We start from the raw sequence: 115,343 nt of genomic DNA on the forward strand, positions 1-115,343 counted from the left end.
CTTGTGATTTGGAACTAAATCCTAATATTTGGTTTAGAATAGAAATCAAATGTACTTAAAATGATTTAAAAAGAAAAATTCCAAATCCCAACAGAAAGTTGAAATTTGGAATTTTAAGATTTGATTATTTTTTAGGAATTATTTTCCTTTGTTTACTTCACTAATGTATTTTTCCAGAGCCATTGTCATAGAAGGAGTTTCAGGAGTTGGGGCAAGAATATCTATTCTTAAACCATAATCTAAAGCTTCTTTTTGAGTTGTGCTTCCGAAAACAGCAATTCTGGTATCATTTTGTTTAAAATCCGGGAAGTTTTTAAACAATGATTTTATTCCTGTTGGACTGAAAAAAGCTAAAACATCATAATAAACATCTGCTAAGTCGGATAAATCACTCATTACGGTTTTGTAAAATATAGCTTGGGTCCAATCTACTTTTAAATTGTTTAAAGTTACCGGCGCATCGGCATTTAACTGATCAGATGCAGGAAGCAGGAATTTTTCGTCTTTGTATTTTTTGATCAGCGGAGATAAATCAGCAAAATCTTTTGCTCCTACGTAAATTTTACGTTTTCTATACACTACATATTTTTGTAAATAAAAAGCAACAGCTTCAGATTGACAGAAATATTTTAATCCCTCAGGAACTTTGTAGCGCATTTCATCGGCTACTCTAAAAAAATGATCTACAGCATTTCGACTAGTCAAAATAATTGCAGTGTAATGATTAAGATCGATTTTTTGCAATCTGATCTCCTTTGCATTAACTCCCTCCACATGAATAAAAGGTCTGAAATCAATTTTTATTTTGTGTTTTTGTTGGAGCTCAAAGTAAGGGGAGTTTTCCACTTTAGGTTCAGGCTGTGACACCAAAATTGTTTTCACTTTCATATTATAAACATTTACTAAGCGCTCCCTTTAGTGATCCAATAATACAGGAAATAATAGGGCGCTATTTCAAGAGTGCAAAGATATAAAATAAAATAAAATAACTTGCTGATTATTGTATTTTGATAGGTTTTAATTGAAATAAAGTAAGAAAACATACTTATACACACCGAAACCCCTATTATTGCTAGTGGTATACTTTCAGAGATATCATCGCGATAAAATAAAACAGCATTGATAGGAAGGATTAAAAGACCAATATAAGTTCGATAAGTTGCCTTTTGAAGATTAAAAAGATCTACAAATTCATCAATATTGAAACAACTCCCAATAATTTTTTCGATTAAATACTTTGCTAAAATAAAGTATGTCAGAAAAGTAGCGATTTGTATAAAAAGCATCCAATCGGTTTTTTCGATCGGCAAGACAAATTTAAAAGCAGGTGCCCAATCGCTTTTTGAGGTGCTGAAAATATGCATCGCCAGCAAAATGAAAAATGAATACGAAATAATTTGTACAAAAAACAGCGCTATGGTAAAGCTGCTTTTTAAATGAGAAACGTCACGATAAATTTTGACGTATTTGTCAGAAAAGATAAGTTTAGTAAACTCACTAAACCTATTTTCATAAGCTGATTTAGTAATGGCAACAGCAGCAAAAGCCAACACAAATAAGAGTGTTGCCCAATCTTTGTTCTCGATAATTCTGGGATGAAGTTGTTCAATCATAACGATGCAAAATTAGTAATTTTTTGGCTCAATACTTTTATTATAGATTTATTATGAATCAAATGCCATAAAAAGTTTACTTTTGCGGTGAAATTACGCAGAAAAAATGAATGATTGTATTGTCATAATTCCCACTTACAACGAAATTGAAAACATTGAAAGCATAGTACGTGCCGTGCTTTCGCAACATAAACCCTTTCATCTTTTGATTATCGATGATAATTCACCGGATCATACTGCAAATAAGGTTGTTGCGCTTCAGGAAGAATTTCCGGAAAGATTGTTTCTTGAAAAAAGAGCCAAAAAAGCGGGTCTTGGAACAGCTTATGTTCATGGTTTTAAATGGGCTTTGGAACGTCAATATGATTACATTTTTGAAATGGATGCAGATTTTTCACATAACCCGAATGATCTTGAAAAATTGTTTGATGCCTGCCATTTTGGAGGAGCAGATTTAGCTATTGGATCACGTTATGTAACAGGTGTTAATGTGGTAAACTGGCCTTTGAGCAGAGTATTAATGTCTTATTTTGCTTCGGTTTATGTGAAATTTATTACCGGAATGAAAATCCATGATGCCACGGCTGGTTTTGTTTGTTATAAAAGAAAAGTTTTAGAAAAGATTAATATTGACAAAATCAAATTTGTTGGATATGCTTTTCAGATTGAAATGAAGTACAGAACGTATTGTGCTAAATTTGAAATTACCGAAGTTCCTATTATTTTTACTGACAGGACAAAAGGAGTTTCAAAAATGAGCAACGCTATTATCAAAGAAGCTATTTTGGGTGTAATTTCACTTCGATTAAAAAGATTAGTCAATTCATTATAAAAGATAACAATGAATAGAATTTTAATAAAAAATGCTAAGATTGTAAACGAAGGGTCTGTTTTTGAAGGAGATGTCCTGATAGAAAACGAATTCATTGTTGAAGTTGCTGACAGCATCAGTTTGAAAACTTCTGATTGCATAGTAATTGATGCCGAAGGAAATTATTTGATTCCCGGAGCAATTGATGACCAGGTACATTTTAGAGAACCGGGATTAACTCATAAAGGAGATATAGAATCAGAATCAAGAGCTGCTGTAGCCGGAGGAATTACTTCTTTCATCGAGCAGCCCAATACAGTTCCTAATGCCGTTACTCAGGAAATTTTAGAGGATAAGTATCAAATTGCTGCTGCAAAATCATTTGCGAATTACTCATTCATGATGGGAGCAACCAATGATAATTTAGAAGAAGTTTTAAAAACAAACCCTAAAAATGTTGCCGGAATCAAGATCTTTCTGGGTTCTTCAACAGGTAATATGCTGGTGGATAATGAAGCCGTTTTAGAGAAAATATTTTCCAGCACACCAATGCTAATTGCTGTTCATTGTGAAGATGAAACCACAATTCAAAATAATCTTGCAATTTATAAAGAGCAATATGGTGATGATGTTCCGGTCACTGCACATCATTTAATCCGAAGTGCAGAAGCATGTTATATCTCCTCTTCAAAAGCAGTTGCTTTAGCAAAAAAAACCGGAGCACGATTGCATATTTTTCATCTTTCAACTGCGAAAGAAATGGAATTATTTACTAATAAAATTCCATTGCAAGATAAAAAAATTACTGCTGAGGTTTGTGTACATCACCTTTGGTTTACTGATGAAGATTACCAAACAAAAGGAAATTTCATCAAATGGAATCCTGCTGTAAAAACCGCCGAGGATAGAAAAGAACTTTGGAAAGCTCTAAATGACGGTCGTATCGATGTTATTGCAACAGACCATGCCCCGCATACAAAAGAAGAAAAAAGTCAGTCCTATCTAAACGCACCTTCCGGAGGGCCTTTAGTTCAGCATGCTGTTGTTGCTATGTTTGAAGCGCATCATCAGGGAAAAATCAGTGTGGAGAAAATTGTAGAAAAAATGTGCCATAATCCCGCTAAGATTTTTAAAATTGAAAAAAGAGGTTTTATAAAAGAAGGGTATTATGCTGATTTGGTTATTGTAAATCCAAGTTTGCCATGGAGCGTGAAACCTGAGAATATTTTGTATAAATGCGGATGGTCTCCATTTGAAAATTTTACTTTTAAATCAAGAATTACACATACTTTTGTAAATGGTGAAATGGTTTACAATAATTTTAAAGTAAAAGATGTTCGCGCCGGAAAACGATTATTATTTGATAGATAAATTGCAATGAAGAATTTCGTATTTATAATATTGGTTTTGTTTCTTTCTGTAAGTTGTAAAAAAGAGTTGGTTAAAAAACCTGCAAAACTTATTGAGAAAGAGAAAATGATGAATATTATATATGATTTAACTCTTTTGGAAGCAATAAAATACCAACAGCCTTTGTCTTTAGATTCGGTTGAATCAAGTCCTAAAAAATTTATTTTTAAAAAATATAAAGTAGACAGTCTTCAATTTGCTAAAAGCAATATATATTATGCGTCTGATTATGAAGGGTATAAAGAGATGTTTGATCAGATAAACGCCCGTTTGGAAAAAGAGAAAAAGAGTACTGATTTAAAGGTAAAAGCTGAAGAAAAGAAAGCAGCTAAGGCCAATAAAAATAAACCAAAGAAAACTCCTCAGGATTCTGTGAAAAATACAGTAAGAAAAATAAATATCGATTCTATAAAGAGAAGAATGACAAGGCTTAAACAATAAGTTTTATAATTTCGATACCTCTTTTATATAATGATGTACATCTGAAAAAACCGTTCCAAGAGCGGTTTTTATTTTTTCATTAGAATATAAACTTTTTGAATATGACGCTTTTGCAGTTGCTTTTGTAATTCTTCTTTTTTGGAAAAATAAAGTAGAAAATATTTCATCTGCAATCCAGGCAAAATTCAGTAAAAATGGCTTTGCATGAATACCCGGCCTTTTGACTTTTAATACATCGGCAATGGTATTGAGAATATCCCGAAATACAATATTTTCTGCAATTAGCGTAAAACGTTCGTTTTTTATATTGCTTTTCATTAATTCAAATGCAATTTTCACTACATCATTTACTGTAATAAAGCCGGTACTTCCGAGAGTGTAAAATGAAAGCCCGTTGGCTACTTTTTCGTAAAACTCAGCACTTCCCTGCTCGTATGTTTTTGTTTTTGGAATTGGCCCTAAAATTACACCGGGATTAATAATAATTACATCAAGACCTTCCTGAAGCCCTCGCCAGACTTCCATTTCAGCGCCATATTTAGAAATCGCATAATCACTATGAGGTTTCTCCGGATTCCATTCGGTTTCTTCGGTAATAATGGTTTCATGGGCAGCTAAATCTCCCAAAGCGGCTATCGAGCTCACAAAACAGAATTTTTTTAATTGTTTCGCAATAGAAAAATTAACCATGTTGGCTGTTCCTTCGATATTGGTTTTTCGGAGTAAATTTTCATCTTTTGGATCAAGTGAAATAAACGCGGCACAATGATAAATGTATTCAATGCCAATAAAAGCGGTTTCTAATGAAGGAACGTCAAGTATATCAGCTTCAATCCATTCGATTTTCTCGAATAAATTTCCTTTTTTATATAATTCAAAAACTGATTTTGCTTTTTGGATTTTATTTGGATTGCGGTAAATTGCCCGGACATTTTCTCCATTTTCAATTAAATGAAGTAATAAATGCGCGCCAACCAAACCAGTTCCTCCTGTTACTAATACCATTTTGTAAAGATAAGTTTTTGCATGGAAGGTGCAAAGAGGCAGAGGTTCAAAGTTGCAAAGGTTTTTTGATGTAGTGTTTTTTGAATTAAAATTTAAAATTAAAATTGAGATTGACTTTTGGAATTGACATTGGAATTGTTTTTTGTCATTGCCATTGTCATTGTTTATATTTGTACCAAATTATTTAAAAAATGAAGAATCTGGTTGAAGAATTAAAGTGGCGCGGTTTATATCATGACAGTATGCCCGGAACGGAAGAACAATTACTGAAAGAAGTAACAACGGCTTATATTGGTTTTGATCCAACGGCAGATTCACTTCATATTGGAAGCATGGTTCAGATTATTTTATTGGTTCATTTAAAGAATTTTGGTCATCAGCCTATAGCTTTGGTTGGTGGTGCAACAGGAATGATTGGTGATCCATCCGGAAAATCGGACGAAAGAAATTTATTGAACGAAGAAACTTTGGCTAAAAACGTGGCTGGAATCAAAAGCGTTTTGTCCCGCTTTTTAGACTTTAATTCTTCAGACACAAATGCTCCGGTTATGGTCAATAACTATGACTGGATGAAAGAATTCTCTTTTATTGATTTTGCACGTGAAGTTGGAAAACGAATTACGGTAAACTACATGATGGCGAAAGATTCCGTAAAAAAGAGATTGAGCGGGGAAGGGGAAGGAATGTCTTTCACGGAATTTACATATCAATTAATTCAGGGGTACGATTTTTATCATTTATATAAAAACAACAATTGCGTTTTGCAAATGGGAGGTTCTGACCAATGGGGAAATATTACCACAGGAACAGAATTAGTGCGTAGAATGGGAGGCGAGAATGCAAAAGCTTTTGCATTGACCACACCATTAATTACAAAAGCGGACGGATCTAAATTCGGAAAATCCGAAGGTGGAAATGTCTGGCTGGATGCTGATAAAACTTCTGTATATAAATTTTACCAATTTTGGGTAAATGCGACTGATGTTGATGCTGAAAAATATATCAAAATCTTTACTTTCTTGGATAAAGAAACTATTGATACTTTAGTTGAAGAACATAAGACAGCTCCGCATTTGAGAGTGTTGCAGAAGAAATTAGCAGAAGAAATTACCATTTTTGTTCACAGCAAAGAAGAATTGGAAAAAGCAATTCAGGCTTCAAACATTCTATTTGGAAATTCTACTGCAGAAGATTTAAAACAATTGGATGAAGCTACTTTTTTAGAAGTTTTTGACGGAGTTCCGCAAGCTGAAATAACAAAAGCAGATCTTGAAAACGGATTGGATATTATTACTGTTTTAAACGAAAAAACAGGTTTCTTTAAATCAAACGGCGAAGCAAGACGTGCTTTAACAGCAAATTCAATTTCGGCAAACAGAGAAAAAATCAAAGAAGATTTTGTATTGACAGCAAATGATTTAATTAATAATCAATTTGTATTATTACAAAGTGGAAAGAAAAATTATTTTGTGATTAGAGTGGTTTAACTATAAAACCATCAAATTGCATCCACGAATATCAGAATTATCAAAACGTCCCAATACCTCGAAAGAGTTGTTGGGATTTTTTTTGCCTAAATCTTGCGTGGCAATAAATGAGCATGAATTGATATTGGCGAGATCAATAACGTTGATACCGCCGGTTTTTCCGTCTTTCACATATGTGAGAGCATCTTCGGGATCGCGAACTAAAATATGCATCCATGACGGACATTCGAATACGCCTTCGCCTAATGAATATGCCTGTCCTAAAAGTTCCGTCATTCCGTATTCTGAATGAATTGCATTAACACCAAAACCTTTGCAAAGCTGTTCGTGTAGTTCTTCGCGAATCATTTCTTTACGTTTGCCTTTCATTCCGCCCGTTTCCATAATAATGGTATTCTGAAGCTGAAACTGATGCTTTTCAATCAGATCCAGTAAAGCATAAGTAACACCAATTAAAATCACATTCTGACCAGATTCATCTAATACAGTAAGTTTTTTGATTAAGTCATCGTGATTGTGCAAATAAAAGCCGCTTTCAGACTGATTGGATAGTTTTATAAGATCTTCTACCATGTAAATTAACGAAGAGCCTTCGCGCTCGAGATAAGACGGCAAAAGAGCTAAAATAACGTAATCTTCGATATTGCCATAAAATTCTGAGAATCCTTTTCGATAGCTTTCTTCATAAAGCGAAACATCCGTTACTAAATGTTTGCTGGTAATCATTCCTGTAGTTCCGCTGCTGGTAAAAGTTACCTCTGCAGGATTTGTATTTGAAACGACGTTATGGCTTTTGAAAAACTGAATTGGTAAAAAAGGAATTTGCTGTAATGATTTTACCTGCTGCGGATTTACTTTTAAGAAATCACAAAAATCACGATATACTTTATTGTTCTCGTGTTGAAAACGAAACACTTTTAGTGCTGTTTTTTCAAATTGTTTCTGACTCGAAATGGTAAATATATCGTTGGCTGTAATCAAGGCTTTTTTGTGCAAAGGTATAATAATTGGAGAATGTAAAGGCAATAAAAAAGCCCCAAATTATTGGAGCTTTAAGTACTTTTTGTTTACCGGACAATTAATTTTCGAGTTGCCGAATTGTTTTGTTCGCTTATTTTAATGATATAAACTCCGGGAGTTAAATCAGGAATATTTAATTCTTTTGTAGCCAAATGCGTTTGAAGCACTTTTTTTCCTAAAACATCAAAAATAATAATTTCTTTTTCAAAATCATTTTTAGATGAGATGTATACTTTTCCATTTAAGACAGGGTTAGGATATAAGCTTAATCCCTCTATGGTAGTTCCATCTTGAGTTTTTGGCGATATTTTACTGTCTTGTGCTGAGACGCTTACAGTAAAGAAAAAAGCCAGTAAGAAAGTAATATAAAAGTAATTTTTTGCCATCGCCTTATTTTAGATATGTAAATATACAAAAAAAGTTTTCAAAAATTACGCCAAAAAAAAACATCCTAAAATTTTAGGATGTTTTTAACAATAATATTTAAAAGTTGTATTATTTGATTAAACTAACTCCGTCAACAGTTGCCCATGCTCCAGTAGTTAATATAGCTCCTGTAGCTGTAGAACTTTGAACGAAAGTTCCGGTTGGGAAAGCGACAACAATAGCATCAGTAGCGCCAATTGGCAATACATTAGTTGTATTAGTAATTTTTACATTTAAAATTTTTATTTTAGATGTGTTTACCTGATGAGTGTTAGTAGCATCATCCTGAATTCTCACAGCACTACCATAGTAAGTAGTTGCTCCGGTTGTGAAGTTACCGTAACCATCGATAATGATGTTGCTGTATTCTCCGTTTCCTTCTCTTTTGAATTGGAAAGCATCAACTTGGTTATCTCCAACTTCAGGAACATTACCCGCTTCTCTTTTTAAAGTAATGTTAGAAACTTTTGGTCCAAAAGCATTATCATTTGCAGATGCTTCGATTTCCATTCCGTAGTTACCTTTTCCAGTTTGGTAAGCATACCAGTTGGTGTTAACCGTACCTTGCCATCCATCTTGCCAATCGAAAGCATCATCATAGTTTCCGTAAGAAATAGCATTTGTCATACTTACAGTCCCTCCAAAGAATTCGAATCCGTCGTCAGCACCTTTGTAAGAAACTAAGTGATCTAAAGTTGTTCCTGAACCTACTGAGTAAAAAGTAAAACCATTGTTTTCTTTTTGTCCGTCAGCTAATTTCGCTCCGGCATATTCTACTCTTGTATAATTTAATGAACCACCATTGTGAGTTGCATTTGTTCCACCGTAAGTAATGTTGTTACCATCTTCTGATGTAGAAGAAGTTCCACCACCAGCTACTTTTGCAGGAGCATCACCATACATTATGATTCCTCCCCAAGAACCTGGAAGTTTAGATTTTTCTGTAAATACAATTGGTTTGTCAGCTGTACCGTTAGTAATTAATTTAGCTCCGTTTAAAACAACTAATGCGTTGTCTCCAGTAGCTTTATCGATAGTGATTGTAGATCCGGCATCGAAAGTTACTGTTACACCTGAGTTGATTTTTACGATTCCTTTTAAAGTATAGTTTCCGTAAGCAAATGTTTTGTTTGCTGTTATTGGACCTGTGATTTCGCCCGTTACAGGTTGAACAACAGGAGTTGGGTCATCACTAGAGCAAGAGTTTAAAAATAAACTTGTAGCAAGTGCTAAAGCAAAAAATTTAGTTTTCATAGTTATGTGTTGTATTATTCGTTTTATTTTTTGTCAAAATTATAATGTAAATCCTTTCAGTGTGTTATCTCAATATTACATTACAGTTATTAAAAGAAAACTAAAATGTGAAGAGAATGTTAAGTAGATTTAATGTATCAGTAAATAAAAAAAGTCCCAGAATCTCTGGAACTTTTAGTTGTTATTTTTATATAGATATTAGAAAGTGTATCCTATTTTAACAGAGAATCCAACTCCTTTTTTGTAGCTGTTTGCCAACAATGATGATTCTTGAACTTTGTAAGTTCCGTTGTTTCCGAATTCTAATTTTCTTTCTGGGTTTAATAAGTTGTCGGCAGTAAATTTTATATCAAAATGTTCTGAAATCTTACTTCCCCAAACAAAATCTAATTGTTGTACAGGTAATTCATAAGTGTTGTCCTGACCGTTTGTCCCTACTGCATAAATTCTTTTTCCGAATACACCATAAACAAGTGACATTGTATTTGTCCAGTCTTTACCTAATTCAAATTCATATTTTAAATCAGAGTTTACTAACCAGTCAGAAGCACCTTGCAATGATCTTGTTTGGTGCGTTTCGATTGAGTTTTTTACAGTAACAACACCATCCTCATCCTGAGATTCGTAAGTTGGAGCAACATTTACTTTGGTAGACATCAATGAAGCATTTAATCCAAAAGAAAAATGCTCTAAATTTTCGCTGATTCTGTTTAAACCTAAAAGGAATTCAACTTCAGCTCCGTATAAGTTTGCACTATCAGAGTTCAGGAAAGTAGTTACTGTTCCAGATGTTGCATTAGCAATAAAAGTTCTTTCGATAGGATTATCAATATGTTTTCCAAATAAACCAAAAGTCAACATTTCTTTAGAAGTAGGGAATAATTCATATTTCAAATCAACATTATAGTTATCACTATTTTTCAATAATGCATTTCCTTGTGTAGAAGTATTATCTGCATTAATGTATGAGATTGGGAAAGATTCCATTACAACTGGTTTCGTATACGTTTTACTTGCAGCGAAACGAATGTTAGATGTCTCGGTTAAAAGATATTTCACATTCAACGATGGTAAAACATAAAGATTGTTGTATCTCTTTAATTTGAATGGATCATCAAAAGAACCTAAAGTTCTGTAAAATGTTTCTTTGATAGTACTTTCAACTCTAACACCTCCATTTAACTCGAATTTCTCAGCAAATTTCAATAATAAGTTTGCATATCCTGCATTTGCACTTTCGTTAAGTTTTACTTTATAAGTTGTGTTTGAACTTTCGTTAAAAAAAACAGCATTATTGTTAATATCAGTTGTGATTTTAGTATCGATATTGTTTATGTCTGATGATGAAAAAGTACCGCCATTACTTGCAACAAATCGATAAGAAGATTCCATTTTAGAGGCATTTCCGTTATAACCGACTGTCAATTTGTTCTGTTTTGCATCTTTTCCAAATTTCAGGTTGTATTCTAATAATCCAGAAACAAATACGTTTCCATCAACAGTTAAATACTGACGTAAGAAATTGTTACCACCGTAAGAAGTATTGATTTGATTGTCACTTTCCTGAGTTCCTGAGAAGAATTTTCTATCTGGCTGGCCATATTTTGTATTAGCATATGATATACCAGCTTTTAAAGTTTGGTTTTTATCTTCTGTCAAATTATATTCTCCTAATAATTGAGTATTTAAATAATCAGTTTTATCCAATTGATTAGTACGGATGAAGTTATTGTCAACTCCGTTATTACTTAGAACTCCGTATTGATCTAATATAGAGTTTAATGTTGTTTTTAAATACAAAGTGTTAAAAGCCAATTTAAATCTTTGGGTAGTGTAATTTACTCCCACTAAAGCAGATGTACTAGTTTTAAAACGATATTCAGTGTTAACAAAATCATTGTTATATTTATCGCCAAGTGTTTGCAGTGTTCTGCTGACACCTTCTCTAACAGCATAACTATTATCATAATTAAGAGAGAATAAGTATGAAATGTTACGATCGTTACTTAAGTCAAATTTTTCTGCATGAAGAAAATTGATGCTAGAGTTTAATGGACTTTTGCTTTTGTTTACGTTAAAACCTTTATCTCCGCTCAAAGAATTTAATGCCTGATCAGTTGTAAAAGTTGTTCTGCCTGCAGTTGATCCTAAAAAACCTGGTAATTCCCTATCTTTTCCGTTGAATCCAAAAAAGCCTGCAGCAGTATCTGCATCACCTGAAAGTAAGAAATCTTTAAAACTGTTTCCAGTTGTATATCCTGCGCCAAGATTTATTTTTGTAATGTTTTTAGAAACTTTAGAAGTTTGAATATTAAAAGTTCCACCGGCAAAATCTCCATAAATATTTGGGTTAAATGTTTTGTAAACATCAATAACACCAACTATGTTTGTTGGAAACAAATCAAGAGGGACAATTTTTGAGAATGGGCTATTTGATGGAGCAGCAAGATCATTAATCAATAAGTTATTGTAACGATCTTCAAGACCACGAACAAATAAACCTCTTGAGCCTACTTTAGAAATTCCGGTAATTTTTGTCAGACCTTCTTCGACATCGCTAACGCCTTTTCTGGACATTTCCTGTGCTCCGATACTTTGTTTGATTACAACAGCATTTTTTTGGTCTAATAATAATGCAGTTTCTTTTTCTTTGTTAGCAGTCGATTTAACTACTACATCTTTTAAAGTATATCCTCCCGATGAAAGTGACAGGCTTACTGTTGTAGTTTCATTTGCTTTAACGGTTACAGGTTTTTCTACAGACTCATAACCTACGAAGCTAAAAATAATGGTATAATTTCCCGGATTAACATTTAAAGAATATTTCCCGTCAATTTCAGTATTGGTGCTAATATTTGTTCCTTTGATCAGGACATTTGCAAAAGGCAAAGCTTCATTGTTTGTTTCCTTATCGGTTAAAACTCCAGAAATCGTACCTTTGTTTTGTGCAAGTGAAATACCGCAAATAAATAATGTAATAAATAGAAATTTTAAATTGAATTTCATTTCAGTGTTGTGTTTGATTTATTTTTGTGCAAAGAAATAAACACATTGTAAAGTTCATGTTAGCTACTTGTTATGTTTTTGTGTTGTGAAGATTATCAAATTGTTACCAAATTAAATTACCGTTAACACCAATTTTTAACCGTTGTTTTATTGTTATATTTACCATCGCAATTAAATATCATCGAATATATAATAAAGAAAATTTGATGTGAAAATCTCAATTTTTGCTATTTATGAAAAAAACACAAACCAAGATTTTATTAGTCGACGATGAACCGGATATCCTGGAAATTGTAGGCTATAACCTTGCTCAGGAAGGCTACCAGATTGTAACAGCTTCAAATGGAAAAGATGCAATCGCAAAAGCTCAGAAAGAATTACCGGACTTGATTATAATGGATGTCATGATGGCTGAAATGGACGGTATGGAAGCTTGTGAACATATCAGGAAAATTCCGGAATTAAATAATGTTATCATAACATTTTTAACTGCCAGAAGTGAAGATTATTCGCAAGTTGCTGGTTTTGATGCTGGTGCCGATGATTATATTACAAAACCAATAAAACCAAAATTACTTGTCAGTAAAGTAAAGGCTTTGTTAAGAAGGTTAAAAGAACAAGAAGTAGTAAGCGATACACTCAATGTCGGCGGAATCGAAATCAATCGCGAAGAGTATAAAATCATCAAAGATAATATCGAAATTTCGTTGCCAAGAAAAGAATTTGAATTGTTTTATTTACTCGCCTCAAAACCCGGAAAAGTATTTAAAAGAGACGAGATCCTCGATAAAGTCTGGGGAAATGAAGTAGTTGTAGGTGGAAGAACAATTGATGTTCACATTCGAAAATTACGTGAGAAAATTGGTGAAGACCTTTTTAAGACCATAAAAGGTGTTGGTTATAAATTTGAAGTCTAAACATTCAATATAAAAGTGAGCCATATAAGTTCATTTAAATTATAGTATTTGTACTTTTGTTATCGGAGTCAATCTTTCTCAAAGTTTAAAAAATTTGAAAAAGATTGGCTTTTTTAAATGAACTTATATCACTTATGTGGTGAAAAAATAATCCCTTTAATTATTTATTATTTAAAATTTCCATGAAAATCAATTTCAAGAAAACCTACAAATTTGCTATAAAATCTGCGTTGTACATAAGCCTTTTTGCAACAGGATTTGTATTGATATTGATGAATTTGTTTTATAAAAATCAATTAAAATATCAGGTTGGATTTGGAATAATTTTTCTTTTTTCGGTTTATATTTTTTCTTTTTTGGTTCTGCAATATCGTGTCGAACGATTTATTTACAGAAGAGTAAAAAAAATCTATGATGAGGTTTCATTATTAGAATCAACAACGCTTATCAATCAGCCCATAACAACGGATATGGAAACACTTTCACGTGAAGTGAAAAAATTTGCTACAGATAAAAAACTCGAAATCGAAATGCTGGAAATTCGCGAACAATACCGAAGAGAGTTTTTAGGAAATGTTTCGCACGAACTTAAAACACCATTATTTACCGTTCAGGGTTATGTTTCGACTTTACTGGATGGTGCAATGGATGATAAAACAATCCGAAAAAAATATCTGAAACGTGCAGAAAAAGGAGTAGAACGATTGATTTATATCGTCGAGGATCTGGATATGATTACTAAGCTGGAATCAGGAGATTTAGATTTAAATTTTACCGAGTTTAACATTGTCGAATTAATTCAGAATGTTTTTGATTTATTGGAAATGAAGGCTGATAAAAAGAAAATCAAATTGATATTTGAAAGTAAAAATGTACCATCTCTAATGGTAAGAGGGGACCAAGACAGGATACAGCAGGTTTTAGAAAACCTAATTGTAAATTCTATTAAATACGGAAAAGAAAAAGGAACTACAGAGGTTGGTGTTGTTAATTTGACCAAGAGAAAAGTCCTAATCAGGATTAGTGATAATGGCGAAGGAGTAGAAAAACAAAATATTCCAAGACTTTTTGAACGTTTTTACAGAGTTGATAAAAGCGGAACCCGTTCAGAAGGCGGATCAGGTTTAGGATTAGCTATTGTAAAACACATTATCGAAGCACATAAAGAAAAAGTATATGTAGAAAGTGAATTCGGAATAGGTTCTGAATTCTCTTTTACACTCGAAAAAGCACTGAAAATACAAAAACCTGAAGTTAAAAAATTGTAAGCTGATTTGCGTCAAATGCCCTAAAAACAGGACGTTTTAACAATAAATCAACTTTGCGATTTACGCCATAACAATAAATTTTTATTATAGTAACATCTTGTTAATGATTTCTTAACATTGATGATACATCTTTGCATCCTGAAATTAAGGGTGTTAGAAAAAATGATAAAAAGAAAAATAATTGCAGTTTTATTGCTGCTTACCTGTGGTGCAAATGCACAGGAATTGAATAAACAGGATGTAAAAAACGAGGTAATGCGTATTTTAGATTCTATCAATAAAGCAAAACTTCCTGATACTAAATCTGGAGGTGGAGTCGAAGAACATTGGTATGACAGGATTTCATTGAGAGGTTATGCACAAATACGATACAATGGTTTGTTTTCTACAAATGACAAAGTTTCGTGCGATCAATGTGATAAATCCTGGGGAACAACTTCAATCGCTCCGGATGCAAAATCAAATAACGGGCTTTTTATTCGCCGTGCACGTTTAGTGTTTTCAGGTCAGGTTCATCCAAATGTATTTTTCTATTTTCAGCCGGATTTTGCAAGTTCACCAAGTAGCGGAATTCAAAATTTTGTTCAGATTCGTGACTTGTATTTTGATCTTTCATTTGATAAAAAAAGAGAATACCGTCTTCGTGTTGGGCAGAGTAAAATTCCATATGGTTTTGAAAACATGCAGTCGAGCTCACAGCGTCTGACTTTAGACCGTGCCGATGGTATGAACAGTTCAATAGCAAATGAGCGTGATTTAGGGTTGTTTTTTTATTGGGCACCGGCAGAAATCAGAGAACGTTTTGCTATGTTGGTAAAAGACGGTTATAAAGGTTCAGGTGATTTTGGAGTTTTTGCTTTTGGAGTCTACAACGGACAAATAGCAAACAAAATAGACGGAAACAGAGATTTGAATGTAGTGGCAAGGGTTACTTATCCGTTTGTTATTGGAAACCAGATTATCGAACCCGGTATTCAGGCCTACACAGGAAAATGGGCTTTTACCGGAGAAGTTTCTTCGGGAGTTACCGTTAATGATCCGCAATACATAAAGGACCAGAGAATAGGAGCGACCTTTGTTTTGTACCCAAAACCTTTCGGAATCCAAACTGAGTATAACATTGGGACAGGACCCCGTTATAATACAGTAACTAAAAATATTGATGTAACAGATTTGGATGGAGGTTACGTTTTATTGAATTATAAATGGGACATTAAAAAGCAGCATATTTATCCTTTTGCCAAATTTCAATATTATGACGGAGGAAAAAAATATGAAAAAGATGCCAGAAGTTATGTAGTAAGAGATTATCAGCTTGGTGTTGAATGGCAGCCAATAAAAGCATTCGAACTGACAGCCGAATATGTTATTGCTGACAGAACTTTTGAAGACAGCGCACTTCCGGTTAACAGACAACAAGGGAATTTACTACGCTTACAGGCGCAGTTTAATTTCTAATTTTACTTCTCAAAAATAGAAAATAAAGAACTCCAGCTGATATTATTTTCAAATTGAGACAGACCTTTAAACGATTTTACTTTTGAAAGATCTTCAATTGTAAAATCGTTTTGCGTTGCATACGGTACTAAGTTTTCATTCTGAAGCTTTATGGCCAGATACTCCTGCTCATATTGTCCCGGAGTTGGGATAAAAAAAGCTTTTTTTCCAAGTTTTGCCAAATCCATAACCGTTGTATAACCGGATCGGCATAAAACCAACTCACTTTCGTTAAAAGTTTGTTCCAGTTGTTTGGTGTTCATAAAGTTATAATGAGTCACATTTTTGATTTGTTGTTTACTCTGTGTTTTTTCTACAACACCTTTTACAAAAACAACATTACCTGTGTAGCGAACAATTTCCTGTTGCAGTTTTTCTTCTAAAAAAGTACGTTGAGGTTCCGGTCCAGATAAAATAATCATTAAATCGTATTGTTTTGGAGTATCCTTTTTGCGCATTCTGCTCAAAGGCCCAATGTATTTTAGATTTAGTTTGCTGTTTTCCAGATGCCCTAATTCACCTGTTAAATTTGGCGCTTCATTAGTGTCGGGAATCCAGCATTCATTATATTTTTTTATAAAATGCTGATGACATTTACTGGTAAACTTTGTTGTGTTTCCTGTCATCACATTCAATTGATGCGTAATAAATACAGAAGGAATTTTTTTGCTGAAAACGCCTAATCTGTTATCTGAAATAATACCATCAATATCATATTTTTTTATCCAGGAGTTTACTGTTTTTTTCTCATCTAAAATAGCGGTAATCATTTTTGGTAAGTTCTTAATCAGTTTCCATTTGAAGTTTTTACCGTTTTTTGCATACTCAATATGATATGAAGGTAATTCAAGTGTCTGGAGATAAGGAAATTCTTTTTGCAATAATGCCAAAGCAATTCCATCAGACGCAATAATAGGGATGTAATTGTTTTCTTGTAGCGCCTTAATTATAGGAATACATCTTGTTGCGTGACCTAAACCCCAATTTAGCGGAGTTATTAAAATAGTTTTATTGGCAGTAGTGTATTCGATGCTCATATTTGGCGTTTTTCAAACGAAGATAAAGAATTACTCTTTTTTTTGTTATTTCGAAGATATTACTAAATCATTAACTCTGATCATGGAATGTTAATTTTAATGTTAGGCTGAGCGGAGTTGAATCTCTTTTACTTTACTGATCTTCGACTAAGTTTATCCTGAACGAAGCCGAATGGACTCAGGATGACATTGCGGACAACTTTAAAATTTAGATTTCAATAAAAAAGGCTAAATTTCTATTTGAAAATTTAGCCTTTTTAAAAAATATAATGTTTTTTTACTCCTGAATATAAGTTTTGTTTCCGTTTGAATTAATATAGTATTTTCCGCCTCTTGGTCCGGTATACACTTTTTTACCGTTGTATTCCCCGCTAATTTTATCAGCAACTTTTGGTGCTTTCTCGTTCGTTTCTTTTAATTTTTTTACTGCAGTTTTTGATGTAGTTTTACCGTCAGCTTTTACTTTTTGTGCAGTTGTATTTGCTTTTTCTTTGGCCCTGTCCGCTTTTTCTTTAGTTTTTGCTGCCTTTTCTTTAGCTGTTTTTGAGTCAGCAGCTACTTTTTCAGCTTTTTCTTTGGTTCTTTCGGCTTTCTCTTTAGTTTTTTTAGCTGTAGCAGTTGCTTTGTCTGCTTTCTCTTTAGTTTCCGCAGCCTTATCTGCTGTTTTTTTAGCTTCGGCAGCTTTTTCTTTTGCTTCTTTTTTAGCTTTAGCCTTAGCTTCAGTTTTGGCCTTAGTGGTTTTTGTTGCCTCCTGAGCATAAAAATTACCGGACAAAACCAGCATGAAACATAATAACAATAATTTTTTCATAGTTAAAAGGTGTTAAAATTTCAAATTAAAATTAATCAATTTATGATAATATTTCCTGTAAAGTGTTAAAAATAAGCACGAAGCTGAATGTTTCCTGTATGAATAGTATTTCCGGCCTCACTTTTACGCCCCTGATAGTTTAAATTTACATCTAAAAATTGCGTGATATTTTTCTGTAATAATAGTTTCCATACTAAATTTTCTCCGGCCTGAAGGCCTTCCAGCATCTGATATCCCACGGATGAAAATTCATTTCCGATAAATTTATTTTCATAAAAAGAAAACTCTCCGTTTATGGTGATTTTTTTATCTCCCGCATATGAAAAAGAAGTTCCAAGCCTATTTTGAGTTAAGGTTTCAAAATTTCCGATCTGGTTTTCCTTTTTTTGTAATTCATAAAAGAAATCCAAACTGGTATTTTTAGAAAATAAATAACTGATTTTTGGTGCAACTTGATACCCTTTTAATTCATAATTTTTCTCAGTAAAATCTTCCGAAGTCAATGAAGACTCAATCGTTTTGGTAAACAAATTAAACAACCAGCTTTTTTGATATAAATGTGTGTATTGTAATTGATGTGAATTGTTTTTTACCAATTGTGAACCAATGGACAATAAGTTTTTTCCGTTGTTGATAATATATGAATATGTTACTGAATGTTTTTGTTTCCCCCGATTATAGAACAAGCTGTTTCTAAAACTGGAATTTAATCCTAAGATGTTTTCCCCGGAAGAATAAAATGGATTTAATTCGAAATTATCACCATCACTTTTTACTTTTCTATCCAGAATGAGTGATGTCTGGTTATAAAAATAAGAAAATATTTTTCTGAAATCTTTTTCATTCTGCCATTGCAATGGATTAATAATAACCGATTGAGAGAATTTATTTTGATTGGTTTTGATATAAACCTGGTTTGGCAAAAAGACCCGGACAAATTTTGCCTGATCCGGAAAAGGCGCTATTTCAAATTCTTCTATTTCCTGATTACCGTTTCCGTTATAATCATTCCATGCATACACACCCTGTCCTGCAGCAACTTCCACGTAAGTGTATTCTTGTTGTGCAATGGTTCCCGAACTGGTTTCGTAAACGGTTCCGATTTGAATAAACTGATTAAAAAAACGATCATTGTATAAAATTCTCGAATTCAATGAAGGCTCATTTTTTCGATCGGCAGCTGTAAAATCTAAATTCCGATAACTTGCATAAACAGCCAGATCTGTTTTTTTGTTCTGAATTAGTTTCGATTTCAAAAAATAGGTTTGTGAATTGTTTACATGCTGCAATAAACCATTTTGCAAACTGTCATTTTTTCTTCTTAAATAACCCAATTCTACAAAAACTTTAGTACTGTCGCCACGGCCAACAAAAACGCCATATTCTGAAAACCGCTGGCTCAGGGCCGAAAACTGATTGGTAGTTTTGTCTTTTTCCTGATTATCTTCAATTTGAATATTTCCGCCGATCCAGTTTTTTCCAGAATGATATTTGGTTTTAGTAAGGTTTCTGATAAATTTTGAAGTTGAAGTGGTAGCATCGCTATTTAAAAAACTGCCTTGGTTTTCAATAGTCCATTTTTTTAATTTGAAGAGCGCATTGGAAGTATGTCTCGCTCCCGAATAACTTTCAGTAAAATCTAATTTCTCAAACTGATAGGTAAATAAACCAATGTTGGTTGTTTTTTCCTTCGAAAATAAATTAAGATTAAAACCTGTCACCAACAGACTTTGATTGCCCAAAAGTGTTGTGTTTAAATTCCAGTCACGATTAAATTCAATATTATATAAACGTTCAACTGATTTAAAATCATTTTCTACAAATTGATAATTAGCGAAAGCATCCAATGTCCAGTTTTTCGAAAAAAGACGCTTTTTGGAGTTTAATTTCATTGCAATTCCATTATTGTTTCCGTCGTCAATATCCGAAAATAAATTTTGGTCATTATTGCTGATACCAATTTCAAAATCAACTAATGTTTTTTCATCAGGATTGTACTTTCCTAAAAATGTCGCTACCTGAATTTTCATTGGTGCTACTAATTGTACAATAGGTTCATAATTTCCCTGGGGGATTCCATTTACCGGAGAAACATATTCGTAAATACGCTCAACCGAATTAGTGTTCTGTATCACATAGTTTCCGGAATTTGCTCCCACGAGACTAAACTTTACATTGTATAAAACATCCGTTGAGTTGTTTGAATATTCGTAAAATTCAACTGAATTTTCAATTACTTTTTTATACAAAATCTTCGTATCGGCATATGTATCTTCATAAGCAGATGGCGCTGTCATTAAAAAGGTATTGTCTCCTGCCTGACTTAAGATCTGAACCTGTTCTGTTGAAAGATTTTGCTGTAAAGGCTGATTTTTCAAATCATTTTCAGAATACAGATAACCGCCAAAACTCCATTTTTTATTTTCATGCGTAACACCTGCATAGGTAACCAATCGATTGTAATTTCTGTCTGAATATTGGTATTCGATATTAATTCGCATTTCAGACGTAATAGTGAAAAGGGACGTAAAAACAATTTCACCGGCATTATAATCAATTACATAATCATTGTTTTCGCCTCTTTTAAGCAAAACACCATTTACATAAACACGTTCTGATCCGGAAATTACCAAAACATACAACTCGCCATTTTGTCCTTTTAGTTTATAAGGACCCTGATTGCCTTCCTGACCGGTAAAAGTGCTTTTTGCATATTGCCCTTTTGCAAAAGCGACCGATGCAAAAACGTTGGTTTTATTGTCTTCTCCGCCAAAATTAAAACTGGTGGAAAGTCCCTGAACTTTTTTATTGAAACTTAAAAATTGAGTTTTTCTGTTTTCTAAAAACACATCACCCGCACGGATATTCCAGTTATCACTAAATAATTCCATAAAGATATTATCGAACTGATCCAGTTTTTGTGAATAGCCGCCATCCTGTAATGGAATATTGCTGTCCTGAAGTGATGCCCTCAAACTAATTTTATCCGAAATTTTTCCTGTAATCTGAAGGTCCAGATTCGAGTTTAAAACCGTGTTTTGATTATTTCCAACTGTAATGCCTCGTGTGATGCTTCCGGAAGTATTCAGTCCGTCAAATGGAGTTGCTTTTTTAGAATTGTTATTGTCTATTTTGTACAATTTCTCAGAACCGACATCATTGCTTACCACCTGACTCGATTTGTAAAGACTGTATTCTTTGGTTAAAAAATCAGGATACGTTAAATAATTTACGATTAAAGTATCTGAATCTGAAGTAAATTTTTCGTTTAAGAGAAGATTTCCTTTCTGAAAATCAATTTTGTAAAATGCTGAATCAATGGGTTCATTCCTGGAATTTAAAAGCTGGAAAAAACCCGAATTAATACTCACATTTTCCAGACGAATAGTATCGCGGGTGGCAATTATTTTTTTGGTTTTATAAGACGAATCCGTTTCCTGGGCCGATAGTCCGGAATAACAAATAAGCACAAATAAAAACAGTAATTTTTTCAACATAAGGACTTTAAACTCGAAAGATCAAAAGTAATATTTAATATTTGAAATATGCTTCTATAAATTTTTTAGCTATCGCTCTTTTAGGAATGCCGGCAATATTTAATGATTTATTTTTTAATTGTTACGTTTTTGAATATTCTTTTTATTTAAAAAAGAAAAACGTATACTTGTAGTCAATTTAACCATAAGTTAAGGCGGAATATTTTTGATAGTCAATTGAGAATACTGTTGATTAAAGACATAAACCACAATTTTAAATGATTACTAAATGAAGAAAAACTACTTTTTACTTTTTTTATTGCTTCTGGCTTTCTTATCAGGAAAAGCGCAAAACGCCTGGAAGAACGTTCAGATCGGAGGAGGAGGTTTTGTAACTGGAATTATTCCCAGTAAAAATGACGCCAATTTAAAATATGCCAGAACAGATGTTGGCGGTGCTTACAGATGGGATGCTGCTAATAAAAAATGGATCTCTCTGCTGGATTGGCTAAGTACAGATCAGGTGAGTTATTTTGGGGTTGAATCGCTGGCGATAGATCCACAAAATGATAACGTGGTCTATTTATTAGTTGGAACGGATTATTTTAATAGTGGGAAGACTGCTATTTTAAAATCTACTAATAAAGGGAATTCATTTACTGAAATTGAAGTGACTTCGCAATTTAAGGCACACGGTAATGGTATGGGGCGTTCGAATGGTGAACGTTTGGCTGTTGATCCAAATAATTCGAACATTCTTTATTGCGGAACCAGAAGAAATGGTATTTTTCAAAGTATTGATGCCGGTTTGACATGGAGTAAGTTGTCAGGTTTTCCTGTTACAACAACTTCAAATGATAATGGAGTATGTTTTGTTGTTTTGGATCCGGCTTCGGTTTCAGGAGGCAAAACACAGACTATTTATGCTGGGGTTTCACGCGTAGGAGCCTCTAATTTATATAAAAGTGTTGATGGCGGAATTAGCTGGACTGCCGTTTCAGGAGCTACGACATCTTATATGCCGCAGCGTGCTGTTTTAGATTCAAATCGATCTTTGTTGATTACTTATGCTGATTTGGAAGGACCCTGGAACGGAACCCAAGGAAAAATATCAAAATTAAGCAGTACAGGAATTCTTACAGACATTACGCCGGCTGGTATTACAAGGCCGTTTGGCGGTATTGATGTAGATCCGGCAAATCCACAACGATTAATCGCTTCAACGATGAACACATATTGGACACAATATACTACTTCTGGTGGGGCAGGTGTATACGGGGATCGTTTTTTTCTAAGTACAGACGGAGGTGCTAATTGGAGAGATTTAGTTGGCAATTCAGGAATTTCTTTAGAAACTAATGGCTGTACATGGATTTCCGGTCAGTCAATACACTGGGCAGGAGATTTTAAATTTAATCCCGCCAATACATCCCAGGCAAGTATTATTTCAGGAAACGGAATTTTTACTTGTGATGATATTAATGTAGCCAAAACAACCTGGAAATTTGATGCGATCGGTCTTGAAGAAACAGTTCCTTTAGATTTAATAAGTATTCCATCCGGTCCATTAATGAGTGTAATTGGCGACTTTGACGGATTTAAGCATACAGATGTAACTGCTTTTGCTCCGCAACATGCTCCTACTATGGGTACTTCGACTTCTATTTCGTATGCTGCAGGAAACACAAACAAAATTGTGAGGTTAGGTAATTCCATGTATTATTCTGCAAATCAAGGTGCTACATGGACTAAAACTACAGCGGCTTTAAAGGGACAAAAAGGCAGAGCAGCCTTGTCTTATGATGGAAATACCATTTTGCATTGTCCTTCCGGTGCAACAAATATATATCGTTCTGTTAATAACGGAACAACCTGGACAACCTGTAACGGTATAAGTGTTAGTGATGCAATCCCGGTTTCTGATCAGGTAACTAATAATAAGTTTTATGTTTATGATCAACCAACAGGATCGATGATGATTAGTACTGACGGAGGTGTTAATTTTGCTCCTGCAGGTAATGCCGGTTCATGGGGTTCACAATTAATTAGAACTGTTCCCGGAAACGCAGGACACATCTGGATTGCAATGAATGACAGTGGTTTAAAACGCTCAATTGATGGTGGCGCTACTTTTGTTGTTCCTTCAGCAAATGTGACAGCTGCATCAGCTGTAGGTATTGGTAAAGCAGCTCCGGGAAAAACATATCCTTCTATATATATTTGGGGAACAGTAAACGGAGTTACCGGTGTATTTCGTTCTATTGATGAAGGTATTACCTGGCTTCGTGTAAATGATGATGCGTATGAGTTTGGCGGTGCAGAAAACGGTAATTTTGTAATTGGTGATATGAATACTTTTGGAAGGATTTATATGGGTACTGTAGGAAGAGGAATTGTTTACACCGACAGTGATGCAAGTCTTGGGGTTCCTGATAATGAATTTCAGAATGATACTCAAATATTCTCTGTAAAAGCTCGTCCTAATCCGATGAAGGATTATGTGGTATTAGAACTGCCTGATTACACAAACGGAACCTTGGTTAATATTCAGGTTTATGATTTATTAGGCAAATTGATAAAGCAGGATATGTATACGGTTTCAAATAATACTGTGACGTTATTCTCTGATGATTTATCAGGAAATCAAAATGGTGTATTATTGGTAAAAGTAAAAACCAGTAACGGAAAATCAGGTATTGTAAAAATTGTAAAGTAAAAAATCTTTTTAGATTGATTATAAAAACAAAGGTCTCACTTTTTGGTGAGACCTTTTTATTATGCTGAATTTAATAATATAACCTGTCTAAAACTAATTTAGCTCTTTGGTAACAATCTGCATCGTTTCGCGGCTTACTTGTTTTAGTAAAACTGCTTTGTTTTCTTCAACAGTTTGTGCTGCCTGTTCATTAAAATGGCGGATTGTATATAAGGTTACATTTTCGTTATAATCGACTTTGAATTTTTTAGAAAGAATTGCATTCAATTCATTAAAATTTTCAAATTTATCTTCTACACAAACAGAGAAACTAATCGCTGAGTTCTGAATTAGATTTACCTTTAATTTGAATTGGTGAAACAATCCAAAAATTTCGCTGATGTTTTCCTCCATTATAAAGGAGAAATCAATAGAAGAAAGCGAAATTAAAAGCTGGTTTCTTTTTACGATAAAGCAAGGTAAATAAGGTTCTAAATCAACACCTTTAGAAACGCAGGTTCCTTTTAATAATGGGTTGATAAAAGATTTTACGTATAACGGGATTTCTTTTTTCTGTAACGGCTGTAATGTTTTCGGGTGTATAACTGTTGCACCGTAAAAAGCCAATTCAATCGCTTCACGATAGGATATTTGGTTTAGCAGACTTGCATTTTCAAAATAACGCGGATCAGCATTCATAACACCGGGAACGTCTTTCCAGATTGTAACACTTTCTGCATTTAGGCAATAGGCAAAAATTCCGGCAGTATAATCAGAACCTTCACGGCCTAAAGTGGTAGTGAAATTATTTTCGTCAGCACCTAAAAATCCCTGTGTGATATTTAATATTTTGCGTTTTACATTTTTGCTGATGTTTTGTTGGGTAACTTCCCAGTCTACTTCTGCATCTCTGTAATTAGCGTCTGTTTTTATAAAATTGCGAACATCAAGCCATTGGGTCTGAATGCCCATGAAATTCATAAAATGACTTAAGATATTTGTCGAAATTAATTCTCCAAAACTCACAATCTGATCGTAAACAAAATTGTAATTTGGTGATTTATTGTGTGCTAAAAAATATTCTAATTCAGAAAACTGAGCTGCTACGGCTGTAAAAACTTCGTGGTTTTCATCTTCAAATAAATCCAGTAAGATTTGATTGTGATATTTTTTTATTTCTTGTACGGATGAATTAAGCTCTGCCGGTTTATCGAAATAATTTTTGATAACCAGTTCCAGGGCATTTGTAGTTTTTCCCATAGCCGAAACTACTAAAATCACATCTTCATAGCCTACTTTTTGTAAAACGTCATACACGTTTTTAATTCCTTCAGCATCTTTTACCGATGCACCACCAAATTTAAATACTCTCATCTTTAATTTGTATTGTTGAGACGCATTGCTGTGCGTCCCTGTCAGTTTTAAAATTTTAATATTTATGACAGAAGTACACTCCTTATACTTCTCTGTCATATTTTTGTCTGCCTAATTTATTTTTGATACAAATGAATTAATTCCTATTTCATCCATTTGTACTACTCTCCATTCTTTGAGAACTTTTGCGCCTGAGTTCTCATAAAAATTTATGGCAGGAGTATTCCAGTCAAGAACATTCCAATCGATTCGTCGAACATTATCTTTTTTTCCCTGTTTGATAATTTCAGAGTAAAGTGCGAAACCCAAACCTGATCCACGCATTTTATCTTTTACAATTAAATCCTCAAGGTGTATTGTTTTTCCTTTCCAGCTGGAATAACGATAATAATATAACGCGATTCCAACAATTTCTTTCTCAACTTCTGCTACAAAAACATGAAATAATGGATTTTCACCAAAACCATCACGTACTAAATCATCTTCGGTTATCAGAACCGCATCCGGTTCCTTTTCAAATATTGCAAGTTCCTGAATCAGCTCTAAAACTGATTTCATGTCTTCAGGTTTTCCTTTTCTAATATTCATAATTCATATTTTTAATTACTTATTAGCTAAATAAGTATTTTTTTATTCCAAACTTTTTGCATTTCATTAGCAAATATACAATAGTAGCAAACTAACTAAATAATTTTTGAATCATTCTCACAAAAAAAGCGATATTTGTGACTTATAACTAAAAACTACAACGATATAGCAATGGAACAACGCAATAAAACACTGGGAGAGTTTATTATTGAGAACCAAAAAGCATTTCAGTATTCATCAGGGGAATTATCCCGAATTATCAACTCTATACGTTTGGCGGCAAAAGTCGTAAACTATAAAGTAAACAAAGCTGGATTAGTGGATATAATTGGCGCCGCAGGCGAACAAAATATTCAGGGAGAAGATCAGCAAAAATTAGATGTGTATGCAAATGAAGTATTTATTCAGACATTAATAAACCGTGAGATTGTCTGTGGAATAGCTTCGGAAGAAAACGACGAATTTATTACTGTCAAGGGGAGCGACAACAGTCATAATAATAAGTACGTGATCTTAATGGATCCGCTTGACGGATCTTCGAACATTGATGTGAATGTTTCTCTGGGAACCATTTTTTCGGTTTTTAGAAGAATCACACCAATCGGAACTCCGGTTACAAGCGAGGATTTTTTACAGCCTGGAATTAATCAGGTTGCTGCGGGTTATGTAATTTACGGAACTTCAACAATGTTGGTTTACACAACCGGTCATGGCGTAAATGGTTTTACGTTGAATCCGGCGATTGGAACATTTTATTTGTCACACCCTAATATGCAATTTCCGCTTGACGGGAATATTTATTCGGTTAACGAAGGGAATTATGTGCATTTTCCGCAAGGAGTAAAGAACTACATTAAATATTGTCAGCGCGAAGAAGAAGACAGACCGTATACTTCAAGGTATATTGGAAGTCTGGTTTCTGATTTTCATCGAAATATGATCAAAGGAGGAATTTATATTTATCCAACAAGCTCAAAAGCACCAAAAGGGAAATTACGTTTGATGTATGAATGTAATCCAATGGCATTTATTGCAGAACAGGCCGGAGGAAAAGCAACAGATGGTTTTGGAAGAATCATGGAAATCCAGCCAACCGAATTACATCAGCGGGTTCCATTTTTCTGTGGAAGTTACAATATGGTCGAAAAGGCTGAAGAGTTTATGGCTGAAGCACTATAATTCATAAAAACAAACCCGATAAAGCTTCAAAACTTATCGGGTTTATTATTTTTAGTTGCAGTTAGATAAAACTGACACTCAATCGAAAACTCTTATTTATGCATATGTTGCATTTCGTAAATAAAAGTATCTGCATCTACTTTTTTATCAACTAATGATAATGCTTTTGCAATAATATAATTTACGTTGCTTGGAGTGAATCCTAAAGCAATTCCTAATTTTCTCAGCATTACTTCCTGTTGGTCTTCAAGATGATGATCAACGTGTACCATTCTGGTTAAATCGTATAAACGCTCTAAACGCTGAACATGTAAATAAGGAGGGTTAATTGGGTATTTTAATGGGTCGTTAAGAATTTCTTCGTACTCAGTTTCTGAAATTTCTAAACGTGAAGCTAATTTGTCCAAGAATTTTTTTTCTTCAGGATGTACAATTCCATCTGCTAATGCTACGCGAACAATAGCTGAAAAGTGACCCTTATTTCTTTGTTTGAATTCGCTATCAAATAAATCTGAAAATGACATAATTATAGTGTTTTTATGCCACAAAGATAAATTTTATTTTAAATTATTAATTTTAAAGTTCTCATAAAATTTAACTTATTTTTATCCGTTGATTTAATAGGAGGCTTTCTTTAATTTTCAAAATAAATCGTATGTTTACAGCCCCTTAATCAATTAATATGTAACCTCATGTCAGAATTTTGGATTTATTTTCAGATAGGTTTAAAGCATGTTTTGAATATTCATGCTTACGACCATGTGTTGTTTTTAATAGCCTTAACCATTCCGTATGCTTTTAAGGATTGGAAACGTATTTTATTGCTTGTCTCTGTGTTTACCATTGGACATACATTAGCTTTGTTGCTTTCAGTTTTTGGAATTATAGCCATAAAAGTAAATATCGTGGAGTTTTTAATTCCGATTACGATTTTAATAACCGCCTTTTTTCATCTTTTTACAGCCGGAAAGGCATCTAAAAATGAAAGTATTAATCTGATATTTTTTGTAACATTATTTTTTGGAATTATTCATGGTCTTGGATTTTCAAATTATTTTAAAACTATTTTAGGAGGTACGGCTACGTCAAAATTATTACCTTTAGGGGAATTTGCATTAGGGATAGAAACGGCACAATTGATAGTGGTTTTTGTAGTTCTGATAATATCATATATAGTACAGACCGTATTTCGTTTTTCAAAACGAGATTGGGCATTGGTAATGTCGGCTTTCATAATTGGAGTTGTAATTCCGATGATTGTCGAAAGTCCAATTTGGAACAGATAAATAAAATGGACATAAAAAAATTAAATAAATACGATAAAGCTTATTTACGAATTGCCAAGGAATGGGGTTCGTTATCGTATTGCAAACGTAAGCAGGTAGGTGCAATTATTGTAAAAGACAGAATGATCATTTCTGATGGATACAATGGAACACCAACCGGATTTGAAAACTGCTGCGAAGATGAAAATGGATTAACGCGTTGGGATGTTTTACATGCCGAAGCAAATGCTATTTTAAAAGTAGCCCGGTCAACACAATCCTGCGAAGGTGCAACCTTATATATTACATTGTCACCCTGTAAAGAATGCAGTAAATTAATACATCAGTCAGGTATAAAAAGAGTAGTGTATCAAAATGGATACCGCGACGATTCCGGAATCCAGTTTTTAATGAAAGCCGGTGTCGAAGTTGAACATATTCCTGTTTTAGAAGAATTAAATGAAATTTAACTCAAAATATTTACCCATTGTTATAGGAGCGGCTTTTGCTCTTGGAACCGTTCTCGGAAGTATGATGAATGCTCCTGTAGAGGATAGCCTCTTGGCTAAAAATAATTCTAAGACAAAACTCAACAAGCTGATCGATTTTATTAATAATGAATATGTTGACAATGTTAACACCGATTCGATTGTAAATCTGACAGTAGATAATATTTTGTCGAAATTAGATCCGCATTCTGTTTATATTCCGCCAAGCGAACAAGCCGAAGTTGCCGAAAGTATGAAAGGTGATTTTGTAGGAATAGGAATCAATTTTTACATGTACAAAGATTCTGTGGCCATTATAAAACCTGTAGAAAACGGTCCTTCGGCGAAAGCCGGATTAAAATCAGGTGACCGGATTTTATTTGCAGGGAAGACTAAATTGTTTGGGAGAAGACTGCCTTCTGATAGCTTGTTTTCAAAATTAAAAGGAATAAAAGGTTCTGAAATTGAGTTGACCGTTTTTAGGAAATCGGAACAAAAGAAACTTAAATTTAAAATCAAAAGAGATATTATTCCTCTAAAAAGTGTCGATGCCTCTTTGTTGCTTGATAATAAAATTGGTTACATTAAAATAAATCGTTTTGCCGAAACGACTTATAATGAGTTTAAGGTTGGCTTGACAAGATTAAAACAAAAAGGAATCCAGTCGCTGGTAATTGATCTTCGTGATAACGGTGGTGGTTACATGGAAGAGGCCGTTGCTATTGCCGATGAGTTTCTTAAAGATAAACAGCTGATCGTTTTTACAAAAAATAAAAACGGCAGTACCGAGAAAACATATGCTACGGAAAAAGGCAGTTTCGAAATCGGGAAAGTGACAATTTTAATTAATGAAAACAGTGCTTCGGCAAGTGAAATTCTGGCAGGTGCAATTCAGGATAATGATCGTGGAACCATTGTTGGCCGCCGTTCTTTTGGAAAAGGATTAGTACAGCGCGAAATGGATTTTAATGACGGATCAGCAGTAAGATTAACAGTCGCCAGATATTACACGCCAACGGGAAGATCAATTCAAAAACCTTATACTAAAGGAAACGAAGAATATTATAAAGAATCAGAAGCAAGAATAAAAACAGGCGAGTTGTACACTAAAGACAGTATAAAAGTAGCTGATTCTTTAAAATTTAAAACGCCAAAAGGGAAAATTGTTTACGGCGGCGGTGGAATCGTTCCTGATATTTTTGTTCCGATCGAAGCAGAACACGGAAACGAAAATGTTGCTTATTTGCTTCAAACGGGAATCGTAGGCCATTTTGTTTTTGAAGAATTAGATAAAAGCAGAAGTGTTTTTGCCGGACTTCATTTCAATGAATTTTTAATGAAGATGAAGAAGTCGGATGTTTATTTTAAGAAATTTCAAACTTACATTTTGCAGACCGGTTTGGATTTGAAACTGGATAAAACAAAAGCCTTGGTAAATCGTCATATCACAGCTGAATTTGCCCGACAGTTATATGGAGAATTGTATTATTATGATGTGATTTTGAAAGATGACATAATGATTAAAACGGTTTTGAATCAGAAGAAATAATTTAAATTTTATTTTAATGAACAAAGATGCTATTGTGAATGCCGAAATTGAACTTTTAACCGCAATTAAAAATTCAGATGTTTTAGCTTTAGATAAAATCCTGCATGATGATTTGCTTTTTAATTTGCCGGACGGTCAAACCATTACCAAAGAATTTGATTTAAATGCGTATCGTTCCGGAAAAATGAACATTCATACGCTCGAGGCTTCTGATCAAATTATAAATGTAATTGGAGATTCGGCAGTTGTTTCTGTTATGGTTTTACTTAAAGGGACATACGACTCTAATCCGTTAGACGGAACTTTTCGTTATATTCGGGTATGGAAGCAATTTGAAGAAAATTTAAAAGTGATTGGAGGAAGTTGTGTCCAGTTACATTAAGCAACTAATTATAATTTAAAAGAATGCTTAAAGGTTGTTAATAATAAGTCAAAATATGAAAAATTTAAAAAAAATAAGTTTACTGTTCATTTTAATGGTTTTTGTAGTTTCATGCGCTTGTATGAAAGATAAAAATACAGTTTCAGGAAAAGTTGGATCGATAGAATCAGGAAAAGACGGTTATACAGCTAAAATTACTACTGATAACAAGGAAGTTTATTTTGCAACAATCAGCATTGTTAATGTAGGCGGACCTCAAAACTACAAACAATTGAAAGAAGGTGAAGAAGTAACTTTAAAAGGAGAAATCTGGAAAACTGATACCGAGAAACATATTAAAGTGAAGGAGATTGTTTCGGTTAAATAAATAGGAAGTTTTGAGAATAGTAAAATACTTTTTTTATTTTTATTATAACAGTAATTACTGGTTTTTTGAGTATTTTCTCTCTTGGTAGTTATGAGCAAAAAATGCAATTAATCAATGAGCTTCCTTTTTCATTTATATATCGCTTTTTAAGTGTTTCAATTATCGGGCTAATTGGAGTAATCATATTGCTGATTATTAATTTTCTTGTTGATAAATTAATATTGAAAGATGTAAATATAAGCACGCTGAGGGAATTGGCGGTTAAGGCGTCAGTTCCAGTAATTTTAGTGGCTTTATTTGGAGTATTTGTGTTTTTCTTTTTGTGATAATCTATCGAATACTATCATGCACATGAGTCTGCACACCATTATTCCATAAAGTCAAAATATCTGTGGCAACGGCAGCACCACTTCCGGCAGCAATTGCCAATTGGCTTCTCCAGCCAGCCAAAGTTCCAATAACATAAATGCCGTCGGCTACTTTATGATCATCATTTTTGAGCTGAATACGCTGTTTTTCCGGTAAAGCTTTTTTGTGTGGTGCAACATATTGCATCAAACCTTCAATATCGAAAGTATTGGCAGAACCAATTCCGATGACGATACTTTTTGTTTTGTATGAGTTTTTGTTTGTAATTACAGTAAATTCAGGATAAGCGCCCTCAATTTTAATTACTTTTTCGTTTGGAATCTGAGTGATATGCGGATATATTTGAGCTAAATCCTGCGTACTTTCTGTTAGTAACTCAGACCCTAATTTGCCTGGTTTTATTCCATAAGCATTATAGAAAATGGCTTCCTGTAAAGAAGAATTCTTTTGATGAGTAAAAATTCCGATTTTTTTATCAGTAACAAAAGCTTTGTTTTTAGCAGATCCTAAAACGAGTGCGCATGACATGCCCGAAACGCCTCCGCCTACAATTAAAACATCAAACATATTATCTTCCGTTTGTTTTTTCTTCTATTTTTTTGGAAATTCTAAAAATCAAAAGAATTAAAACGGCACAAAAGGAAGCAGCAATTCCAATAAAAGCAACAATACTGTCTCCCTGAAAAGGATTTTGGAAATCAAGTAAAGTGATGTTGAAAACAATTAAAGCTAATGCCAAAAGCACTAAGATGGAAGTAAAGATTTTCATAAGGTTGTTTATTTGTCTAAAATAACAAAGTAAAGTTGATCAGTATAAATCATTGCCCAACTGTATTTTAGAAATTTTATGGGTGTAAATTTATAAAAATATCTGTTAGACGAACAAACCTTTAACATTAGCAGCGAATAATTTAACAGCAATTGCCAAAAGTATTACTCCAAATGTCTTGCGGACTACACCAAGTCCGTTTTCTCCTAATAATGTTTCGATTTTTTTGGATGATTTTAAAACAATATATACTAAGATGATATTCAATAAAATGGCAATAATAATATTGATGGTATGAAATTGGGAACGCAAGGAAAGTAAAGTAGTCATAGTTCCTGCTCCGGCAATTAAAGGAAATGCAAGTGGAACGATAGAGGCTGATCCCGGTTCTTCGTCACGGTAAATACGGATTCCTAAAATCATTTCCAAAGCAAGGAAAAACAATACAAATGAACCTGCAACAGCAAACGAATGTACATCAATACCTATAATATTAAGTAAGCCTTCTCCAATAAAAAGAAAAACTATCATGATCACTCCGGCCACAATCGAAGCTTTTTCCGATTCGATATGACCGACTTTTGCTCTCAGGTTTACGATAATCGGAATGGATCCTACGATATCTATTACTGCAAAAAGCACCATTCCTACAGTGATAATCTCCTTAAAATCAATTTCTAACATACCTTTTTTATTTAGAGGTTAATGATGTGCAAAGGTAAATAATAAAGTCAGGGCTTTTTATTGTTTTGAGTCTAACCAGGGATTTTTGTTATAAAAACATGTTTTTTTGATTAAAAAAATACTATTTGTAACATTAAACGATTTCTATTATTAATTCATTGGTAGAAGAAGAAGATTGCTGGTTTGAATTTATCCCACAGACATCTGGATAGTTTAACTATCTTTGCACTTTATAAATTCAGTATTTTAATTATCATGTTTCAATTAGGAAAAACCATTATTTCAGAAGATATTCTTGAAAAAGAATTTGTGTGCAACTTGTCAGCTTGTAAAGGAGCCTGCTGTGTTGACGGAGATGCTGGTGCGCCTTTGAGTGAAGCAGAAACTAAAATTCTTGAAGAAATTTACCCGAAAGTGAAACCGTTTTTACGAAAAGAAGGAATTGCAGCCATTGAGGCGCAAGGAGCCTGGGTAAAAGGAACAGATGGTGATCTTGAAACACCATTAATTGACAATAAAGATTGTGCCTATGTTATTTTTGATGGAAAAACAGCACTCTGCGGAATCGAGCAGGCTTACAATCAGGGAATCGTAAACTGGAAAAAACCGGTTTCTTGCCATTTATATCCAATTCGTGTAAAAGATTTCACTGAGTTTGCTGCGGTGAATTATGACAAATGGGATATTTGTGATGATGCCTGTTCTTTAGGTAAAGAATTAGAGGTTCCGGTTTATAAATTTGTCAAAGAAGCTTTGATTCGCCGTTTTGGCGAAGATTGGTATTTGGAACTTGAGAAAGTAGCGGAAGAGCATAAAAATTCATAAAATCCGAAACTCTTAGTTATGATTTTGAATTAGTATTTTTTAACTCAAAAAATAAATTTTTTAATCCTAAAAAAACTTTTTAAAGTAATCTTAAATCCCTTGCTTTTTATTGTAAAAAGTCTATATTTTATAGGGCTTTAGGGTTTAAGGTTGTTGCTTAAGTTATTCATTTTCAATAAATTAATTATTGTCTGAAAAATGTTTCAATTTTTTAGCTTTGTTAAAAACTACCTTGGATTGTGAATAAGTTTGCCTTTTATTTTTGGCTACAAATGACAATCTTTGTAGTCTATTGAATCAGGGGGATTCAATAGCAAAATTAAACAAAAAAGTAATGTCACAAGTTGAACCAATATTACAAGAAAATAAGAATCGTTTTGTCATTTTTCCAATCAAACATCATGATATTTGGGAATGGTATAAAAAAATGGAAGCTAGTTTCTGGACTGCCGAAGAAATCGATTTGCATCAGGACTTGACTGATTGGAATAATAAACTAAGTGATGACGAAAGATATTTTATTAAACACATTTTAGCATTCTTTGCAGCTTCTGACGGAATCGTAAATGAAAACCTTGCTGAGAACTTTGTAAATGAAGTTCAATATGCTGAGGCAAAATTTTTCTATGGTTTCCAAATCATGATGGAAAACATTCATAGCGAAACATATTCTTTGTTGATTGATACTTACGTGAAAGATGAAGCGGAAAAAGCAGAATTATTTAATGCTTTAGAGGTTTTTCCTGCGATTAAGAAAAAAGCGGAATGGGCTTTGAAATGGATCGATTCTGATTCGTTTGCTGAAAGACTTATCGCTTTTGCTGCAGTTGAGGGAATTTTCTTCTCAGGCGCTTTCTGCTCTATTTATTGGTTGAAAAAACGTGGATTAATGCCAGGTTTGACATTCTCTAATGAATTAATTTCACGTGACGAAGGCGTACATTGCGATTTTGCAGTACACCTGCATAATCATCACCTGGTAAATAAAGTTTCAAAAGAAAGAATCAAAGAAATCATCGTTGATGCATTAGATATTGAAAGAGAATTTGTTACAGAATCTCTTCCGGTAAGTTTAATTGGTATGAACGCTGGTTTAATGACCCAGTATCTGGAATTTGTTGCTGATAGATTATTAGTAGAATTAGGTTGTGATCGTGTTTATGGATCAGCGAATCCGTTTGATTTCATGGATATGATTTCTCTTCAGGGAAAAACCAATTTCTTTGAAAAACGTGTTGCCGAGTATCAAAAATCAGGGGTAATGAATACTGACAGTGATGCTCAGAAAATTTCATTTGATGCAGATTTTTAGATTATGCAGCAATTTTTAGTGTCTACCACGAAACACTAAAAAGACAATAAAATTAAGAAACGAAAGTTTCTATACTAGACAATTTTTAAGATTGGATCTCTTTCCCAAATCGTTGATCCGGTTACATTTTACAATTAATTTTCATCTGTTTTTTTAGATCGAAAAGCAAATAACTATGGGAATCCTACTGTTCTCAAAAAATAATTTAAAAACACACAATGTTTAAGTGCCGGAATTCGTTTTCCAGTGACTTTCATTTTCAATAAACTAAAAAAGGTAAGCTTATGTATGTAGTAAAAAGAGATGGCCACAAGGAGCCGGTAATGTTTGATAAGATTACAGAAAGAATCAAAAAATTATGTTACGGGCTTAATGAGCTCGTAGATCCTGTTAAGGTAGCCATGAGAGTTATCGAAGGATTGTATGACGGAGTTTCTACATCTGAATTAGATAATCTTGCGGCAGAAACGGCAGCTTCCATGACTATTGCACATCCTGATTATGCGCAATTGGCAGCTCGTGTGGCGATTTCAAACTTACATTCTAATACTAAAAAATCTTTCTCAGAAACGATGAAAGATATGTATCACTACGTAAATCCAAGAAATGGACAAGAAGCGCCATTACTTTCGGATGAGGTATATAAAGTGATTCAGGAAAATGCAGCATTTCTGGATTCTCATATCATTTATACAAGAGATTTCAATTATGATTACTTCGGATTTAAAACTCTGGAGCGTTCGTATTTGCTAAAGATAAACGGAAAAATCGTCGAAAGGCCACAGCATATGCTGATGCGTGTTTCCGTTGGGATTCACTTAGACGATTTGAAATCGGTAATTGAGACTTACGATTTAATGTCTAAAAAATATTTCACGCATGCAACACCAACGTTGTTCAATGCGGGGACCCCAAAACCTCAAATGTCTTCTTGTTTCCTTTTGGCGATGCAGGACGATAGTATTGACGGAATTTATGATACATTAAAACAAACAGCTAAAATCTCGCAATCTGCAGGAGGAATTGGTCTTTCTATTCATAACGTTCGTGCAACCGGATCTTATATTCGCGGTACAAACGGAACTTCAAACGGAATCGTTCCGATGTTGAGAGTTTTTAATGATACGGCTCGTTACGTAGATCAGGGTGGGGGAAAACGTAAAGGTAGTTTTGCGATTTACATCGAAACCTGGCATGCTGATATCTTTGATTTCCTGGATTTAAAGAAAAACACAGGAAAAGAAGAAATGCGCGCGCGCGATTTATTCTTCGCGATGTGGACATCCGATTTATTCATGAAACGTGTTCAGGAAGATGCCTCATGGACTTTGATGTGTCCTAACGAATGTCCTGGATTATACGATGTTTACGGAGAAGAATTCGAAACAATGTATTTGGATTATGAATTTAGAGGAAAAGGTAGAAAAACCATTCGTGCACGTGAATTATGGGAGAAAATCCTGGAATCGCAAATCGAAACCGGAACACCTTATATGTTGTACAAAGATGCAGCAAACCGTAAATCAAACCACAAAAATTTAGGAACAATTCGTTCATCAAACTTGTGTACTGAGATTATGGAGTACACATCAAAAGATGAAATCGCGGTTTGTAACCTGGCTTCTATTTCGTTACCAATGTTCATCGAAAACGGAAAATTTGATCATGAAGCACTTTACAATGTTACCAAACGTGTAACCCGTAACCTGAACAAAGTAATCGACAGAAACTATTATCCGGTAAAAGAAGCTGAAAACTCTAACATGCGTCACCGTCCGGTAGGATTGGGAGTGCAAGGTTTAGCAGATGCTTTCATTATGTTGCGTATGCCGTTTACAAGTGATGAAGCTAAAACTTTGAACCAGGAAATTTTCGAAACATTATATTTCGCAGCTGTAACCGCTTCTATGGAAATGGCGAAAGAAGAAGGACCATATTCTACATTTGAAGGATCTCCAATGTCAAAAGGAGAATTCCAATACAATATGTGGGGAATGAAAGATGAAGAATTATCTGGACGTTGGGACTGGGCATCTTTAAGAAAAGAGGTAATGGAACATGGAGTTCGTAATTCATTGTTAGTAGCGCCAATGCCAACTGCTTCGACTTCGCAAATTTTAGGAAACAACGAAGCTTTCGAACCCTATACATCAAATATTTACACACGTCGTGTATTGTCCGGAGAATTCATCGTAGTAAACAAACACTTGCTTCACGATTTGGTAGAAAGAGGTTTGTGGAACGAGACTTTGAAACAAGAAATCATGCGTCATAACGGATCAGTTCAAAATATTGACGTGATTCCGCAAGACCTGAAAGAATTGTACAAAACCGTTTGGGAAATGTCGATGAAAGACATTATTGATATGTCACGCCAAAGAGGTTATTTCATTGACCAATCGCAATCATTGAACTTATTCATGCAGGACGCCAACTACTCTAAGCTAACGTCAATGCATTTCTACGCCTGGCAGTCAGGTTTAAAAACAGGAATGTATTACCTAAGAACAAAATCTGCGGTTGATGCGATTAAATTCACATTAAACAATGACAAAAAAGAAGAAGTTCCAAGTTTAGTTGCAGAAACTGAAGAAATCAATGTTGAGGAATACAAAGCGATGTTGTTAAAAGCACAAGCTGCTGGTCCTGAGGATTGTGAAATGTGTGGGTCTTAATTTTTTAGAATAAAGAAGATAGAATAAAGAGAAAAGATTTATTCTTAGTGATAGAAAGCAGTTATTGTAATGATAGCTGCTTTTTTTTTTAGGAGCTATTCCCGCTTTCCGTTGCAATCTTTTTATTTTTAAAGGAAAAATAAAAAGGATTTCCACTTCAATCGGGGCTAGGTTTTCGGTTTCATAATAAATTTGTATTCACAGTTTGTCATTCCGTAGGAATCTCAGACTTGCTGAAACTTACGTTTAGAGATTCCTACGGAATGACAAACGTTGTGGTTAAAGTATTAATATGTTTCTAAATAATGATTTTAAGGCTTAGACACTTTTCTAAAAAATTCCAATTAAACCTTTTCAAAAATCCAAAGTCTTATTCTTAAATAATTCTTAATTTTATGAAAAAAAGCAATCTTTGGTCGTTACGTTTGGGCTTCTCAGGAAAGGAAGCTTTTAAAATTGAAAAATTCGGATTAGAAAAATTTCTAAAGAAATCTTATGATTCAAAGTTTGATACCCAATTTCCTGCTTTTTTACAAGACAGCCCCAAAACAATTGCTGCATACAAAGAATTACGCCAATCCATAAAAAATCTCGATCCCGAAGAGAAAAACAAAATTCAGAAAAAAGAGGTTCTGACTACTGTCGAATTAAAAAAATGGTGGGTTGCAAAAATGCAGACTGATGAATTTCCGTTACGCGAAAAAATGGTTTGTTTTTGGCACAATCATTTTGTTTCAACTTCCCAAAAAGTAAAAATCAATTACTGGATTTACCAGCACAACATGATTTTAAGGGAAAATGCTTTTGGAAATTTCAAGGAACTGACCAAAAAAATCATAAAATCGAATGCGATGGTCAAATATCTGGATAATGTTGATAATAAAAAAGGCAAAATCAACGAAAACCTAAGCCGCGAATTGCTGGAACTATTCACTATCGGAATCGGAAATTATACCGAAGAAGATATTAAAAACGGTGCAAAAGCTTTGGCAGGATTAAATTATGACGATGAAGGTGCAGTTTACAGAAAAAATTCAGAAGATAACAGCAATAAAACCTATTTCGGAAGAACAGGAAACTGGAAAGCCGATGATTTGGTTGATATTATTTTCGAACAAAAAAACATACCCTATTTAATTACGCGAAAAATTCTGAAATGGTTTCTTTACGATAATCCCTCAGAAGAATCGGTTAAATATTATGGCGATTATTTCAGAAAAGTAAATTTTGAAATTGAACTGTTGCTTACCAAAATCTTTACTGAAGAATATACCAAGGATATTTCAGGTAATAAAATCAAGGATCCTTTGGTTTATATTTCGCAACTTATTGATGAATTGCAACTGAAAGATTATGATGAAACCATGATTGTTGCCTTTCTAAAACAGCAGGGAATGGATTTGTACAATCAGGTCAATGTGAAAGGCTGGGATGGTGGAAATTCATGGCTGACTTCGCAAGTCTATCTGCAGCGAAATAATACTTCAGATTTGCTTTGCAGCGGGAGAAGTCTTTCAAAGAAAATAATCAGGAATATGATGAGTGAAGACAATCCGAAACCGAAAAGAGAATTCGAAAAAACAGAAGTTAAGATCAAATATGACTCTGACGGAAATAATAAAACCATTATTACGGAATTGTCCAACAGATTATTATTTACTGTAAATGAATCGATGCAGAAAGACATGGAAAATTTGCTCAAATATGATTTTGATCCCAAAGATCTCAATGCCAATTTTGCTGTAATTCGTTTGTTTAATTATATCATCAAATTGCCGGAATATCAGTTGATTTAAAAATCTATCATTATGAACAGAAGAAATTTTTTAACGTTAACAGGGACATTTACCGGCGGAATGTTGGTGCTTCCGAGTTTTTTACATGCTTTTGGTACGCAGGATAATTTGATTATTGGCGAGCAATGTCTGGTTTTTGTTCAACTCAATGGAGGAAACGACGGATTGAATACTTTTATTCCATACGAAGATCCTTTGTATTATGATTTGAGAACCAAAATTGCCCTGAATAAAGAGGCAGTTGTAGGTAAAAATAGAGGAATGGCTTTTCATCCTGCATTAAAAGATTTTGCCCAGATGCAGCAAAACGGAGATTTAACGGTAATCCAGAATGTGGGTTATCCGGAACCGGTTCGTTCGCATTTCCGCAGTCAGGAAATTTGGCAAACGGCTGCAGATTCCAATAAATATATAAACGAAGGCTGGTTGGGACGTTATTTGGATCTGCAATGTCACGATCATCAGCCAACGGCCGGAATCAACTTGGATTCAATTGATAATCTGGCATTAAAAGGAATGGAGCCGAATACAATCACGGTAAAAGATCCGGATCGTTTTAAGGTGAAGTCAAATAAGGAAAATGAAAAGCTATCAGATAATCCGCAATTGGATTTTGTCCGTAAAATTGCCAATTCGGTTGTTGAAGGCTCAGATGATATTCAGAATGCACTGAAACAATCAAAAACAGAAATTAGTTATCCAAAAACAGGATTGTCTAAAAACCTGGAATGGATTGCCCGACTGGTAAAAGGGAATCTGAATTCAAAAGTATATTACACATCGCTTGGCGGATTTGATACGCACGACAATCAGCTTTCTATCCATGAAAGAAAATTGACAGAATTAAATGATGCGCTATTTAGTTTTTATAATGATTTAAAACAGGCACAATTGCTTCAAAATGTTACCGTTGTTGTATTTTCAGAATTTGGAAGACGCGTTAAAGACAACGGAAGCGGAACTGATCACGGAACTGCAGCGCCAATGTTTGTGATTGGAGGAAATAATAAAGGAACAATTTTAGGGAATAACCCAAATTTATCTGACTTAGACAATGGCGATTTAAAACACCAAATTGATTTCAGGTCTGTTTATGCTTCATTATTACAGCAAAAAATGGGTTTTGATTATTCAAAAATCGGAATTAAGAATAATCCGGTTTCAGGATTGTTTTAGTTTTTTGAGAAGCTATTCCCGCTGTACGTTTCAATCTTTTGTGCCGAACCCCGGCACAAAAGGATTTCCACTTCCATCGGGGCTAAAAAATATTCTCGTTTCAAAATAGTCTTTAAAAATTGAACCAACTTCCAAACCTTCCTCAAAACTAATTGTCTAAATCTCATTTTAAGCTGGATTTATTAAAATATTATACAAAACATCTTTAATTTGTTAAGAAATCCTTTTTTGTTTCAGAAAATGCATTATTTTTTTTGGTGCGGTTAAAATAATTTATACATTCGCAGAGAATTTAAAAAATAACACAAACAAAATGGCAAATAACCGTTTTTATTTTAGCAACAACTTTTATTTCTTCTTTAGTAGAAGTTAGGATTGTGCTATGGTTATTTGAAAAAATTAAAAGACAAATAAAACTAATATACAATCCTGATGAAAATCAGGATTTTTTTTTGACTATATGACAACTAAAATTGCAATACAAGGTATCAAAGGATCTTTTCATCATCAGGTCGTAAAAGAATATTTTCCTGAAAATGTTGAAATTGACGAATGTTTATCTTTTGATGAATTGATTGACAGCCTGCTTTCCGGAAAAACGGATCAGGCGGTTATGGCAATTGAAAATTCGATTGCAGGTCCAATTATTCCGAATTATGCTTTGATTGACAAGAATAATTTACACATTATAGGAGAACATTATTTAAGTATTCACCAAAATTTAATGGCTTTGAAAGGTCAGAAGATCGAAGATATTAAAGAAGTTCATTCGCACCCAATGGCGTTATTGCAATGTATGGATTTTTTAAAACAATATCCAAATATCAAATTAGTTGAGGATAAGGACACTGCTGAAACTGCCAGAAGAATTGAACAAAATCAATTAACCGGAATCGCAGCAATTGGAAGCAGAACAGCATCTGAAATGTATGATTTAGAAATTCTGGCACCGGAAATTCAAACGATCAAAAACAATATGACGCGTTTTGTGATTATTAAAAAGCAGAATTCATTTTTGCCGGAAAGCGAAATCAACAGAGCTTCCATCAAATTTGAATTAGATCATAAAAGAGGAAGTTTAGCAGCAGTTTTAAATGTAATGAGCGACTGCAAACTGAATTTGACAAAAATTCAGTCACTTCCAAAGATTGAAACACCGTGGAAATATTCATTTTTCGTAGATGTGACATTCGAGAATTACGAAGATTATTCGAAAGCTAAAACATTACTAAATATTATGGCAGAATATTTTAAGGTGTTGGGAGAATATAAGAATACAAAACCTTTTATAAGTTAGAGGTTATTTGTTAAAAGTTATAAGTCAAAAAAAGAAAGCATAAAGCTTACGGCCTAAAGCCTAAAGCATTTTAATAAAAATAAAAATGATTACAACAGCAAAAAGATTAGATACAGTTGAAGAATACTACTTTTCATCAAAATTGAGAGAAGTTCGTCAACTAATGTCTGAAGGAAAATCTATCATCAATATGGGAATCGGAAGCCCTGATTTGAGTCCGTCGAAAGCAGTAATTGAAGCGGTTGCCTCCGCCATTCTGGATGAAAACGGTCACGGTTATCAGAGTTATCAGGGATTGCCGGAATTGAGAAAAGGAATGGCAGATTTTTATCAGAATCAATTTGGTGTTGAACTAAATCCGAATAATGAGATTTTGCCTTTGATGGGTTCGAAAGAAGGAATTATGCACATTTCGTTAGCTTTTTTAAATGAAGGCGATCATGTTCTGATTCCGAATCCAGGTTATCCGACATATACTTCGGTAACCAATTTGGTAGGAGCAGTACCGGTTTATTATGATTTGAAAGAAGAAAATGCATGGGAACCGGATTTTGGAGCTTTAGAAAAATTAGACCTTTCGAAAGTGAAAATTATGTGGCTGGGTTACCCGCATATGCCTACAGGAGCGAGAGGAAGTTTGGCGTTATTTGAAAAATTGGTTGCTTTTGCTAAAAAACATAACATATTATTGGTAAACGATAATCCGTATAGTTTTGTTTTGAATGATAATCCAATGAGTTTATTGCAGGTTGAAGGTGCAAAAGATGTGGCTCTGGAATTGAATTCACTTAGTAAAACATTCAACATGGCCGGCTGGAGAGTGGGGATGGTTTTAGGAAATCCTGAAATTATTGATGCAGTCTTAAAAGTAAAAAGCAATATGGACAGCGGTATGTTCTACGGAATTCAGAAGGGTGCAGTTGCCGCTTTGAATTGTGATAAATCCTGGTTTGAAGACCAAAACAAAATCTACAGACGCCGCAGGGAATTGACAGAAAAATTAGCAGAAAAATTAGGCTGCGAAGTTTATAAAGAAGGAGTAGGACTTTTTGTCTGGGCAAAATTGCCGGAAGGAATAGTATCAGCAGAAAAGTTCATTGACGAAATATTATACGAGAAACATATTTTTATCACACCGGGAACGATCTTCGGAAGTAATGGTGAAGGATATATCAGGTTTTCGTTGTGTGTGAAAGAAGAAAAAGTACAAGAGGCAATAGACAGGTTTTAGTATTAAGATTTTAGAAACAAGAAACAAGATTTTTATACAGATTGTCAGGCTGAGCGGAGTCGAAGCCCCTTTAAGTTATAAGCCTTCGACTCCGCTCAGGGTGACAGAAAGGTTAAATTGAAATCAGAGTTCTTGAAAAACAAGAAGCCCTAGCCCTGATAGAAGCGGCATCCTTTTATGGTCTCGTTTTTTTTACGAGACCATAAAAGATACAGCGGATAGCAGGAATTAGCTTCTAATAAAAATAAATATGAAAGTATACGTAATAGGAATAGGGTTAATTGGTGGTTCGATGGTGCTTGACATCAAAGAAAAACATCCTGATGCTACTATTTTTGGAATCGACAGCAACGAAAAACATTTGCAGGAAGCAATTGATCTGGGTGTTATCGATCAGGCAGGAAACTTTGAAGATTTGGCTGAAGCCGATTTTGTAATTGTTTCGGTTCCGGTGGATGTTGCCTTGGTTGTTTTGCCGAAAGTATTGGATTTGGTTGGCGACAATACAATTGTTTTTGAGGTTGGATCGACTAAAAAACCAATTTGTGATGCAGTAGCAAGCCATCCGAAAAGAAGAAACTTTATCGCGACACATCCAATTGCAGGAACGGAGTTTTCCGGACCCTCAGCGGCGATAAAAGGTTTATTTCAGGGGAAAACGAACATCATTTGTGAAGTGGAAAAAACCACTTTTAAGTTGCAGGAAAAGGCTTTGAAGCTTTTTAGTGAAATTGGAATGAGGATTCGATATATGGATCCGGTTTCGCATGACAAACATATTGCCTACGTTTCGCATTTGTCGCATATTAGTTCGTTTATGCTCGGGAAAACGGTAATGGACAAGGAAAAAGACGAACAGGATATTTTTGATATGGCAGGAAGTGGATTTGAAAGCACTGTTCGTTTAGCAAAAAGTTCACCTGCAATGTGGACACCGATTTTCAAGCAGAATAAGGAACATGTCATTGAAACATTAGAAGAATATATTTCGAATCTCAGTAGGTTTAGAGATTTGCTAAAAGAAGAAAATTACAATGCCATTTTTGAAGAAATGGAAAGCACAAATAAAATAAAAGAAATACTAAACGGATTAACAATTAAAAAGTAAACTATAATAAAGATGGAAAATAAGAAAGAAATGAGAAAGTGGTTAGATGATTTCAATTTAGATCACCCACTTGTGATAGCTGGACCTTGTAGTGCAGAAACGGAAGATCAGGTTTTGAAAATTGCTCACGAATTGAAAGATTCAAAAGTTAGTGTGTTCAGAGCCGGAATCTGGAAACCTAGAACGCGTCCGGGAGGATTTGAAGGTGTTGGGGAAATTGGTTTGAAATGGTTACAGAAAGCAAAAGCTGAAACTGGTTTACTAATGGGAACTGAAGTTGCGACTGCAGCGCATTGTAAACTGGCTTTAGAACATGATATCGACGTTTTATGGGTTGGTGCGCGTACAACTGCAAACCCTTTTGCGGTTCAGGAAATTGCGGATACATTGAAAGGAACTGATAAAATCGTTTTGGTTAAAAACCCTGTAAACCCGGATTTGGCTTTATGGTTAGGCGGTGTTGAGCGTTTACACATGGCCGGAATTGAGAAATTAGGAGTTATTCACAGAGGTTTCTCTACTTACGAAAAAACAAAATACAGAAATATTCCGGAATGGCAGATTGCTATCGAATTGCAAAATAAATTCCCTGACCTACCATTAATCATCGATCCGTCTCACATTACAGGAGATCGTAAAATGATTTTCGAAGTAACGCAAGAAGCTTTAGATTTGAATTACGATGGTATGATTATCGAAACGCACTACGATCCGGATAATGCATGGTCAGATGCTGCTCAACAAGTGACTCCGGATGCTTTGAAACAAATCATTAAAGATTTAACGATCAGAAAAACAGATGATACTACAGATGAGTACAGTTCAAAAATGACGAAACTAAGAGCCAACATCGATGTTTTGGATGCTAACTTATTAGAGTTATTAGGAAAACGTATGAAAGTAGCTGACGAAATAGGTCAGGTGAAAAAAGATGCTAACGTAGCGATTCTTCAAAATAGCCGTTGGAACGAAATTTTAGGAAAAATGATTTTAGAAGGTGAGAAAAAAGGTCTTACTGAAGAGTTTGTTTTGAAAATGTTCAAAGCGATTCACCAGGAAAGTATTGGTCACCAGGAGAAAATTTTCAACGCGTAATTTTCTTTTAATCATATAAGTGATATAAGTTAATCTTAAGTTTTTTAAAATTATTGAATTTAAGTTTTCTATATCATGAACGTGATTCAGATATTTAAAAATTAGAATCTCCACCGCTTTGAAAGAAGTGTTGGAGATTTTTTTATGATTTTAAATGCCGAAATCAATGGGTTTCAATTGTAAAACAGTAATTTTGTGCTTTAATATTTTTTGGATTTCAGAGCAATCTGAAATCCAAAATCTAAAATCTAAAGTTTGAATGACAGGACTCGTATATAAATCTACAGGAAGCTGGTACACCGTAAAATCGGAACAAGGCGATTTTATAGAATGCCGTATGAAAGGGAAGTTTAGGATGAAAGGTATTAAAAGTACCAATCCTATTGCTGTAGGGGATATTGTCGATTATGAATTGGAAGAAACCTCGGATGCTGTAACGGGAACGATTTTTAATATTCACGAAAGAAAGAATTACATCGTTCGTAAATCGGTTAATCTGTCGCATCAGATGCATATCATTGCGTCGAATATTGATCGTGTCTTTTTATTGATTACGATAAATAATCCACCAACAACCTTCAATTTTATAGACCGTTTTTTAGTTACTGCCGAAGCTTACAATATCGAAACAATTTTGGTCTTTAATAAAATTGATACTTTTGATGAAGCAACTCTGGACGACCAATTGTATATGCAATATGTCTACCAGCAAATTGGTTACAAATGCCTTCGTGTTTCATCGACTGAAATGAAAGGTATTGACGAATTGAAAGAAATGATGATTGGGAAAGTAAGTATGTTTTCCGGACATTCCGGTGTTGGAAAATCGACTTTGGTAAATGCGATGGAACCTTCTTTGCATCTTAAAACCAAAAATATTTCTGAAGCCAGCAAACAAGGTCAGCATACCACGACTTTTGCGGAAATGTATGATTTGTCTTTTAATGCAAAAATCATTGATACTCCCGGAATTAAAGGATTCGGAATTGTGGATATGGAGAAAGAAGAAATCAGCGGTTATTTCCCCGAGTTTTTCAAATTAAAAGATCAATGCAAGTTTAACAACTGTTTACATAAAGAGGAACCTCATTGTGCTATAAAAGCAGCTTTGGAGAAAGACGAAATTGCCTGGTCGCGTTACAACAGTTATCTTAAAATACTGGAAGGCGATGAGGAAAATTATCGCACAGATTCTTATGATGAAGATCGTAAAGCCAGTGACGAATTGAGAAAATAATTTGATTGATCTGTTATTTGAAAGAAATCATTTAATAAATATTGATTTACATAAATTATCAATATTTTTGAGTAAATAAAATAAAAAATATGATTACATATATTAAAATAAATGGGTTTAAGTCCTTCCATAATTTTGAAATGGAATTTACACCTTTTACTGTAATTGCAGGAGCAAACGCTTCTGGGAAAAGTAATCTATTTGATTCATTAACATTATTGTCGAGACTTGCAGATTCTGATAATTTAAAAAAAGCGTTTAATGAGCAAAGAGGAGAATTTATAGAATTGTTTACTCAATATGGTGATGATAATTTTGCAACAGAAATGGAGTTTATCGTTGAAATGTTGGTGAATAAGAATATAAAAGATGCTTGGGGAAATGAGAGTAAATTAAAATATACAAGATTAAGATACGAGTTGTCAATTAAAAGAATTACTAATTCTTCAGGAATTGAAGATTTATTAGTTTCAAAAGAAAATCTTATCAAATTAAATCATCAAGAAGATAAATGGATTAATTTGATTTCAAAAAAAGCGTTAGAGTATTGGAGGCCAAAAGTAGTAACGGGAAAGAGAGGAATTCCTTATATTGAAACTAAAACTGAGAATAGCTTGTTAGCGGTAATTGTTCCTCAAGATGGTGCTGGTGGTGTTAAAAGAAGATTTCCTTTAAATAATGCTACAAGAACTGTTTTAAGTAGTTTTGATACAATTGACTTTCCACATGTTTTGGCAGCTAAAGAGGAAATGAAAAGTTGGAAATTCTTGCAACTTAATCCAGAAGATTTACGTCAAGCAACTAGTAAAAACAATGGTGAAGATACAATATCAACTAGTGGAAGGAATTTAGCTGCAGCTTTATATAGGATTAAACAAGAGGATAATTATGCATTGAAAGAGATTTCGAGAAAGCTAAATAAATTCCTTCCTAATTTTATAGAAGTTGATGTTATAGATGATAAAGAAAATAAACAATATCTAATTAAACTTAAAGATGTTGAAAAGAAAGAATTTTCATCAAGAGTTTTATCAGAAGGAACTTTAAGAATTTTGGCTTTATGTATTTTAGAGTTTGATGATAAACATACTGGTTTATTATGTTTTGAAGAACCTGAGAATGGTATTCATCCCTTTAGAATTAAAGCGATGACCGATTTACTCAAGGATTTATCTGTAAATTTTAATGAAACAGGAATACCTCTTCGACAAGTAATCGTAAATACACATTCTCCTGTTTTGGTAGGTAATTTGATGAAATGGCAGAATGATAAAAATGTAAGTATTTGGTATGCTCAAATGAGAAATACAATAACTGAAATAAACAAAACAAGATTGAAAATTAGTACTACAAAAATTAGTAGAGTAATTAAAGATGATAAGCTTCAGCAACTTAATATAGTATTCTCTGAACAAGACAGGAAACTAACTTTAGCCATAGTTAAAGATTATTTGCAAACAGCAGAATTTGAAGATATAATTTTTAACTCATGAGTAATTTCATTTTAACTGGATTATTTACTGAAGGAACTACTGATAATCGATTTTTAGAAAGCGTTGTAAAAAGAACTTTAGAAGATGTCGCTTTTGATTGTAGTGGCGATATAGATGTAGAATTAGAAATAATAAAAATTGACAAAAGTGGATTAACTTTTAATCAACAAGTATTAGAAGCATCTAAATATGCATTTGAAAAATTTAGCATTTTATTATTGTTTGTACATACTGATGCAGATAGTAAAAGCGATGAATTAATTTTTGAAAATAAAATAATTCCTGCACAAGAGATTCTTTCAGCACAAAATGATGAATTCTATTGTAAACATATAGTAGCTATTGTTCCGGTTCAAATGACTGAATCTTGGATGATTGCTGATAAAGCACTTTTGAAAAGTGAAATAGGTATTGAAAAAACTGATGCTGAATTAGGCATTCATTTGAGTCCTGAAAAATTAAATGACCCTAAAAGTCTAATAGAAGAAATTATACGTTTGTCAAAGGAAGATGAAACGAAGAGAAAAAGAAATAGAGGCTTAAACATTTCTGATTTATATCAAATTGTCGGACAGAAAGTCGAATTGTCAGAATTAGAGAAATTACCATCTTATTTGAAATTTAAGAGTTCACTAATTGAAAAGCTTAAATTGTTGAATTTTTATCATAAATAAAAATGAAAGTTGTTCTTCAAAGGGTCTCTTCGGCCTCAGTTACTGTTGATGGAAATAAAACTGCTGATATTCAAAAAGGATTATTGGTTTTAGTTGGAATTGAAGATGCCGATACTTCGGAAGACATCGACTGGCTGGTTGGGAAAATCATTAAAATGCGGGTTTTTGGCGATGAAAATGATGTCATGAACTGCTCTGTTCAGGATATTGATGGCGATATAATTGTGGTAAGCCAATTTACGCTTCATGCCTCTACAAAAAAAGGAAATCGTCCTTCATATATAAAAGCTTCAAAACCCGAATTTGCGATTCCAATATATGAGAATTTCGTAAAATCTTTAGAAAAAGAGTTTAATAAAAAAGTTCAAACAGGAATTTTTGGTGCGGATATGAAAGTCAGCCTCTTAAATGACGGCCCTGTGACGATTTTAATTGACAGTAAAAACAAGGAGTAAAAAGTCTTAAGAATTTGTTAAGAATTTCTAAAAATAATATATATTTGGCGAAAATACTTACTAATGAAAAGCTCTTGTTTTGTGTTACTTTTTTTCTTGTCTACGCTTATTTCTTCTGCCCAAAAGAGCGAGTATGCTATAACCAAAATTGCTGATAGTCTTAAGGAAAATGCGAATGCGGTTGTTCGTCTGGATCAAATGGATATTACAATTTCTTCCCAAAGAAGTATGAATATCAAAACACAAAGAGTTGTAACAGTTTTAAACGAAAAAGGATCAAGTGAAATTGATGCTTATCAGCACTATGATAAAACAACATCAATAAAAAGTATTGAAGCAATTGTTTACGATGCGTTTGGAAATGAAATTAAGAAAATCAAACGAAAAGATTTTAAAGATCAGAGCACTGTAGGCGGGAGTACTCTTTTTTCGGATAATCGTGTGCTTTATTTAGAATATACTCCAATCTCATATCCTTTTACGATTATCTATAATAGTGAAATTGAAACTTCAAATACAGCTTTTATACCACAACGGTATTTTTTGGGAGGCTATTATACAAGTGTAGAGAAATGTGTCTTAAATGTTACTTTTCCTAATAATCTTGGATTTAAAAAGAAGGAGTTTCAGTTTTCTGGTTTTAATATCCAAAAAACAGTCGATACCGATACAAAACTAAGTTATGTTGCAACTAGTATTTTAGCTCAGAAATCAGAAGATTTTAGTCCATCTTCCCGCGATCTTTTCCCAAGAGTAATGATGGGTTTAGAAAGTTTTCATTTAGAAGGTGTCGACGGAACAGCAACAACCTGGGAAGCATTTGGTAAATGGTACGGTGATAAAATCCTAACAGGAACTACTGTTTTACCGGAAGAAACCAAAGCCAAGATAAAAGCACTTGTTGGCGACGAAAAAGATCCTGTAAAGAAAGCGAAAATCATTTATGACTATGTGCAGAAAAAATCAAGATATGTAAATATCGCTATTGGTATTGGAGGATGGAAACCCATGCTTGCTTCTGATGTTGATCGTTTAGGTTATGGAGATTGTAAAGCATTATCAAACTATACAAAAGCACTTTTGCAGGCAGTTGATGTTCCTTCATACAATACTATTTTATATGGTGATCGTAACAAGTCCGATATTCAGTCTGATTTTGTTTCTATGCAGGGAAATCATATGATACTGGCAATTCCAAACGGGGATAATTATACATGGCTGGAATGTACAAGCCAGGATGATCCTTTTGGCTATCAGGGGACTTTTACGGATGACAGAGATGTTTTAGTGGTTAAACCGGAAGGTGGAATAATTGTCAGGACCAAAATATATGAGGACAAAGGGAATACCCAAACGGATAAAGGTACTTACAGCATTGATGAAAATGGTAATTTTTCTGGTTCAGTTATGATAATTTCTGAAGGCTCACAATATAGTTCGAAATCCAGAATAGAAACTTTACAGCCTACAGAAAAAGAAACACACTATAAAGAATATTGGGATAACATTAATAATCTTAAACTAGGCAAAATAATTTTTACCAATGATAAAGAGAATATTCGTTTTACTGAAGATGTTCAAATCAGCGCAGTAAATTATGCAGCTATTTCTGCAAATAAGATGATTTTTACTGTTGATGTGTTCAATAAAAATGATGGAAATGTTAAACGTATCAGAAACCGAAAGAATCCTTTTCAGATTCAGCGCGGCTACTTAGATACTGATGAAATTGAAGTTAATTTGCCTGCAGGTTTTTCTGTCGAATTTCTTCCTTCAAATTTTGAATTGAAAGGGAAATTTGGAGAATATAAAACCGAAATCATCAAAAAAGAAAATAATAAATTGACTTATAAGCGCAGCATGCTAATAAATAAAGGTAAATATTCAAATAAGGAATATGATGAATACCGTGCTTTTATGGAACAGGTTTCAAGAAACGATAACGCCAAAATTATATTAACCAAGAACTAACCAGATGAAAATTAACCAACTGCCAATTATTTTATTCTTCTTCTTTCCATTTTTTAATTTAACAGCCCAAGAATTTAAATTAGGAAAAGTATCAATTGCCGAATTAGAACAAAAAGTGCATCCAAAGGATACTTCGGCAGTAGCTGCAATATTATATAAAAAAGGAAAATCCAGCATAGAATATAATAATGAAGGATTTGTTTTAATTACACAAGTAGATGTGCGTATTAAAATATATAAAAAAGAAGGTTATGATTGGGCAAATCAAAGTGTAACGTATTATATAGGGGATAATGATTCAAGAGAAAAAGTCGAGTTTTCAGATGTCAATACTTTTAATTTAGTCAATGGTAAAATTGAAAAGACTAAATTAAAAAGTGATGGAGTTTTTAATGAAGAGGTTAATAAATACAGATCCAGAAAAAAGATTACCATGCCTAATGTAAAAGAAGGTTCTGTATTGGAATATAGCTATACTGTAAGAACATCTAATATAGGGATGATGCGAGACTGGGCTTTTCAAACCGGCATTCCTGTTAATTATTCTGAATTTAAAACTTATATTCCGGAATATTATACTTTTAATGTTAGGCAAAAAGGATATGTTTTTCCTAAAGCAACTACAGAAAAACGATCAAAATCAATTGTATTTACAAATAAAGAAAGATCGGGAGGCAATGGTTTCTCAGCTGCACAAACAACTTATTCTACAGATAAAGTTGATTATCTTGAAACACAAACAACTTATATCGCTCAGGATTTACCTGCTATGAAAGAGGAATCGTATGTTAATAATATAGATAATTATACTTCCAGTTTAGAACAGGAACTTTCTATGATTAAATATCCGAACAGCCCCATCAAATCTTTTTCTGCAGATTGGAATTCAGTAGCAAAAACAATTTATGAATATGACGATTTTGGCCCGGAATTAAATAAAACAGGATATTTTGAAGATGATTTAAAAACAATTTTGGCAGGAATAAATACACCCGAAGAAAAAATATTGGTTATATTAAATTATGTTAAATCCAGAGTGAAATGGGATAATTATCATAGTTATGGTTGCGATAAAGGGGTGCGAAAAGCTTATCAGGAAAAAACCGGGAATGTTGCGGAGATAAATTTAATGTTAACCGCGATGTTGCGTTATGCAGGCTTGACTGCAAACCCGGTTTTAGTAAGTACAAGGTCAAACGGAATTGCTTTATTTCCTAACAGAACTGCTTTTAATTATGTAATTGCTGCTGTTGAAACGCCAAATGGTAATATATTATTAGATGCAACTGATAAGTTTTCAACTCCAAATGTTCTGCCTTTTAGAACTTTAAACTGGTTTGGAAGATTAATTCGAAAAGACGGAACCTCCGAAGAAGTAGATTTGATGCCTAAAAAACTTTCGAACGATATCGTTTTTATGAATTACAGTATTGATTCTGAAGGAAAGGTAACAGGTAAAGCCAGAAGACAATGCAGTGATTATAATGCAATGATAACAAGGAATAATGTTAGCTCGCTTAAAGAGGATGAATACCTGGAAAAACTCGAAAACGACAACAATAAAATTGAAATCAGTGAATACAGCAGAACAAATGAAAAAGATATTTTATTGCCAATTATAGAAACATATTCTTTTACGGGGAATAACTTATGTGAACTGATTGGAGGTAAAATTTATGTTAGTCCGATGTTATTTTTTACAAATAACAAAAATCCGTTTACTCAGGAAGTAAGAGAGTATCCTGTAGATTTTGGTTTTCCTTATGCAGATAAATATAATATCACAATTCAAATTCCCGAAGGATTTACGGTAGAAACATTACCGGCTCCTGCAATACTAACAACGGCGGATAATTTAGGAACTTTTAAATTTAATATTGTAGTAAACGAAAATACACTTCAATTGTCTATTGTACACCAAATTAATGAAGCAATAGTTTCAACTGAAAAATATGAAATGTTAAAGGAATATTATAAAGGAATGATTGCTAAAGAAACGGAAAAGATCGTTTTAAAAAAGATATAAGATGAAATTTGCGAATATAGTAATCCGACACAAGAAAAATTCAATTTGAGTTTAGATATTCCCGAAGGCTATATGGTAGAATCGATGCCAAAGCCTATTCGGATCTCATCAGAAGATAAAAAAATAGTTTTTGTATTAGATATTTCCAATATGGGAAATAAAATTCAAATTGCAAGTATCAAAGAAATTAGCAATAGTATTTTTGCCGCAGATGAGTACGATGTCTTAAAAGATCTTTTTCAAAAAGCGATTACCAGTCAAAATGAGAAAATTATACTCAAAAAAATATAATTATAGATTGAAAAATCAATAACTAATCTGAGTTTTTCTTTTTGTATTATAAGACTATTCTTTATATATTTTTATTTTTAAATTCTTATCGCCTTGTTTGTCAGTTATTTCTGCTTTAAAAATGCTGTTAAATTTTTATTTTTTACTTTTAAGTAAAAATCCTTAATCTATAATTTAACATTCTTAAATTTTGGCAAAAATAAACCATAATAATTACCTAGATGTTGTTGATAATGTTTGGACTTCCGCGAAAGAAAAAGGAATCATGCATATTAATTCTGAAGAACAAACTTTTAATGGTAAAAAATTTACTATTAGAGGGAGGGATTTAATAAATTTTGGAACATGTGGTTATTTGGGCTTAGAAATGCATCCCGACTTAATAGCCAATTCAATCGAATTAACACAGAAATTCGGTACGCAATTATCGATGTCCAGGGCATACATTCGTCCCACTTACATTCAGGAGCTGGAAGAGTTAATGTCTCAAATATTTGATGGTAATAAAGTTATCTGCTATACTTCAACTTCAAATGCGCATATTTCTGTTATAGCGACAATTATCAAATCGGATGATTTAATAATACTCGATCAACAAGTACACTTTAGTGTGCAGTTTCCTTGTAAAAATACCAAATTACAGGGAACAGAAGTAAAAATGGTAAGACACTCTAATTATGAAATGTTAGAGGAAATGATTCGTGAAAATTACAATAAATACAACCGCATTTGGTATATGGCAGATGGTGTTTATTCAATGCATGGCGATTTACCGGATACCACTATTTTAAAAAACTTACTTGATAAATACCCGAAACTGCATTTGTATTTTGATGATGCACATGGGATGGGCTGGGATGGAAAAAATGGAGCAGGGTATATCTATGACCGACTGGGAATTAATGAACGTATTGTTTTAATATCAACACTTGCCAAAGGTTTTGGCTGTGTAGGGGGAACAGCTATTTTTGCAGATCCGGAAATGTATCGCAGAACAGATGTTTTTGGCGGACCATTGAGTTATTCTCACCCATTATCTCCTGCGAATGCAGGAGCAGCAATAGCTTCTGCAAAAATTCATCTATCCAACGACATTTATACTTATCAATCAGAATTAAAAGAACTGATGAGTTACATGAATATGAGATTGAAAGAAAAAAATCTCACGAATATTTCTTCACCCAATTCTCCTATTTATTTTATTGGGAGCGGGTTAAATAAAGTAACACGAAATTTTGTTCATCGAATTTTGGAAGAAGGAATCTATGTAAACACAGCTATGTTTCCAGTGGTTCCTAACGATAAATCAGGGTTAAGATTTACATTGACCCGTCACAACACAAAAGCTGATATTGACTTGCTTACAGATGTAATGGCCTATCATTTACCCAGGGCTATTGAAGAAGAAGGAGATAGTGTTGAAAGAGTGTATAAAGAGTTCGGATATCGTTTGCAGAAAAATGAAAACAATTTACTAATTGACCCGGTAAATAATTCAGGTTTAGTGATCGAAGAATATACAACAATACATGATATAAATGCAGAGAGTTGGAATTCGATGTTTAAGGACAGAGGCAACATTACCCATTCAGGAATGCAGGCAATGGAAGAAATTTTTTCCAATAATGAGAAACCAGAAGAGAATTGGAGCTTTCATTACATTATAATTAAAGACCGGGAAGGTAAATTAGTATTGTCTACATTTTTCACGGGGGCTATTTATAAAGATGATATGGTAGCGCAGGAAAATGTGTCAAAACAAATAGAAGATGTGCGTATGAATGATCCATATTACCTATGCTCAAAAACATTGGCAATGGGCTCTCTGTTTTGTGAAGGGGATTTTATTTATGTAGATATTGAACACCCTGAATGGAGAAATTCAGTTAATCATTTATTTGATTTTGTTTCAAAAGTAAAAAAAGACATTGAGGCAACAGCAGTTATTTTTAGAGATTTTGAAGAAGGCAATGTTTTAAACCACATAATAGAAGATGAGGGGTACGCAAAAATACGAATGCCAAACACCAATGTCATCAAGAATCCTAAATGGGAAACCACCAATGATCTGATGGTATTAATAAAATCCAGTAAAAAACGAGATAACATTAAACAATATGCTATCAGACATCTTGATAAGTTTGATGTTAAAATCAAAAATCAGATAACAGATGAGGAGGCAACTCAATATTTTGATTTATTTGCAAATGTCAAAAATGCCAATTATTCATTCAACTTTTTTCAATATCCTGAAAAAATGGCTAAAATTCTCTCTAAATATGAAGAGTGGGAATTTATTGAAATTAGTCTAAAAGAAAATAACCACGTTGTTGCTGTTATCTTTGGACATATTGGTGATGATCACTATTGTCCTTTGATTGTTGGATTAGATTATGATTATATTAATACCCATCATATATACAAGCAAGCCATGTTTCAAATGGTGAAAAGAGGAAACGACCTAAATAAAAAAATTACTTATTTGGGATTGACCGCTGATTTTGAAAAGCAAAAATATTTAGCTTTGACTGTTCCTACATGGGCTTATCTAAAAGTAGATGAAACATACAACTTGGAATTAATTGAGTCGTATTCGAATGTATAAAATTGGATAATAAGTAAGACACCAAAAATAAATCCTGATATGAAAGAAGTAGAAAATGATTTTATTAAATTTTGGATAGAAGATAATATTCTATATTCTCAATTTAAAAAACCAACTGAGGGTACTATTGAAAACATAAAAGCAATAATTGATTTACGCACTGAGATATCAGATAATAAAAAACAATATTGGTGTTATGATTTTAATGGAATTAAATCTTATGATAAAGATGCACGTGATTATGCTGAAAAAAATGGGCAGGAACACTTAGCTGCATGCGCGGCAGTATTAAATTCTCATATTTCAAAATTTATTCTCAATGCATTTATGAGATTGAAAAAACCCATAGTTCCATTAAAAGGTTTTACAAAAAAGAATGATGCGATTAATTGGTTAAACCAATTAAAGGAAAAATACGAACGGGTTGAATCAATATGATTTCTATTAAAGATTAAACAAATCAAATCCCTTTTTTGTTTTTCTCAATACCAAAAAAACTATTAAATCACCCTGGAAATAAAAACTAAAGTGAACTTATCTTTTTTAAATTGCTTTTTTGACAACTTTTTCCTAAAAAAAATGTAAATTAGTTACATAAAACGAAACGATAAATTAAATGACTAGACTAGAAGAAATATTAGCTTTAGTTCGTTCAATCAATGCAGATGAGTTTCAAGAACAGCTTACAACCGGAAATAGTTTAGATGATGTTCATAAAGAGTTACTTTTTTTGGCTGAAAAAATTGAATCTAAAAAGAAAAGAACCGATGTTATCATTGAACATATCTCAAATTGTTATGCTGGAGATTTTTTTAATTATTTACCTGTCTCAGAAAATCAGGATGAATTAGATGTCTTTTGCATGGGATTTAATACCTATATTGAAGAATTAAAATCAGTAATGGTTTCTAGGAATTTATTAAAAAATATTAATAAAAAACTAGTCGAAGAAAAGAAACGTTCTGAACAATTAGCCATGGCAAGAGATGAATTCCTGTCAAGTATGAGCCATGAAATTCGTACTCCGCTTAACGGCATTTTGGGATTTACGGATTTATTGTTAAAAAATCCTTCTTTAGATGCTGACAGTAAAAAGCAATTAGACTATATAAAAATGTCAGGAGATGTTCTTCTCGTGATTATCAATGATATTTTGGATTTAGCAAAAATTGAATCGGGACAAATTACACTCTATGAAAAACCCTTCGATTTATCAAAACAGATCCAGCTGATTTACGATACTTTTTCTACTAAAATACAGGGAAAAGCGATAGATTTTAAAATTGAAATCGATAAAAAAGTTCCTGTAATACTTAATGGTGATTCCATTCGGGTTTCTCAGATATTATTTAATTTAATTAGTAATGCCGTAAAGTTTACTCCTGTAAAAGGGAAAATCAGATTAAAAATTAAGTTTGATAATGAAGACGAAGGGTTTCATTATATAAAAGTGACTGTAAAAGATTCAGGAATAGGGATTCCTTCAGATAAGATAGATGTTATTTTTGACCCATTTATTCAAATAAGCAATGATACGGCAAGAAAATATGGCGGCACAGGATTAGGATTAACCATCATCAAGAAAATTATTACTATTATGAATGGCGAAATCCATGTGAAAAGTAAAGTTGATGTTGGTACGAAATTTACAGTAAACTTACCTTTTGCGAAAGAAAATTCTAATTTAGTAGATTTAAATTCAATTATAAATAAAGATAAATCAGCCATTTTTGTCAATACCAGCGAAAGAATAAAAGTTCTTTTAGCAGAAGATAATCATATTAATCAAATTTTGGTGCAAAAACTGCTTTCAAAATTTAATTTTGATTGTGTTACTGTAGAAAATGGAAGTCTAGCGGTTGAGGCAGTTATTCATGAAAATTTTGATGTTATTTTGATGGATATAATGATGCCAATAATGAATGGGTATAAAGCTGCTTCGATCATCCGTAATTTGAAAGACAAGACAAAAAAAAATATCCCGATTATAGCATTAACAGCTGTTGTGACAGGCTCTGTTATTGAAGCCTGTTCTTCTGTAGGAATAGAAAAATATTTGTCCAAACCCTTCGAGTCAGAAGAGTTGTATAATATTATAACAGAATTAGTTCACAAAATAAAATAATAGATATTTAAAGTAAATAATAATAATGAATTTGAAAAATGCACAACTTGATGTTGATACCTGGATCAAGGAACACGGCGTTCGCTACTTCAACGAACTTACAAATATGGCACAACTTACTGAAGAAGTAGGCGAAGTTGCCCGAATTATTGCGCGCCGCTATGGAGAACAATCAGAAAAAGAAAGCGATAAAAACAAAGATTTAGGCGAAGAATTGGCAGATGTAGTTTTTGTGGTTTTATGCTTAGCGAATCAAACCGGAATTGATTTGCAGGCCGCTTTCGATAAAAAAATGGATTTAAAGTCCGTTAGGGATAAAGACCGTCACAAAAACAATGATAAATTAAAATAATTGTGAAATATTAATGGTGAATTTTGAATTATGAATGAGGAGTGGTAAATTGCGCGCTCGAATTATGTTACTCATATTCGCAACTCATAACTAAAATCATGAATTTAAAATTAAGCACGAATTCACAATTCACAATTGACAACTCACAACTAAATATTACAGGATCAAAAAGTGAAACCAATCGGTTATTGTTACTGAAAGCATTGTTTCCAAATATCGCTTTGGCAAATACTTCTAATTCGGATGATAGTGAAGTCATGCAAAAAGCTTTAGTTGGTCATGACGAAATTATAGATATACATCATGCAGGAACTGCGATGCGTTTTTTAACAGCTTATTTTGCTGTAAATGAAGGCAGGGAAGTAGTAATGACAGGTTCCAGCAGAATGCAGGAGCGTCCGATAAAAATTCTGGTTGAAGCTTTGGCGCAATTAGGAGTTGAGATATCGTATGAAAAAGAAGTTGGTTATCCGCCAATTCGAATCAAAGGAAAAAAAGTTACGGCTTCAAAAGTAAGTTTAGCAGCAAACGTAAGCAGCCAATATATTTCGGCACTTTTATTAGTAGCTTCAAAATTGGAAAATGGCTTAGAACTTACTTTAGAAGGCGAAATTACTTCAATTCCATATATCAAAATGACTTTGGCTTTGCTGAACGATTTAGAAATCAACACCAGTTTTGAAGGGAATATGATTAAAGTTTATCCAAAAGCCGATGTTCCTTCAAAAGAAATGGTGGTAGAATCAGATTGGAGTTCGGCATCATACTTTTTTAGCTTAGTTGCTTTATCTGATGCAGCTTCGATTACATTGAGCAGTTATAAAGAAAATAGTTTACAAGGGGATTCTGCTTTAGTTTCTATTTATGAAAAAATGGGTGTTCAGACTACATTTCAGAATAATAAAATGACTTTGGTAAAACAAAAGGATTTTAAATTTGAAACAGTTAATTTCGATTTGAATAATACGCCGGATATAGCGCAAACAATTGTAGTTACCTGTTTAGGTTTAGGGATTGGATGTCATTTAACAGGTCTTCATACACTGAAAATTAAAGAAACAGACAGACTTGAAGCACTTAAAATCGAACTGACAAAATTAGGCGCAAATATTTCGGTTACCAATGACAGCTTAACTTTAGGACTTTCCGATACTATTAATCCTAATGTAAAAATTGCTACCTATAATGATCACCGCATGGCAATGGCGTTTGCTCCTTTAGCGACTAAAGTGCCTATTATTATCGAAAACGCTGAGGTAGTTTCAAAATCATATCCTGATTTTTGGAATGATTTAAAAGAATTGAACTTCGAAATTTCAGAATTGTAATTGTTTTTACCATATAAGAAATATAAGTTCATTTAAACTGAATGTAAATATTGAACTTCAAAATGAATTGCCTTCAGTTTCAACTGGAGGTTTTTTTATGATTAATTTTTCAGCTTTAACCAACAAAAAACATTCACTAATTTCAAAAATTCAAATTAAATGAACTTATATCACTTACTATGGTGCAAAAAACGTTTTTTAATGAAGTCAAACCATCAGTAAATCAACGACTTTTGAAAATAAACAGCAAAACACTTGACAACGCCTGTCTCACAATCGTATATTTGCACACGATTTATAATTTTAGATATAAAAATCTAAATTCTACATTCTAAAATCAACAATTCAAATATGAAATTATCACATTTTCAGTTTAATTTACCGAAAGAACTTTTAGCCGAATTTCCGGCAGAAAACAGAGACGAATCTCGTTTAATGGTCATTGACCGTAAAAAACAAACTATAGAGCACAAAATGTTTAAAGATGTTATCAATTATTTTGATGATGGTGACGTTTTGATTCTTAACAATACTAAAGTTTTTCCTGCACGTTTGTATGGAAACAAAGAAAAAACAGGCGCAAGAATTGAGGTTTTCTTATTAAGAGAATTGAATTCAGAGCAACGTCTTTGGGATGTTTTGGTTGATCCTGCCCGTAAAATCAGAATAGGTAATAAACTTTATTTTGGTGATGACGATTCATTAGTTGCCGAGGTAATCGACAATACAACTTCTCGTGGAAGAACTTTACGTTTCTTGTATGATGGTTCTTATGAAGAATTCAGAAATAAACTGACAGAACTCGGAGAGACTCCAATTCCAAAATACATCAACCGTGAAGTAACTCCGGAAGATGCCGAAAGATATCAAACTATTTATGCAAAAGAAGAAGGAGCTGTTGCTGCACCAACTGCAGGTTTACACTTTTCTAAACACCTTTTGAAAAAGTTAGAAATCAAAGGAGTAAATTTTGCCGAGGTAACATTACACGTTGGTCTTGGAACTTTTAATCCGGTTGAGGTTGAAGATTTATCAAAGCACAAAATGGATTCAGAGGAACTTATTATTAAACAGGAAGCTTGTGATATAGTAAATACTGCCAAAGCAAATAAAAAACGTATTTGTGCAGTAGGAACTACTTCGATGCGTGCTATCGAAAGCTCTGTATCTTCTCAAAGTACTTTAAATCCTTATGAAGGCTGGACAAATAAATTTATTTTTCCTCCTCACGATTTTAGTATTGCAAATTGTATGATTACAAATTTTCACACACCAAAATCAACATTGTTAATGATGATTTCTGCCTTCTGTGGTCACGATTTAATGAAAAGAGCATATGACGAAGCAATCAAAGAAGAATATAAATTTTATTCTTACGGAGATGCAATGTTAATCATCTAATCTAAAACATATAGATTTAAGAAACCTGTCAGTGATGACGGGTTTTTTGTTTTAAAATTAGGGCGTATTTCGGGCTATCCATTTCAAGTTTTGCAATAAAAACCAAGTAATACTAGCACTGCGGTAGCTTCCGCTGGTCGCTTCCTCGTTGCAATATTACTACCATTTTCATTGTAAAAGCTTTCCATTTCTATCCCTAACGCAATTTCAATCCAAAAGAAAAATCCGTTTTCATCTGCGTTTTCGCGATAGCGGATCTGTTCATCCACGTATCAATACTTTAGTAACGTCCGAACCTGAAACTTGAAACCTGAAACAAAAACAAACTTTTAGAGCATTTTTTGTTATTTTTACCGCACAAAACAAAAACAATGACTTTTCAAAATACATGCGAATTCGCGAAGCAACTTGACTCACAAGACCCTTTAAATCATTACCAGAATCAATTTATTTTTCCTAAAGTAAACGACAAACGCGTTATTTATTTTACAGGAAATTCTTTGGGGCTACAGCCAAAACGTACCCAGGCTTATATAGACGAAATAATGAATGACTGGGGCAATCTTGCGGTTGAAGGTCATTTTTATGCTGAAAAACCATGGTGGGATTATCAGGAGAGATTTGCAGCACCGTTGAGTAAAATTGTTGGGGCATTGCCTTCAGAAGTTACCGTAATGAATACTCTAACAGTGAATCTGCATTTGTTGATGGTTTCATTTTATCAGCCAACATCAACGCGGTATAAAATTATCTGCGAAGAAAAAGCATTTCCTTCCGATCAGTATATGTTTCAAAGTCAGGTTGATTTTCATGGATACAAACCAGAAGACGCAATTGTAGAAATTAAACGCCGTGAAGGCGAACACAATATTCGTCTGGAAGATGTTTTAGCCAAAATTGAAGAAGTTGGCGATGAACTGGCTTTGGTTTTAATAGGAGGAGTAAATTATTATACAGGACAAGTTTTTGATATGAAAACCATTACGGCTGCCGGTCAGAAAGTTGGTGCAAAAGTCGGCTGGGATTTAGCACATGCTGCAGGAAACATCAAACTGGAACTCCATGATTGGAATGTAGATTTTGCTGCCTGGTGCAGTTATAAATATATGAATTCAGGACCAGGAAATGCTTCCGGCTGTTTTGTGCACGAAAAACATCATAACAATTCTGATTTGCCTCGTTTTGCAGGCTGGTGGGGACATAATAAAGAGCGCCGTTTTAAAATGGAGCCCACTTTTGATCCTGTTCAGGGAGCTGGAGGCTGGCAAATTAGTAATTTACCGGTACTTTCATTAGCACCCTATTTAGCTTCGGTTGAAATGTTTGCTGAAGTTGGAATGGATGTGCTGATTGCAAAAAGAGATAAAATTACTTCTTATCTTGAATTCATTTTGCACGAAATAGACAAAGAAGTGAACAGTAGTTTCGAAATTATAACACCTTCAAATCCGGAAGAAAGAGCTTCTCAATTATCTGTTTTTTTACATGGGGAAGGAAGAAGTTTATTCGATTATTTAATGAAAAACGGAGTTATTACAGATTGGCGCGAACCTAACGTAATTCGTCTGGCTCCGGTTCCGTTGTATTGCTCTTATGAAGACATGTATGATTTTGGTCAAATACTTAAAAAAGGAATTCTGCGATAAATCCAATCAGATAATTTTATAATATTTTAACTAAATCATATAACACAACTGGTCCCGGTTGTGGTTTAATTTGTTATGGTATAATTTAAAAGCCAGCAATCATGAAAGTAGTATATATATTATTAGCAGCTTTAAGTATCATGTCGTGTCAGAATAAGGATAAGATAGATATTAATAAAGCGAAACAAGCTAGTATTGATTCGATGAAAGTTGAAATTAATAAACAAAAAGTTATTGATTCAATGAAAGTAGAGATGGCTAAATTGGAAAAAGAAAAAGAAGATGCAAAAGCCGAATCACAAAAAGTAGTTGTTGTAAATCGTCAGGCTGATGGTACTGCCACAACTACAACAACGACGAAAAGGAAAGGTTGGAGTTCTGCTGCTAAAGGTGCTGTAATTGGTGCCGGAGTTGGTGCTATTACCGGAGCAGCCATAAGTAAGAAAAAAGGCGAAGGAGCTATAATTGGAGGTTTGGCAGGTGCCGGAGTTGGAGCCGGAACGGGAGCCATTATTGATAGCAGTAAGAAAAAAGAATAAACTTTGAAACTTGTGTGACATATATAAAAAACCCGATTTAGAATTCTAAATCGGGTTTTTTATATTATATCAGATTTTGAAGTGTTTGAATTTATATTAAAATTTTCTTTAAAGATTCGGCTATACTACGCCATAAAAAGTTGTAAAATGATTTCTCCTGAATTCGGTTTAATTCAACCGATGCCTTTTTGGCTTTATCATCCGAGTCATTTTTCAGGATTAAATTGGCAATAGCAGTTTTTAATTTTGCTTCTTTTTCCGGACTTTTCTTTTTGTAAAGTTTCACTTTTAAATCATCATAAACTAAGGATGCATTTCCTGTCGCGCTATTGTCATTTCCATAAAAATTAAAACGGTATGTTTTAAAAGTTCCCGTAAAAGAAGTGTTTATATAAGGTCTGGTAAACTTGGCAAGCGCTGCAACATTAAAATTTGAAATTCTTCCCTGAATATGAAAACTGTCTTTTAAATCCAAAACATTAAAATTCCAATTAACATGTAAAGGCGAATTTTTCATGAACTGACAATCAATATTGATTTTTACATCGTCAGCCTTTTTTAATCCAAAACCATTCTGAAGATTATTGGCCTGAAGATTAAAATGTTCGAAAGTCAAAATCCCCGGCCCTTTAGAAAAATCAATTTCTTCCTCATAAACCAATTTTGATTTTCGAATTTGTAAAGAATCAATTTTCATCGGAAATTTAATTTTTCTCAATAAAGCGTTGTACAGATATTTTTTGCTTAAATCGTCCTTTGGCATTTTGCTGCGGTAAATATTAGCATCAAAATGATCCATAACTATTGAGGAAGCATTAAAGAAAAAACGATCATCTTTAAAGCCCCATTTCAGATTGTTGATATTGGCAGAATCTAATTTCAAAGTATAAATATCTTTTTCCTTTTCAAGTTTCCGGACAAAAACTTTTCGGGAATAAGCTGGTAAAACAGATAATTTATTGATTTTCAGAAAGTTGTTTTCGGTAATGATTTTACCAATATTGATATGGTAAAAAGGATTTGGCTTATAATAAATACTATCACAAATCAGAGAGTATTTTTCGTAGTGAAGCGGAATTTTTTCTTTCAGCGTTGCATCAGTTATCAAAATCCCTTCCAGTTTCAAAATGATTTTTTTGATATTAAAAATAGGTTTGGTTGTTTTTAATGAAACAACATCTACAGCTCCGTCATTAATATAAATGTTAGAAACCGCTATGATTTTTTGGAATGGTTCAATAATTTGGGTCTGAATACTTTTGCTGTTATTCAAAAGCTTTTCATTTTTTTTATATAAAATGATCCGTGGCTTATTTATGATTATGCTTTCGGCCTGGATAATATCATGAAAGGCTAAATCCCAAATATTAAAATGTTTAATCGTTACAGATTCAATTTTAGAATAAAGTCCATTTTTGCTGTCTTTAGGCTCGTTTTTTGGATGAACCAACAATGTCGTTGCATAGATGTTTCTGGACCAAAGATCCACTTCAATTTTTTCGTAATTGATGTGATATACTGTTTTGTTTTTCTCGTGAATGATAATTGGCAGTTGTTTTTTTATCCAATAGTTGAGGCCAATATTGATTAAAATCACAAAAAGAAAGACTGAAATTACACCGATTGCTAATTTTTTATAGATTGACATTTATCGTATTGGTTTTAATACATAAATTTAGACTTTTAAAAACTTTGTTTCTTATATGATTATATCTTTAAGTTACATCATTAGTTAATTAGATATGTTTATACTGTTTTGAATATGAGAAAAATTAAAAAAATCCTGTTGATTTTATTATTGCTGATAGTTATCCTCGGTATAGGTTTGTGTGGTTATATATTTCATCTGAAGCCTACATATGAAGGAGAGCTGGAGTTAAAAAATCTACAGAAGGAAACCACAGTCTATTTTGATGATTTTGGTGTTCCTCATATTTATGCCGATTCTGAAAAAGATGCAATGACCGCTTTAGGCTATGTACATGCGCAGGAAAGATTATGGCAAATGGAATTATTAAGACGTATTGCACCGGGAAGATTGTCTGAGATTTTTGGATCGGTAGCGCTTAAAAATGATAAATTTTTCTCCGGAATCGGTATTGAAGAAGCTTCGGCGAAAGCCATTTCCAAATTAGACGAAAACAGCCTGAGTTATCAATTGACAATGGCATATTTAGACGGAATTAATCAATATTTAGAAGAAGGTGTTACGCCGCTTGAGTTTACTTTGGTAGGTGTGAAAAAAGAAAAATTTACGATAAAAGATGTTTATAATATTTTCGGATACATGTCTTTTAGTTTTGCAATGGCTCAAAAAACAGATCCGTTATTGACAACAATCCGAAATAAATATGGTGCTGAATATTTGAAAGATTTAGGAATTGAAGGAGCGTTTAATACAACACAACTTAAAAGTTCAAAAGAAAATTTAGAAGAATATACTACAATTTCAAAATCGATAGCGGCTTTGTTAGATAAATCCCCGATTCCGCCATTTATTGGCAGTAACAGCTGGGTTGTCGGTCCAAATAAAACCAAAAGCGGAAAAGTAATTTTTGCTAATGATCCACATATTGGATTTTCGCAGCCCGGAACCTGGTATGAAGCACATTTGGTAACACCCAATTATGAATTGTATGGCTGTTATCTTGCAGGAACCCCGTTTCCGCTATTGGCACACAATCGCGATTATGCTTATGGTCTGACAATGTTCGAAAATGATGATATTGATTTTTATCAGGAAACAAATAAAAAGGGAGATTCAAATCAGTATCAGACGCCAACCGGTTTTAGTATGTATGAAACCAGAAAAAAAATAATCAAGGTAAAAGACACATCAGATGTGGTTTTGACCATTAAATCGAGTCGCCACGGATCAATTATGAATGATTTGCTGGAACGTTTAAAAAGTAAAAACCCAATAGCGATGTCATGGACTTATACACGGGAACCTATTCAGATTTTGGATGCTGTTTACGGTCTTTCGCACGCTAAAAACAAGGATGATTTTAGAAAATCAGTGCAATTAGTTGCAGCTCCGGGATTGAATGTCATGTATGGTGACGCCAAAGGAAATGTAGCCTGGTGGGCAACAGGAAAGCTTTACAAACACAATAAAGGGGTTAATTCGTTTTTTATTTTAGACGGGGCAAGTGGTAAAGATGATATTGTGGAATATTTGGATTTTTCTAAAAATCCATCTGCTGAAAATCCAAAATGGGGATATGTATATTCGGCAAATAATCAGCCTGAAGCAATTGACGGCTATCTGTATCCGGGATATTATTTGCCTGAAGACCGGGCTAAAAGAATTTCAGCAATATTAGAACCAAAATCCGATTGGGATAAAGAGGCAATTAGTAAAATGATTTATGATAATGTTTCACCTGTTGTTGCCGGCACGGTTAAAAGTTTAATTTCGAATGTAAATACCAGTTCGCTTTCTGTGGAAGAAAAACAAGCGGTTGCAGTTTTGAAATCATGGAACGGAACTCATAATATCGAAGCTGTTGCCCCAACAATCTATACTAAATGGATTTATCAGTATTTGAAAAACACGTTTGAAGATGAAATGGGTGAGGATAATTTTAATTTATTTTTAGGAACCAGCATAGGCAAACAAGTAATCGCCAGACAAGTCACAAATGAAAATTCGGTTTGGTGGGATAATATCAACACTGAAAATATAAAAGAGACGAGAAGTGAAATTATTTCAAAGTCATTTCATCAGGCGATTACAGCACTTCAAAAACAATTAGGGAATTCTGTTTCTGATTGGACCTGGGGGAAAGTACATACTGTTGAACACGAACATCCGTTAGGAAAAATAGCTGCCTTACGAAAATTATTTAATGTCGGGCCCTTTGCTGTACCGGGATCAAATGAGGTAATTAATAATCAGTTTTTTGGTTATAACGATGATGGTAAATATTATGTAAAAGGCGGACCATCAACGAGAAGAGTTGTCGATTTTTCGGACATAGAAAACAGTTGGAGCATTTTACCAACCGGACAATCAGGAAATCAATTTAGCAAACATTACAACGATCAGGCTGAAATGTATAATGCAGGCAAGTTCAGAAAAATGAAACTTAACAAAGAAGAAATTATAAAAACTTCGACAAAACTGGTTTTGAAACCTAAAAAATAAAAAAATGATTTCATTTTTAAAACCTCATAACCTTAAAAAAGTGAGATAAAAGTTTTTAACTTTTATCTCACTTTTTTTACTTAGCCATTATGTATTTGCCCATAACAACATCTTTAGCATATATTTCCAGATTAGTATTGAGTGCCTTATTGGTAGTCATTAGATTTGTAGTTTGGTAACTACTGTCTTTTTGATATGCTTTTAACAGCGTTTCTAATTCTACTTCGTCATGAAACGCAAACATATTATAAACGGCATCCCTGAAGTTTTTAAAATTGATAGTTTCTGTTATTTCCATGGTTTTTTGATCATTCCATTTCTCTTTTGAAGCCGTTTCGTTTATTCTGTTTAAACAATAATCAATAAAATATGTTTTGTAATTGGCAGCTTCAATGATTTTGTTGATTATAATTGCATTTTGTTGGGTAGGCATAGGAATTACTTTCGGATATGTTTGAGAAATCCCAAGTGATGGAATAAACATAATTAGTAATAAGGCTAAAAAGGAATGCTTTTTTAAATTCTTCATAGGTTATTTTTCAAAATTACTTACAGCTTTAATGCTATAAATTGAGTTGATCCGGATTATAAAATCGTTTTTTTGGGTGGCGCTAAAATAGTATTTTTTGCTGAAAATGCTCAATTGTAAAATGCCTTTCAAAAAAAAAACTCTAATAATACAGTTTTTCATTTGTATCATCGGAGTTCGTAGAATAAGAATTCCATAAAAAGAATTCGCTTGTTTTTGTCTATTTTCTTGAACTTCGCATTGCTTTTACGATTTTCAGGTTTTTATCTTTAGACAGTTTTTGATATTCCTCAGTTTCCCTTCCAAAAAGAGCGATCTTTCCGTTTTCATTATTATGAATACCCCAGCCATATCGTTTGGTTAAAGGTGAAGCACGCAAACAGGCTTGACCTTTTGAGAAGAATTTTTCACGGGCTTCGTTATATTCAGATTTAGTTAAATCATTTTTGTCTGCAAAAACCTGAAATAAAACATCATCTGAAGAATATTTATAAGGATTCTGACTTATCATTTCAAACTCAATATTGGCAATAGTTTTTGCATCGCCTTTTTGTTTTGGAATTTCACCACTCGTAGCAGGACAATCTTCTGCCACTTCTATAAAAGTGTTTTCGTAGTTTGTAGTGTGAACTTTCATCTTAATTTAGTTATAAATTGATAAAATATAATACATGCTAAAATAATAATTTCAAATAAAAACTCCAATAACACAGATTCAGATCTGTGTTAGTGGAGTTAACTCAATAACGATTATTGTTATATTATTTTTTGGAAATTTCGGCTAATATTTTTTTTCCGTTTTCATTTGTCGGATCAAGTTCTATGGATTTTTTGTAATTCACAATTGCCAATTTTGTATTTCCGTCTTTCAAATAAGCTTCTCCTAAACTGTCATAAACATTTCCGGATTTAGGGAAATTCTCTACATTTATTTTGAAAACTTCTATAGATTCTTTCGTTTTTCCGGTTTGCAATAACTGATATCCAACATTATTCATGTCGGCTTCTTTAATGCCGTAGGCAGGATCTTTTTTTAACTTGTTATAGGTATTCACACCCTTTGCGGCTCCTTGTTCTGTAAATACATCTAACAATTCGAATGCTAATGATTTTTTAGGCTGATCAAAAGGCTGACCGTATAAAATAGCTCTGATACCCTCATTTATTTGATCTAAAATAGTTCCTCCGGTATTGTTTAATAAAACTACTAAATTTTTATCAGCAGGAATACGGGATATTACAGTATTAAATCCGTTAATCCCTCCGCCGTGTTCTATAATTTTCAGTTTATCGGCACCATTTCTTGCTTCAATAATAAACCATCCGTAACCGTAAAAAGCACTTCCAACATTAATATAAGGTTTAAATAATGATTCCATTGATTTTGACGAAAGCAATTGATTTGTATAAAGTGCCTGATCCCAAAGGTATAAATCTTCTACAGTTGAATATAAAGATCCGGCTGCATACGGAATACTCATGTCAAGATAAGGAGCGTTAATGAGTTTTTTGCCTTGTTTTTCATAACCTGCAGCTCTCTTTTTTAAGATAACCTCGCCATGGTCATAACCTGTATTTGCCATTTTTAAAGGTGTTAAGATAGTTTCCTGTAAATATTGCTCGTATGATTTACCCGAAACTTTTTCAATAATATACCCTAATAAAAAATATCCCGAATTGCTGTAATTAAACTTTTCCCCTGGCGTAAATTCAAGCGGTAAATTTTCAAATGTTTTTACAAATTCTTCCGGCGTATAAGGATCCCGGCTTTTTTCTTTCAGGAAATTGGGGGCTGAAGTATAATTTGGAATTCCCGATGTATGTGTAAGCAAGTGATGAACTGTTATTTTGTCTCCCGTTGCTTTTGGATAATTTGGTAAATAGTTTGTAATAGATGCATCTAATTTTAGTTTTCCTTTTTCGGCCAGTTTAACAATTAAGAATGCCGTAAATTGTTTGCTGACAGAGCCTAATCTAAATTTGGTATCAGGCTGATTTTGGATATCCCATTCCATATTTGCCTGGCCATACCCTTTTTTGAAAATGACTTTTCCGTGTTCTGCAACAAGTGCAGATCCGTTAAATTGTCCATACTCATTGTATTTGCTTAAGAGCTGGTCAATTTGAGCTGCCTTGTCTTGTGCGGTAACTGTAAAGGTAAACAGGTGAACTATAAAGCATACTGCAATTAGCTTGATTGATTTTTTCATGGGTATTTGCTTTTTGATTTGATGATTGAAACTGTATAAAAATCTGTAATCTAATTTGTTAAACGGATTTGCAAAATTAAATGTCTTATTATTTTCGTATTCTAATCTTGTTAGACGACTGAAATTTTATTTTGTTTCAAAATTAATCAGCTTTTTCTCTTATTTTTTCAAAAGCAAAGAATTTAAGGTAAAAAAAGAGCTATTTTTTAATAGCTCTATGTTCGTAACTCACAATTCGTTTCAGTTTCCAATCATTATCTTTTCGTTCCCAAATATGAACAAATTTCCCGGTTCCAACCGGAATATCATTTACAAGAAAAGTGTGTTCGCCCAATTGTACAGCACCAAAATCTCCCAATTTGTCAATATTGCAGGAGTTTAATTTTCGGGTAAGTTTATCAGGTCTGGCACATTTTTCTGCTAAAGTTTTTATTTCCTTTCCTTTAGAGAGGTTTAATCCGTTACGATCGTCGTAAAACTCAATATCGTCAGCTATTATTTTTTTGAAAAGTGCTGCATCACATTGATTAAAGGCAACATCAAAAAGTAAACTGTCCATTTTAATGATTTCAGTTTTCAAAAGATTCATTTTTATAACCTCACTGTTTGTTTGAGCTGTTGCTGCCCTGCTTAAAAATAACATAAAAAGGACTAATATATTTACCATAGGTATCATAGTTACGGTCTTGTTAGAATTCATTTTGTTTCGTTTAACGTTTACTTGTTTTCTTCTTTAGCTGATGATCGTAACTAAATGATCTTGCCAATTTCCAGACTCCATTTTGCAATAACCAAACGTGTGTAAATTTTGCTGTACTGCCAGGTTTGTCTTTTTGACCCGGAGAAGTTTCAAAAAATTGATGAATTCCGGTTTGTAAAGCACCATACAAAGCACCATTTTTAGTTAACGGATAAATTTCTGTACTGCCGGGTGTTAAGTCTCTTCTGATTTTATAATTTTTACCCGGAAGACAAATACCTTTTTTTAGATTATGTAAAAAGAGGGTCTTGTCAGAAATGCTGTCCAGATCGTGATAAAACTCAAAATCGTCGCTTAATAGGTTTTCAAATTGAGATATATCGCAAGTATTGAAGCCAACATTAAAAAGCAAACTGTCTTTTGAAATAATAGTTTTGTATAATGCAGAGTTTTTTTCTTCCTGAGAAAATCCAGTCTGGATTTGGAAGAACAGAATTCCGGTTAAAATTATTTTTAACCTAAAAAGTGATTGTTTGTTGATTTCCATTTTGTGATTGATTGATATTGATGATTTTGCAATATTAATTCAATCATAGTCCTTAAAATTGTACAAATGCGAAATCTATCTTTTTTTTGAAAGAAAATACAAATCGGAATTGAACATTTTTGGAGTTGTTTTCGTCACGTCTTTAAACTTTTTTATAAAATGTGACTGGTCAAAATATTTGTTGTAAAGCGCAACATCAGTCAGGCTGAGATTTTCTATATCAGCATTTACCATTTGATCGACCGATTTTCTGAATTTCAGAATCTGAATGTATTTTTTAATCGTAAGCCCGGTTGTAGTTTTAAATTTAATCTGTAATAATCGCTGTGAAACATTTAAACTTTTTCCAATTTCCGAAACATTAATTTCGTTGTCGTGAAGTTTAATTATTTCGCAGATTTTTTCAATTATATTTTTTTGTAAATGTGTGGTATTTAATTTTTCAAAATAGTGATTTATCGTATTTAATAATGCTGAAATATCGCTGTTTATACCAGAGTCAATTTCAAAAGGCAATTCATTTGAATCGATTTTGAGAATAGAATCAGTAAAATTGCTCAAATCATAATTCGGGAACATCGAAAGTGTCCAGGCGTGCAATTGAATGATGGTAACTTTAGTTTTTGACTGAATATTTACCAAAACTTTATTGGTCATTTGCGAACAGAAATAAAATCCTTCGTTCATTTCGTATTTCTTTTTACTCGTATGAACTTCGATAGATTTTCCGCTTACAATTGCCAGGTTAAAACAGCCATTTGGCAAAACAAGTTTATTGTTAATTGAAGTTTCGCCAGTGCTATTGTTAAGACACCAAATTTTATTTACGAATCGCTCGCATTTTTCACTTACATAATATTCTGAATATAATTTCATTTTTTTAAGCTCAAAATATCAAAAGTACAAAGGAATAGCTGTATTATGCCATTTTGGAAATAATGACATGTTATGAAATTAATGCATTATACTTCTGAGGTACAGTATTTTGAATATTTTATAATTCTTTCTGATAGTCTTTTTTCTAAATATTCATTACAGCCACTTAATTCATTGAGTATCTGTGAAGCTTGTCTCTGATATTCTTTTATTTTTTCTAAACTCCAGGTTTTAGGAGGAGTTTGTAAATTAGTTATTCTATCGGCTATTTTTACTGCCCAGACCTCCTTTGGTAATTTCTTAATACGTTCAAGACTGTCATTCATCCTTTCTTCTTTTGGGATTTCAGAATTCTTTGTAAGTGCTAAAACCGCCTGAGCAATTTCTTCATCAAATTTTTCGGCAAGCTCATCAAATGTTGTTTCGGTGTCTTCCAGAATATCATGTAGCAAGGCAACCTGAATCGCAAACTTGGTGTCGAATTCTTTTGTTTTTTGCGAAGCAACTAAAATTTCCATTGTTACATTGCTTAAATGAACGACATAAGGCAAATCAGTTCCTGGAATTACCTGATTTTGATCAGCATGTTTCTCTGCTGCAAATTTTATGGTATTCTGATATATAGTCTGCAATTTGGACATGTTTTTACACTTATTTTAAATAGTTCAATTCTAAAATAATGAAGTTAAAGATAAAACTTTTATAGTTTAATCTATCTTAAATAAACTCAGGAAAATATTCTTTTTTAGTAGAATTCCAGTCTTCAGAAATGATGCTGTAATAAACATCATCTTTACTTTTTCCATCAGAATCAACATAGTTATTTCTAAATATTCCTTCTTTTTTAGCGCCCAGTTTTTCGATAGCTCTTTGGGATTTTCCGTTTTCAAGATCGGCACTAAATTGTATTCTCCTGAATTGAATGTTTTCAAAGCCAAAATTTAATAATTCAAATTTACAGGCTTTATTTAAACCCGTTCCTTGAAAATCTTTTCCGTACCAGGTCCAGCCAATTTCGCATTTTTGGCTCGCATGGTTTAGATATCCATATCTCGTGCTTCCGGCAACTTTATTCGTTGTTTTGTCAATAATTAAAAACGGATAACAAATTCCGTCAGCTTTTTGTTTTATGGTGTTTTTGATATAATTTTTAAAGTCAGTGTTGTTTCGGACATACATTCCCATGTATTTCCAGATTTCATCATCAAAAATGATTTCTTTGAGTTCGATGTTTCTTTCATTTTCAAAAGGAATTAGTAAAACTTTTTCGTTTTCTAAAATGATATCAGATTGTAAGAGTTCGCTTTTCATTGGTATTGTTTTAATTTGGATGTAGAAAATGTTTTCACGATAAGCGAAAGTAGTCTTTTTCGGATTTCTAATAAATCAATTAAACATTGAATTTGTTATGAAAACCGGAGGTGCATGAGGGATAGAAGCGGCATCCTTTTGTGGCGGGGTTCGCCATAAAAGATATAGCAAATAGCCCGACCCGCTTTTTTGGCGGGTCATGCCTGGATGAATAAAGATATGAAGAGGTAAATATTTGTTTTATTTTTAAGGTGTTGTGTATTTATTACTTATTTTTACGATCTTATATTTAGATTTTTCTTGATGCAAACTTCACTAAAAATTGCCGTTGTAGGTTCCGGATTGGTAGGATCACTGTTGGCAATTTATCTTAAAAAAGCAGGTCACACCGTTCATGTTTATGATCGAAGTCCTGATATTCGCAAAATAAATTTTTCCGGTCGTTCAATTAATCTTGCAATGTCTAACAGAGGCTGGAAAGCGCTTGATGGTGTTGGTGTTGGCGATTCGGTTCGTGAAATTGCTATTCCGATGGATAAACGTGCCATTCATTTAGTTGATAAACTGAATTTTCAGAATTACGGGCAGGAAGGTGAGTCGATTTATTCGATTTCGAGAGGAACTTTGAACAGGAAAATGATTGATCTTGCCGAAGAAGCCGGAGCCGAATTTTTCTTTGAACAAAAAATCTGGGATGTGACACTAAGTGATGCGACTTTGCATATTGGCGAAACCGAAAGAGGCGAGTGGGAAGAGAAAAAATTTGATATGGTTTTTGGTGCCGATGGCGCTTTTTCGAGAATCAGACACAGAATGCAGCGTCAGAGTATGTTCAATTATTCGCAGGAATTTTTGAATATGGGTTATAAAGAATTGAATATTCCGGCAAATTCAGATGCATCACATAAATTAGATAAAAACTCTTTTCATATTTGGCCTCGGGGAGAGTACATGTTGATTGCGCTTCCTAATTTGGATGGGAGTTTCACCTGTACTTTATTTATGCCTTTTGAAGGTGAAAATTCTTTTGCTTCGCTTACAGATCGTAAAATGGTGGAAGATTTCTTTGAAAAAAACTTTCCGGATTCGATTGATGTGATTCCAAAACTGGCGGAAGATTTCTTTAAAAATCCAACGAGTACTTTAGTGACGATGAAATGTTTTCCATGGACATACGAAAATAAAATTGCGTTAATTGGAGATGCCTGCCACGCTATTGTCCCGTTTTATGGGCAAGGAATGAATGCAGGTTTTGAAGATATTACGGTTTTGAATGAAATGATCGAAAAATATGGTGACGATTGGAAGCAGATTTTTTCGGAATATGAAATTTCACGTAAGCCAAATGCTGATGCAATTGCAGAACTTTCGTATCGTAATTTCATGGAAATGAGTACAAAAACTGCTGATGAGAAATTCTTATTGCAAAAGAAAATCGAAAAAGCATTTTCAGATAAATATCCTGATAAATGGATTCCGCTGTACAGCCGTGTAACTTTTAGTGATCGGCCATATGCTGAAGCTTTGGCAATTGGAGATTTTCAAAACGGAATTATGGAGCAAATTTTAAGACTCGATAATATTGAAAATATATGGAATACTCCCGAAATCGAAAATAAGATTTTGGAGTTGCTCAATAAATAAATATCAAAAATCAATATCAATGTCAAAATTCAATAATTGCAATTTAAATTGTAATTGATTTTTGACATTGATATTGTAATTGTTTTCTATTTTTTGAATATTTTTGTCAAAACACCAAAAACACCTCTGATAAAAGTAGCACTTGTTACGACTTTTAAAACCGATTTTCCAACTACACTTGCGGTACTTGGTTCTGATTTTGATTGTTTTTCAGAAGCTTCTTCTTCTTGTTCTGCATTAATCTGATTTGCTTCTTCAATTTTTTTATTTAAAATTTCATAAGCACTTTCCCGGTCAATTTCTTCACTGTATTTTTTTACTAATTTCGATTTTGAATTAATCGTTTCAATTTCGTCATCAGTCAAAATATCCATTCGGCTCATTGGCGCACGCATCATTGTTGCGACAAGCGGTGTTGGAACTCCTTTTTCGTTAAGTGCTGTTACCAAAGCTTCACCAATTCCTAAACTTGTTAATAATTCATCGGTTTTGTAATAAGCAGAAGTCGGATAGTTGTCAGCAGTTTTTTTAATCGCTTGTCGGTCGTTAGCAGTAAAGGCTCTAAGCGCATGCTGAATTTTTAATCCTAATTGTGCCAAAACACCACTCGGAACGTCCATTGGATTTTGAGTTACAAAATAAACTCCAACACCTTTTGAGCGAATCAGTTTTACAATAGTTTCAATTTGTTCTAAAAGCGCTTTACTGGCTTCGTTAAAAATTAAATGGGCTTCATCAATAAAAATAACTAATTCCGGTTGATCTGCATCTCCTTTTTCAGGCATTTGCTGATATATTTCGGCTAATAGACTCAGCATAAAAGTTGAAAATAATTTTGGTTTGTCCTGAATGTCAGTCAGACGAATAATGTTTACATAACCTTTTCCATTCTCGTCAATACGCATCAAATCATCAATTTCGAACGATAGTTCCCCAAAAAACAAATCTGCTCCTTGTTGTTCCAATTCGATTATTTTTCTTAGGATCGTTCCTGTAGTAGAAGTTGATATTTTGCCGTAGCTTTCTTCGATTTCGTCTTTGCCTTCTTCAGTAATATAATTTATGACTTTTTTTATGTCTTTTAAATCTAGTAATGGCATTTTATTATCATCACAATATTTAAAAATCACTGAAATAACACTGGCTTGTGTATCATTCAAATCTAAAATTCTGGAAAACAATACAGGTCCAAATTCAGAAACAGTGGCACGTAAACGGACTCCGTTTTGTTTTGATAAAGACATCAGTTCAACCGGAAAAGCAGCTACATTATAAGGTATGTTTATTTTTTTGTGACGTTCGGTAATAAAATCTTCTTCCTTTCCTTCTTTTGCAATACCGCTAAAATCTCCTTTTATATCCATCATCAAAACAGGAACCCCGGCATTCGATAATTGTTCTGAAAAAACCTGAATTGTTTTTGTTTTTCCTGTTCCGGTTGCACCGGCAATTAAACCGTGACGATTTAAGGTTTTCAGCGGGATTTTTACATGTGCCTCTGCTATTGCTTCTCCGTCAAGAATTGCACTTCCTAAAATTATGCTGTCACCTTTTGAAAGATAGCCATTGTTTATATCCTGAACGAAATTGTCTTTTTTGCTCATTTTTATTTTGTAATTTAGATGATTATAAGAGATTTGCTTTGTTTTTTAACATTTTCAGTTTGTTTTTTTTAATAGGAAAAATGCCTTTTTGGTTAAGAATAATATAAAAAAAAAATTCGCAGCTTTTTAAGAAGATAACAAAGGAATATTTGAATATTTACTAAAACGTTGTAATTTTTGCATAAATTAACCTTTTTTTTGTTTTATCAAAAAAATGTTGCTGGCAATTTAATGAGATCTTTTTTAAAATCAAGTTAAATTTCATTCAATTAAATTAAAAAAAGTTTTTTTATTTAAACTAAACGTATAAATTTGCTCCTCTACAAGTTAAATATAACTAAAAATAAAAATTATTTAAAACTATTTAAAATTAAAAAAAATGGCAAACGTTAAAGTTAAAAAAGAAAGCACTTCAAATGGAGGAGGAATGGTTTCAGGAATCATTATTGTGGCATGTGTTTTTGTTGGTTGGTTAATATGGCAATACGTTATGGGGGACCCTGCTAACTTTGAAGGAGGAAATACAGAAACAGGTCATCCACTTAATACATTAGGTCAGGTTTATAAAGGAGGATTTATTGTACCTGTATTATTAGGTATGTTTTTAATGGTTGTTGTGTTTTCTATTGAAAGATTTATCGTTATTTCAAAAGCTGCAGGAAAAGCTAATCTTGATGCATTTATGAAAAATGTTCAAAGTAGTATCAAAGAAGGTAACATCGAAGCTGCAATCGCTTCTTGTGACAAACAGCAAGGTTCAGTTGCAAATGCAATTAAATCTGCTTTGATTAAATATCAGGACGTTAAAAAAGAAGGTTTCAACAGTGAAGAAGCTTCAGAAGTAATTCACAAAGAAATCGAAGAGGCAACTTCATTAGAAATGCCAATGTTAGAAAAAAATATGACTATTATCTCTACTTTAGTATCATTAGGAACTTTAGGAGGATTATTAGGAACAGTATCTGGTATGATTAAAGCGTTTGGTGCGTTAGCATCTGCCGGAACTCCAGACCAGGCTGCTCTTGCAACAGGTATTTCTGAAGCACTTATCAACACTGCAACAGGTATCTCTACTTCAATCTTAGCTATTGTATCTTATAACTTCTTTACTGCTAAAATTGATGACTTAACTTACTCTATCGATGAGGCTGGTACTACTATTGTAAATACTTACAGAAGATTCAGAGGAAGTTTGAAACAATAATTAATTTTTGATAGTATAATAATTATAATTAATTATATCAAAATAAAAATAAAAGAGAATGGCTAAAATAAAAATGAAAAAAAAGTCAACATCGACAGATATGACTGCCATGTGTGATGTTGCGTTCCTTTTGCTTACGTTCTTTATTTTGACCGCTACTGCTAAGGTGCCTGAAGCACTTCCTGTAGATACGCCTGCATCAACCGTTCAGACTAAATTACCGGATTCAGATTTAGCTACAATTATTGTAGGTAAAGGAAAAGACGGAAAAGATAAAGTATTTTTTGACATTAAAGGGAGAGAGGTTCGTAAAAGGACTCTTGAAGGAATGGGAGCAAAATACGGAATTAATTTTACTGAAGATGATAAAGCCAAATTTGCTTTGATGGAGGATTTTGGCGTGCCTGTTACCGGTTTGAAACAGATCATTGGTATGAAAGCATCGGAAAGAAGTAAAGCTAATCAACCTGGAATTCCTTTAGATTCTTTGGATAATCAATTAAAAGATTGGCTTTTGATTTCCAGAAGAGCAACTATAGATCTTGATGATAAAGAATTGCAAATAGCAATAAAAGGTGATGCTCAACAAGACTATCCGGTAATCAAAAAGATTATGGATATCTTGCAGGATCAAAAAATCAATACCTTTAACCTGGTTACTGGATTGAGAGGAAAAGACTTTTAATTATAAATATACACTAAAATGGCTGAATTAAATACCGGCGACGGTGGAGGCGGAAAAGGTGGTAAAGTAAGAAGTAAAAAGCAGAATTCAAAAGTCGATTTAACGGCAATGGTGGATTTGGCATTCTTATTGATCACGTTCTTTATGTTGACCACGACGTTGTCAAAACCTCAATCTATGAGTTTAGGTTTGCCAGATAAAGATGATGATCCTACTAAGAATAAAAACATAAAGGTTGATGAAAAAAGAACCATGACTATTATGTTAGGAGAAAATAATAAACTTATTTATTATATGGGATTGGTAGATAGTCCTATAGCTGGTCCTAAAGATATTGCTTACGGAAAAGATGGTATTCGTAAAGAGTTATTATCCCGTAAAAAATCAGTTATTGAATATACTGGAGATAAAACAAAAGGAATTATTGTTATCATTAAACCAGGTACAAAATCGAAGTATAAGAATCTTGTTGATATTTTAGATGAGATGGCTATTACTGGGGTTGGGACTTATGCAATTGTTAATGATTTTCTACCTAAAGAAAAAGAATTGTTAGAGAAAAAATAAGAGTAATCTTCTTTTGTCAATAACCTAATAATCAAGAAAAATGAAATTAGATATAATTAAAAATCAATGGCTTGATATCGTATTTGAAGGGCGTAATAAGATATACGGGGCATATGAGTTAAGAAAATCAAACACTAAAACCACGGTAAGAGCTCTTATCATTGGTTCTGTTGTTTTTAGCTTAGCTATTGCCGCTCCACTTATTATTAATCTTTTGCCTAGTAATGATATCGATGAAAAGGACAATGATATTAGGCTTACTACGGTAAAATTGCCTCCTAAGCAAAAGAAGGTTGAGCCTAATTTGCCACCACCGCCACCACCAGCTCCAAAAGTGGATCAGGTGAAGTTCGTGAAACCAGTTGTGGCTAAAACAGAAGAAATTACCGAAGAGCCACCAAAAATTGTGGATTTGAAGGAGAAAAAGATTGGTTCTGAAACTATCAAAGGAGATCCTGATGCAGTTTTAACTGTTGATGAGCCGGTAGGTACTGGTACTGCTGCGGTAGTTGAAGAAAATACCAACGAAATCTATAACGTTGCAGGTATCGAGGTGAAACCTGATTTTCCCGGAGGAATGGAGAAATTCTACAAATTTGTAGGGAATAACTACAAAACTCCAGAAGAAGAAGGACTTAAAGGTAAAGTATATGTTACTTTTGTTGTAGAAAAAGATGGATCATTAACCGATATTAAAGTTTTAAGAGATATTGGTTATGGTACAGGAGCAGAAGCAATTCGTGTTCTGAAAAAATGTCCTAGATGGACGCCTGGAGAGCAAAATGGTAAAAAAGTTAGGGTACTTTACTCACTACCTATTACAATTCAATCTGCATCAGAATAATGTTGAAGAATATAATCAATAACATTAAGAAGAAATCGCTAAAAGAGCGATTTCTTCTTGTTTTAGGAATATTGTTTTTTTTGATTTATCTTGTGCTGGGCTTAATGATTATGTTTTGGGAAAAGCTGCCCTTGAACATGGAGCCTATGTATAGATATGCTTTTGGGATTTTGCTGATAGTATATTCCGGGATACGATTTTTAAGATTAATAAATTCTAATACTGAGTAAAATGTTGAAAAATAGTAAGGTATTCAGTTTGATTGTTTTTGTTTTTTTATTTGCCATGTGCAACCAAAAAAACAAAAATGAATCTAATGAAGAATCAATTTTAAAAGGATCTTTGGAAATAACAGTTGATGAAACTGTAAAGCCAATTGTGGAAGATCAGATTGCTGTTTTTGAAGGTACTTATGATCATGTTAAAATTTCTATAAAATCTAAGTCAGAGGCTGAACTTATAAATGACTTGTTGAATCAAAAAACGAAGGTGGTTATAACTACAAGAGATTTGACTAAAGAGGAAAAAACTAAATTCGAAAAAAAGAAAATAAATCCGAGAGTTACACCTTTTGCAACAGATGCTATTGCCTTTATTTCTAACAAAAGCAATAATGACACATTAATTGCGTTGAAAACTGTAATTGATTTTATGAAAGGGATACCAAATTCTAAGATAAAAGGATTGGTATTTGATAATCCAAATTCAAGTACAGTACGTTACATGAAGGATTTAGCTAAAGTTAATGATATGCCTGCTACTGGTGTTTTTTCATTTAAAACAAATGATGAAGTTATCAAATTTGTATCTGAAAATGATGGAATGATTGGTGTAGTTGGTGTGAATTGGTTGTCCCAGCCTTCAACTAAAATGCAAAATGTCGTTCATAGCATAAATGTTTTAAGTGTTAAAGGGCTAAATAGTGATAAATATTATAGTCCGACACAAAACGACATAGCTGAACTGAAATATCCTTTGGCACGCGATTTGTTTATCATAAATTGTCAGGGTTATTCGGGATTAGGAATGGGCTTTGCATCATTCATTTCGGGAGATATTGGTCAGCGTATTGTTTTAAAATCTGGATTAATGCCAGTTAGGACTCCTGGAAGGAAACTCCAAATTAGAAATGAAACTATAAAAGATAAAGAATAAATTAATTACAATAAAGATGAATAAATTTAAAATTTTTAGTATTGCCTTAATTGCTTCAGCTTCTGTTGCAAAAGCGCAAGATCTAAACCAAGCCAAAAAAGCAATTGATGCTGAGCAATTTGAAAAAGCGAAATCGTTATTAAAATCAATCATCAAAGCGAAGCCTTCTGATGGTGAAGCAAATTTTGTTTTAGGTAATGTTTACTTAAATCAATCTATTGCTGATTCTGCTAAAATTTATTATTCAAAGGGATTAGAGGCATCTGATAATAAAAACTTAAACTATATTGGTCTGGGTCAGCTTGATTTAGATAGTAAAAATACAGCTTCTGCTCAGGCAAATTTTGCTTTAGCAACTAAAGATATGAAGCGTAAAGAGGTAGATGAGTTTATTTACATTGGGAGAGCATACATGAACTCTGTTAATCCTGATTATACTAGCGCTATCGCCAGCTTGAAACGTGCTTTAGCGATTGAACCACAAAATGCAACTGCTCTGTTAGCAATTGGCGATGCATATTATGGAGCAAATAACCAAAATGATGCTTACAAAGCGTATCGTGATGCTTTTACTGCTGATCCAACACTTTTGAGAGCAAAAATGCAATTAGGAGTTTTATTAAAAGGTGCCAAATCTTATGAAGAAGCGATTAAATCTTTTAATGAAGTAATTGCTTTAGATCCTAATTATGGTCCTGTTTACAGAGAACTTGCTGAAACATATTACAAATGGGCAAGAAATAAACCTGCAACCAGACAAGTAAATTATCAAAAAGCTATTCAAAACTATGAGAAGTATTTAAGTTTAACTGATTATTCTCTTAATTCAAGAATGCGTCATGCCGATTTCTTAATTTTAGTTGAGGATTATAAGGCTCTTGAGGTTGAAGCAAATAAGATGAGTGAGTTAGATAAAGTAAATCCTAGAATTTATAGATATTTAGGATATTCTGCTTATAAAAATGGAAATTTTGACGTAGCTATTAAGTCGCTTGAAGATTTTATCAAAAATCCTTCAAACAAAGTAATCGCTAAAGATTATTTATACTTAGGATTTGCTAAAATCAAAAAAGGAACAAATGTTGAAGGAGTAGTAGATCCTGTTGCATTTGAAAGCGGTTTGGCTGATATTAAAAAAGCGGTTGAAATGGAGCCTTTAGCGGTTGAAGATCTTGGTGATTTTGGAAAAGAATTGTTTTCTAAAAAACAATATACTCAAGCTGCTGCTCTTTATGAACTTGCAGCAAATAATAAAGAATCAAAAAATTATTTAAATGATAATGTTTATTATGGAATCTCTCTTTACTACGGAAATATCAACAAAACTAATGGCGTAGCTAATGTTGATGCTCTGACTAAAGCTGAAGCTGCTTTTGATAAAGTTTTGGTTGCTTCTCCAACTTATGATGAAGCCTATTTATATAAAGGAAGAATCAATAATTTATTAGAGAAAGATGACTTGATTATAAAAAATTATCAAGAGTATGTTACAAGAACAACTGCTAAAGGTGCTGAAGAATTAGCAAAACCTGCGACAATTAAAAAAATAGTTGAAGCTTACAATAGTATTGGTGCTAGTTATGCCAATACTGACAAAGTTAAAGCAATTGAATATTTCAATAAATCTTTAGCTTTAGATCCTGCTAATACTTACGCAGCACAGTCTGTAAAAGCATTAAAATAATATCTTAGGTCATTATTATAGATATAAAACCGATAATCTTTGGATTATCGGTTTTTTTTGTTCCATATTTAAATGACTATCTTTGCACTTTAAAATAAAATAATGTTATCAAAAGAAATACAATTAGAAGTTAATAAAGGTTCCATGTTACCCTTAATGGAAGAATTTTATACTATTCAGGGAGAAGGTTATCATACAGGTACTGCGGCATACTTCATAAGAATTGGTGGTTGCGACGTTGGATGTCACTGGTGTGACGTGAAGGAAAGCTGGAATGCTGAATTACATCCGCCAACTAGTGTCGATTTGATTGTAAAAAATGCGTCAACTTATGCTGATACTGTTGTCATAACCGGTGGAGAACCATTAACTTGGGATATGACTTTTCTAACGCAGGAATTGAAAAATAAAAATTTAAAAGTTCATATTGAAACTTCTGGTGCTTATCCATTGTCTGGTACATGGGACTGGATTTGTCTTTCACCAAAAAAAAATAAATTGCCAACTCAAACTGTTTATGATAATGCAGATGAGTTAAAAGTAATTATTCATAACAAACATGATTTTATTTTTGCAGAAGAACAAGCTGAAATGGTGAATAATAATGCAATTTTATTTCTTCAGCCGGAATGGAGTAAAAAAGAAGAAATGACACCATTAATTGTAGATTATGTAATGAACAATCCAAAATGGCGTGTCTCACTACAGACACATAAATATTTGAATATTCCTTAATATCATAAACAAAAACCGCCTCAATTGAGGCGGTTTTTGTTTATGTAACTATACACAATGAGTAAAAAAGATACAATTTCTGTTTATTTCCAGTTTTTATATTTTTTTAGAGTTATAATTTGGGCTAAATGATGGCTTCCGTGCCAGGCATAAGTGGCTATAAGTTGTTTTATTTTGTATTCAAAATTATTTTCCGGATGAATAAAATTTTTTTCAAGTTCACTTTCTGACAAATTTTTCATTATGAATGCCAATCTAAAATGCAAACCCTCTAATAAAGTTAAAGTAGGTTGTATTGGCATTTTTAAATTATCAGGTAATTCAGACCATAAGACTTCATCATAAGCTTTGATTATAGGATTGTTTTCTGTTAAAGCCCATTTTATTCTGATAAAACAGTTCATATGACTTTCTGCACAATGATGAATTACTTGTCTGACAGTCCAGCCATCTGGACGATAAGAGGTGTCAAGCTGCTCATCTGATAAATGAATTGTTTCGTCCTTTAATTTTTCAGGGAATAATGCAATTTCTTCAATTTTACTTGCAATATATGCTGCAGAATATGCAGTTGGAGCTATGAATTTCCCAATTGGATATTTTAATTTTTCTAAATCTGATTCATTCATAAATTTAAAATTATAGGTTAAATCGAAAGTTTCGCTAAATAATCATAATGTTCACCTTCTAAAATAAGTTCACACTTTAATCCATTAGCAACAGCTGCGTTTTGAAGTGTGTTATAATCTAAATATAACCAATTAAAAGGTTCTTCTTTTTCTCCTTTATAAGAAACATTAAAAACAAGTTCTCCGTAGTAATCATTATTCGACGGAATCCATTTTCCGCCGTCTTCGTCTTCATCAAACATATAAATAATATCAGAACTGTCTAATAGAATTTGTCCGCCTTCATTTAAAAGGGATTTTAGCTTGGACAAATATTTATTGCAGTTTTCTAATTTTCCAAAAATCCCGACACCGTTCATCAATACTATAATAGTATCAAATTTTTCGCCTTCAAAATCTAGTATATTTTGAACTTTTGCATTTTTTACACCTCGAAGTTTACAGGTTTCTATTGCCTTTTCAGAAATATCAATAGAAGTAACCTCTAAATTGCGATCATTTTGTAATGATAAACTATGACTTCCGGCTCCGCAGCCTACATCTAATATTTTCCCGTTGGCCAATTGCAATGCTTTTTGCTCAATTTTAGGCATTTCATTATAAGAACGAAATAAATAATCAACACTCATTTCGTCTTCTTCAGAAATTGAAGTTTCGGTAATAATATTTTCAGGTGAATTATTGGTCTGAAAATCATACATTGCTTTTCCAAAAAGATCTTTCATCGTATTTTAGTTCAAAGTTTAAGGTTTCAAGTTCAAAGTTGTTTAATTTTGCAGATCAACTTTAAATAGTAGACTTGAAACAAATTTTAAATAACTTAAATAAGTTAGCCAAAGATAAGCATATCGAAAACAAAAAGTATTTTGATAAGCTGAAAAAGAAACAACCCAAGAATTTAGATTATGTTATGCAGGATTTGCATGATGCCGAATTTAAAAAAACGGATTGTTTGCAATGTGCCAATTGTTGTAAAACGACCGGGCCTTTATTTACTTTGGCTGATATTGAAAGAATTTCAAAATCTTTCAGGCAAAAACCACAGCAATTCATTGATCAATATCTTCGAATTGACGAAGACAAGGATTATGTGTTAAAAAGCGTTCCCTGTACTTTTCTTGATAACGAAAATTATTGCATGATTTATGATGTTCGCCCAAAGGCATGCAGGGAATTTCCTCATACTGACCGTAAAAAATTCCATCAAATTTCAGATCTTACACTTAAAAATGTTGCAATTTGCCCAGCAGCATATAATATTGTCGAAGAGATGAAGAAACGGCTTCCATTATAAAAATGACTTTTTACCGTCTTAAATATATTATAATTGTTTTCGGAACAATTTATTTTTGCTTTTTTAAATGTATTTTTGACTCAGGTGAAAATCTATTACTAATTTAAGACAACTGTAAATTGAATCTAGAATATTTTATTGCTAAAAGACTTATTACCGCCAAAGATTTTAAAAGCAGTATTTCGGCCCCAATTATAAAAATTGCCATTTCGGCCATAGCTATTGGTATTATTATGATGTTGGTTTCAGTTGCAACAGGAATTGGGTTACAACAAAAAATACGTGAAAAAGTCTCTGCTTTTAATGGTCAGGTAATTATCTCGAACTATGACAACAATAATTCAGAAATTACATTAGTCCCGATTTCCAAAAAACAAGATTTTTATCCTAATTTCAAATCAGTTCCGGAAGTAAGTCATATTCAGGCAATCGCAAGTAAAGCTGGTATCATTAGAACTGAGAATGCTTTTGAAGGAATTATTTTCAAAGGTGTAGGAGCAGATTATGATTGGAATAACATAAAAGAGTATTTAGTAGAAGGAAAATTACCCGATTTTTCTAAATCCTTAAATGAAGATGTTATAATCTCCAGATTTCTTGCAGACCGATTAGATTTGAAAATAGGAGATAATTTTAATACTTTTTTTATTAAGGAAGAACAAGGCAAAATGCCAAATAGTCGCCGATTCAAAATAACTGGGATTTTTAACTCAGGTTTTCAGGATTTCGATGCGACTTATATAATAGGAGATATTCGTCATATTCAACGAATCAATAAATGGACACCAGATCAGGTTGGTGCTTTTGAAGTTTTTGTAGAAGACTTTAATAACATTAAAACTACCGGAAATCAAATCTACGAACAAACATCGTCAAGTTTAGATACTAAAACTATAGTGGAGAAATACAGTTACATTTTCGATTGGCTTCAGCTCTTCGATTTTAATATTATTGTTATTCTTATCGTTATGATTTCAGTTGCGACTATTAATATGATAGTTGCCCTATTGGTTTTGATTTTAGAACGTACACAAATGATTGGAATACTTAAAGCATTGGGTGCAAACAATTGGATGGTTAGAAAGGTGTTTCTTTATAATGCATTTTATCTTATTATCAGAGGACTCTTTTGGGGTAACTTAATCGGAATATCACTGCTCTTAATTCAACAACATTTTGGAATCATTCAGCTCAATCCTGAAAACTACTACGTCAATCAGGCACCAGTATATATAAATTGGGTTTATATAGTTTTATTAAATTTATTGACCATTGTAATTTGTTTCCTTGTATTGTTGGTTCCTTCTTATATAATAACCAAGATATCTCCGGTTAAAGCCATTCGTTTCGATTAACTGGCATTGAAATGTTATAAAGATTACAATTCCTTTCGATTACTAAGTTTTAAATTTGTCCGTTTTTAATTTATACATAATATAAGTAGAAAACATTATTAGAATTTTCAGGAGCTTATTCCCGCTATGCGCTTCAATCTTTTGTGCCGAACCCCGGTACAAAAGGATTTCCGTTTCTATCGGGGCTGGGGGAGCCGTTTTCAAAAGGGTATTGCTGTTGTTATATGTATATGAAGAACTTCGAGTATGATGGAAAAGCGCTCAGATAAAGGTCAAAAGTCATTCCTGGCCATGAAAAACCCCTAAAACAGCTTGACTGATATATTTAAAAGTTCTCACAAAAGAACCTGCTGTGATGTGAAGTCCACAAAATGCGGCAATGAATACTAAATGAAATTACAACAAACACAATTGGCTGATGAAAATTCCTATAAATGCCAAAAAAGAGGGAAGCGTAAGTTTTGTGTTATCAGCGAGTTAAGAAAAAGATTGAAAAAAGGTGGAAAATATATAATAAAAAGTCTTGCAAATGTAAATAAAGGTGCTACTTTTGCACCCGCAACAGCGACAGACGTTCCTTTAAATACTGGCAGGCAGATGAATTAATCGAGACGAAAGTTTTGAAAAAATAATTCAAAAAAAGCTTGTGGGATTTGAAAACGGATGTTACCTTTGCACCCCGCAAAACATCGGAAGTTCCTTGATAGATTGGTAAGAGTTATAAAGAAATGAGACGAAAAAAAAGTTTCAAAAAAACTTTAAAAAGTTCTTGCTAATTAAAAAAGAAGTTGTAGTTTTGCACCCGCTTTGAGAGACAAGCGAAACAAAAAAGAAATACACGTTCGTAGACATATTGAATTGACAGCCGTTTTGAGAGAGATTTCAAAACACAAGAATAAAGAGTAAGATAATCGAGAGATTGAAAAGAACCGATAGAGACTGATTCGAATAACAATACGATTTGATGCAAATCAAATCAACAATATACGATGAAGAGTTTGATCCTGGCTCAGGATGAACGCTAGCGGCAGGCTTAACACATGCAAGTCGAGGGGTATTTGTCTTCGGGCAGAGAGACCGGCGCACGGGTGCGTAACGCGTATGCAATCTACCTTTCACAGAGGGATAGCCCAGAGAAATTTGGATTAATACCTCATGGTATTATGAAATGGCATCATTTTATAATTAAAGTCACAACGGTGAAAGATGAGCATGCGTCCCATTAGCTAGTTGGTAAGGTAACGGCTTACCAAGGCTACGATGGGTAGGGGTCCTGAGAGGGAGATCCCCCACACTGGTACTGAGACACGGACCAGACTCCTACGGGAGGCAGCAGTGAGGAATATTGGACAATGGGCGCAAGCCTGATCCAGCCATGCCGCGTGCAGGATGACGGTCCTATGGATTGTAAACTGCTTTTATACGAGAAGAAACACTCCCTCGTGAGGGAGCTTGACGGTATCGTAAGAATAAGGATCGGCTAACTCCGTGCCAGCAGCCGCGGTAATACGGAGGATCCAAGCGTTATCCGGAATCATTGGGTTTAAAGGGTCCGTAGGCGGTTTGGTAAGTCAGTGGTGAAAGCCCATCGCTCAACGGTGGAACGGCCATTGATACTGCCAGACTTGAATTATTAGGAAGTAACTAGAATATGTAGTGTAGCGGTGAAATGCTTAGAGATTACATGGAATACCAATTGCGAAGGCAGGTTACTACTAATGGATTGACGCTGATGGACGAAAGCGTGGGTAGCGAACAGGATTAGATACCCTGGTAGTCCACGCCGTAAACGATGGATACTAGCTGTTGGGAGCAATCTCAGTGGCTAAGCGAAAGTGATAAGTATCCCACCTGGGGAGTACGTTCGCAAGAATGAAACTCAAAGGAATTGACGGGGGCCCGCACAAGCGGTGGAGCATGTGGTTTAATTCGATGATACGCGAGGAACCTTACCAAGGCTTAAATGTAGATTGACCGTTTTGGAAACAGAACTTTCGCAAGACAATTTACAAGGTGCTGCATGGTTGTCGTCAGCTCGTGCCGTGAGGTGTCAGGTTAAGTCCTATAACGAGCGCAACCCCTGTTGTTAGTTGCCAGCGAGTCAAGTCGGGAACTCTAACAAGACTGCCAGTGCAAACTGTGAGGAAGGTGGGGATGACGTCAAATCATCACGGCCCTTACGCCTTGGGCTACACACGTGCTACAATGGCCGGTACAGAGAGCAGCCACTGGGCGACCAGGAGCGAATCTACAAAACCGGTCACAGTTCGGATCGGAGTCTGCAACTCGACTCCGTGAAGCTGGAATCGCTAGTAATCGGATATCAGCCATGATCCGGTGAATACGTTCCCGGGCCTTGTACACACCGCCCGTCAAGCCATAGGAAGCTGGGGGTGCCTGAAGTCGGTGACCGCAAGGAGCTGCCTAGGGTAAAACTGGTAACTAGGGCTAAGTCGTAACAAGGTAGCCGTACCGGAAGGTGCGGCTGGAACACCTCCTTTCTAGAGCCCCAATTGTTAGTGCTTGCACACGATGGGGAAAAAAGAAGAAGCTTTAAAGGTTTTGATTTTGAGAATATTTTACTCTTGCTGTTAGTTCAAATAATAAATTTTAAGTAAAACAGAGTCTCGTAGCTCAGCTGGTTAGAGTACTACACTGATAATGTAGGGGTCGGCAGTTCGAGTCTGCCCGGGACTACTATTTTAGCGTTATGAGTCATAAGTTATGAGTTATAAGTTAAAAAAGACTGTAAGCTTAAAAAAAAGGAAATTCTAGGGTTGAGACCTTATGAGCTGAAAATTCATAACTCATAACTAATAACTCATAAGAAAATTGGGGGATTAGCTCAGCTGGCTAGAGCGCCTGCCTTGCACGCAGGAGGTCAACGGTTCGACTCCGTTATTCTCCACAAAGGCCGTAAGCTATAAGCTGTAGGCCATAAGCTAAAAGCTTAAAGCGTATTGCTTAAAGCCTAAAGCTGTAAAGTTCATTGACATATTGAGATAAGAAAATAATAAAAAGTAGAAAGCGTTTTTTGCTATTTATAGCAAGAGACAAAAAAAACGGTCTTAATTAATTTTAAGATTGGTACAATAAGCAAAATAAGGGCGTATGGGGGATGCCTTGGCTCTCAGAGGCGATGAAGGGCGTGATAAGCTGCGAAAAGCTGCGGGGACAAGCACACATTGATTGATCCGCAGATACCCGAATGGGGCAACCCACTATGTTGAAGACATAGTACACCGATAGAGTGGGCAAACCCGCTGAACTGAAACATCTAAGTAGGCGGAGGAGAAGAAAACAAAAGTGATTCCGTAAGTAGTGGCGAGCGAACGCGGATTAGCCCAAACCAGTGATGTTACGGCATGGCTGGGGTTGTAGGACCACGAGATTTTATGCACAAGGAACCGGAATTAGCTGGAAAGCTGAGCCATAGAGGGTGATAGCCCCGTATGGGTAACGAGTGTAATGGATAGTGGTATCCTGAGTAGGGCGGGGCACGTGAAACCCTGTCTGAATTTGGCGGGACCATCCGCTAAGGCTAAATACTCCTGAGAGACCGATAGTGAACCAGTACCGTGAGGGAAAGGTGAAAAGAACCGTGAATAACGGAGTGAAATAGATCCTGAAACCATACGCTTACAAGCGGTCGGAGCCCTTTCGTGGGGTGACGGCGTGCCTTTTGCATAATGAGCCTACGAGTTAACGTTGCTGGCAAGGTTAAGTGGTTAAGCCACGGATCCGTAGCGAAAGCGAGTCTGAATAGGGCGCTTTAGTCAGTAGTGTTAGACGCGAAACCGTGTGATCTACCCATGGGCAGGATGAAGCTGTGGTAACACACAGTGGAGGTCCGAACCGGTTGACGTTGAAAAGTCTTCGGATGACCTGTGGGTAGGGGTGAAAGGCCAATCAAACTCGGAAATAGCTCGTACTCCCCGAAATGCATTTAGGTGCAGCGCTGAATTTAAGTTATATAGAGGTAGAGCTACTGATTGGATGCGGGGGCTTCACCGCCTACCAATTCCTGACAAACTCCGAATGCTATATAATGTTTCTCAGCAGTGAGGGCTTGGGTGCTAAGGTCCAAGTCCGAGAGGGAAAGAACCCAGACCATCAGCTAAGGTCCCCAAATATACGCTAAGTTGAAAGAACGAGGTTTGTCTGCCCAGACAGCTAGGATGTTGGCTTGGAAGCAGCCATTCATTTAAAGAGTGCGTAACAGCTCACTAGTCGAGCGGACGAGCATGGATAATAATCGGGCATAAGCGTATTACCGAAGCTATGGATTTACAGTTTACTGTAAGTGGTAGGGGAGCATTCCAGCAGGGTTGAAGGTGTATCGTAAGGTATGCTGGACCGGCTGGAAAAGAAAATGTAGGCATAAGTAACGATAATGCGGGCGAGAAACCCGCACACCGAAAAACTAAGGTTTCCACAGCTATGCTAATCAGCTGTGGGTTAGTCTGGTCCTAAGGCGAACCCGAAAGGGACAGTCGATGGCCAACGGGTTAATATTCCCGTACTACTAATTACTGTGATGGGGTGACGGAGTGATGAAAGCGCCGCGAACTGACGGAATAGTTCGTTGAAGTACCTACCTATAAGCTGCGCAGGCAAATCCACGCGGCTTGGGGAAATACGATAGTACTCGGAGTCTTCGGACAAAGAGATAGTGCGCCTAAGGGCTTCCAAGAAAAACCTCTAAACTTCAGGTAATTAGTACCAGTACCGTAAACCGACACAGGTAGTTGAGGAGAGAATCCTAAGGTGCTCGAGAGATTCATGGCTAAGGAATTAGGCAAAATAGACCCGTAACTTCGGGAGAAGGGTCGCCAGCAGCAATGCTGGCCGCAGTGAAGAGGTCCAGGCGACTGTTTATCAAAAACACAGGGCTCTGCAAAATCGTAAGATGAAGTATAGGGCCTGACACCTGCCCGGTGCTGGAAGGTTAAGAGGAGATGTTATCTTCGGAGAAGCATTGAATTGAAGCCCCAGTAAACGGCGGCCGTAACTATAACGGTCCTAAGGTAGCGAAATTCCTTGTCGGGTAAGTTCCGACCTGCACGAATGGTGTAACGATCTGGACACTGTCTCAGCCATGAGCTCGGTGAAATTGTAGTAACGGTGAAGATGCCGTTTACCCGCAGTGGGACGAAAAGACCCTGTGCACCTTTACTATAGCTTAGTATTGACCTTGGATAAATGATGTGTAGGATAGGTTGGAGACTTTGAAGCGGCGTCGCCAGGCGTTGTGGAGTCATTGTTGAAATACAACCCTTTGTTTATCTGAGGCCTAACCCCGTTTTGCGGGGGACATTGCTTGGTGGGTAGTTTGACTGGGGTGGTCGCCTCCAAAAGAGTAACGGAGGCTTCTAAAGGTTCCCTCAGTACGCTTGGTAACCGTGCGTAGAGTGCAATGGCATAAGGGAGCTTGACTGAGAGACATACAGGTCGATCAGGTACGAAAGTAGAGCATAGTGATCCGGTGGTTCCGCATGGAAGGGCCATCGCTCAAAGGATAAAAGGTACGCCGGGGATAACAGGCTGATCTCCCCCAAGAGCTCATATCGACGGGGGGGTTTGGCACCTCGATGTCGGCTCGTCACATCCTGGGGCTGGAGAAGGTCCCAAGGGTTGGGCTGTTCGCCCATTAAAGTGGCACGCGAGCTGGGTTCAGAACGTCGTGAGACAGTTCGGTCTCTATCTACTGTGGGCGTTAGAAATTTGAGTGGATCTGATTCTAGTACGAGAGGACCGAATTGGACAAACCTCTGGTGTATCTGTTGTTCCGCCAGGAGCATCGCAGAGTAGCTACGTTTGGAAGGGATAAGCGCTGAAAGCATATAAGCGCGAAACCCACCACAAGATGAGATTTCTTTTAAGGATCGTGGAAGATGACCACGTTGATAGGCTATAGATGTAAAGGCAGTAATGTCATAGTCGAGTAGTACTAATAATCCGTAAGCTTATGTACACCCTTTTCTCCCCGGTGCAAACCGGGGGGAAGAAACTTTCTAAAATATAAAAACTTTCTTTATCTCAGTATGTTAAGATATTGTTTTAATTATCAATTGTCAATTGTCAATTAAAAAGTTACCTCAAGTAACAACGACCTTAAGGTGGTTATTGCGGCGGGGCTCACCTCTTCCCATCCCGAACAGAGTAGTTAAGCCCGCCTGCGCAGATGGTACTGCAGTTATGTGGGAGAGTATGTCGTCGCCTTTCTTTTAAAAAACCCTGTCCAAATCGGATGGGGTTTTTTGTTTTGAAATGCTTTTGGGGTAACAAATACAATTAGTGATTTATAATACTCTACACTTATTTATATAATCCTTTAAATTAAATACCTTTACAAAATAAAATTAATATAAAAAGATTTTATCTAAAAAATCGTATTACTGTTTTTTAACGTGATATTATTTAGGTTACAATCCTATACTAGGTTTTCTTAATAATTTTCCGTTTTCATTTTCCTTAAATTTCGGAACAAAAACAATTTCTTTTGGTTTTTCGTATTTGTCTAAAACATCAAAAAAACCAGTTGGAAAATTTCTTTTTTCTCCTTCAATAACTAAAATTAATTTTTCTCCTAAAATAGAATCCGGAATTCCTGTAACAAAAAAACGGCTGTTTATTTTTCCAATTAGCTTAGTTTCAATTTGTTCTGGGATTAATTTTACACCGCCGCTATTGATGACATTGTCAATTCTTCCTAAAAATGTAAATTGATTTTCTGTTATTATCTTTACCAAATCATTGGTGATAATTTGTTCTTTTGAAATTGTTGGAACTGTAATTATAAGGCAACCTCTATTATCTGTGTTAATTTTTACATTTGGCAAAACGGAGAAAAAGTTTTCTCCAACTTTTTTAGCTGCAATGTGTGTAATAGTTTCGGTCATTCCATACGTTTCATAAATTTCAGTTTGGAATGTCAAGAGTTTTTCCTCAAGTGAAGAATCGATTTTGGCTCCGCCAATAATTAATTTTTTGACATTTTTTAAATCTTTGATAGAATTTTGAACCTGCAGAGGTACCATAGCTACAAAATCATATTGGACTGTGTTTGATGCTAATGGTTCTGTACTTGGTTCGACAATATCTAAATCCAGACCTAAAATGAAACTTCGAACTAACATCATTTTTCCGGCTATAAATTTCACAGGCAGGCAGAGTAACGCTTTATCACCGGGTTTTAAGCTGAAAAAGTCTCCTGTAGCTAATGCAGAATGAATCATAGCCTGTTTTTGCAATCGAACGACTTTAGGTAGCCCGGTAGTTCCGGAAGTCGTCATTTCGATATGGTCTTTATTGTCGAACCAATCCAAAAGAAATTCGCCAATTGCCTGTTCATTAGCGCCGCCCTCTTTAATATAGCTGTACGCCACACGGCACAAATCATCACTATTTAAATGATAACCATTTATTTTAAAATAATTGTGAACATTCTTATGTGTCAATTTAATCATAATCAGATGAATTTAAAGCTTCTACAACTATTATATTACCAGTTAATCTTTCCTTCCAATTCGTCCAATTGTACTTCTTGCTAAAAATAAAAAGTAAAATAGGATAAATTATAAGAACAGGTAAAATAACATCAAAGCCCGCAGAAGGTTCTGATAAATCTTTAAAAATTGAATGCGTTTGAAAAGCTGACCAATCTGAAGTGACAAGCAAAGCGCCAATAATATTATTTGCTGCATGAAATCCCAGTGCTAATTCCATCCCATCATCCATCAGGGTGATGATTCCCAAAAATAATCCTGTTCCTATATAATAGACCATGATGATATAACCCATTTTTTCTACTTCAGGATTCCAGACATGCATCGAACCAAATAACAACGAAGTCATCATCAGAGGAAACCATTTATTCCGTGCTAAATTCGCAAAGCCCTGCATTAAGTATCCTCTAAAAACATATTCTTCTGTGCTTGTCTGAATGGGGATTAACACTATCCCTATTAGAAATAATATTAGAAATGGAATTAGCTTAAAATTCCACACAAATTTTTCGGGTGACTGAAAATAAATAATAAAAAAACTTATGATTGAAAATAAAGACCATAAAAAGAATGAAAACAGAATCCGGTTCCAATCTATTTTTTTTCTGGCTGTAGTAATCGACAGAAGTGTTTGTTTGTGTATATAAGTGATCACAAAATAAATACCCGCAAAAGCAAAGGCGAAAGAAATCATTACTAAAAACAAGGTAAGATTTGGCTCAAATATTTTTAAAGCCGAATCGTTATCTGTTGGGATAACAGTTTTATCAACAAAACTTTTATAAATCATTGCAACAGAGAAAGGAAGCTGACCAATGAATGAAGCTGTGATAATAAAAACTGATCCTAAAAGATATTTCCAAAATTTATTTTCGGGTTTAATTCCTTGTTCTAAAAACATGTATTAAAAATTTAAAATTAGAATTCAATTTAATAAGTAAATCTTATTTTTGGTATTGCTAAAATACTTTTTTTTAGTTCAATTATTAATAGCTGTTTAAAAAAATAAAATGATAAAAGTTTACCATAATGCGCGTTGCGGGAAATCAAGAAATTGTCTGGCTTTTTTGGATGACTCTAATCAGGACTATGAGATAATCACTTATCTTACGGATACACCAACATTTGATGAATTGAAAGACCTGCTTGAAAAATTAAATTTACAGCCTGTTGAATTAGTGAGAACTAAAGAGAAAGTCTGGATCGAAAATTATAAAGACAAAAACATGAATGATGCTCAAATCATTCAGGCAATGATTGATAATCCTATCCTAATTGAGCGACCAATTGTAATAAAAGACGGGAAGGCTATCATTGGCCGGGATCTGGATAAAGTGGCTTCTTTTTTAGATTGATTATAAAGAATTTAGTTAACATTTTTTTGTGATTTCTGTTATTAAACCAAAAGCTACATTTGTGGTCTAAAAAGGGAAAGAAACCAAAAAAATAATGAAAAAATTAAAATTTGCTGTATTAATTGTATTTCTGTTTTCAGGATTATGCAATTATGCACAGGAACGACCTACAAGCCAAAATAAAGTAAAAGTTACCGGGAAAGTTTTCGAAAAGGTAACAAAACAGCCTCTTGAGTACGCTATTATTACAGTTATGGTTCCAAATGAAACCAAACCTATTGGCAGCGCGAGCACTAATCCAAAAGGTGAATTTGAAGTGCTTGTTGCTCCGGGAACTTATGATATAAAAGTTGAATTTATCTCTTTTAAAATAAGTGAAATAAAAGGAAAAGTCATTTCAGGAGACACAAATTTAGGAGCTATCAATTTATCTGAAGATGCAGAACAATTAAATGAAGTTGTGGTTCGTGCCGAAAAATCAACAGTAGAAATAAAACTGGATAAAAAAGTTTATAATGTTGGTCAGGATATGATGGTAAAAGGAGGAACTGTAAGTGATGTCCTGGATAATGTACCATCTGTTTCTGTTGATACAGAAGGTAATGTAAGCTTAAGAGGAAGTGATAATATCCGAATTTTAATTGATGGCAGGCCTTCAAATGCAATTAACATTGCTGAAGCTTTACGCCAGCTTCCTGCGGATGCGATTGATAAAGTAGAAGTTATTACCAATCCATCTGCCCGTTATGATGCAGAAGGTGGTTCCGGGCTGATTAATATTATTTTGAAAAAAGGTAAAAATCAAGGTTTTAACGGGACTTTTATTGCTTCAACAGGACTTCCTGAAACGTATGGTTTAAGTGCAAATTTAAATTATAAAACTGAAAAACTAAATTACTTTACTACTGCCGGGTACAACTACAGAACAAATGAAGGTAGGGGTAAAACAAATTCTGAATACTTCAATGAAGACGAAACAACTAAAAATTTTTTAGATGAAGACCGTGATACAAAAAGAACTTCAGATGGATTTAATGGAAGAGCAGGCGTAGAATGGACGATAACCCCAACGACTTTCTGGACTAATGCTATTAATTATCAAAAGAGTTCAGGCAGTACCAGAGATTTAATCAATTACAATAACTATGATGCAGCGCATGCTTTTACCGGATCTTCTTTCCGATTAAATAATGGAGATACGGGAAGTGAAGACGTTGAATTTACTTCAAATTTAATCAAAAACTTTAATAATAAAGGTCATAAACTTACCGCAGATTTATCGATTTCAGAAGATAATGATGATAGCAATAGCATTATTACAGCATCATCACCTAATTCCAACAATACATTAAACAATCAGGTTCAGAGGCAAGTTCAGCTACAGACTGATTATGTTCTTCCATTAGGTAAAGGAAGTCAGTTTGAAGCAGGATATAAAGGAAGTTTTGGAAATTTGAACAATGAATATTATGTTGCTGATGGTGCCGGAGTAAAAGATGAAAATTTATCAAATACTTTAGAATATAAAGAAAACATAAACGCATTTTATACACAATATGGTTTCAAAGTAAATAAATTTTCATACTTATTTGGTTTACGTTGGGAAGACACTAATATTCAGGTTAATTTACTTGATAATAATAATTTCAATACTAAAAAATACAATAACTTATTTCCAAGCGCTTTTCTGAGTTATGAAATTTCAGACCAAAGTAATTTCACTTTAAGTTACAGTAAACGGTTAACAAGACCAAGAGGACGGTTTATGAACCCGTCAACAAATTACTCCAGTAATATAAATATCTTTCAGGGAAATCCGGATTTAAATCCTTCTTTGACTGATAAATACGATATTGGATACATCAAACGCTGGGATAAAGTAACTTTTAATACTTCGGCATATTTTGAAGATACCAAAGATGTTTTCAGTTTTGTAAGATCTCCGACAGGTGAAGAAGTAAATGGAGTTCCGGTTATTTTGAGCCGACCGATTAATTTAGGAAAAGAACAAAAATTTGGTTTTGAGTTTACCCTGAATTACTCACCGTTTAAATGGTGGAGATTAAATAGTAATTTCAATTTTTACAATGTAAAAACAACCGGAGAAAACCGTTATACTGATTTTACAACAGGTGAACCTGTAGTTCAGGATCTTGACAATCAGGCCAATTCCTGGTTTGCCAGAATCAGTTCAAAAGTTACTCTGCCATACAAAATAGATTGGCAATTGAACGGTACTTATAATGGTGAACAAAAAACGGCACAGGGTAAAAATCTGGGTCAGTTTGGTATGAATACTGCTTTTAGCAAAGATGTTTTAAAAGACAAAGGAACGATAGCTTTTAATATAAGCGATATTTTCAACTCAAGAATCATGAGATCGTATACCAACCTTGATAGCCAGACATCTTACGGCGAAATGCAATTCCGTAAACGTCAGTTCAATTTATCATTTACGTATCGTTTTAATAAAGCTAAAAACGAAAGAGAAAAGAATACCGCCCCTAAAAATGAAGGAAATGATGGTGGCGGTGAATTCCCGGGATAATCACTAGACAGTATAAAAAAAAGGACTCGTAAAAACGGGTCCTTTTTTTATGAAATCAATTTAAAATTAAACTGATTGTTCTTGCTTTTTCTTTGCTCTTTTCTCTTTGATCATTTCCCAGCTAGCACCCGTAACCCAATAAGATACGAAACCAACCAAGAAAAACATCAACCAAAACCCTATAGTTAGTATGGTCAAGAAAAGTAAAAAACCTAAGTACTGTGAAAATTCAAACATGTTTTCCGGAATTTTTGAATGTAATGACAAATGTATGTTTTATATTTTTCCTTAGCAATAAAAACGAAATCAATTTTTATAAAATCACAATAATCCGTATATTTAAACTCGTTTTAAATAATGATTTTTTGTCTAACATAATTCATTTTTATTGAACCCTCTCAAAGTAAATAAGATGCATATTTTTTAGGAGCTATTTCCCGCTATTCGATGCAATCTTTTATTTTTTAAAGAAAAAAATAAAAGGATTTCCACTTCTATCGGGGCTAGGCATTTATTTTCAAAATAAATTTTAAATTCAAAATAAAAAAATCCGCTTAATCAGCGTTTTTACGAAGTAAATCTGAATTATCCACGTTCAATTTACCATTACATTTTTGAGATTACATTTTACAAACAAATTATATATACAAATGAAATACAGAATAGAAAAAGATACCATGGGAGAAGTTCAGGTCCCGGCTGATAAATATTGGGGCGCACAAACAGAACGTTCAAGAAATAATTTCAAAATTGGTCCATCGGCATCAATGCCAAAAGAAATTATAGAAGGTTTTGCTTACTTAAAGAAAGCTGCTGCTTATGCTAATCACGATTTAGGTGTTTTACCAATCGAAAAAAGAGATGCAATTGCAGCAGTTTGCGATGAAATCCTGGAAGGAAAATTAGATGATCAGTTTCCGTTGGTAATCTGGCAGACAGGTTCGGGGACGCAAAGCAATATGAATGTAAACGAAGTAATTGCCAACCGCGCACAAGTTATTAAAGGCTTTGAAATTGGCGAAGGTGAACAATTCATAAAAGCAAATGATGATGTCAATAAATCGCAATCATCAAATGATACTTTTCCAACCGGAATGCATATTGCAGCTTATAAAATGGTTGTAGAAACCACCATTCCGGGTATCGAAAAATTAAGAGATACACTCCATGCAAAAGCCATAGCATACAAAGATGTCGTGAAAATTGGCCGTACACACCTTATGGATGCAACGCCACTTACATTAGGACAAGAAATTTCCGGCTATGCTGCCCAATTAACTTACGGATTAAAAGCATTAAAAAACACACTTGCCCATTTGTCTGAAATTGCACTGGGAGGAACTGCAGTAGGTACAGGACTTAATACTCCAAAAGGGTATGACAAGAAGGTTGCCGAATATATTGCAAAATTTACAAATCATCCTTTTGTAACCGCTGAGAATAAATTTGAAGCTTTGGCAGCTCATGATGCTATTGTAGAAACGCACGGAGCATTAAAACAATTGGCCGTTTCTTTAAATAAAATTGCAAATGATATCAGAATGTTGGCTTCCGGACCTCGTTCAGGAATTGGCGAAATTCATATTCCGGAAAATGAGCCGGGATCTTCTATTATGCCCGGAAAAGTAAATCCAACACAATGTGAAGCTTTGACAATGGTTTGTGCTCAGGTTATCGGAAACGATGTGGCAATTTCGATAGGAGGAATGCAGGGACATTACGAACTAAATGTTTTTAAACCCGTTATGGCTGCTAACTTCCTTCAGTCAGCTCATTTATTAGGCGATGCCTGTATTTCATTTGATGAACATTGTGCGCAGGGAATTGAGCCAAACCACAAACGCATCAAAGAATTAGTAGATAATTCATTGATGTTAGTTACTGCTTTAAATACAAAAATTGGCTATTATAAAGCTGCCGAAATTGCTCAAACCGCCCACAAAAACGGAACAACTCTAAAAGACGAAGCTGTTCGTTTAGGGTATGTAACACCTGAAGATTTTGATGTATGGGTTAAACCCGAGGAAATGGTTTAATTTAATTATTAAAATGTTTTTGATTTCTTAAAAAAAGAGCGCTCATTATTTAAACGAGCGCTCTTTGTATTAATTGAAGCCTTTTTGAAAAAGACCATCGGCATTTTTAGCATTCTTTGAAGGCAAAATTTCACGGCATTTATCATTTTCTATTTCAGGATTCCAATCTCCCTCCAGATTTGCAGCGGTTGTGGTATTGGCAGCAAATATTTTTTCTTTTGTGTATTCTGAAGCTTCTTTTTTACTCAGTTGATGTGTCCAGGATAGACGATTTTTTGGGTTATAACCCGGACCGAAACAATTGTATTCTGCATAATAAGTTGTTTCCCAATTTTTAAAAGCTTTGTGTTCAGGATCTTTTGACCAAATAGCCCAACCATCAGCTATGATCTGTGAGCCTTCATAAGAATTTAAAACAACGACATTGGCACCGGCACCCCAAGGTCTTCCTAATGTTGTCGTAACTGAATTATTGCCATTATAATTTAAAAACACACAATCTTTAAATACGAAGCCATATTTGTTTTTGCCAACATCTTGATTGCTGGCAGTAATATGAGAACCTTTTATGCTGTTGATAAAGCAATTTTCAAATAAAGCAATTCCTGAGCCAAAAATAAAATCGGTAGTTCCTTCAATAATACAATCTTTTATATAAGTTCTGGTATTGCTTTTAAGATAGAAAGTATCCTGAAAGCCCGTTATTTTACAGAGATGAAAGATGGCTCTGTCTCCGTTAACCATCAAGGCTACAGCTTGTCCCCCTTTTTTATATTGAGGTAATTGACTGTCAATGGTGTTTTCGAAAGTAATATTTTCAGCAGTAAAATCATCGGCCTGAATCAATGTGCTAAAAGATTTACTGGTTCCGCCTGCAATTTCAGCATAATCATCAAAAGTAAGAACAGTAGTTTTATAAGATTCTCCTATTAAGGTTACTTTTTTGTTTTTGGTTAATTTTAGTTTTTCTTTATAAATACCTGGTTTTACAAAAATTACAGTTGGTTTTGAACTATTTTCGGGAACAGCATCAAATGCTTCCTGCACTTTTGTGAAAGTTCCGCTCCCGTCTGTGGCTACAATAATGTCGTACTTAACCTTATCTTTTTGAGCGTATAACGAGCCGTTAAAAACAAGTAAACAAAGATAAATGGTGAGAAAAGTTTTTTTCATTGTAAGTTTTGAATTAAAAGGAGTTTAAAATAAAATTTCCAAGATGTGTTTAGTTATAATACATAACATCTTGGAAATTTATAAAAAAAGAAGATTAATTAAGAAGAAGTAATGCTTTTTACTTTATGTCCGAATATACCGAAATAAAGAATAATCACGAAACATACTAAAGGAATAATGTACCCTGCCTGAATATCATCGTGCTTCATATCGATTAATGTTCCCATAGCATAAGGCAAAATAGCACCACCAACAATGGACATCACTAACCAGGAAGAACCTGTTTCTGTATTTGATTTTAAACCTACTAATCCTAAAGAGAAAATAGTTGGAAACATAATAGACATGAAGAATCCTATTCCGCCAAGTGCATAAATAACATAAATTCCAGATCCATAGATTGCGATTAAACAAAGAAAAACGCTGATTACACAATAGATAGAAAGTAAAACATAATCTTTGACAAATTTTAAAAAAAAGGTTCCAATAAAACGACCTGCCATAAACAGGAAACCATAAATTCCGAGGTAATACCCAGCTGTTTTTTCATCTAATCCGGCTCCTTGTTGTGCTATTCTGATAAAGAAACTGGTAATGCAAACTTGAGCTCCCACATAAAAAAATTGCGCAGCAACTGCCCAACTCAAATGAGAGAATTTCAAAACAGAGAAAAAGCCAGGTTTAACTTCTGCTTCTGTATGTTGTGGTTTCATTGAAGGAAGATGCATAAAATAAAACAAAATAGCTACTAAAACCAATACACTTCCCAAAATGATATACGGTACTTTTACAGCCGAAGCCTCTTCTAATAAGTAGGCTGCTTTTCTTACAGCTGGCATAGCTGCCATTTGTTCCGGTGTATTGGTTTTTCCGGATAAGATAAATAGTGAACCAACAATTGGTGCTACCATTGCGGCTAATCCATTAAAAGAAGCTGCTAAATTCAATCTTTTTGAAGAAGATTCTGCCGGACCTAAAATGGCAGCATATGGATTTGCACTCGTTTCCAATATCGTTAATCCACAACCAATTACAAATAAGGCAAAAAGAAATAATTCATAAGTTCTTGTATTTGCAGCAGGTACAAAAAGAAAGGCACCTGTAGCAAAAACCAATAATCCGATAATAATACTGTTTTTATATCCAAATCTTTTAATTAGCATCCCCGCTGGAATTGCCATAATAAAATAAGCAAAAAATACTGAGGTATCAATCAATGTCGATTGACGATTGTTTAATTCACAAGCTTTTTTCAGGTGAGGAATTAAAATAGAATCCAGATTGTGTGCCATTCCCCACAGGAAAAATAAGCTGGTAATTAAAATAAAAGGCAAAAGATATTTATTTCCTGTTCCTTGTTCTGTTGGTACTTCGTGTTGGTCAGTTTGGTTGGTTATTTGCATAGCAGTATTTTGGGTTTTAAGGTTATTTCTTTTTTACTAATAATAAATGATCACACACAAGCACCACTTCACCTCTTTGATTGATAATTTCTACGTGTTCGGTGACAGTTCCCATTTCCGGTTTCTTGGCTTCTCCTTTTTCCGAAATCGTAATTTCAGAATGAATCGTATCACCAATATGAACGGGTTTTACGAACCGCATTCGGTCGTATCCTTTAGAAAAAGCTTCCGGATTTATTTCGGATGCAGTCAAACCGATACCAATGCTAAAAATCATTGTTCCGTGAGCAATTCGCTGTCCGAAAGGCTGTGTTTTACACCATTCCTCATCCATATGATGCGGAAAAAAATCTCCGGTATGTCCCGCATGAACTACAAAATCGGTTTCGGTAATTGTTCTGCCTAATGTAACTCTTTTATCATTAAGTTGATAGTCTTCGAAAAATGTGGATTTGAAATACATATTTTAGTTTTTTTAGTCCTTAGTAATTAGTCCTTAGTGACTAGCTCAGATGCTAATTACTAATAACTTTTTACTAATCACTACATTTATATAATTTTTTTGAGCGTTTTAACACGCTTTCCGCTGTATCTTTTTTGGCTGAAAAAAGCCAAAAAAGGATGCCGCTTCAATCGTTAACGCAGGCAATTGTTGTTAAAATTCATTTAGTGGAATTGCTCCTTTTTCATTACTGATGTAACAAGCTTCAACTACTTTCATAGTGTCCAGAACATCCTGAACGCTTGCTAATAATTTGTCGTCTGAACCTTCCTTGAAACGCATCAGGTTGGACATGGTGCCAATGAAAGCTTCCGGAAACCAGGAACCTTCCAATTCAATTTTTTCCCAGTCATATTTTCCGTCTTTTTCAATTGCCACTTCAAATTCATCAGGCATACCGTCAGGATAATTCATCAATAATCCCATTTTGGCTTTAATGGCTCCTTTTGTTCCTTCCCATTTAATGTAACTTTCTTCGTGTTTCGGACCAAAATGATGATCGTGATTGGTATTGATAACTACCCGCATCGAATCGCCATAATCCAAAATAATGGAAGAACGGCAGGATGATAATTTTTTCAAAGGATGATTAGTTGTTTTGGCATAAACCCCTTTTGGATTTCCCAAAAAAGAACGAATGCAATCAATATAATGCACGCTGTGAAAAAGGATTTCCAACCTTGGATGTTCTTTGATTAACGGAAACAATTCCCAAGGGGTATTTACAGTCACCTTAAATTCCAAATCATACAAATCACCAATAATTCCCTGATTAATGATATAGCGTGCTGCACTAACAAAAGAAGCAAAACGCAATTGGAAATTAATGGCAGCGACTAATTTTTTTCTTTCACAAACGGCAACAATTTCGCGAGCCTGCGCCAAATCATTACCCATCGGTTTTTGAATAAGAACTGCCGAACCACTTGGTAATTGTTCCAAAATTTCGATGTATTGGTCGGGAAGAACTGTAATGTCATAAACAGTATTTGATGGAGCATTTTTTACCGCTTCGGCAACGTTTTCAAACACATGTTCTATTTTAAATTGCTTCGCTAAATCATGTGCTTTCGAAATCGTCCTGTTTGTAATGCCAAAAACAGTAAAACCAGCCATTTCATAAGCAGGTAAATGGGCATCTTTTACAATGCCGCTTGCACCAATTATGATAATCGGTTGTTGGGTTTCGGGCAATAAGGGTTTGTATGGAATATTCATGACTATATAATTTGCAGAATAATATTCTGTGTTTCTTCTAATAATTTTTTTGAAAATATATCGCTTTCAATCGCTTTCAAAACCATTTGGTCAATCAACTCCGCTACTTTTGGCCAGACTGGAGTTTGAGGTAAAGTCAAAGCATTTTCATGAAGCATTTCCAGTTTGTGGTAAAACGGAATGGTTTTATTGATTTCGAGATTGTTCCAGGTTGATTTTCGACAACCAATTCCGCCTTCATTGGTCAGTAATTTATCGCTTTCGGGAGTAGTCGCAAATCGTAGAAAGTCGTAAGCCAGTTTTTGATGCTTGCTTCCTGTACCAATCGTGTACAGCCAATACACATTCAAAGAAGCCGTTTTATGATTTTCATCTGATGGAAGTTCAGTAATATCGACTTTGCCTTTTACTTTTGATTCATCAATAACTTCACACATGGAAGCAAATCCAAACCAATTGATGGCCATTGCAGCCTGACCTTCGGCGAAAGCCATTCCTGCCTCAACAGAACCAAAATCTTTTGACTTTGGATGTACAGCATTTTTATTATTGACGATTGTTCTGTAAAAATCCAAAGCTTCAATCGCTGCAGTATGATTGATGCTGATTTGATTTTGAGTATTCAATAAGGAGCCTCCTCTGGTCCATAATTGCAGGCAGAAATCAAAAACCATATTATGTCCGTCAGGATAATTGGCAAAAACACAACCGTAAAGATTTTCTTCGGGTCTGTTGAAAAATTCGGCTATCTGGGTGAACTGTTCCCATGTTTTTGGAGGATTCAATTCATAACCAAACTGCTTTTTGAAGTTCTCTTTTTCGACTGAATCTTCAAATAAATCTTTTCTATAAATCAAACATTCCGGGCCATCATGAAAAGGGAGTCCGTAAGTCCCATTATTGATTTGTTGTAAATGCAGTAAAGATTGATGCCAGCCTTCAGGATAATTTTGAGGTGGATTTTCAGCAATCAATGGATTTAAATCCAGAACCGCTTTTTCATTCGCAGCATCAAAAATCCAATCGGTATTAATGTGTGCGATGTCCCAATTTCCATTTATTAATCCTTTTTTTATAATGGTTTCTTCATACAAATCGTGTAATTCCAACGGAATCATTTCAGCTTCAACCTGAATATTGTTTTTTAGACAAAACAAATCCCACAGCTTTTGCAGCGTACTTTCGAAAGGATCAAATTTTCTGACAGCGATTCTCAATTTTTCCATCGTTAATCTATAAATTCCTTAATAATTCTCACGTTGTCCTGACCTAATTTTGGAGAACCTTTAGTTGATGTAAAATATTCTCCGTCGATCTTAATCGGACATCGGGTTGTTTTGTAGGTATAACTATCCAGCATTTCAACTCGCTGTACGAAATTTAAAACCTGAAATCCTTCTTCGGCAAAAAGCTGTTTGTAATTTAATACTTTGGCACACCAAATATCAGCGGGTTCTAAAATATCCAGCCAAAATTGCGTATCCTGAGTTTGTAAATGTTCGGCCAGAATATTTTTGATTTCATCTCTTAAACCAAATTTATTCTCTGGAAATTGTAATAATGCTTCACATTGTAACAGTGAAGCCAAAACCGGAATCGATCCCATCGCCAAAGCCAAATAACCATTGTTGGTTTTGTAAATTCCATAAGGCGCGCCCAAATAAGCGTGTGCATTGTTAGATTTTGTTCGAACAGGTAATTCACCTCCATCGTTAAAAAATGTCGTAATCGTTTCAAACTGAAAATCAAAAGCCGATTCCAGCATGCTCACCTGAACTTTTGCACCGATATTATGAGTTGCTTTTCTATATAAAGCTGCGAGAATTCCTTGAGCCAAATGTGCTCCTGCCAGCATATCGACAATCGATAGTCCCATTGGAACAGGCCCGTCTTCCTGATTCCCGCTCAGCCAAGTCAGGGCTGTCAACGATTGCAGTAATAAATCCTGTCCCGGTAAATCTTTCAATTCGGATTTAGTGCCGTAGCCTGAAATTTCGGCATAAACGATATTAGGATTAATTTCTTTGACATCCTCATAACTTAAACCCACACGTTCCATTACGCCGGGTCTGAAATTGTGCATGACAACATCAGCTTTAGCTAATAATTTCTTTAATTTTTCGAGTTCTTCCGGCTGCTTGAAATCAATAGCAAAAGATTCTTTGTTTCTGTTGATCGTATGAAAAACAGAAGATTCTCCGTTCATAATCAAATCAGAAGTATATAAGGTTCTGCAAATATCTCCAGTTCCAGGTTTCTCAATTTTTATCACACGAGCACCCAAATCCGCCAATCGTAAACTTGCCGATGGACCTGAAAGGAACTGGCTAAAATCTACTATTAAATAATCTTCTAATGGTTTCATCTATAAAAATTGTTCGTGTATTTTTAAATTATCCTCACCCACTTTTGGAGCAGCTTTTGGACTTGTCAAAATCCCTCCGTCTAATTGAATTGGGCTTCTGGTGGTAACCAATGTTTCGCCAGCTGAATTTTTTACGGTTTGTTTCAACTGCAATTCCTTCACGAAAGGCTGATTATTTAATTGTTCATAATTCAGTACTTTCCCACACCAAATGCCTTCTTTTTGAAGCAAATCCAACCAATAATCACTTTTTTGGCTTAAGAGTTTTTCGCTCAATATATTCCTGATTTCATCTCTTTGAGAAAACCATAAATGTTTGTCAGTATATTTTTTTAAATCCAATTCTAGCACATATCCAATAAAAAGCAAATCTCCCATTGCCAATGAAATGTAGCCATCCTGAGTTTGATAGACGCCATACGGAGCGCTCAAAAATGCGTGAGCACTTCCTTTTACGTCTCCACGTTCAGGCTGATTCCCTCCGTCATTCAGGTAAGAAGTAATCGCTTCAAACTGAACATCTAAAATAGATTCCAGTAAACTTACTTCTACCAAAACACCTTTTCCGGTTTTTGCTCTTTTGAGTAAAGCAGCCAAAATTCCCTGAACGAAATGATTTCCGCACATTAAATCGGCTACAGCCAAACCAAACGGAACTGGTCCCTGACTTTTTCGGCCGCTTAACCAGCTTAGTCCGGAAAGGGATTGTAACAATAAATCCTGACCCGGTTTATTGGCCCAAGGGCCTTTATCTCCGTAACCTGTAATAGCTCCGTAAATTATTTTGGGATTAATAGTTAATGCATCTGCAAAAGTCAACCCGATTTTGTCCATCACACCCGGTCTGAAATTATGGGTCATAATATCAGCTTTGACAATCAGTTTTTTTACTAAAATTAAATCTTCGGGATTTTTTAAATCGGCTGCAAAAGATTCTTTATTTCTGTTGATGGTATGAAAAAGCAAGCTGCTGTCATCCACAAAAAGATCTTTAATACTCAGTTGTCTACAGGCTTCGCCTTTTACAGGACGTTCAATTTTGATAACCCTTGCTCCTAAATCGGCCAATTTTAATCCGGCAGAAGGTCCTGCCAAAAACTGGCAAAATTCTAAAACGACTAATCCTTCTAATGGTTTCATGCCGTTTTTAAGTTTAAAGACTTTGCATAAAGTGCGTTCATTACTTCTAAAATTTGTTCTTCATTTCCTCCATTCATCAAATAATCACGAACGACATCGCCTGCGTGATCCTGAAAATACATATGTCCGGAATATCTTGGTCTTAAAAAAGCTCTTTCTAAAGTTGGTAATGTATTTTTGAAATAATCATGGGTTATTCCATTAATTCGGTCACTTTTCCAGGCTTGTAAATGACCCGGCTGTCCGCCATTATCTGCAAAAATGTTTTGCTGTACTTGTGATGATCCTGTAAATTCAGCATATTTTATAGCTTCGGGAATATGTTGGCTGAATGAAGAAACAGCTAATCCTGTTCCGCCAAGTGAACTAATCATTGGTTGATTATTCAAACGAACCAAATCATAAAAATGTAGTAAATTTTTGCTATAGCCAATTCTCGAATAATTCGAATAACCATAAGCGAAAGGGCAGTAGGCAATTTCATCTGAATTGACCATTGCTTCGTAAACCTGAATTGGGTTTCTGTTAAAATTTGCAGGATCTATTAATTGAGCCAATTCCCTAAACATTTGCAACGCTTTTTTTCCTGTCTCCACAGAAATCACCTTTTCTTCTGATTGAAAAGGAGCTTCACCCAAACTACAGCAGTACATATAAAAACTCATTAATACATCAACCGGAATTCCTGCAAAAGCAACTAATCCTTTTTTAGCCAAAGCCAATAAATCATCATAAGTCTGAGGAACCTTCAGACCTTGCTTTTCTAAAATATCCAACCGTGCTGCTGCAACCGGAGTCGCTGCATCTATTGGCAATGCCCATAATTTATTACTAAAAACATAACTTCCGTAAGAACGCCCCACAGTATTTATTTCCTGGTTTTTTATATATTCCGGTGATAAATAATCTGATAAAGGGAGAATGGCATTAGTATGTGCTCCAAAGCCTGTCCAGGGATGGTCGATAACCAATAAGTCAAATCTTTTAGCTAAATCTTCTATTGAAGCATCGGCAAATTCCTGTAAGCTTCTTTTCTCCCAGCTAATTTCTATTCCCGGATTTAGCTCTGTAAAACGTTGAGCAGTTGCAACCATGGGTAACAAACCTCTTGTATGATTCCATGTTATGCCTTTTAGTTTTGTCATTTTTTAATAATTATAAGATTATTTTTTAAATAATAAATGTAAAAAGTACAATTACAAATGTAAAAATAAGATTGGAACCAACAATCCTGCCTATGGTTAATAAATACATTTTTTATGATGATTGAGATGTTTAATTGTGTGTTTTTTACAAATTGGTTAAAAAATGTGATAATTTGTTAAAGTATACTTATTTATGAATGTTCTTTTTTTAATATTGATATTTAAAATTACTTTTGTAATTGTAGGTTTTACATTTATTGGTTTTAAATTAAAAAATAAAGAAATAAAGATGGAGATTGCTCTGAAAAACTAATTTTTTTGAACAGATCATTTTGATCCTTATTTGTTGGTATGGATTGATTACGCAATCAATGAAAATTGATGCTAATGGTGAAATTGAACTAATAAATGAATATGCCTAGTAGATTTGGGTGGAAAACCGTATTGTGATTGGATCAGACGAATTATATAACGAAGAAAGAAAAATAATGATCCCAAAGCAACCGGTCCATTTATTTTGGCAGCTTTAGAATTGAACAGATAAAATTAAAATTTGAGCATATATGTTTTCATTACAAAATAAAAAGGCCGTTATAACAGGCGGAGGCAGCGGAATAGGAAGAGCAATTGCGACTTTGTTTGCAAAACAAGGTGCAGAAATACATATAGTTGATTTAACGATTGAAAGTGCTCAGGATGCTGTTGTTGAAATTAAGAATGCCGGCGGAAAAGTTTTTTCATATGCCTGTAATGTAGCCAGCCATAATGAAGTGTCAGAAACATTTGAAAAAATTGGTAATATTCATATCCTGATTAACAATGCAGGAATTGCCAATGTTGGGAAAGTAGATACGACATTAGAAACCGATTTTGACCGTGTGATGGATGTGAATGTAAAAGGTGTTTACAACTGTTTATTTGCTGCGATTCCAAAATTAAGATTATCCAATGGCGGTGTGATTTTAAACATGGCTTCAATTGCTGCGTGGGTTGGTATCCCGGACAGATTTGCTTACTCAACTGCAAAAGGTGCTGTTATGGCGATGACTTTATCAGTTGCCAAAGATTATATCAAAGAAAATATCCGTTGTAATTCTATTTCACCGGCAAGGGTTCACACTCCTTTTGTGGATGGTTTTATTTCTAAAAACTATGCAGGAAAAGAAGAAGAAATGTTTGAGAAATTATCCCAGTCACAACCAATAGGACGTATGGGAAAACCAGATGAAATTGCAACTCTGGCATTGTACTTATGCAGCGACGAAGCCGGATTCATTACCGGAAGTGATTATCCTATCGACGGAGGTTTTATAAAATTAAATAATTAAATAAAGATACTAAGGTTTTAAGCTGCTAAGATTTCTTAGACTTAGAACCTTAGCAACTCAGTAACTCAAAAAAATAAAGAAATGAAATTAATACGTTTTGGAACAGTTGGAGCAGAAAAGCCTGGAGTTTTAATTGGAGAAAAAAGATATGATGTTTCTTCCATTGTAACTGATTTTAATGAAGCTTTTTTCGAAGAGAATGGTTTAGAAAAATTAAAAAAAGCATTAGAAAGCAATCCTGTTTTGCCTGAAGTTAGTGCGGATGTACGTTTAGGTTCTCCGGTAGCAAGGCCTTCAAAAATTATTTGTATCGGATTAAACTATGTAGATCATTGTCACGAAACTGGTGCTCCAATTCCGGCAGAACCAATTATCTTTTTCAAATCAACGACTTCTTTATGTGGTCCGAATGATGATTTGATTATCCCGAAAAACAGTGAAAAAACAGACTGGGAAATCGAGTTGGCATTTGTAGTGGGCAAAAAAGCAAGTTACGTAGAAGAAGCAGAAGCTTTGGATTATGTTGCCGGATATGCTTTGTTGAACGATTACAGCGAAAGAGCTTTTCAAATCGAAATGGGCGGACAATGGGCAAAAGGAAAAGGTTGCGACACCTTCGCCCCTCTTGGGCCATTCCTGGCTACTCAGGATGAAATCGCCGATGTAAATAATTTACCAATGTGGTTAACGGTTAACGGAAAGAAATTCCAAAACAGTAATACTTCTAACTTGGTTTTCAAAATTCCATTTTTAGTGCATTACCTAAGTCAGTTTATGACTTTGCTTCCAGGCGATATTATCAGTACAGGAACGCCTCCGGGAGTTGGTTTGGGCATTAAGCCGGATCCAATTTATATTAAACCGGGAGATGTTATTGAACTAGGTATGGACGGATTAGGTTCCAGTAAACAGGTAGCGAAAGCATACAGTAAATAATTAAAATTGGAATTTTTGAATAAAAATTCTAAAAACAGATTCAAATTAAATGAAATATATTGTTTGTGAAAAGCCGCAGGAGTTTCTTATCAAAGAGAAACCAATGCCGGAGCCAAAAGAAGGAGAAGTACTTTTAAAAATTAAAAGAATAGGGGTTTGCGGAACCGATATTCACGCTTTTGGAGGCACTCAGCCCTATTTTGAATATCCACGAATTTTGGGACATGAACTGGCAGCCGAATATATAAAAGGAAATGCCAAAGGTTTTCAGCCTGGTGATAAAGTAACTTTTATTCCTTATTTCAGCTGTGGAAAATGTGTTGCCTGCAGAAACGGATTAACAAATTGTTGTGCTAATATCAAAGTTTTTGGTGTTCATATTGACGGCGGAATGGCTGAGTATGTAACTGTTCCTGAACAATATTTGCTGCACGGACAAGGTTTGGATTATGATGAACTGGCTTTGGTAGAACCGCTTGCTATTGCTGCTCACGGTGTGCGCAGAGCAGGTGTAAAAGCTACTGATACTGTTTTGGTAATGGGTGCCGGTCCTATTGGATTAGGATTGATACAGTTTGCAAAAATTGCAGGGGCCAAAGTTATTGTTATGGATATCAATGAGTATCGCCTTAATTTTTGCAAAGAGGCCCTTCAGGCAGATGAAACAATAAACCCTTTGCATGATGATGTAGCAGTACAATTGGCGGAGTTGACCAATGGAGATATGGCCAATGTGGTGATTGATGCTACCGGAAATCAAAAAGTGATGAACAGTGCATTCAATTATATTTCTCACGGTGGGCGATTTGTTTTGGTAGGTCTTCAAAAAGGAGAATTGAGCTTTAGTCATCCGGACTTTCATAAAAGAGAATCTACTTTGATGAGCAGCAGAAATGCAACCATTGAAGATTTTGAATACGTAATGCAATGTTTGAAAGCGGGTAAAATCGATCCCAAAAAATACATTACACACAGAGCTGAGTTTTCGGATATGATTACTGAATTTAAAAAATGGATTGATCCGAAAAATAATACTATCAAAGCGTTGATAGAAATAAATTAAACTAAATTCGTTGGGTGTAATAAATGTCAACCTGAGCGGAGTCGAAGGCTTTTTAAAATGAAAGGGCTTCGACTAAGTTTATCCTGAGCTAAGCCGAATGGACTCAGCCTGACACCTATTTTGAATTACCCCGAACAGGTTGAACTAAATAACTATATAAATCATGGATTTAAATTTAAAAGGAAAAATCGTAGCCGTATCTGGTTCAGCGGGTAAAGAAGGAAGTATTGGTGAGACGATCATCAATCGTTTGGCAGATGAAGGTGCAATTCCTGTTCTGATAGACAGAAATAACAGAGGTTTTGGTTATGCCGAAGCATTGCAAAAAAGAGGAATCGATTCTTTGTTTGTAGAAACCGATGTAACCGATCCTGTTCAGATGGAAAACGCGGTTGCGAAAATTGTAGAAAAATATGGCAGGATAGATGCTGTTATCAATAATGTAGGAGTTAATGATGGTGCAGGTTTAGATGCTACTTACGAAGAGTTTATGGATTCGTTAAAGCTAAATGTAGTAAGTTATTTCTTGTTGGTTAAATATGCACTTCCATATCTAAAAGAAGCAAAAGGAAACATCTTGAATATTGGTTCCAAAGTGGCTTTGACAGGACAGGGAGGAACTTCAGGGTATGCTGCTGCAAAAGGTGGGGTTCTTGGACTTACCAGAGAATGGGCTGTAGATCTAATTCAGTACGGAATTCGTTCTAATGCGATTATTATTGCAGAAAGCTATACTCCGGCCTATGAAGACTGGATAAAAACAGTGCCGGACGGTGAAGCAGTTTTGAAAAAAATCAATAAAAGTATTCCGTTTGAGTCCAGAATGACAAAAACAGTAGAAATAGCTGATACAGCACTTTTCATTATTTCGAATCGTTCTTCTCACACAACAGGACAATTTGTTTTTGTTGATGGCGGATATGTACACTTAGATCGTGCCTTAATTAGTGATGTAAACTAGTTTATATGAATAACCGAATTGATTCACATCAGCATTTTTGGAAATTTGATCCAATAAGAGATAGTTGGATTGACGATTCGATGCTTAAAATTCAAAGAGATTTTTTGCCCGAAGATTTGTTGCCTTTGCTTACAGAAAATAAATTTCAAGGTTGTGTGGCTGTTCAGGCAAGTCAATCTGAAGAAGAAACTAATTTTCTATTGGATCTGGCTTCAGAAAATGATTTCATAGAAGGAATTGTAGGCTGGGTTGATTTAAGGGCTGAAAATATTTCAGAACGACTGAATCACTTTTCTAAATTTGAAAAAATGAAAGGTTTCAGGCATGTTGTGCAGGGAGAACCGGATGATTTTATGTTCGGGATAGCATTTCGAAACGGAATAGCTGCATTAAAACAATTTAATTTTACCTATGATATCCTGATTTTTCATCATCAGTTGCCAGTTGCAATTGATTTAGTGAAATCATTCCCTAAACAGAAATTTGTCATTGATCATATTGCCAAACCGGATATAAAATCGGGAGAAATTGCATCCTGGAAAAAAGGAATCGAAGAGATTGCAAAATTCAAAAATGTAAGTTGTAAAATTTCAGGAATGGTTACCGAAGCCGATTGGAATTCATGGAAACCATCTGATTTAAAACCTTATCTCGATGTGATTTTCGAAAATTTTTCTGCGGATAAAATACTATTTGGATCAGACTGGCCTGTCTGTAATGTGGCTTCGGATTATACAGAAGTTGTGAAAACCTTAGAAGATTATATCGCTCTTTTATCAGTTGAAGATCGAAATAAAATTTGGTTTGAGAATGCAAGATCATTTTATAATCTTAATGATTAAAACCTATTAAAAAAGAAGCCTTTGAAAATTTTTTCAAAGGCTTCTTTTTTACTTCTTAATTTTTATCATGACTTTAATCTGATAATGGTCAATCTCTTTTTTGTTATTTTTGAATTTGCCATTTACATTTAGATACGTTAATAAAACGGAATATTTTTGCGTTTCTATTTTTTGAGTGATTTTTTTACTTGAATTATATTCTTCCTTGAATTCATTATTTTTATTCACAAATTCAATAATTTTTAATGGAA

98 protein-coding genes, 2 tRNA genes and 3 rRNA genes (1 of these 103 running past the window's edge) are annotated in these 115,343 nt (G+C 34.1%); 64 read left to right on the forward strand and 39 right to left on the reverse strand.

Annotated features, from left to right (window positions below):
• Positions 1-138: 138 nt before the first annotated feature.
• Both ACEN92_RS16505 and ACEN92_RS16510 read right to left on the reverse strand, forming a co-directional pair.
• Positions 139-888, reverse strand: a complete 750-nt coding sequence (locus tag ACEN92_RS16505; protein WP_495639434.1) for a uroporphyrinogen-III synthase — start codon at positions 886-888, stop codon at positions 139-141.
• 14 nt (positions 889-902) lie between these two features.
• Positions 903-1,613 (reverse strand): DUF4271 domain-containing protein, encoded by a 711-nt coding sequence (locus ACEN92_RS16510; protein ID WP_495639435.1) that lies wholly within the window; start codon positions 1,611-1,613, stop codon positions 903-905.
• A 106-nt stretch (positions 1,614-1,719) separates the two neighbouring features.
• On the opposite strand from ACEN92_RS16510, the gene ACEN92_RS16515 reads away from it, so the two are divergent.
• Genes ACEN92_RS16515 through ACEN92_RS16525 form a run of 3 tightly spaced genes read left to right on the forward strand, consistent with a single transcriptional unit; the run spans position 1,720 to position 4,275 of the window.
• On the forward strand, positions 1,720-2,445 hold the full coding sequence (locus tag ACEN92_RS16515; protein WP_495639436.1) for a polyprenol monophosphomannose synthase: 726 nt from the start codon (positions 1,720-1,722) through the stop codon (positions 2,443-2,445).
• Between the two features lie 9 nt (positions 2,446-2,454).
• Positions 2,455-3,795 (forward strand): dihydroorotase, encoded by a 1,341-nt coding sequence (locus ACEN92_RS16520; protein WP_495639437.1) that lies wholly within the window; start codon positions 2,455-2,457, stop codon positions 3,793-3,795.
• A 6-nt stretch (positions 3,796-3,801) separates the two neighbouring features.
• Entirely contained in the window at positions 3,802-4,275 is a 474-nt protein-coding gene (locus ACEN92_RS16525) for a DUF4296 domain-containing protein (RefSeq protein ID WP_495639438.1), read from the forward strand.
• Between the two features lie 3 nt (positions 4,276-4,278).
• Here the strand turns inward: ACEN92_RS16525 and ACEN92_RS16530 are convergent, their stop codons facing one another.
• Positions 4,279-5,280 carry an NAD-dependent epimerase/dehydratase family protein gene (locus ACEN92_RS16530; protein ID WP_495639439.1) on the reverse strand — a complete coding sequence of 334 codons (1,002 nt, stop codon included), beginning with the start codon at positions 5,278-5,280 and terminating at the stop codon, positions 4,279-4,281.
• A 191-nt stretch (positions 5,281-5,471) separates the two neighbouring features.
• On the opposite strand from ACEN92_RS16530, the gene tyrS reads away from it, so the two are divergent.
• A complete protein-coding gene (gene tyrS, locus ACEN92_RS16535; RefSeq protein ID WP_495639440.1) occupies positions 5,472-6,767 on the forward strand; it encodes a tyrosine--tRNA ligase in 1,296 nt (431 codons plus the stop codon).
• On the opposite strand, the gene ACEN92_RS16540 is transcribed toward tyrS, so the two are convergent.
• The 4 genes from ACEN92_RS16540 to ACEN92_RS16555 all read right to left on the reverse strand — a co-directional run bounded on the left by ACEN92_RS16540 (position 6,768) and on the right by ACEN92_RS16555 (position 12,473).
• A complete protein-coding gene (locus ACEN92_RS16540) occupies positions 6,768-7,748 on the reverse strand; it encodes a LuxE/PaaK family acyltransferase (protein WP_495642357.1) in 981 nt (326 codons plus the stop codon).
• Between the two features lie 86 nt (positions 7,749-7,834).
• On the reverse strand, positions 7,835-8,173 hold the full coding sequence (locus tag ACEN92_RS16545; protein ID WP_495639441.1) for a T9SS type A sorting domain-containing protein: 339 nt from the start codon (positions 8,171-8,173) through the stop codon (positions 7,835-7,837).
• A 109-nt stretch (positions 8,174-8,282) separates the two neighbouring features.
• Complete coding sequence (locus ACEN92_RS16550) at positions 8,283-9,467, reverse strand: beta-helix domain-containing protein (protein ID WP_007811241.1); 1,185 nt, start codon at positions 9,465-9,467, stop codon at positions 8,283-8,285.
• 198 nt (positions 9,468-9,665) lie between these two features.
• A complete protein-coding gene (locus tag ACEN92_RS16555) occupies positions 9,666-12,473 on the reverse strand; it encodes a TonB-dependent receptor (protein WP_495639442.1) in 2,808 nt (935 codons plus the stop codon).
• A gap of 233 nt (positions 12,474-12,706) precedes the next feature.
• On the opposite strand from ACEN92_RS16555, the gene ACEN92_RS16560 reads away from it, so the two are divergent.
• The 3 genes from ACEN92_RS16560 to ACEN92_RS16570 all read left to right on the forward strand — a co-directional run bounded on the left by ACEN92_RS16560 (position 12,707) and on the right by ACEN92_RS16570 (position 16,116).
• On the forward strand, positions 12,707-13,390 hold the full coding sequence (locus ACEN92_RS16560) for a response regulator transcription factor (protein WP_007811237.1): 684 nt from the start codon (positions 12,707-12,709) through the stop codon (positions 13,388-13,390).
• Between the two features lie 182 nt (positions 13,391-13,572).
• Positions 13,573-14,658, forward strand: coding sequence for a sensor histidine kinase (locus ACEN92_RS16565; RefSeq protein WP_495639443.1), 1,086 nt, complete (start codon positions 13,573-13,575; stop codon positions 14,656-14,658).
• Between the two features lie 162 nt (positions 14,659-14,820).
• Positions 14,821-16,116: a porin gene (locus tag ACEN92_RS16570; protein WP_495639444.1), complete on the forward strand. Its 1,296-nt coding sequence runs from the start codon at positions 14,821-14,823 to the stop codon at positions 16,114-16,116.
• A gap of 2 nt (positions 16,117-16,118) precedes the next feature.
• On the opposite strand, the gene ACEN92_RS16575 is transcribed toward ACEN92_RS16570, so the two are convergent.
• The 3 genes from ACEN92_RS16575 to ACEN92_RS16585 all read right to left on the reverse strand — a co-directional run bounded on the left by ACEN92_RS16575 (position 16,119) and on the right by ACEN92_RS16585 (position 21,500).
• Entirely contained in the window at positions 16,119-17,192 is a 1,074-nt protein-coding gene (locus ACEN92_RS16575) for a glycosyltransferase (RefSeq protein WP_495639445.1), read from the reverse strand.
• Positions 17,193-17,469: 277 nt separating this feature from the next.
• The gene (locus ACEN92_RS16580) at positions 17,470-18,003 is read right to left on the reverse strand and encodes a hypothetical protein (RefSeq protein ID WP_495639446.1); all 534 of its coding nucleotides are present in this window, start codon (positions 18,001-18,003) and stop codon (positions 17,470-17,472) included.
• A gap of 65 nt (positions 18,004-18,068) precedes the next feature.
• Positions 18,069-21,500: a DUF8818 domain-containing protein gene (locus ACEN92_RS16585; RefSeq protein WP_495639447.1), complete on the reverse strand. Its 3,432-nt coding sequence runs from the start codon at positions 21,498-21,500 to the stop codon at positions 18,069-18,071.
• 268 nt (positions 21,501-21,768) lie between these two features.
• On the opposite strand from ACEN92_RS16585, the gene ACEN92_RS16590 reads away from it, so the two are divergent.
• Positions 21,769-24,195, forward strand: a complete 2,427-nt coding sequence (locus tag ACEN92_RS16590) for a T9SS type A sorting domain-containing protein (protein WP_495639448.1) — start codon at positions 21,769-21,771, stop codon at positions 24,193-24,195.
• A 93-nt stretch (positions 24,196-24,288) separates the two neighbouring features.
• On the opposite strand, the gene ACEN92_RS16595 is transcribed toward ACEN92_RS16590, so the two are convergent.
• Both ACEN92_RS16595 and ACEN92_RS16600 read right to left on the reverse strand, forming a co-directional pair.
• Positions 24,289-25,548 (reverse strand): aspartate kinase, encoded by a 1,260-nt coding sequence (locus ACEN92_RS16595; RefSeq protein ID WP_495639449.1) that lies wholly within the window; start codon positions 25,546-25,548, stop codon positions 24,289-24,291.
• Between the two features lie 111 nt (positions 25,549-25,659).
• Complete coding sequence (locus ACEN92_RS16600; RefSeq protein ID WP_495639450.1) at positions 25,660-26,136, reverse strand: GNAT family N-acetyltransferase; 477 nt, start codon at positions 26,134-26,136, stop codon at positions 25,660-25,662.
• 171 nt (positions 26,137-26,307) lie between these two features.
• Here ACEN92_RS16600 and fbp point away from each other — a divergent pair, with 171 nt between their 5' ends.
• Positions 26,308-27,315 carry a class 1 fructose-bisphosphatase gene (gene fbp, locus ACEN92_RS16605; protein WP_495639451.1) on the forward strand — a complete coding sequence of 336 codons (1,008 nt, stop codon included), beginning with the start codon at positions 26,308-26,310 and terminating at the stop codon, positions 27,313-27,315.
• Positions 27,316-27,407: 92 nt separating this feature from the next.
• On the opposite strand, the gene ACEN92_RS16610 is transcribed toward fbp, so the two are convergent.
• Positions 27,408-27,839 (reverse strand): tellurite resistance TerB family protein, encoded by a 432-nt coding sequence (locus tag ACEN92_RS16610; protein ID WP_495639452.1) that lies wholly within the window; start codon positions 27,837-27,839, stop codon positions 27,408-27,410.
• 168 nt (positions 27,840-28,007) lie between these two features.
• Here ACEN92_RS16610 and ACEN92_RS16615 point away from each other — a divergent pair, with 168 nt between their 5' ends.
• Genes ACEN92_RS16615 through ACEN92_RS16635 form a run of 5 tightly spaced genes read left to right on the forward strand, consistent with a single transcriptional unit; the run spans position 28,008 to position 31,366 of the window.
• The gene (locus tag ACEN92_RS16615; RefSeq protein WP_495639453.1) at positions 28,008-28,601 is read left to right on the forward strand and encodes a HupE/UreJ family protein; all 594 of its coding nucleotides are present in this window, start codon (positions 28,008-28,010) and stop codon (positions 28,599-28,601) included.
• A 5-nt stretch (positions 28,602-28,606) separates the two neighbouring features.
• Positions 28,607-29,050, forward strand: coding sequence for a deoxycytidylate deaminase (locus tag ACEN92_RS16620; RefSeq protein WP_495639454.1), 444 nt, complete (start codon positions 28,607-28,609; stop codon positions 29,048-29,050).
• Entirely contained in the window at positions 29,040-30,617 is a 1,578-nt protein-coding gene (locus ACEN92_RS16625; protein ID WP_495639455.1) for a S41 family peptidase, read from the forward strand. The genes ACEN92_RS16620 and ACEN92_RS16625 overlap by 11 nt, the downstream gene beginning before the upstream one ends.
• 16 nt (positions 30,618-30,633) lie before the next feature.
• Positions 30,634-30,999 carry a nuclear transport factor 2 family protein gene (locus ACEN92_RS16630; protein WP_495639456.1) on the forward strand — a complete coding sequence of 122 codons (366 nt, stop codon included), beginning with the start codon at positions 30,634-30,636 and terminating at the stop codon, positions 30,997-30,999.
• Between the two features lie 55 nt (positions 31,000-31,054).
• Positions 31,055-31,366 (forward strand): hypothetical protein, encoded by a 312-nt coding sequence (locus ACEN92_RS16635; RefSeq protein WP_495639457.1) that lies wholly within the window; start codon positions 31,055-31,057, stop codon positions 31,364-31,366.
• 330 nt (positions 31,367-31,696) lie between these two features.
• Here ACEN92_RS16635 and ACEN92_RS16640 read toward each other — a convergent pair whose 3' ends face one another.
• The 3 genes from ACEN92_RS16640 to ACEN92_RS16650 all read right to left on the reverse strand — a co-directional run bounded on the left by ACEN92_RS16640 (position 31,697) and on the right by ACEN92_RS16650 (position 33,188).
• Positions 31,697-32,302 (reverse strand): FAD-dependent oxidoreductase, encoded by a 606-nt coding sequence (locus ACEN92_RS16640; RefSeq protein WP_495639458.1) that lies wholly within the window; start codon positions 32,300-32,302, stop codon positions 31,697-31,699.
• Between the two features lies 1 nt (position 32,303).
• Positions 32,304-32,504: a hypothetical protein gene (locus ACEN92_RS16645; RefSeq protein WP_495639459.1), complete on the reverse strand. Its 201-nt coding sequence runs from the start codon at positions 32,502-32,504 to the stop codon at positions 32,304-32,306.
• Between the two features lie 105 nt (positions 32,505-32,609).
• Positions 32,610-33,188, reverse strand: a complete 579-nt coding sequence (locus tag ACEN92_RS16650; protein ID WP_495639460.1) for a MarC family protein — start codon at positions 33,186-33,188, stop codon at positions 32,610-32,612.
• 255 nt (positions 33,189-33,443) lie between these two features.
• Here ACEN92_RS16650 and ACEN92_RS16655 point away from each other — a divergent pair, with 255 nt between their 5' ends.
• The 24 genes from ACEN92_RS16655 to ACEN92_RS16770 all read left to right on the forward strand — a co-directional run bounded on the left by ACEN92_RS16655 (position 33,444) and on the right by ACEN92_RS16770 (position 63,846).
• On the forward strand, positions 33,444-34,013 hold the full coding sequence (locus tag ACEN92_RS16655; RefSeq protein WP_495639461.1) for a DUF3109 family protein: 570 nt from the start codon (positions 33,444-33,446) through the stop codon (positions 34,011-34,013).
• A 334-nt stretch (positions 34,014-34,347) separates the two neighbouring features.
• A complete protein-coding gene (locus tag ACEN92_RS16660) occupies positions 34,348-35,325 on the forward strand; it encodes a ribonucleotide-diphosphate reductase subunit beta (protein WP_495639462.1) in 978 nt (325 codons plus the stop codon).
• Between the two features lie 284 nt (positions 35,326-35,609).
• Entirely contained in the window at positions 35,610-38,000 is a 2,391-nt protein-coding gene (locus ACEN92_RS16665) for a ribonucleoside-diphosphate reductase subunit alpha (protein WP_495639463.1), read from the forward strand.
• Between the two features lie 395 nt (positions 38,001-38,395).
• Positions 38,396-39,796, forward strand: a complete 1,401-nt coding sequence (locus ACEN92_RS16670) for a DUF1800 domain-containing protein (protein ID WP_495639464.1) — start codon at positions 38,396-38,398, stop codon at positions 39,794-39,796.
• A gap of 12 nt (positions 39,797-39,808) precedes the next feature.
• Positions 39,809-40,972 carry a DUF1501 domain-containing protein gene (locus ACEN92_RS16675; RefSeq protein WP_495639465.1) on the forward strand — a complete coding sequence of 388 codons (1,164 nt, stop codon included), beginning with the start codon at positions 39,809-39,811 and terminating at the stop codon, positions 40,970-40,972.
• 460 nt (positions 40,973-41,432) lie between these two features.
• On the forward strand, positions 41,433-42,269 hold the full coding sequence (locus tag ACEN92_RS16680; protein WP_495639466.1) for a prephenate dehydratase: 837 nt from the start codon (positions 41,433-41,435) through the stop codon (positions 42,267-42,269).
• 85 nt (positions 42,270-42,354) lie between these two features.
• A complete protein-coding gene (locus tag ACEN92_RS16685) occupies positions 42,355-43,500 on the forward strand; it encodes a pyridoxal phosphate-dependent aminotransferase (RefSeq protein WP_495639467.1) in 1,146 nt (381 codons plus the stop codon).
• Positions 43,501-43,750: 250 nt separating this feature from the next.
• The gene (locus ACEN92_RS16690; RefSeq protein ID WP_495639468.1) at positions 43,751-44,608 is read left to right on the forward strand and encodes a prephenate dehydrogenase; all 858 of its coding nucleotides are present in this window, start codon (positions 43,751-43,753) and stop codon (positions 44,606-44,608) included.
• Between the two features lie 12 nt (positions 44,609-44,620).
• Positions 44,621-45,703: a chorismate mutase gene (locus ACEN92_RS16695; protein WP_495639469.1), complete on the forward strand. Its 1,083-nt coding sequence runs from the start codon at positions 44,621-44,623 to the stop codon at positions 45,701-45,703.
• A 259-nt stretch (positions 45,704-45,962) separates the two neighbouring features.
• Positions 45,963-46,940, forward strand: coding sequence for a ribosome small subunit-dependent GTPase A (gene rsgA / locus ACEN92_RS16700; RefSeq protein WP_495639470.1), 978 nt, complete (start codon positions 45,963-45,965; stop codon positions 46,938-46,940).
• An 89-nt stretch (positions 46,941-47,029) separates the two neighbouring features.
• Positions 47,030-48,433: an AAA family ATPase gene (locus ACEN92_RS16705; protein WP_495639471.1), complete on the forward strand. Its 1,404-nt coding sequence runs from the start codon at positions 47,030-47,032 to the stop codon at positions 48,431-48,433.
• Complete coding sequence (locus tag ACEN92_RS16710; protein WP_495639472.1) at positions 48,430-49,107, forward strand: hypothetical protein; 678 nt, start codon at positions 48,430-48,432, stop codon at positions 49,105-49,107. The genes ACEN92_RS16705 and ACEN92_RS16710 overlap by 4 nt, the downstream gene beginning before the upstream one ends.
• 2 nt (positions 49,108-49,109) lie before the next feature.
• On the forward strand, positions 49,110-49,562 hold the full coding sequence (gene dtd, locus ACEN92_RS16715) for a D-aminoacyl-tRNA deacylase (RefSeq protein WP_495639473.1): 453 nt from the start codon (positions 49,110-49,112) through the stop codon (positions 49,560-49,562).
• Between the two features lie 63 nt (positions 49,563-49,625).
• Complete coding sequence (locus ACEN92_RS16720; protein WP_495639474.1) at positions 49,626-51,533, forward strand: DUF3858 domain-containing protein; 1,908 nt, start codon at positions 49,626-49,628, stop codon at positions 51,531-51,533.
• Positions 51,534-51,537: 4 nt separating this feature from the next.
• Positions 51,538-53,559 carry a transglutaminase family protein gene (locus ACEN92_RS16725; protein ID WP_495639475.1) on the forward strand — a complete coding sequence of 674 codons (2,022 nt, stop codon included), beginning with the start codon at positions 51,538-51,540 and terminating at the stop codon, positions 53,557-53,559.
• A 6-nt stretch (positions 53,560-53,565) separates the two neighbouring features.
• A complete protein-coding gene (locus ACEN92_RS16730; RefSeq protein ID WP_495642358.1) occupies positions 53,566-53,850 on the forward strand; it encodes a DUF3858 domain-containing protein in 285 nt (94 codons plus the stop codon).
• Positions 53,851-54,040: 190 nt separating this feature from the next.
• A complete protein-coding gene (locus ACEN92_RS16735; RefSeq protein WP_495639476.1) occupies positions 54,041-56,455 on the forward strand; it encodes an aminotransferase class I/II-fold pyridoxal phosphate-dependent enzyme in 2,415 nt (804 codons plus the stop codon).
• Between the two features lie 39 nt (positions 56,456-56,494).
• Positions 56,495-56,893, forward strand: a complete 399-nt coding sequence (locus ACEN92_RS16740; protein WP_495639477.1) for a DUF7793 family protein — start codon at positions 56,495-56,497, stop codon at positions 56,891-56,893.
• A 178-nt stretch (positions 56,894-57,071) separates the two neighbouring features.
• The gene (locus tag ACEN92_RS16745; RefSeq protein WP_495639478.1) at positions 57,072-58,580 is read left to right on the forward strand and encodes an ATP-binding protein; all 1,509 of its coding nucleotides are present in this window, start codon (positions 57,072-57,074) and stop codon (positions 58,578-58,580) included.
• 25 nt (positions 58,581-58,605) lie between these two features.
• A complete protein-coding gene (locus ACEN92_RS16750; RefSeq protein WP_007811153.1) occupies positions 58,606-58,932 on the forward strand; it encodes a nucleotide pyrophosphohydrolase in 327 nt (108 codons plus the stop codon).
• A gap of 98 nt (positions 58,933-59,030) precedes the next feature.
• Positions 59,031-60,260: a 3-phosphoshikimate 1-carboxyvinyltransferase gene (locus tag ACEN92_RS16755; protein WP_495639479.1), complete on the forward strand. Its 1,230-nt coding sequence runs from the start codon at positions 59,031-59,033 to the stop codon at positions 60,258-60,260.
• 351 nt (positions 60,261-60,611) lie between these two features.
• Positions 60,612-61,661: a tRNA preQ1(34) S-adenosylmethionine ribosyltransferase-isomerase QueA gene (gene queA / locus ACEN92_RS16760; protein ID WP_495639480.1), complete on the forward strand. Its 1,050-nt coding sequence runs from the start codon at positions 60,612-60,614 to the stop codon at positions 61,659-61,661.
• A 371-nt stretch (positions 61,662-62,032) separates the two neighbouring features.
• Positions 62,033-63,307 (forward strand): kynureninase, encoded by a 1,275-nt coding sequence (gene kynU / locus ACEN92_RS16765; RefSeq protein ID WP_495639481.1) that lies wholly within the window; start codon positions 62,033-62,035, stop codon positions 63,305-63,307.
• Between the two features lie 101 nt (positions 63,308-63,408).
• Positions 63,409-63,846, forward strand: coding sequence for a glycine zipper family protein (locus ACEN92_RS16770; RefSeq protein ID WP_495639482.1), 438 nt, complete (start codon positions 63,409-63,411; stop codon positions 63,844-63,846).
• A 91-nt stretch (positions 63,847-63,937) separates the two neighbouring features.
• Here the strand turns inward: ACEN92_RS16770 and ACEN92_RS16775 are convergent, their stop codons facing one another.
• The gene (locus tag ACEN92_RS16775) at positions 63,938-65,494 is read right to left on the reverse strand and encodes a hypothetical protein (protein ID WP_495639483.1); all 1,557 of its coding nucleotides are present in this window, start codon (positions 65,492-65,494) and stop codon (positions 63,938-63,940) included.
• A 114-nt stretch (positions 65,495-65,608) separates the two neighbouring features.
• Between ACEN92_RS16775 and ACEN92_RS16780 the strand changes: the two genes are divergently transcribed.
• Positions 65,609-67,996 carry a penicillin acylase family protein gene (locus tag ACEN92_RS16780; protein ID WP_495639484.1) on the forward strand — a complete coding sequence of 796 codons (2,388 nt, stop codon included), beginning with the start codon at positions 65,609-65,611 and terminating at the stop codon, positions 67,994-67,996.
• Between the two features lie 76 nt (positions 67,997-68,072).
• Here the strand turns inward: ACEN92_RS16780 and ACEN92_RS16785 are convergent, their stop codons facing one another.
• The 8 genes from ACEN92_RS16785 to ACEN92_RS16820 all read right to left on the reverse strand — a co-directional run bounded on the left by ACEN92_RS16785 (position 68,073) and on the right by ACEN92_RS16820 (position 74,169).
• The gene (locus tag ACEN92_RS16785; protein WP_495639485.1) at positions 68,073-68,525 is read right to left on the reverse strand and encodes a hypothetical protein; all 453 of its coding nucleotides are present in this window, start codon (positions 68,523-68,525) and stop codon (positions 68,073-68,075) included.
• Between the two features lie 220 nt (positions 68,526-68,745).
• Entirely contained in the window at positions 68,746-69,162 is a 417-nt protein-coding gene (locus ACEN92_RS16790) for a DUF6157 family protein (RefSeq protein WP_495639486.1), read from the reverse strand.
• Between the two features lie 124 nt (positions 69,163-69,286).
• Positions 69,287-70,735, reverse strand: coding sequence for a serine hydrolase (locus tag ACEN92_RS16795; protein WP_495639487.1), 1,449 nt, complete (start codon positions 70,733-70,735; stop codon positions 69,287-69,289).
• Positions 70,736-70,934: 199 nt separating this feature from the next.
• Positions 70,935-71,435: a nuclear transport factor 2 family protein gene (locus ACEN92_RS16800; protein ID WP_495639488.1), complete on the reverse strand. Its 501-nt coding sequence runs from the start codon at positions 71,433-71,435 to the stop codon at positions 70,935-70,937.
• Positions 71,436-71,445: 10 nt separating this feature from the next.
• Positions 71,446-71,982 (reverse strand): nuclear transport factor 2 family protein, encoded by a 537-nt coding sequence (locus ACEN92_RS16805; protein WP_495639489.1) that lies wholly within the window; start codon positions 71,980-71,982, stop codon positions 71,446-71,448.
• Between the two features lie 75 nt (positions 71,983-72,057).
• Complete coding sequence (locus tag ACEN92_RS16810) at positions 72,058-72,858, reverse strand: helix-turn-helix domain-containing protein (RefSeq protein ID WP_495639490.1); 801 nt, start codon at positions 72,856-72,858, stop codon at positions 72,058-72,060.
• 86 nt (positions 72,859-72,944) lie between these two features.
• Positions 72,945-73,499, reverse strand: coding sequence for an HD domain-containing protein (locus ACEN92_RS16815; RefSeq protein ID WP_495639491.1), 555 nt, complete (start codon positions 73,497-73,499; stop codon positions 72,945-72,947).
• A gap of 76 nt (positions 73,500-73,575) precedes the next feature.
• Complete coding sequence (locus tag ACEN92_RS16820) at positions 73,576-74,169, reverse strand: GNAT family N-acetyltransferase (RefSeq protein WP_495639492.1); 594 nt, start codon at positions 74,167-74,169, stop codon at positions 73,576-73,578.
• 303 nt (positions 74,170-74,472) lie between these two features.
• Between ACEN92_RS16820 and ACEN92_RS16825 the strand changes: the two genes are divergently transcribed.
• The gene (locus tag ACEN92_RS16825) at positions 74,473-75,813 is read left to right on the forward strand and encodes an FAD-dependent oxidoreductase (protein ID WP_495639493.1); all 1,341 of its coding nucleotides are present in this window, start codon (positions 74,473-74,475) and stop codon (positions 75,811-75,813) included.
• Between the two features lie 86 nt (positions 75,814-75,899).
• Here the strand turns inward: ACEN92_RS16825 and ACEN92_RS16830 are convergent, their stop codons facing one another.
• Positions 75,900-77,417: a helicase HerA-like domain-containing protein gene (locus ACEN92_RS16830; protein ID WP_495639494.1), complete on the reverse strand. Its 1,518-nt coding sequence runs from the start codon at positions 77,415-77,417 to the stop codon at positions 75,900-75,902.
• Between the two features lie 379 nt (positions 77,418-77,796).
• Here ACEN92_RS16830 and ACEN92_RS16835 point away from each other — a divergent pair, with 379 nt between their 5' ends.
• The 8 genes from ACEN92_RS16835 to ACEN92_RS16870 all read left to right on the forward strand — a co-directional run bounded on the left by ACEN92_RS16835 (position 77,797) and on the right by ACEN92_RS16870 (position 84,291).
• Positions 77,797-78,621 carry a MotA/TolQ/ExbB proton channel family protein gene (locus tag ACEN92_RS16835; RefSeq protein WP_495639495.1) on the forward strand — a complete coding sequence of 275 codons (825 nt, stop codon included), beginning with the start codon at positions 77,797-77,799 and terminating at the stop codon, positions 78,619-78,621.
• 58 nt (positions 78,622-78,679) lie between these two features.
• Positions 78,680-79,306 (forward strand): ExbD/TolR family protein, encoded by a 627-nt coding sequence (locus tag ACEN92_RS16840; RefSeq protein WP_495639496.1) that lies wholly within the window; start codon positions 78,680-78,682, stop codon positions 79,304-79,306.
• 18 nt (positions 79,307-79,324) lie between these two features.
• The gene (locus ACEN92_RS16845; protein ID WP_495639497.1) at positions 79,325-79,873 is read left to right on the forward strand and encodes an ExbD/TolR family protein; all 549 of its coding nucleotides are present in this window, start codon (positions 79,325-79,327) and stop codon (positions 79,871-79,873) included.
• Between the two features lie 40 nt (positions 79,874-79,913).
• Complete coding sequence (locus ACEN92_RS16850) at positions 79,914-80,717, forward strand: energy transducer TonB (protein ID WP_495639498.1); 804 nt, start codon at positions 79,914-79,916, stop codon at positions 80,715-80,717.
• Complete coding sequence (locus tag ACEN92_RS16855) at positions 80,717-80,947, forward strand: hypothetical protein (RefSeq protein ID WP_495639499.1); 231 nt, start codon at positions 80,717-80,719, stop codon at positions 80,945-80,947. The genes ACEN92_RS16850 and ACEN92_RS16855 overlap by 1 nt, the downstream gene beginning before the upstream one ends.
• Position 80,948: 1 nt before the next feature.
• The gene (locus tag ACEN92_RS16860) at positions 80,949-81,872 is read left to right on the forward strand and encodes a PstS family phosphate ABC transporter substrate-binding protein (RefSeq protein WP_495639500.1); all 924 of its coding nucleotides are present in this window, start codon (positions 80,949-80,951) and stop codon (positions 81,870-81,872) included.
• A gap of 16 nt (positions 81,873-81,888) precedes the next feature.
• Entirely contained in the window at positions 81,889-83,556 is a 1,668-nt protein-coding gene (locus ACEN92_RS16865) for a tetratricopeptide repeat protein (protein ID WP_495639501.1), read from the forward strand.
• 102 nt (positions 83,557-83,658) lie between these two features.
• A complete protein-coding gene (locus ACEN92_RS16870; protein WP_495639502.1) occupies positions 83,659-84,291 on the forward strand; it encodes a 7-carboxy-7-deazaguanine synthase QueE in 633 nt (210 codons plus the stop codon).
• A gap of 83 nt (positions 84,292-84,374) precedes the next feature.
• On the opposite strand, the gene ACEN92_RS16875 is transcribed toward ACEN92_RS16870, so the two are convergent.
• Both ACEN92_RS16875 and ACEN92_RS16880 read right to left on the reverse strand, forming a co-directional pair.
• Entirely contained in the window at positions 84,375-84,920 is a 546-nt protein-coding gene (locus ACEN92_RS16875; protein WP_495639503.1) for a YfiT family bacillithiol transferase, read from the reverse strand.
• A 17-nt stretch (positions 84,921-84,937) separates the two neighbouring features.
• Positions 84,938-85,645 carry a class I SAM-dependent methyltransferase gene (locus tag ACEN92_RS16880; RefSeq protein WP_495639504.1) on the reverse strand — a complete coding sequence of 236 codons (708 nt, stop codon included), beginning with the start codon at positions 85,643-85,645 and terminating at the stop codon, positions 84,938-84,940.
• Between the two features lie 74 nt (positions 85,646-85,719).
• On the opposite strand from ACEN92_RS16880, the gene ACEN92_RS16885 reads away from it, so the two are divergent.
• The 8 genes from ACEN92_RS16885 to rrf all read left to right on the forward strand — a co-directional run bounded on the left by ACEN92_RS16885 (position 85,720) and on the right by rrf (position 93,794).
• The gene (locus ACEN92_RS16885) at positions 85,720-86,214 is read left to right on the forward strand and encodes a YkgJ family cysteine cluster protein (protein ID WP_495639505.1); all 495 of its coding nucleotides are present in this window, start codon (positions 85,720-85,722) and stop codon (positions 86,212-86,214) included.
• A 119-nt stretch (positions 86,215-86,333) separates the two neighbouring features.
• Positions 86,334-87,569, forward strand: a complete 1,236-nt coding sequence (locus ACEN92_RS16890) for an ABC transporter permease (RefSeq protein WP_495639506.1) — start codon at positions 86,334-86,336, stop codon at positions 87,567-87,569.
• A 390-nt stretch (positions 87,570-87,959) separates the two neighbouring features.
• Positions 87,960-88,175 (forward strand): hypothetical protein, encoded by a 216-nt coding sequence (locus ACEN92_RS16895; RefSeq protein ID WP_495639507.1) that lies wholly within the window; start codon positions 87,960-87,962, stop codon positions 88,173-88,175.
• Positions 88,176-88,555: 380 nt separating this feature from the next.
• A 16S ribosomal RNA gene (locus ACEN92_RS16900) occupies positions 88,556-90,070 on the forward strand.
• Positions 90,071-90,192: 122 nt separating this feature from the next.
• Positions 90,193-90,266, forward strand: a tRNA-Ile gene (locus ACEN92_RS16905).
• A gap of 137 nt (positions 90,267-90,403) precedes the next feature.
• Positions 90,404-90,477, forward strand: a tRNA-Ala gene (locus ACEN92_RS16910).
• A gap of 182 nt (positions 90,478-90,659) precedes the next feature.
• Positions 90,660-93,543: ribosomal RNA gene (locus ACEN92_RS16915) — 23S ribosomal RNA — on the forward strand.
• A gap of 141 nt (positions 93,544-93,684) precedes the next feature.
• Positions 93,685-93,794, forward strand: a 5S ribosomal RNA gene (gene rrf / locus ACEN92_RS16920).
• Together the 16S, 23S and 5S rRNA genes with 2 tRNA genes alongside form the textbook arrangement of a ribosomal RNA operon.
• A gap of 200 nt (positions 93,795-93,994) precedes the next feature.
• On the opposite strand, the gene ACEN92_RS16925 is transcribed toward rrf, so the two are convergent.
• Together ACEN92_RS16925 and ACEN92_RS16930 are read right to left on the reverse strand one after the other, a co-directional pair.
• The gene (locus tag ACEN92_RS16925) at positions 93,995-95,038 is read right to left on the reverse strand and encodes an AMP-binding protein (protein ID WP_495639508.1); all 1,044 of its coding nucleotides are present in this window, start codon (positions 95,036-95,038) and stop codon (positions 93,995-93,997) included.
• A complete protein-coding gene (locus ACEN92_RS16930) occupies positions 95,031-95,978 on the reverse strand; it encodes a CPBP family intramembrane glutamic endopeptidase (protein WP_495639509.1) in 948 nt (315 codons plus the stop codon). The genes ACEN92_RS16925 and ACEN92_RS16930 overlap by 8 nt, the downstream gene beginning before the upstream one ends.
• Before the next feature lie 109 nt (positions 95,979-96,087).
• Here ACEN92_RS16930 and arsC point away from each other — a divergent pair, with 109 nt between their 5' ends.
• The 3 genes from arsC (at position 96,088) to fumC (ending at position 101,016) form a co-directional block, all read left to right on the forward strand.
• The gene (gene arsC / locus ACEN92_RS16935) at positions 96,088-96,432 is read left to right on the forward strand and encodes an arsenate reductase (glutaredoxin) (RefSeq protein ID WP_495639510.1); all 345 of its coding nucleotides are present in this window, start codon (positions 96,088-96,090) and stop codon (positions 96,430-96,432) included.
• 94 nt (positions 96,433-96,526) lie between these two features.
• Positions 96,527-98,980, forward strand: a complete 2,454-nt coding sequence (locus ACEN92_RS16940) for a TonB-dependent receptor (RefSeq protein WP_495639511.1) — start codon at positions 96,527-96,529, stop codon at positions 98,978-98,980.
• Between the two features lie 650 nt (positions 98,981-99,630).
• On the forward strand, positions 99,631-101,016 hold the full coding sequence (gene fumC, locus ACEN92_RS16945; protein WP_495639512.1) for a class II fumarate hydratase: 1,386 nt from the start codon (positions 99,631-99,633) through the stop codon (positions 101,014-101,016).
• Positions 101,017-101,085: 69 nt separating this feature from the next.
• Here fumC and ACEN92_RS16950 read toward each other — a convergent pair whose 3' ends face one another.
• From ACEN92_RS16950 to ACEN92_RS16985, 8 genes are all read right to left on the reverse strand, one after another.
• A complete protein-coding gene (locus tag ACEN92_RS16950; protein ID WP_495639513.1) occupies positions 101,086-102,189 on the reverse strand; it encodes a pectinesterase family protein in 1,104 nt (367 codons plus the stop codon).
• 98 nt (positions 102,190-102,287) lie between these two features.
• A complete protein-coding gene (fucP, locus tag ACEN92_RS16955; RefSeq protein ID WP_495639514.1) occupies positions 102,288-103,592 on the reverse strand; it encodes an L-fucose:H+ symporter permease in 1,305 nt (434 codons plus the stop codon).
• Positions 103,593-103,614: 22 nt separating this feature from the next.
• Positions 103,615-104,055 (reverse strand): MaoC/PaaZ C-terminal domain-containing protein, encoded by a 441-nt coding sequence (locus ACEN92_RS16960; RefSeq protein WP_495639515.1) that lies wholly within the window; start codon positions 104,053-104,055, stop codon positions 103,615-103,617.
• 192 nt (positions 104,056-104,247) lie between these two features.
• Positions 104,248-105,312 (reverse strand): Gfo/Idh/MocA family oxidoreductase, encoded by a 1,065-nt coding sequence (locus ACEN92_RS16965; RefSeq protein WP_495639516.1) that lies wholly within the window; start codon positions 105,310-105,312, stop codon positions 104,248-104,250.
• Positions 105,313-105,314: 2 nt separating this feature from the next.
• Positions 105,315-106,538, reverse strand: a complete 1,224-nt coding sequence (locus ACEN92_RS16970; RefSeq protein WP_495639517.1) for an extracellular solute-binding protein — start codon at positions 106,536-106,538, stop codon at positions 105,315-105,317.
• Positions 106,539-106,540: 2 nt separating this feature from the next.
• Positions 106,541-107,677, reverse strand: coding sequence for a CaiB/BaiF CoA transferase family protein (locus ACEN92_RS16975; RefSeq protein WP_495639518.1), 1,137 nt, complete (start codon positions 107,675-107,677; stop codon positions 106,541-106,543).
• The gene (locus ACEN92_RS16980; protein ID WP_495639519.1) at positions 107,678-108,817 is read right to left on the reverse strand and encodes a CaiB/BaiF CoA transferase family protein; all 1,140 of its coding nucleotides are present in this window, start codon (positions 108,815-108,817) and stop codon (positions 107,678-107,680) included. It abuts the gene before it with no gap.
• Positions 108,814-109,962, reverse strand: coding sequence for an ABC transporter substrate-binding protein (locus ACEN92_RS16985; protein WP_495639520.1), 1,149 nt, complete (start codon positions 109,960-109,962; stop codon positions 108,814-108,816). The genes ACEN92_RS16980 and ACEN92_RS16985 overlap by 4 nt, the downstream gene beginning before the upstream one ends.
• A 563-nt stretch (positions 109,963-110,525) precedes the next feature.
• On the opposite strand from ACEN92_RS16985, the gene ACEN92_RS16990 reads away from it, so the two are divergent.
• The 5 genes from ACEN92_RS16990 to ACEN92_RS17010 all read left to right on the forward strand — a co-directional run bounded on the left by ACEN92_RS16990 (position 110,526) and on the right by ACEN92_RS17010 (position 115,092).
• The gene (locus ACEN92_RS16990; RefSeq protein WP_495639521.1) at positions 110,526-111,290 is read left to right on the forward strand and encodes an SDR family NAD(P)-dependent oxidoreductase; all 765 of its coding nucleotides are present in this window, start codon (positions 110,526-110,528) and stop codon (positions 111,288-111,290) included.
• A gap of 81 nt (positions 111,291-111,371) precedes the next feature.
• The gene (locus ACEN92_RS16995; RefSeq protein ID WP_495639522.1) at positions 111,372-112,226 is read left to right on the forward strand and encodes a fumarylacetoacetate hydrolase family protein; all 855 of its coding nucleotides are present in this window, start codon (positions 111,372-111,374) and stop codon (positions 112,224-112,226) included.
• A gap of 49 nt (positions 112,227-112,275) precedes the next feature.
• Positions 112,276-113,289, forward strand: coding sequence for a zinc-binding alcohol dehydrogenase family protein (locus ACEN92_RS17000; RefSeq protein ID WP_495639523.1), 1,014 nt, complete (start codon positions 112,276-112,278; stop codon positions 113,287-113,289).
• Between the two features lie 163 nt (positions 113,290-113,452).
• Positions 113,453-114,250 carry an SDR family oxidoreductase gene (locus ACEN92_RS17005; RefSeq protein ID WP_495639524.1) on the forward strand — a complete coding sequence of 266 codons (798 nt, stop codon included), beginning with the start codon at positions 113,453-113,455 and terminating at the stop codon, positions 114,248-114,250.
• 5 nt (positions 114,251-114,255) lie between these two features.
• Entirely contained in the window at positions 114,256-115,092 is an 837-nt protein-coding gene (locus ACEN92_RS17010) for an amidohydrolase family protein (RefSeq protein WP_495639525.1), read from the forward strand.
• 48 nt (positions 115,093-115,140) lie between these two features.
• On the opposite strand, the gene ACEN92_RS17015 is transcribed toward ACEN92_RS17010, so the two are convergent.
• Positions 115,141-115,343 carry the 3' end of a DUF4153 domain-containing protein gene (locus tag ACEN92_RS17015; protein WP_495639526.1) on the reverse strand. It continues 1,567 nt past the right edge of the window, so the window shows 203 of its 1,770 coding nt (coding positions 1,568-1,770); its start codon lies off the right edge, out of view — the gene reads right to left on this strand; its stop codon occupies positions 115,141-115,143.

The organism is Flavobacterium sp. Flavsp81 (genome assembly GCF_059491325.1).

Bases quoted from the DNA above. Each gene is read 5' to 3' on its own strand.
- ACEN92_RS16550 (WP_007811241.1), bottom strand. From the start codon at position 9,467: ATGAAAACTAAATTTTTTGCTTTAGCACTTGCTACAAGTTTATTTTTA.
- ACEN92_RS16560 (WP_007811237.1), top strand. From the start codon at position 12,707: ATGAAAAAAACACAAACCAAGATTTTATTAGTCGACGATGAACCGGAT.
- ACEN92_RS17005 (WP_495639524.1), top strand. From the start codon at position 113,453: ATGGATTTAAATTTAAAAGGAAAAATCGTAGCCGTATCTGGTTCAGCG.
- ACEN92_RS16710 (WP_495639472.1), top strand. From the start codon at position 48,430: ATGAGTAATTTCATTTTAACTGGATTATTTACTGAAGGAACTACTGAT.
- ACEN92_RS16530 (WP_495639439.1), bottom strand. From the start codon at position 5,280: ATGGTATTAGTAACAGGAGGAACTGGTTTGGTTGGCGCGCATTTATTA.
- ACEN92_RS16940 (WP_495639511.1), top strand. From the start codon at position 96,527: ATGAAAAAATTAAAATTTGCTGTATTAATTGTATTTCTGTTTTCAGGA.
- ACEN92_RS16960 (WP_495639515.1), bottom strand. From the start codon at position 104,055: ATGTATTTCAAATCCACATTTTTCGAAGACTATCAACTTAATGATAAA.
- fbp (WP_495639451.1), top strand. From the start codon at position 26,308: ATGGAACAACGCAATAAAACACTGGGAGAGTTTATTATTGAGAACCAA.
- ACEN92_RS16980 (WP_495639519.1), bottom strand. From the start codon at position 108,817: ATGAAACCATTAGAAGGATTAGTCGTTTTAGAATTTTGCCAGTTTTTG.
- ACEN92_RS16970 (WP_495639517.1), bottom strand. From the start codon at position 106,538: ATGGAAAAATTGAGAATCGCTGTCAGAAAATTTGATCCTTTCGAAAGT.
- ACEN92_RS16670 (WP_495639464.1), top strand. From the start codon at position 38,396: ATGAAAAAAAGCAATCTTTGGTCGTTACGTTTGGGCTTCTCAGGAAAG.
- ACEN92_RS16810 (WP_495639490.1), bottom strand. From the start codon at position 72,858: ATGAAATTATATTCAGAATATTATGTAAGTGAAAAATGCGAGCGATTC.
- ACEN92_RS16675 (WP_495639465.1), top strand. From the start codon at position 39,809: ATGAACAGAAGAAATTTTTTAACGTTAACAGGGACATTTACCGGCGGA.
- ACEN92_RS16965 (WP_495639516.1), bottom strand. From the start codon at position 105,312: ATGAATATTCCATACAAACCCTTATTGCCCGAAACCCAACAACCGATT.
- ACEN92_RS16985 (WP_495639520.1), bottom strand. From the start codon at position 109,962: ATGACAAAACTAAAAGGCATAACATGGAATCATACAAGAGGTTTGTTA.
- ACEN92_RS17000 (WP_495639523.1), top strand. From the start codon at position 112,276: ATGAAATATATTGTTTGTGAAAAGCCGCAGGAGTTTCTTATCAAAGAG.
- ACEN92_RS16720 (WP_495639474.1), top strand. From the start codon at position 49,626: ATGAAAAGCTCTTGTTTTGTGTTACTTTTTTTCTTGTCTACGCTTATT.
- ACEN92_RS16660 (WP_495639462.1), top strand. From the start codon at position 34,348: ATGTCACAAGTTGAACCAATATTACAAGAAAATAAGAATCGTTTTGTC.
- ACEN92_RS16975 (WP_495639518.1), bottom strand. From the start codon at position 107,677: ATGAAACCATTAGAAGATTATTTAATAGTAGATTTTAGCCAGTTCCTT.
- ACEN92_RS16525 (WP_495639438.1), top strand. From the start codon at position 3,802: ATGAAGAATTTCGTATTTATAATATTGGTTTTGTTTCTTTCTGTAAGT.
- ACEN92_RS16705 (WP_495639471.1), top strand. From the start codon at position 47,030: ATGATTACATATATTAAAATAAATGGGTTTAAGTCCTTCCATAATTTT.
- ACEN92_RS16725 (WP_495639475.1), top strand. From the start codon at position 51,538: ATGAAAATTAACCAACTGCCAATTATTTTATTCTTCTTCTTTCCATTT.
- ACEN92_RS16805 (WP_495639489.1), bottom strand. From the start codon at position 71,982: ATGGAAATCAACAAACAATCACTTTTTAGGTTAAAAATAATTTTAACC.
- ACEN92_RS16880 (WP_495639504.1), bottom strand. From the start codon at position 85,645: ATGAAAGATCTTTTTGGAAAAGCAATGTATGATTTTCAGACCAATAAT.
- ACEN92_RS16800 (WP_495639488.1), bottom strand. From the start codon at position 71,435: ATGAATTCTAACAAGACCGTAACTATGATACCTATGGTAAATATATTA.
- ACEN92_RS16580 (WP_495639446.1), bottom strand. From the start codon at position 18,003: ATGAAAAAATTATTGTTATTATGTTTCATGCTGGTTTTGTCCGGTAAT.
- ACEN92_RS16895 (WP_495639507.1), top strand. From the start codon at position 87,960: ATGAAATTACAACAAACACAATTGGCTGATGAAAATTCCTATAAATGC.
- ACEN92_RS16860 (WP_495639500.1), top strand. From the start codon at position 80,949: ATGTTGAAAAATAGTAAGGTATTCAGTTTGATTGTTTTTGTTTTTTTA.
- ACEN92_RS16835 (WP_495639495.1), top strand. From the start codon at position 77,797: ATGGCAAACGTTAAAGTTAAAAAAGAAAGCACTTCAAATGGAGGAGGA.
- ACEN92_RS17010 (WP_495639525.1), top strand. From the start codon at position 114,256: ATGAATAACCGAATTGATTCACATCAGCATTTTTGGAAATTTGATCCA.
- tyrS (WP_495639440.1), top strand. From the start codon at position 5,472: ATGAAGAATCTGGTTGAAGAATTAAAGTGGCGCGGTTTATATCATGAC.
- ACEN92_RS16875 (WP_495639503.1), bottom strand. From the start codon at position 84,920: ATGAATGAATCAGATTTAGAAAAATTAAAATATCCAATTGGGAAATTC.
- fumC (WP_495639512.1), top strand. From the start codon at position 99,631: ATGAAATACAGAATAGAAAAAGATACCATGGGAGAAGTTCAGGTCCCG.
- ACEN92_RS16625 (WP_495639455.1), top strand. From the start codon at position 29,040: ATGAAATTTAACTCAAAATATTTACCCATTGTTATAGGAGCGGCTTTT.
- ACEN92_RS16575 (WP_495639445.1), bottom strand. From the start codon at position 17,192: ATGAGCATCGAATACACTACTGCCAATAAAACTATTTTAATAACTCCG.
- ACEN92_RS16830 (WP_495639494.1), bottom strand. From the start codon at position 77,417: ATGAGCAAAAAAGACAATTTCGTTCAGGATATAAACAATGGCTATCTT.
- dtd (WP_495639473.1), top strand. From the start codon at position 49,110: ATGAAAGTTGTTCTTCAAAGGGTCTCTTCGGCCTCAGTTACTGTTGAT.
- ACEN92_RS16570 (WP_495639444.1), top strand. From the start codon at position 14,821: ATGATAAAAAGAAAAATAATTGCAGTTTTATTGCTGCTTACCTGTGGT.
- ACEN92_RS16690 (WP_495639468.1), top strand. From the start codon at position 43,751: ATGAAAGTATACGTAATAGGAATAGGGTTAATTGGTGGTTCGATGGTG.
- ACEN92_RS16510 (WP_495639435.1), bottom strand. From the start codon at position 1,613: ATGATTGAACAACTTCATCCCAGAATTATCGAGAACAAAGATTGGGCA.
- ACEN92_RS16750 (WP_007811153.1), top strand. From the start codon at position 58,606: ATGAATTTGAAAAATGCACAACTTGATGTTGATACCTGGATCAAGGAA.
- ACEN92_RS16610 (WP_495639452.1), bottom strand. From the start codon at position 27,839: ATGTCATTTTCAGATTTATTTGATAGCGAATTCAAACAAAGAAATAAG.
- ACEN92_RS16655 (WP_495639461.1), top strand. From the start codon at position 33,444: ATGTTTCAATTAGGAAAAACCATTATTTCAGAAGATATTCTTGAAAAA.
- ACEN92_RS16820 (WP_495639492.1), bottom strand. From the start codon at position 74,169: ATGAAAAGCGAACTCTTACAATCTGATATCATTTTAGAAAACGAAAAA.
- ACEN92_RS16745 (WP_495639478.1), top strand. From the start codon at position 57,072: ATGACTAGACTAGAAGAAATATTAGCTTTAGTTCGTTCAATCAATGCA.
- ACEN92_RS16585 (WP_495639447.1), bottom strand. From the start codon at position 21,500: ATGTTGAAAAAATTACTGTTTTTATTTGTGCTTATTTGTTATTCCGGA.
- ACEN92_RS16635 (WP_495639457.1), top strand. From the start codon at position 31,055: ATGAAAAATTTAAAAAAAATAAGTTTACTGTTCATTTTAATGGTTTTT.
- ACEN92_RS16515 (WP_495639436.1), top strand. From the start codon at position 1,720: ATGAATGATTGTATTGTCATAATTCCCACTTACAACGAAATTGAAAAC.
- arsC (WP_495639510.1), top strand. From the start codon at position 96,088: ATGATAAAAGTTTACCATAATGCGCGTTGCGGGAAATCAAGAAATTGT.
- ACEN92_RS16555 (WP_495639442.1), bottom strand. From the start codon at position 12,473: ATGAAATTCAATTTAAAATTTCTATTTATTACATTATTTATTTGCGGT.
- ACEN92_RS16630 (WP_495639456.1), top strand. From the start codon at position 30,634: ATGAACAAAGATGCTATTGTGAATGCCGAAATTGAACTTTTAACCGCA.
- ACEN92_RS16680 (WP_495639466.1), top strand. From the start codon at position 41,433: ATGACAACTAAAATTGCAATACAAGGTATCAAAGGATCTTTTCATCAT.
- ACEN92_RS16545 (WP_495639441.1), bottom strand. From the start codon at position 8,173: ATGGCAAAAAATTACTTTTATATTACTTTCTTACTGGCTTTTTTCTTT.
- ACEN92_RS16665 (WP_495639463.1), top strand. From the start codon at position 35,610: ATGTATGTAGTAAAAAGAGATGGCCACAAGGAGCCGGTAATGTTTGAT.
- ACEN92_RS16565 (WP_495639443.1), top strand. From the start codon at position 13,573: ATGAAAATCAATTTCAAGAAAACCTACAAATTTGCTATAAAATCTGCG.
- ACEN92_RS16870 (WP_495639502.1), top strand. From the start codon at position 83,659: ATGTTATCAAAAGAAATACAATTAGAAGTTAATAAAGGTTCCATGTTA.
- ACEN92_RS16505 (WP_495639434.1), bottom strand. From the start codon at position 888: ATGAAAGTGAAAACAATTTTGGTGTCACAGCCTGAACCTAAAGTGGAA.
- ACEN92_RS16755 (WP_495639479.1), top strand. From the start codon at position 59,031: ATGAATTTAAAATTAAGCACGAATTCACAATTCACAATTGACAACTCA.
- queA (WP_495639480.1), top strand. From the start codon at position 60,612: ATGAAATTATCACATTTTCAGTTTAATTTACCGAAAGAACTTTTAGCC.
- ACEN92_RS16695 (WP_495639469.1), top strand. From the start codon at position 44,621: ATGGAAAATAAGAAAGAAATGAGAAAGTGGTTAGATGATTTCAATTTA.
- rsgA (WP_495639470.1), top strand. From the start codon at position 45,963: ATGACAGGACTCGTATATAAATCTACAGGAAGCTGGTACACCGTAAAA.
- ACEN92_RS16855 (WP_495639499.1), top strand. From the start codon at position 80,717: ATGTTGAAGAATATAATCAATAACATTAAGAAGAAATCGCTAAAAGAG.
- ACEN92_RS16790 (WP_495639486.1), bottom strand. From the start codon at position 69,162: ATGAAAGTTCACACTACAAACTACGAAAACACTTTTATAGAAGTGGCA.
- ACEN92_RS16775 (WP_495639483.1), bottom strand. From the start codon at position 65,494: ATGTCAATCTATAAAAAATTAGCAATCGGTGTAATTTCAGTCTTTCTT.
- ACEN92_RS16850 (WP_495639498.1), top strand. From the start codon at position 79,914: ATGAAATTAGATATAATTAAAAATCAATGGCTTGATATCGTATTTGAA.
- ACEN92_RS16780 (WP_495639484.1), top strand. From the start codon at position 65,609: ATGAGAAAAATTAAAAAAATCCTGTTGATTTTATTATTGCTGATAGTT.
- ACEN92_RS16595 (WP_495639449.1), bottom strand. From the start codon at position 25,548: ATGAGAGTATTTAAATTTGGTGGTGCATCGGTAAAAGATGCTGAAGGA.
- ACEN92_RS16825 (WP_495639493.1), top strand. From the start codon at position 74,473: ATGCAAACTTCACTAAAAATTGCCGTTGTAGGTTCCGGATTGGTAGGA.
- ACEN92_RS16950 (WP_495639513.1), bottom strand. From the start codon at position 102,189: ATGAAAAAAACTTTTCTCACCATTTATCTTTGTTTACTTGTTTTTAAC.
- ACEN92_RS16600 (WP_495639450.1), bottom strand. From the start codon at position 26,136: ATGAATATTAGAAAAGGAAAACCTGAAGACATGAAATCAGTTTTAGAG.
- ACEN92_RS16925 (WP_495639508.1), bottom strand. From the start codon at position 95,038: ATGATTAAATTGACACATAAGAATGTTCACAATTATTTTAAAATAAAT.
- ACEN92_RS16840 (WP_495639496.1), top strand. From the start codon at position 78,680: ATGGCTAAAATAAAAATGAAAAAAAAGTCAACATCGACAGATATGACT.
- ACEN92_RS16685 (WP_495639467.1), top strand. From the start codon at position 42,355: ATGATTACAACAGCAAAAAGATTAGATACAGTTGAAGAATACTACTTT.
- ACEN92_RS16520 (WP_495639437.1), top strand. From the start codon at position 2,455: ATGAATAGAATTTTAATAAAAAATGCTAAGATTGTAAACGAAGGGTCT.
- ACEN92_RS16785 (WP_495639485.1), bottom strand. From the start codon at position 68,525: ATGAAGAATTTAAAAAAGCATTCCTTTTTAGCCTTATTACTAATTATG.
- ACEN92_RS16815 (WP_495639491.1), bottom strand. From the start codon at position 73,499: ATGTCCAAATTGCAGACTATATATCAGAATACCATAAAATTTGCAGCA.
- fucP (WP_495639514.1), bottom strand. From the start codon at position 103,592: ATGCAAATAACCAACCAAACTGACCAACACGAAGTACCAACAGAACAA.
- ACEN92_RS16795 (WP_495639487.1), bottom strand. From the start codon at position 70,735: ATGAAAAAATCAATCAAGCTAATTGCAGTATGCTTTATAGTTCACCTG.
- ACEN92_RS16650 (WP_495639460.1), bottom strand. From the start codon at position 33,188: ATGTTAGAAATTGATTTTAAGGAGATTATCACTGTAGGAATGGTGCTT.
- kynU (WP_495639481.1), top strand. From the start codon at position 62,033: ATGACTTTTCAAAATACATGCGAATTCGCGAAGCAACTTGACTCACAA.
- ACEN92_RS16865 (WP_495639501.1), top strand. From the start codon at position 81,889: ATGAATAAATTTAAAATTTTTAGTATTGCCTTAATTGCTTCAGCTTCT.
- ACEN92_RS16770 (WP_495639482.1), top strand. From the start codon at position 63,409: ATGAAAGTAGTATATATATTATTAGCAGCTTTAAGTATCATGTCGTGT.
- ACEN92_RS16615 (WP_495639453.1), top strand. From the start codon at position 28,008: ATGTCAGAATTTTGGATTTATTTTCAGATAGGTTTAAAGCATGTTTTG.
- ACEN92_RS16590 (WP_495639448.1), top strand. From the start codon at position 21,769: ATGAAGAAAAACTACTTTTTACTTTTTTTATTGCTTCTGGCTTTCTTA.
- ACEN92_RS16740 (WP_495639477.1), top strand. From the start codon at position 56,495: ATGAAAGAAGTAGAAAATGATTTTATTAAATTTTGGATAGAAGATAAT.
- ACEN92_RS16845 (WP_495639497.1), top strand. From the start codon at position 79,325: ATGGCTGAATTAAATACCGGCGACGGTGGAGGCGGAAAAGGTGGTAAA.
- ACEN92_RS16620 (WP_495639454.1), top strand. From the start codon at position 28,607: ATGGACATAAAAAAATTAAATAAATACGATAAAGCTTATTTACGAATT.
- ACEN92_RS16990 (WP_495639521.1), top strand. From the start codon at position 110,526: ATGTTTTCATTACAAAATAAAAAGGCCGTTATAACAGGCGGAGGCAGC.
- ACEN92_RS16645 (WP_495639459.1), bottom strand. From the start codon at position 32,504: ATGAAAATCTTTACTTCCATCTTAGTGCTTTTGGCATTAGCTTTAATT.
- ACEN92_RS16640 (WP_495639458.1), bottom strand. From the start codon at position 32,302: ATGTTTGATGTTTTAATTGTAGGCGGAGGCGTTTCGGGCATGTCATGC.
- ACEN92_RS16995 (WP_495639522.1), top strand. From the start codon at position 111,372: ATGAAATTAATACGTTTTGGAACAGTTGGAGCAGAAAAGCCTGGAGTT.
- ACEN92_RS16930 (WP_495639509.1), bottom strand. From the start codon at position 95,978: ATGTTTTTAGAACAAGGAATTAAACCCGAAAATAAATTTTGGAAATAT.